Below are 109,136 nucleotides of genomic sequence, written 5' to 3'. Positions count from 1 at the left end.
CGCTCTGGCGCAGCCGTGTCACGCCGGCGCTGGCGTTGATCTGCGGGGCCTTCTGCGATTCGACGACGCTGCGCTGTGCGCGGCTCTGCAGGAAGCGCAGCGCGGCGGTCTGGAGGTCGGCGTTGGCGGCCAGCGCGCGCGCCTCCAGCGCATCGAGCACCGGGTCGCCGAACATCGTCCAGCCGGCGGGCGCCGGCGTGTCCGTGCGCGCCTGCGGCGGGATCAGCGCCGGCGAGCCGCCGTGCCAGGCGGCGAAGCTCGGTGGCGCCGCGGGCGTTTCGGGCTTGAAGTCGGGGCCGACCGCACAACCGGCCAGCGTCAGCGCCGCCAGCCAGGCCGCGCAGTACGGGGAGCGAAGAGAGATCGTCATGTCGATGTCCTTGGAAGCTTCAGACCAGGCGATGGCGGAACAGCCAGGCGGCCAGCGGCAGGGTGATCGCCGCGATGATGAAAAGCGGGATGAGGTTGTGCCAGACCGTGAGCAGCCCGACGCCCTCGAGGTACACCCGCTGCACGAGATCGATGGCGAAACGCAGCGGGTTGGCCAGCGTCGCGATCTGCAGCGCGCGCGGCATGTTGCTCACCGGGGTGGTCAGGCCCGACAGCAGCATCATCGGCATGATCAGCACGAAGGTGTAGAGCATCGCCTGCTGCATATTGGCCGACACGGCCGAGATCGACAGCCCGATGCCCACGCTGGCGACCGTGAAGAAGACCAGGCCGGTGTAGAGCGTGACCAGCGACCCGGCCATCGGCACCCTGAACCACAGCAGCGTCACCAGCAGCACCAGGGTGGACTGCACCAGCCCGATGAACACCGGCGGCACTGCCTTGCCGATCATGATCTCGGTCGGCGAGAGCGGCGTGACGAGCAGCTGGTCGAAGGTGCCCTGCTCGCGTTCGCGCGCCACCGACAGCGCGGTCAGCAGCAAGGTCTGGATCATGCTGAGCGCGGCGATCATGCCCGGCATGAAGTTCCAGCGCGTCTCCAGGTTGGGGTTGAACCAGGCGCGCGATTCGATCCGCACCGGCGCCTGCGCGCCGCCATGCCGCTGGCGCCACTCGACGTTGAAGGCCTCCACGACGGAGCCGACGAAGCCCGCCGCCGAGCCGGCGGTGTTGGAGTTGCGCGCGTCGAGGATGAGCTGGATGGGCGCCTGCTCGCCGGCGTCGAGCTGCCGCTCGAACTGCGGCCCGATCTGGATGACGACCAGCGCCTCCTGGGCGTTGACGATGGGCGCGATCTGGACCGGCGAATCGAGCGTGGCGGCACGGCGGAACACGCCCGTGCCGTCGAGCTTGGCGATCAGGGCGGTCGATGCGCCGCTGCGGCTCTGGTCGAGCAGCGCGTAGTCGACATGCGTCAGGTCGTAGGTGGCGGCGTAGCCGAAGAGCAGGCTCTGCATGAGTGCCGGCACGACCAGGATCACGCGGCTGGAAGGGTCCTTGAGGATGACCAGCAGTTCCTTGCGGCAAAGATGTGCCACGCGCCGCAGGAATTCGATGAATGAGCCGTTCATGGGTCGTTGTCCTTCAGTCCAGCTTCTTGCGGGTGACGAAGCGCGCGACGCCGAGCAGCACCACCGCATAGGCGAGCAGGATGGCGCAGTTGCGCAGGATCAGCGGCCACACGTTGCCCGCGAGGAAGAGCGTGCGGATCAGCTCCATGAAGTAGGTCGCCGGCAGCACCTGCCCGACGATGCGGACGGCCGTCGGGACGTTGCGCAGGTCGAACAGAAAGCCCGACAGCATCAGCGACGGCAGGAAGCTCGAGATCAGCGCGACCTGGCTGGCGAGAAACTGGTTGCGCGTGACGGAGGAGATCACGAGGCCCACGGCGACGGCGACGATCAGGTAGAGCATCGCGCTGATCACGATGACGGCGAGCGAGCCGTACATCGGCACCTCGAACAGGAAGCGTGCCGCCACCAGGCACAGCAGCAGGCCGGCCATGCCGATGCCGAAGTACGGGATGATCTTCGCCAGCAGGATCTCCACCGGCCGCACGGGCGTGACGAACAGCGCCTCCAGCGTGCCGCGTTCCCATTCGCGCGCCATCACCAGTGCGGTGAGGAAGGCGCCGACCAGCGTCATGATGAGCACGATGAGCCCCGGCACCAGGTACCACGTGCTGTCGTTGGCCGCGTTGAACCACATGCGTTGCTCGATCGTGACCCTGCCGATGCCCGGCGGCGTGCCGCCGCCGGCGCGGTCCGCCACGCGCAGGGCATCCTGCGCCAGCGCGCTGCTCGCATAGCGCAGCACGATGGTGGCCTTGCCCGCATCGGCGCCATGCACGATCAGCTGGATGCTCGCGTCGCCCGCAGCGAGCCGGCGCGAGAAGTCGCCCGGCACGCGCACGATGCCGTCGACCTTGCGCTGGTGCATGAGGGCCTCGGCCTCGCGCATCGATGTCAGCATGACCGGCGAGATGTAGGGCGTGAGCTGCAGGCCGGAGACCGCCTGCACCGCGGTGGGAGAGGTGTCTTCGAGCACCACGGCGATCGGCGCGTTCTTGACGTCGAGCGAGAGCCCGTAGCCGAAGATCAGGATCAGCAGGATGGGCAGCAGGATGCCGATCGCCAGGCTGCTGGGGTCGCGCATCAATTGGCGGGATTCCTTGCGCGTGAGCGCGATCAGCCGCGGCCAGAAGCGGCTGCGCGGCGCGTCGGGCTGCGGCTGGGCCGGTGCGGTCATGCGCTGGCTCCTCGCAGGGGCGTGGCCGGTGCGCGGTCGCGCGCCGCCGGCGTGGATCTCTGGCCGGCTTCGCGCGCATGTCTGACGATGTCGATGAAGGCGTCTTCCATGCTGAGCCGGCTGTCGGCCGCGCTGCCGGCCTGCACCCGCACCTCCCGCGGCGTGCCGATGGCGAGCAGCTTGCCGGCGTCCTGGATCACGATGCGGTCGCAGTACTCGGCCTCTTCCATGAAGTGGGTGGTGATGATCACGGTCACGCCGCCGGCGGCCAGCGCCGTGATGCGCCGCCAGAACTCGCGCCGCGCCAGCGGATCGGTGCCGCTGGTGGGCTCGTCCAGGAACAGGATCTCGGGTTCGTGCAGCAGGCCGGTCGCCATCGCCAGGCGCTGCTTGAAGCCGCCGGGCAGCTGGCCGCTGGTGGCGCTCTCCTGGCCGACCAGGTCGAACTGGCGCAGCACGGTCCGGATGCGATCGTGCAGCCGATCGCCGCGCAGGCCGTAGGCGCCGCCGAAGAATTGCAGGTTCTCGGCCACGGTGAGGTTGCCGTAGAGCGCGAACTTCTGCGAGACGTAGCCGATGCGCGCCCGTGCCTGGGCGCGGGCGGTGCGCAGGTTGACGCCGGCCACCTGCAGGAAGCCGCTGCTGGCCGGCAGCAGGCCGCAGAGCATCCGGAAGGTGGTGGTCTTGCCGGCGCCGTTGGGGCCGAGCAGGCCGAATATCTCGCCGCGGCGGACGTCGAAGCTGGTGCTCGCCACGGCGGTGAAGTCGCCGAACTTGCGCACCAGGTCTTTCACCTGGATGACGACTTCGGGCGTGTCGGCGGCGACGGGCTGCGTTGCGGGCTGCGGGTGCTCGGCGGCGGCGGCCCGCTGCGCGCGCAGCAGCACCATGAAGCCGTCCTCGAGGCGCGCCGCCACTGGCTGGGCCGGTGCGCCGGCCAGCAGTGCGTCGAGCGCTCCGGCCGGCGCATCGGGCCGCCGGATGAAGCGCACTTCGCCGCCTTGCGGCACGGCGTCGATGATCGATGCGGGCGCGTCGAGCAGGTGGGCCTGCAGCGTACGCGGCGCGGTGCCGGTGGGCGGCGTGGCGACGAAACAGAGATCCCTCGCGTTGTCGCGGATCTCGCCGGGCGAGCCTTGCGCGATGAGCTTGCCGCCATGCAGCACGAAGACCTGGGCACAGCGCTCGGCCTCGTCGAGATAGGCGGTGCTGACGATCACCGACAGATGTTCTTCGTCGACCAGCTGCTGCACGATCTGCCAGAGCTCGCGCCGCGACAACGGGTCGACGCCGACCGTCGGTTCGTCGAGCAGCAGCAGCGCCGGCGAGCGCACCAGCGTGCAGGCCAGCCCCAGCTTCTGCTTCATGCCGCCGGAGAGCTTGCCGGCGGGGCGCGCGGTGAAGCGGCCGAGATCGGTCATTTCCATCAGGCGGGCGTAGCGCGCTTGCCGCGCGGCCCGGCTGACGCCGTGGAGGTCGGCGTAGAGATCGAGGTTCTCCTGCACGCTGAGGTCTTCGTAAAGGCCGAAGCGCTGCGGCATGTAGCTGATGCGGTCCTGCACCGCCTGCGGATCCTTCGCGACGTCGATGCCGAGCACCTGCAGCGCGCCTTCGTCGGCCCGCATCAGGCCGGCGGCCAGGCGCAGCAGCGTGGTCTTGCCGGCGCCGTCCGGGCCGACCAGCGCGGTGAGGGTTCCGGCCGGCACTTCGAGCGACACGTCGTCGAGCGCGCGCACCGGCTCCGCCACGCCCTTGATCTGGAAGCGCTTGTGCAGGCCCCGGCCCGCCAGCGCCGGCCCGGTGCCGGCCATCAGGGCCTGCTCCCCGCGTTCGTCGAGCCGGCGTCCAGCGCGAGCCGCACCGTCACGGGCATGCCCAGCCGGAGCCGGTCGCCCGGGTCATCGGCCAGCACCCGGATCTCGTAGACCAGGCTGCTGCGCAGCTCTTCGGTCTGCACGGTCTTGGGGGTGAACTCGGCCACCGATGAGATGTAGCCGACCTTGCCGGCCAGCGGCTCACCGGGGTGGCTGTCGGTTGCCAGCGTGGCGGCCATGCCGGGCCTGATCCGGCCCAGGTCGGCCTCGGTGACATAGGCCCGGACCCACTTGGGATCGGTGATCGCGAGCGTGAACACCGGGCGCTGCGGCGAGGCCATGTCGCCGGGCTCCATGAGGCGCGCGCGCACCACCGCATCGATCGGCGCGACCAGCCGCGCTTCCTGCAACTGGTGCCGGAGCACCGCCAGGGCGGCGGTGGCCACATCGAGCTGCGCCTGGGCCTGCGCGATGTCTTCCTTGCGCGGCCCGGTGACCACCAGCTGCTGCGCCTTGCGTGCGTTCTCCAGCTGCGCGTCGGCGACCTTGCGGCGCGCCTGCGCGGCGTCCAGGTCCTGCTGGCTGACGGCGCGGCCGGCGGTGGTCTGGCGGATGCCCTGCATCCGCTCGAGCTGCTGGCGGGCCAGTTCGGCGTCGGCCTGCGCGGCGGCAACCTGGGCGCGCGACTGCGCCACCTCTTCGGGACGGCTGCCGGCCTTGAGCCGCTGCAGCACCTGCGCCTGGCTGGCGATCTGGGCCTCGGCCTGGGCCGCCTGCAGCTGCAGGGTGCGGGTGTCGAGCTCGCCCAGCACCTGCCCGGCCGTCACGCGGTCGCCTTCCTGGACCGAGAGCCTGGCGATGCGCTCGCTGCCATTGAAGGCCAGAGAGACCTGGCGCAGATCGACATTGCCGTAGAGCACGAGCTGGTGCGCATCGGCTGGCTGGCGGCTGAAGTACCAGATGGCGAACGCGCCCGCAGCGAGGAGGGCGACGGCACCGGCAAGGAGGGGTTTCTTGTTCATGGGCTGCTCTCGGATGAGTGGCCTGATGATATCAAATTCAAATTCAAATTCAAACTTATTTTGGAGGGTGCGGACTGCTTGCCGCCCGCCGGGCCGGCACAGGTGAATTGCTGCCAAGTTGCGTGAACTATGTCAAGGTGGAGAGCGTTAACTTCCGGTGCCCTCCGGATCGGCGGCCGGACTTCTCTTAAAGTCCAGCAAAGCCCGGCAACAGGCAAAGACGTTCGGAACAAGTCCGGGGAATCGGCCCCGCGCGCCCCGCGAAGCCCTTCATGACGTTCAAGAAACTCCGGATCACCGGGCCCGGGGCTGCCCCCTACCAGCTCGGTCAGCCCATGCATGTGTACGACGCCAACGTTCTGCTGGGAACGCTGGATCCCGTGCCCGTGAGCAATGGCGGTACGGAAATCCACATCGAGCATTTCCAGCCGACCCGGGTCGTGCGGGACGAGCAGCGGCATGTCGGGCGGCTGGTGTTCCTCGAGATCTGCGCCTTCATCTCCGAGCAGTTCCACCAGGTGCAGGCGATCAGCTTCGCGTTCACGCGCGACGTCAGCATCCTCGGGGGCGGCATCCAGCAGGCGGCCGCGCGCATGGAGACCATGGACCGCATCGGCGCCATCAACGTCCAGATCCGCCCCAAGGCCGATGCGCTGCCCGGCCAGTTCGTCGTCACCGGCGTCTGGGCCTACAGCGAATCCAGCATGTCGGCGCTGCGCGTCGTGCTCGAGGAGCAGCGCGCCCTCTATCGCAATCGCCCGATCGCCATCGGCGTGGCGGACAAGCCGGGTGTGCGGGCGGCGCTGCGGCGCCTGGTCTCGCGGCGGGGCGGGTAGGGCGAACAGGCCCTGAGCGTCCTACGCCGAATGACGTCGGCGTCGCCCCACTTCGACGTATTGACGCCCCGGCAGGCGCGGCAATACTCGGTGCCAGGCGACCCAAGGGGGATTTCCGTTGAATCCAGCCCGCATCCTCACGCTTCTGGCGCTGCTGCCCCTGGGCTGCGGCCTGGCCGGACACGCCCTCGCCGGCGAGTTGCGCGGCCGGGTGGTGTTCGCGGGCTCGCCGCCGGCGCCGGTCAAGGTGCCGGTCACGATCGACCAGTACCTGTGCGGCAACGAGAAACCCGCCGACGACCTGCAGTTGTCCGCCGCCAATGAGATCCGCAACGCGGTGGTCTGGATCGAGACGCCGCCGCCCGGCGCACCGCTGCCGCCTCGCACCGAGAAGGTCGAACTCGACCAGAAGGGCTGCACCTTCGTGCCGCGGGTCGTGATCGTGCCGGTCGGCGGCACGGTGGATTTCCTCAACAGCGACCGGCTGCTGCACAACATCCACGCGACGCCGAAGCGCAACGTGTCGTTCAACCGCACGCAGCCCATGGGGCGGACGATCCCGGTCACCTTCGCCGAGCCCGAGATCGTGCGCATCAACTGCGACCTGCATGCCTGGATGGTGGCCTGGGTGGTGGTGGCGGCGCACCCCTACTATGCGGTCACGGGCGCCGACGGGCGCTTCGCCTTCGACAAGCTGCCGCCGGGCCCGTACAAGCTGCAGATCTGGCACGAGCGCCTCGGCATGGTGCCGGCCAGCGTGACGGTCGGCGACCAGCAGCCGGCGCAGATCACGGTCGAGATGAAGCCGCGCTGAGCGGCCCGGCACAGGTTCTCAGGGCAGCACGCTGATCTTCTTGGACGCCTCCCAGGCCGCGGAATGGGTGGGCTCGGCCACCGCGCGCAGCGAGCCGCCCTCGTCGAGTGCCACCGTGAAGGTCACGGTCGGTGCCGAATACACCGGGTGCAGGTAGGCGCGCGCGATTTCCACCGAGTCCTTGTAGAGCGCGATGTAGCGCACGAAGTGCTCCTGCAGCGAAGGGTGCATCGAACCGACCCCGACGCTCACCGTCACGTTGAACCAGGCGCCGCGCCGGACGCTGTCGGGCGCGATGATCTTCGGCGTGTGCTTGGGGTCGCTGCTGGTGTGGATCTGCCGGAACTCGGGCGTGAACTGCTGCGCCTGGTCTTCTTCGGCCCGTGCCGGCACGACGGCGGCGAGCAGCCCCAGCAACAGCAGCATGTGGCCGCCACCGGCGGCCGTGCGGATGGTCTTCGTCATGCGACCTCCTGTGCGTTGGCCTCAGAGACCCGGCAGGAACTGCTTCACCATGGCGAGCAGCGCGCTCGGGCTGTAGGGTTTGGCGAGATAGCTCGCGGCGCCCGCCTGCATCGCCTTCTCGCGGTCGCCGCTCAGGGCGTACGAGGTGATGACGATGATCGGGATGTGGCGCGTCGGCGCCTCGGTGGTCAAGAGGCGGGTGGCGTCGAGTCCCGACATCTTCGGCAGTTGCACGTCCATCAGGATCAGGTCGGGCAGCTCCTGCCGCGCCAGGGCGACACCGGTCTCGCCGTCGCCCGCCTCGATCAGGCGGCAGGGCGATCGGCTGAGCAGCTGCCGCACGATCTTGCGGTTGTACTCGTTGTCCTCGACGTAGAGGATCTTGCGCTCGCTCATGAACCGCCTTCCCCCGCGCGCAGCGGCACGGAAAACATGAACCGCGAGCCCTTGCCCAGTTCGCTCTCGACCCAGATGCGGCCGCCCAGCCGCTCGACGAACTTCTTCGAGATGCTGAGGCCCAGCCCGGTGCCGCCGAACTCTCGCGTGATGGTGGTGTCGACCTGGCGGAACTCGGTGAAGATGTTGTCGAGTTCCTGGGCCGCGATGCCGATGCCGGTGTCGGCGACGCAATAGACCAGCTGGTCGCCGACCTGCTCGACGGCGATGTCGACGCTGCCCTGGCGCGTGAACTTCAGCGCGTTGCCCGCCAGGTTGGTCAGGCACTGGGTGAGACGGCCGCTGTCGCCGCGTGCCACCGGCAGGTCGTCCGGCACATGGGCCGTGAACGCCAGGCCCTTCTCGGCCGCGATCGAGCGCAGCGAGCTGCGCACCGTGTTCACCACGTCGCCGACCGAGTAGTCCTCGAGCGCGACTTCCATCCGGCCGGCCTCGATCTTCGACAGGTCGAGCACGTCGTTGATCAGCCGCAGCAGGTTGCGTCCGTTGACCTGGATGTCGGTCAGCGGTTCCTTCAGCACCTCCGGCACATCGCCATAGATGCCGTCGATCATCATCTCGCTGAAGCCGAGGATCGCGTTCATCGGGGTGCGCAGCTCGTGGCTCATGTTGGCCAGGAACTCGCTCTTGGCCTGGCTGGCGCGCGACAGCTGCTCGTTGAGGTCCACGAGCTTGGCGGCGGCCTGCCGCTGGGAGTCGTCGAGACGATGCAGTTGCTGGCTCATGTGGTTCATCCGGTCGGCGAGCGTTCCGAATTCGTCACGGTTGGGGACCGAGATTCTGCGCCCGAAGTTGCCCGCCGCGACATCGTCCAGATAGCCATGGGCCGCGCGCACCGGCAGGATGAACGACCACGAGATCACGAAACCGCAGAGCCAGGCCAGCAGCACGGCGCTGACCGCGAACACGCAGGTCAGGACCAGCGCGCGGCGGTTGGCGGCGTCGACGCTGTCGCGCAGGCTCGCCATCCGGTTCTGCTCCGCGTCCACCAGCTGGCCCATGCGCTGCGCGATCTCGGCATCGAGGCGCTCCTCGCGCTGCAGCAGCTCGCCCGTGATGTCCGCCAGCTTGCCGTCGCGGATCGCGTTGGCGATGTCGGCCACCACGCCCATGGCGTCGTCCTGCGAAGCGCGGATCTGGTCGATCAGCCCCTTCTGGCCCGCGGTCGCGGCGGTGTCGAGCTTGGCCAGGGTCTCGTTGAAGCGATTGTTCTCGCGCAGTATCCGCTCGATCGAGGCCTCGTCCTTCGACAGCAGCGCCAGCGCCGTGAAGTGCATCTGCCGGCCCAGCGCGTACTGGCTCTGCTGCGACCAGCTGACCCGCTCGTGGGCCTGGTCGAGCAGGCGGCTCTGGGCGGTGGTGTTCAGGTGCAGCAGCAGGCTGGCGACCGCCATCGCGATGAACAGCAGCGTGATGATCAGGAAGGCGACCAGCAGCTTGGTGTGGACCGAGGCCCGGACGTGCGCGACCCGCAGCACCAGCCAGGCAAATGGTGACCGCTTGAGCACGCGCGTAACAAGCTGTTCAAGTTTGATGGCCAGGCCTCCGCTGCGCAGGCCGCATCGCCTTGTGGATCGGGTGCGAAGCCGCTACAGTTTTTGCTCAGGGAGAACCGACGGTGAGAACCCCCCCACGCATCCTCATCGTCGACGACAACGCGACCAACGTCAAGATTCTGCAGGCACGCCTCGGCAGCGAAGGCTACGAGGTGGTCTCGGCCGCCGACGGCGAAGAGGGCCTCGCCGCCGCCCGCACGCTGGCACCCGACCTGATCCTGCTCGACCTGATGATGCCCAAGATCGATGGCATCGAGGTCTGCAAGCGGCTGCGCGCCGATCCCGGCTTTCCGTTCACGCCGATCATCATCGTCACCGCCATGGCCGACCTGAAGGACGTGGTGGCGGGGCTCGAGGCCGGCGGCGACGAATACCTCACCAAACCGGTGGACCACGCCGCCCTCGCGGCGCGGGTGCGCTCGATGCTGCGCATCAAGGCCCTGCACGACGAGGTCGAGGGGCTGGTGGCGCAGATGAAGGGCTGGAACGCCACGCTCGAGGACCGGGTGGCGACCCAGGTCGCCGAGCTCGAGCGGGTGGGCCGGCTGCGGCGCTTCTTTTCGCCGCAGCTGGCCGAGGCGATCGTCAGCGGCGGCGCCGAGGACCCGCTGCAGAGCCATCGGCGCGAGATCACGGTGGTGTTCCTCGACCTGCGCGGCTTCACCGCCTTCGCCGAGATCGCGGAGCCGGAGGAGGTCATGGGCGTGCTGCGCCAGTACCACGGCGCGGCCGGCGAACTGATCCTCGCCCACGAGGGCACGCTCGAGCACTTCACGGGCGACGGCATGATGATCTTCTTCAACGACCCGGTGCCGGTTGCCGACGCCGCCGAGCGCGCGGTCCGGATGTCGCTGGCGATCCGCGAGCGCATCGGATCGCTGGCCGAGGCGTGGCTGCGGCGCGGTTATTCGCTCGGCCTGGGCATCGGCATCGCCCAGGGCTTCGCGACACTGGGCGCGATCGGTTTCGAAGGGCGTTGGGACTACGGCGCGATCGGCACCGTGACCAACCTCGCCGCGCGGCTGTGCGGCGAAGCGGCGAGCCACCAGATCCTGATCTCTCGCAAGGTCCACGCGCAGCTCGAGCCGATGCTCGAAGTCGACCCGGTGCCGGCGCTGAACCTGAAGGGCTTCCAGCGCCCGGTCGACGCCTTCAGCGTGCGCGGCATCAAGTCCTAGAGGAACTCCTCGTCGATCAGCCTCGAGAGCAGCGACAGGCGCAGCCGGGTGCCCCACGTCAGGCTCGGCTCGGCCTGGTGCACGATCTCCTGTGCGCCGCCTTGCGACACCCACTGCAGCCGATTCCCGGCGCCAAGGCTGCGCACCTGGTAGCTCTGCGCCTGGCGGTCGCGCTGCAGCAGGCTCGCGACCTGGCCGGCCAGCTCGGCGCTGTCGACGACCAGGCCCATCTCGGTGTTGGAATGGGCCGAGCGGCGGTCCATGTTCATCGAGCCGATCGAGAGCCATCGCCCATCGACCACCGCGAGCTTGGCGTGCAGGCGGCCCAGCGAGCCCCGGGGGCCGTCGGCAACCTCGTGCGCATCGCCGTCGTCGGGCATCAGTTCGTAGAGCGCGACGCCCATGTCGAGCAGCGCGGTGCGATAGCGGGCGTAGCCGAAGTGCGCCAGCGGTTCGTCGGTGGTCGCCAGCGAGTTGGTGATGAGCGAGACCCTGACCTGCTCGCCAGTGGCGCGTTGCAGCACGTCCAGGGTGCGGCGGCCGGGCACGAAGTAGGGCGACGCGATCAGGACGTCGGAATGCGCCGCCTGCATCAGCGCGAGCTGGCCTTCCATGACTGGGCCGTCGGCCTGCGCGGTGGTGTCCTCGTCGATCTTCCGGGGGGTGTCGGCCAGCACGCGCACGGCGGCCGGGTGCAGCGCGACGTGGCCGGCGGCCAGCTGGTCGCCGACGCTGCTCTGGTCCAGCGGGTCGCGCGCCGTGACCGGCCGCCCGGTCGCGCCGGCCGCGCGCACGTGGTCGTCGAAATTCCGGCGGCCGGCCTCCGGCGTGGCGGTCGGCGATGCCAGCGCTTCGATCGGATAGGCGTGCCGGCTGTTCCAGTAGGCATCGAACACCGCCGCCAGCTCATGCACCACCGGGCCGGCCGAGAGAACGTCCATGTCGATGAAGTTGATCGGCCCGCTGCGGCCGAAGTAGTCGTCGCCGATGTTGCGTCCGCCGCTGATCGCGAAGCTTGTGTCGGCGATGAACAGCTTGTTGTGCATGCGCCGATTGATGCGCGAGAACTCGTGGGCGGAGAACAGCACCCGGCCGCCGACGCTGCCTTCGCGCACCGGCAACGGATTGAACAGCCGCAGCTCCACGTTCGGCCGCGCCGCGAAGCCCGCCAGCAGGGCGTCCTGGCCGGCCGCCTGCAGGTCGTCGACCAGCACCCGGACCCGCACGCCGCGGCCCGCGGCCTCGCACAGCGCGGCCAGGAATTCGCGCCCGGAGGCGTCGTCGGCAATCTGGTAGTACTGGACATCGATCGATCGCTCGGCGGCGTGGGCCAGCGCGATGCGGGCCTCGAAGGCCTGGTCTCCGGCCGGCAGCAGGCGCAGGCCGGAGCGCCGGCCGGCGTCGGCCGGCACGGCCTCGGCGGCCAGCGCCGCCAGCCGGGTGTGGTCGACATCGGTGCGCGCCATCGACACCGGGCGCTCGACTTCGGCGGGCAGACTGGCGCAGGCCGTCAGCATCGCGCACCACCCCAGCAGGGCCAGCGCCAGGGCGGCGACGCCCATCGCACGCACCCGGCGCAGCGAAAGATGCTTGATCGAGGCGGTCATGGAGGCTTAATCTAGGGAAGGGCGCCCGTTCCGGCGAGTGCGCAGTGCGCCGCGCCGGTGTGACAAAAGTCACACCCAGGCGGGGCCCAGGCCGGAAGCCATGGCCATGGAGGTGGGAGATGGGCTCACTGGACCAGGACGCCAGCGAACGGCTGCCGCAGCCCCTGCTCGACGCCATCGCGCCGTACGGCGTCGTCCGTTCCTTTCCGGCCCAGGCGATCCTGATCAACGAAGGCGACGCCACCGATTCGCTCTACATCGTGCTGAGCGGGCGGGTGAAGGTCTACGCCAGCTCGGAGGATGGCCGCGAGCTGGTGCTGAGCGAATACGGGCCCGGCGGCTACTTCGGCGAGCTGGCGCTGGACGGCGAGCGTCGCTCGGCCTCCATCAAGGCGATCGAGGCCTGCACCTGCCGGGTGGTCCAAGGCGCCGAGCTGCGCCGGTTTCTCGAGAGCCACGCCGACTTCGCGATGCACCTCAACCGCAAGCTGATCCGCATGGTGCGGCGCCTGACCGAGCAGTTGAGCAGCATCGCGCTGCAGGACGTCTACGGCCGCGTGGTGCGGCTCCTGAACGAGCTGTCGGAGCCGGTCGGCGAGGAGCGCGTGCTGCGCCACAAGCTGACCCAGCAGGACATCGCCGACCGCATCGGCTGCTCGCGCGAGATGGTCAACCGGGTGATGAAGGAACTGACGGCCGGCGGCTATGTCGCGCAGCGCGACGGCCGGATCGCGATCCTGCGCAAGCTGCCGGTGGCGTGGTGAGGCGGCGCTCGGGGAAGTCCCGGCGGGCGGCATGGGGCCTCTGGTTGTATTCTCTTTCACATGCAGAAACGGATAGGGGTGGTTTTCGTCTCGCGAAGAAACACGCTGCGAAGCATCCTGGCCGAGGCCTGCCTCCGTTACCTGGACCGGGAGCGACGCTTCGCGGCCTATTCCTGCGGCCAGCCGGGGCAGGTCGGCCGCACGGTTCATCCGGCCGCTGCCAGCGCGCTCGAGAGTGCCGCGATCGCACTTCCGCCGGCGCCGCCGCGCAGCTGGGACGATCTGGTCCGCCTGAGCTCGCTCAGGGCCGATTTCGTGATCTCGCTGGACCCCTCGGTGGAAGAGCTGGAGCCGCGCTGGCCCGGCCAGCCCGCCATGGCCGAATGGGTCTACCCCGATCTCGCCGCGACCGGCGCGGAGGCCGGGGACATGTCCCATTCGGCGACCTTGATGCTCTTATCGCTCCGGCGTCGCCTCGAACTGCTGGTCAGCCTGCCGATGGCGGGCACGGACAAGTCCGCCCTGAACGCCGATGTCAGGGACCTGGCGCACTTGCGCTGACGCCGAAGCCGACGAGTCTACCGATGGCAACCGCTTTTCCGCCATCGCCCGGGTGGCCTACCTCTCCCGTGGGATACGTCCTGCAAGCGCGACGCAATCGATAGGAGTACAAAGCGGCGAGCCCCCATGGTTTCGATGAAGGAGGATCCGATGTTTGGTTTCTTTCAGGCCGGTCGAAACGGCCATCTGCGGCGCGTCATGACTTTGCTCGAAGAAGCGCACATGGCGCGTATCGAGCACCAAGCCGCGGCCGAGCATCATGGGGCGCTGGCGCGCATGTACGCCGAGCGTGCGAAAAGGCTCGAGCGCGAAGTCTATGGCACGGGTTCGGCGTCCGCTTCGGCAGAAGGCGGGGCCGCCCACAAGTCGGCCGACGACAAGCAGGTCGTCTACGCGCTTGACGCCAGTCGCCGCCTGGACGGTCAGTCGAAGTCTTCGTAAGGACCGCTGCCGTTCTTCAGCGCGGGCTCCGGAGGCCGTCCCGGGCCGGACGTGTTCACGCCGACCGAACGCGGCCGGCGACACAATGGCGTCTTTGGTGTTCCGTTGCGGAACGCCACGGGACCCTCCATCGACATGAACCAGATCACCATCTATCACAACCCCGCCTGCGGCACGTCGAGAAACGTGCTGGCGCTGATCCGCGACGCGGGCCAGGAGCCCACGGTCGTCGAGTACCTGAAGCACCCGCCCGACCGGGCGACGCTCAGGCAACTCGCCGCCGCCACGGGCGGCTCCGCGCGCGCGCTGCTGCGCCAGAAGGGCACGCCCTACGAGGAACTCGGCCTGGGCGATGCGAAATGGTCGGACGAAGACTTGATCGGCTTCATGCTGGCGCATCCGATCCTGATCAATCGGCCGATCGTGGTGACGCCGCTGGGCACGCGCCTTTGCCGCCCCGCCGAAGCTGTGCTCGAGATCCTGCCGCGCGCATAGACGGCTGCCGATGGGCGCTGGACCCGCTGGGCGCGGCCGGCCCGGCCTGGGTCACCCGCCAGATGCCGAAGCACACCAGCACCAGGGCGAGGCCGTTGCGCCACGCCAGGATGCTCTCGCCGAGAAAGACCGCCGACAGCAGCGCGCCGAACACCGGCACCATGAAGTTGAAGGCGGTGACGAGGCTCACGCGGTTGTACTTGAGCAGCAGGCTCCAGATCGAGATCGCGAGCGACGACAGCAGTGCCAGGTAGGCCAGCAGGGCCGACGACGCCAGCGTGAAGCCCGTCAACCCGCCGCCCATCGCATAGCCGGCCGCCAGCAGCGCCGCACCGCCGATCGTCAGTTGCCAGCCGGTCATGACGATCGGATCGATGCCCTGCGAGATGCGCTTGCCATAGATGCTGGCGGCCGCCAGCACGAAGGCCGCGATCACCACGAAGCCCTCGCCGAGCAGCGTGAAGTCGAGGTCTAGCAGGCCGCCGAGACCATGGCCCAGGTTGACGACCATCACACCCGCGAAGCCCACCGCGCAGCCCATGGCCTTGCCGTAGCTGAGGCGGTCGTTGCGATACAGGAAGTGCGCCATCAGCACGCTGAAGAAGGTGCCCGTGGCGTTCATGATCGAACCCTTCACCCCGGTGGTGTGGGCCAGGCCGATATAGAAGAAGACGTATTGCAGCGTGGTCTGGGCCAGCCCCAGGAACGCGATCTGCCCCCACGCCCGCGCACCGAGTCCACGGACCGGCTTGCCGCTGAGCGCGGCGCAGGCCACCAGGGACAGGCCGGCGATCGCGAAGCGCCAGCCAGCGAACACCAGCTTGGATGCGATGTCGGACGGGGCGATGCCGAACAGCGCGTAGCCGTTCTTGATCGCAGGGAAGGAACTGCCCCACAGCAGGCAGCAGAACAAGGCGAGCAGGAAGACGACCTTGCGGTCGGCGAGGAACGGGTGGCTGGGGGACGGCAAGGCGGGGCTCCGGAGGCGGCATGACGAGGCGTCGATCTGCCCCAAAGCGGTGCATTCTATTCGTCCGGCAACGAGGCTGCTTCAGGCCAGGGTGTCGATTCACGTGAATGTCATCGGGGAATTGGGGTCCGATATTGATCCGAGTACTATGGCTTTATTACCTGGTGTCAGCCTTTGAACCAGAATTGTTTGTTTGCTCGGATCAGGCCTTGGCCTGGGAAATGAATCGTGACAACCCGTTTGATCATCGCTGATGACCATCCTCTTATCCGGATCGGTCTGAGGATGCTTCTGAAAGATAAATCGGAAATTTCTTTAATTGAGGAAGCTAATTCTTCAATTGCATTGTTGAATGCGCTGAGCCATCAATCGGCCGATCTCCTGATCACCGATTTTTCGATGCCCGATGGCGAGACGCCCGATGGCCTTGGTTTGATCCAGCGACTGCGGCGCGACTATCGGGACTTGCCGATCATCGTGCTCACGATGATCTCCAACGCGGGCGTGCACGCCAGCATGCTGCGCAGCGGCGTCCGCGGCCTCGTCGACAAGTCGTCCGATATCGGCGAGGTCGTGCTGGCCATCGATGCCGTCACTGGCGGACGGGACTATGTCAGTCCGTCGTTCCGAAAGGGCCTGTTCGAGAGGACGGAACCATTCCGCAACGGAATGACGGCCCGCCTGTCGCCGCGCGAAACCGAGGTGCTGCGACTGTTCGCCTCCGGGCTGACTGTGTCGGCGATTTCCGAGCGGCTGTCGCGCAGCGTCAAGACGGTGAGCAGCCAGAAATCGGTCGCGATGATGAAACTGGGCCTGAAGAGCGACTACGAAATCTTCTTCTATGCGCGCGAGCACGGCATGGAGGGCTGACTGGACGCGGCACGCACCGTATGCGGTCTCGCGCGATTTTTCGTGGCGATTTTTTTAAGAATAATCCGATGGGTTTCGACAGCTTCAGCTTTTAGATTTCATTTCGTGCGTATGGGGCAGTCAACCTCTGCCAACGCGTGAGAAAAAAGATTGAAAGTGAACTCCGAACATTTCGACGTCGAATACGTGGACGCCGTCAAAGCTCCCGCCCCGGATGCCTGCGGGGACGACAACCTGTTGTACAACTATCCCGGACCGGGCTTTCTTCGCCTGCGCTGGGCCGAGTGGTGCGGCCTGGCGCGCGACTGCAAGGGGAACTGGCTCGAGTTGCCCAACGCATCCGGGCAACGGGCAGCGCACAAGGTCAGGGTCGCGATCGTCAAGGGCGGCGCCATGGCGCCGGTCTTCGTCGTCGATGCGCTGCGCGTGGACCCGCCCGCACTGACAGGACCGATTCACGAGGTCAGGCCGTGCTCGCTGGCGTAGACGAAGATGTCGAGGTCGTTCTTGAGTCCGAGCTTGATCATCGCGTCGTTCTTCTGCCGGCTCACGGTCTTGATGCTGCGCGACAGGCGCTCCGCGATCTCCGACACCGTGAGCCCGGATGCAAACAGGCGCAGCACTTCGACTTCGCGCGGTGAAAGCCGCGCGGATTCGCCGGTGTCGCGGTCGAACCGGCTTTGGCGCAGCCCCTCCCTGAAGGTCTCGCTGACGTAGTCGCGCCCCTGCACGACCGCCTGGATGGCCAAAGAGATCTCGGCCATGCCCGCGCCCTTGTCGATCAGGCCGCGCGCACCGGCTTCGAGGATCGTGCCATGCACGCCGACATTGGCGAGCATGGTCAGTACGATGATGGGCAACTCCGGGTGGTCGCGGCGCACCTTCTGGATCAGCCCGAGGCCATCCGCCGCCTGTCCGCCGGGCATCGAGAAATCAGTGATCAGCAGGTCGGCGGGGGTTTCGCGCAAGACCGTTAGGAGACGGTCCGCCGAGTCGGCCTCGGCCACCACGGCGAGGCCCGGGTCGTTGCCGAGCAGTACTCGCACGCCCGCCCGGATCAACGGATGGTCGTCGGCGAGGATCACGCGCAGGGTCATGGCGGCATGGGCGTCGTCCAGAGGCTGTGACGATACCGTCAATGCGCGGATCGTTGAAGTACTTTCTGGTCCTTCTCAGCGAATAGTCCTCGAAATGGCTCGGATCTTCCGGGCTACTCGATGATCCGGAACTGGTCGAGGTAGTCGGTCTTCAGGGTCAGGCCGAGGCCGGGCTTGTCGTCGTCGAGTTGCAGGAAGCCGTTGTCGGCCACCGGTTCGCCGTCGAAGATGTAGTAGAACAACTCGTTGCCGACTTCGACATCGTGCATGGGGAAGTACTCGCTCATCGGCGATGCCAGCGTGCTCATCGTCAGGTGGTAGTTGTGCATCTGGCCGGCATGCGGGATGACGGGCACCGACCAGGCCTCGCACAGTGCGTTGATCTTGTGCGCCGCCGTGATGCCGCCGACGCGGTTGGTGTCGTACTGCACCACGCTCACCGCCTTGCGCTCCAGCAGTTGCTTGAATCCGTAGAGGCTGAACTCGTGCTCGCCGCCCGAGATCGGGATCGCCGTGAGCGCGTTCAGTTCGGCGTAGCCGTCGATGTCGTCGGCGATCACCGGCTCCTCGACCCAGCGCGGCTGGAACTTCTCGAGCTTGGGCAGCATGCGTTTCGCGTACTCGACGTTCCAGCCCATGTAGCACTCGAGCATCAGGTCGTTCTCATAGCCGATGACTTCGCGGATGGCCTCGACCGCCTTCAGGTTCTCGGCCACGCCCCGGGTGCCGTGGGCCGGCCCGAAGCCGAAGCGCGACTTGAACATGGTGAAGCCCTGGTCCATGAACTTCTGCGCCTCGCGCTGCATCTCGTCGAGGTCGGTGCGGTAGAGCTTGGAGTAGTAGCACGGGATCTTTTCCTTCGTGCGGCCGCCCAGCAGCTTGAACACCGGCTTGCCGACCGACTTGCCGAGGATGTCCCAGATCGCCAGGTCGACCGCCGAGATCGCCGCCATGGTCACGCCCTTGCGGCCCCAGGCATGGGTGGCGCGGTACATGCGCTGCCACAGGTATTCGTAGTCCCATGGGTCTTGCCCGACCACCAGCGGCGCCAGGTACTGGTCGATGATCGCCTTGGCAATGGCGGGCGCCAGCGCCACGTTGCCGAGGCCGACGATGCCGTCGTCGGTCTCGATCTCGACCACGGTCCACGCATGGAAGCGGAAGGTGCTCATGGTCTCGGCCGGCGAATAGAGCAGGTCCATCGCGTTGGAGCAGAAGTTGCCTTGCGGCGGCACGGTCTTGCCTTGCCATTGGAAGACGCGGGCGCGGACGGATTTGATCTTCATGGTGTCTCTGGGTTGAAAGGGATCAGGCGGTCTCGCGGTTGGCGAGCCGGTGTGCGCTTCCCATGCGGCTCGCGATGCGAAATGCCTGCCAGGTGGCTTCGACGCTGGCCTTGCCCTGGCCGGCGATGTCGTAGGCGGTGCCGTGGGCCGGCGTGGTGATCGGGATCGGCAGCCCGCCCTGCACCGTCACGCCGCGGCTGAAGCCGAGCAGCTTGATCGCGATCTGGCCCTGGTCGTGGTACATGGTCACGATCGCCTGGTAGTCGCCGGCCTGCGCCTTCAGGAAGATGGTGTCGGCGGGGAAAGGGCCGTCGAACGGGGCCTCGCTGGGCCAGTCGCGCGCCTGCAATGCCTTGACCGCGGGCGCGATGATGTCGAGTTCTTCGCGGCCGCAGACGCCGCCGTCGCCGCCGTGCGGATTGAAGGCCGCGATCGCGACCCGCGGCCGCTCGATGCCGCTGGCCCGCAGCGCGCGGTAGATGAGCTCGGCCGCCTGCTCGATGCGTTCGGCCGTGATGTACTGCGCGACATCCTTCATCGGCACGTGCGATGAGATCCGCGAGGTCCAGAGGTCGCCCAGGGTATTGAACTCGCAGAAGTAGCCGGTGACGCCGAGGTACGCGGCGAAGTGGTGCAGCTCGTCCTCGTGCTGCATGCCGCCGATCCTCATCGCCTGCTTGTTGAGCGGCGCGAAGCAGATCGCGTCGACCTCGCCGGCCAGCGTCGCGTCCATGCAGCGGTCGAGCACCTGGAGCACCGAGCGGCCGCCCGCCGCCTCGGCGCGGCCGCGGTGAACCTGCGACGGGTCGATGCTGTCGATCGCGAGGAAGGCTGGGCGCCCGGTGTCGCTGCGATCGCGCACCACGGCGAAGGAAGGCACGGCGTCGGTCTCGACCCGCAGGCCGGCGATGCGCTGGCCGTCCTCCCACAGCCAGCGGTCGCCGACCAGCACGATGTTGGCGAGCGCGGTGGCCTCGGGCCGGGCGAGCAGGCGGGCGATCAGCTCGGCGCCGATGCCGGCGGGGTCGCCGAGGGTGAGTGCGACGACGGGCAGGGGTGAGGGTTTCATGGTCAATCCAGCCGGATGCTGTTCTTCTTGATGATGTCGCCGAAGCGCTTGTATTCGGCCGCGTGGAAGGCCGCGAACTGGGCCTGGGTCATGGGCGTGACCTCGGCGCCGATGGCGTCGAGGCGGGCCAGGGTCTCGGGCATCGCGAGCACCTGGTTGACCGCGTCGTGGACCTTGTCCTGCACCGCCTTCGGCGTCGAGGCCGGCATGTAGATGCCGTACCAGGCGCTCATCTCCACGCCGGGCACCCCGGCCTCGGCCAAGGTCGGTACGTTGGGCAGCTGCGGATTGCGCCTGGCCGCGGTGACCGCCAGCGGCCGGATCTTGTTGTTGCGGATCTGCCCGATCACCGATGGCAGGGTGTCGAAGCTCAGCTGCACCTGGCCGCCGATGAGGTCGATCAGGGCCGGTCCGCTGCCCTTGTAGGGCACATGCGTGATGTCGATCCGGGTCGCGTCCTTGAACATCTCGGCCGCGATGTGCTGCGTACTGCCGGCGCCGCTGGTCGCGAAGTTGAGCTTGCCCGGCTCCTTCCTGGCGAGCTGCACCAGCGCCGACACCGAGTCGACCGGAAGCGTGTTGCTGACGACCAGCACGTTGGGGACCGCGCCGACGAAGGCCACCGGGACCAGGTCGCGGTTGTTGTCGTAGCCGAGCTTGATCAGGTGCGGGGCGATCGCATGGGCGGTGACGACCCCCATCACCATGGTGTGGCCGTCGGTGGCCTTGGCGGTGGCATCGGCGGCCAGGGTGTTGGAAACACCCGGCCGGTTCTCGACCACCATCGGCTGCTTCAGCAGCGGGCCCAGGCGGTCGGCCACGGCGCGCGCCATGGCGTCGGTGCCGCCGCCGGGCGCCGAGCCGACCAGGATGCGCAGCGGGCGGGTCGGCCAGTCCTGGGCCTGGGCCAGGCCGGCCGTGCAGGCGAGTGCGAGCGCAGCCGTCACCGCGGCGATTTGTCGCTTCATGTGCTTGTCTCCAGTGGATGTGTCGAACCGAAGCCTGGATGTTAGGAACGCGATTGATTCCCGTAAACTGAAAGCTCGTCATCAATCAATAACCAGGGGTGATCAATCGTGGGTTCGATCGATCGGCAGCAGAGCACGCCGCAGCTGCTCAACCGGCTGCGGATGCGGCAGATCGCGCTGATCCTCGCGATCGACGAGAAGCGCACCTTGCGGGCCGCCGCCCTGCAGCTCGGCATGACGCAGCCGGCCGCCACCAAGATGCTGCATGAACTCGAAGACGCCCTCGGCCAGCCGTTGTTCGAGCGCGTCGGCCGCGGCCTGCAGCTGAACGATGCCGGCGCCCGCGTGACCGGCTACTTCCGCGGCATCCGCGGCAGCATGGAGGCGCTGAACCGCGAGCTGGGCGAACTGCGCCTGGGCAGCGCCGGCAAGTTCTCGGTCGGCAGCATCATGGCGGCCTCGCCGGGGCGGCTGTCCGAGGCGCTGCTCGGGCTCAAGGCGCTGTTTCCGCTGCTGGCCATCGAGATCGCGGTCGACACCAGCGACCGGCTGCTGGCGCAACTGCGCGAAGGCGTGCTCGAGGTCGTGATCGGCCGTCGGGTCGGCCCGCCGCAGTTCGAGTACAGCTTCACGCCGATCGAGGACGAGGGCCTCGCGGTGGTGGTCGGCAACGATCACCCGCTGGCGCGCCGGCGGCGGGTCGAGTTCGAGTCGCTGCTGGCCTATTCGTGGGTCCTGCAGCCCACCGGCAGTCCGATGCGCGATGTCATCGAGCACGAGTTCCGCGACCATGATGCGGCGCTGCCGCCGGGCCTGGTCGAGACCGGGTCCATCCTGACCGCCATCAACCTGATCCGGCGCTCCACGCTGGTGGCGGTGATCCCCGAAGCGGTTGCGCAGCGCGATGCGGCGCACGGCGTGCTGCGCATCCTGCCCTACCGCATCCGCCAGAAGCTTCCGGCCTACGGGAGCCTGGTGCGCAAGGACTGGCCCCTGAGCCGGCCTGCCGAGCAGTTCCTGGAACTGCTGCATCGGTCGCCTGGAACGCGAGCGGGCGGCGCATTGCCGCCAACGGGGCTTGCGCCGCCGTGGCTCGAAGCAGCAGACTTCGGTGTTCCAGCAAAGGATTCACCATGACGCAGTCCCATGATCTCCAAGTCACCGTGGAGGCCCTCGTTCGACAGGGGAAGGGCATCCTGGCCGCCGACGAGAGCGGTCCCACCATCGCCAAGCGGTTCACGGCGATCGGCGTCGAATCGACGCCCGAGAACCGTCGCGCCTACCGCAGCCTGCTCTTGGCTGCACCCGGGCTGGGCGAGTTCGTCAGTGGCGTCATCCTGTACGAGGAGACGCTGGGGCAGTGCGCCGACGACGGCGAGCCGTTGCCGGCGCTGGCCGCGCGCCTGGGCATCGTGCCGGGCATCAAGGTCGATACCGGCAAGGGCCCGCTGGCGCTCGCACCGGGCGACGAGATCACCCAGGGTCTGGACGGGCTCGCGGCGCGCCTCGAAGCCTGCGTGAAGCTGGGCGCGCGCTTCGCGAAATGGCGCGCCGTCTACAACGTCTCCGACAGCTTGCCGAGCCGGGCGGCGGTCGAAGCCAATGCAGAGTCGCTCGCACGCTACGCAGCGATCTGCCAGACCCAGGGCGTGGTGCCGATCGTCGAGCCGGAGGTGCTGATCGACGGCGACCACAGCCAGGCGCGCTGTGCAGCGGTCACGCAGGAGGTTCTGCTCGCGGTGTTCGGCGCCTTGCACCGCCATCGCGTGGTGCTCGAGCACATGTTGCTCAAACCCAGCATGGTGGTGCCGGGCAAGGCCCATGCGCAGCGGGCGGGGCCAGGGGATGTGGCCGAGGAGACTCTGCGCGTGCTGCGGCGCACGGTGCCCGCGGCCGTGCCGGGCATCGTCTTCCTGTCGGGAGGACAGTCGCCGGGCGAAGCGACAGCCAACCTCGATGCGCTCAATCGACAGGGGCCGCAACCGTGGCGATTGAGCTTCTCCTATGGGCGGGCGCTTCAGGATCCCGTGCTGCAGGCGTGGCGAGGGCAACCCGCCCAGGTTCACGCCGCACAGGAAGCGTTGCTCAAGCGAGCCCGATTGAACGCACTGGCAAGCCAGGGACGCTACGGCGCCGAAATGGAAGACGGGTCCTGAAACTCGAGGCCGTCGTCCGGGCCTTGCGGCTCAGCGCAGCATCCAGGCGGCCGCGCCGTCGAGGACCTCGGCCATCACGTCGGCGTCGCTGCGGCCCGAGCGGACCAGGACGTGAAAGGAATGATCGGCCTCGGCGATGCGCAACAGCGTGGCGGTGGAACCGAGCTCGGCCACCAGCGTCTCGATCCGGTCGAATTCCGCGAGCTTGTCGCGCGTGCCCTGGACGAACAGCATCGGCACCCGGACATCGAACAGATGACGCGCGCGCTCGCTCGACGGCGCACCGGCCGGATGCAGCGGAAAGCCCAGGAACACCAGGCCGGCGACGCCCGGCAGCGGCGCCAGCGACTGCGCCTGCGAGGTCATGCGGCCGCCGAAGGACTTGCCGCCGGCGAACAGCGGCAGCGAGTGAAACCGGCCCGCGGCATGCGCCACGGCGGCGCGCACCGCGGCCTGGGCGACGGCCGGCGGATCGGTGCGCTTCGAGCCGCGCTCCATGTAGGGGAACTGGTAGCGCAGCGTCGCGATGCCGCGCTGCGCAAGGCCGTCGGCGGCCTCGGCCATGAAGGCATGCGCCATGCCGGCGCCGGCCCCGTGGGCGAGCACGTAGCAGGCGCGCGGCGCCGGCGGTGACTGCAGCAGGGCGGAGACAGTCTGCCCGTCTTCGAGGGTGAGGGTGGCGGGCTGGGCGTCGGTCGTCATGGGTGGGTCTCCGGAAGTCTGCGCCGGCCCGAGTTTTGCACGAGGACGTCAATACGCAATATGGCGGTGCGCGGCTCGGCCGTTTGCCTCGCTTGCGCGCCTGGCCGGGACGGCCCGGACGCGACAATGCGAGCTCCGTCGCTGCAGTCCCCGTCGTGCGCATTCTCCTTGTCTCCGACCTCCACTACGCGTTGCCCCAGCTCGACTGGGTGGTGCGCTCGGCCCCTTCCTACGATCTCGTGGTGCTGGCGGGCGATCACCTCGACGTCAGCTCGCCGGTGTCGCTCGATGCCCAGTCGGTCGTGCTGCTGCGCTACTTTTCGCTGATGCGTCCGGCCACCTCGCTGGTGGTGGCTTCGGGCAACCACGACCTGACGGGACCGGACCAGCACGGCGAACGGGCGGCGCTGTGGCTGGCGGAGTGTCGCCGCGCCGGTGTCTCGACCGACGGCGAATCGCTGGCCATCGGCGACACCCTGATCACCATCTGCCCCTGGTGGGATGGCCCGGCCGGGCGCGCGGCGCTTGAACTGCAACTTGCCGCGGATGCCGCGAGACGCCCCGCGCGCTGGGTCTGGATCTACCACTGGCCGCCGCTGGGCTCGCCGACCTGCTGGACCGGCAAGCGTGAATATGGCGACGCCGACCTGGCGGCCTGGATCGCGAAGTATCAGCCCGAGCTGGTGTTCTGCGGCCATGTGCACGAGCCGCCGTTCAAGCCGGCTGGCGCCTGGGCCGACCGCATCGGCGCCACCTGGGTGTTCAATGCCGGCAAGCAGATCGGCCCGGTGCCGGCCCACATCGTGATCGACCTGGCGGCCGGCACGGCTTCGTGGCACTCGATGATGGGCGAGGAAGCGCTGGCGCTGGAGGCCAAGAGCGCTCCCTTGCGCTCGGTCTTCTGAGCCTCGACCGGCGCGGCCGGGCGTCAGTAGTCCGGGTTGGGTTCGCGCGCCGAGCCGGGCCGCGCCGGCGGCCCCTGGCGGTGCGCCAGATGGCCCAGCACCTCGGAGACCATGGCGAGGCCTGGCGAGTCGCCGTACTGGTGCTTGAGGTCGACCAGGTAGGTGGTGACGAGATTGAGGCGCTCGGCCAGGCCGGCGGCGATCACCCGGGTGATCGCCGGGTCGCTCATCAGAAAGGCTCGGCCGTCGGCTGCGAAGCGAACGATGCTGGGGACGCTCGCGACCACCGTGGCGCTGTAGGGCGAATCGAGCAGCAGGGAGATCTCGCCGATCGCCGCCCCGGGACGGCTGACCGAATTGATCGCGACGCCGTCCTTGCTGACCTTCAACGTGCCCGAGACCAGGATCCAGAGGCCGTCGCCCGTGTCGCCTTCGCGCACCACCGTGTCGCCGGCCGCGAGGGTGATTTCAGGCAGACCCGCCGAGCGCTGAAGGAGTTCGTCCATGCGCCGATGTTAGGTCAACGGCCGCTGAACGCGTGTTGGGGGCGTCGCCGTCCTACCGGGCGGGTGCGGCATTTGTCCAGGGCAGCAGCCGGTGCCGTGGCTGCTGCGCCTTGGTCGCCGGGCTGCCGGCCGCAGCGGACGGTTTGCCCTCGGCCTGGCCGCAGCTCGAGGGCGCGCCGCTCAAGGGGCGCAGCATCGGCGCCAGCAGCGTGAGCCCCCCGGTCGCCGCCGCCGCGCCGACGTTGGCCGCCTGGCGCACGGCGCCCCGCGGGTTGATGCTGAGGACGGGCGCGTCGAGCGGGCCCTGCAGCACCAGCAAGTCGACCAGGCTGCCGGGATTCAGGTCGAGGCCGCGCTTGACCTGCGGATGGAACGCCAGCGAGAGGGTGCGCCGGGCCAGATTGATTTCGCCGCTCGCCGAGATGGCCATCTGCCGCGTCTCCACCGCGATCGAGCGGTCGATGGCCGCCACCCCGTTGCGCAGCGGAAGCCGCACCACGGCGCACTGGACGACCAGGTTGTCGCGCGACTGGCCGGTCGGGATCAGGGCGTCGATCAGCCGGGCCAGGATGTCGCGGTCCATCGAGGCGGTCCGGCCCACCAGCCCGACATCGCGCGCGGTCAGCAGCGCTTCGCCGGTCGACGTTTCCGCCAGCGCCCAGGCCGTGTGGCCGCTCATGGCCAGCTTGGCGTCGAGGTTGGCGCGGCCGCCCTTGAAGAGCCGGGCGCCGCCGCGCCCGGCCTCCAGCGATTCGATCGCCATCGACCTGGCGCTCAGCTGCAGGTCGATCCGCGGCGCCGCACCTGGCGGCAACCCGATCCGGAGCTGGCCGCGGGCCTGCCCGCCCGCAATTGCGAAGCTGAACGGCTCGACCTGCAGTCGCCCGGGTTCGAAGGCGACCCGGGCCTGGATCGCCGACAGTGGCGGCAGCCCTGCGACCGTCCACGTCGGCGCCGCGAGCTCGGCCTCGAGCCGGATGGGCGAGCCTGCTGCGGCCTTCAGGCTGGCGCTGCCGCTCAGGCGCTGGCCGGCCAGCGACAGCTGCATCGCGTCGGCGCGCCATTGCCCCGGCGTGTGCGTGAGAGTGGTCTTCCACTCGAGGGGGAGCGGGACCGCGGCCGCTGCGGCACCCCAGGGCGCCAGCGCCTTGGCGGCGCTGACCTGCAGCGACACCTTCGCGTCCAGCGCCCCCGCGTGCTTGCCGGTCCCCATGCTGCCCTGCAGCGACGCCGAGATGCCCTCGCCCGTGGCTTGCAGGTCGAGTGGCCACTCGGGAGCACCGGCCAGCAGGGCATCCAGCGGGCCGGTGTGGCCTTCGACGGCCCAGCGCTGAGGGCCCAGCGCCAGGCCCGCGCTCAGCTGGCTGCGCCCGTCGCCCGCCGACTCGGCGACCAGCGATTCGATGTGCAGTTCTTGCGCCGCGCCTTCGCGCCCCTGGCGATAGCTGATGCGGGCATCGGTCACGGCCAGCCGGTCCAGGGAGATCCGTGGCACCGCCTTGCCGGTGCTGGCGCTGCCGGCCGGTGCGGCCAGGCGCCAGTTGTACTGGCCGCTGCCATCGGACTCGAAGCGCAGCTCACCGCCCTCGATGTCGACGCTGCGGATACGCACGATGCCCGACAGCAGGTCGCGCAGATCGATCTCGAAGCCGATGTGGCGGGCCCGCAGCATGTCCGGCTCCGTGCCCCAATCGGCGTTGGCGAGTGCCACCTGGGTGGCATCGATCGTGAGCCGTGGCAGCAGGTGGAGCGTGAGTTCGCCGTCGATGCGAAAGGCGCGTCCGGTCGCCGCCGTCACGCTTTCCGCGAGCATCGCCGCCAGCCGCTCTGGCGGATAGGCCCGCCGCAGGGCGACCCATGCCGCGGCCAGCAACAGGCCGAGGATGCACAGCGCGATCAGCACCTGGCGCGCGATGCGCCGTGCCCGGCCTGGGCTCTCGGGGGTCGGGCTGTTCTCCATCCGCGCATTCTGCGGCCTGCCCGGGTCACTTGAAGGGCTGGTCGCGGATCGTCTCGGCCGACTTCCGCAACTGGGCCTCGATCTCCTGAGCGATGTCGTCGCGGCGCCGCTTGCGGAGATAGACCGCCACCGCACCGACGAGCACCGCGGACAGTGCGACAAACCCGTAGACGCCCACTTCCATCGCTCGTTCTCCCGATTCCGACTGGTTGCGCAACGAAAGGCCCTCCGCCGACTTTCGTCCGTGCGGAGGGCCTCCGCGGTTCCGGAGTGCCCCGTGGGGTGTTGCCGAGACCGTGAATCGACTATGCGACGGGCACGGCGGCCCCAGGGTTCAGCGGTGGACTGAAGAACGGGACGGACGTGTCCTACTCCGTCGACGCCGGGCTCGCCGCGACGCGATGGATGCCGGCATACTCTTGCGCTCAACGAGGAAGAGACAACACCGTGGCCCCAGCTGAACTGACCTTCGTGTACAAGGGCTACCGGGTGCTGGCCTTCACCAGCCCGTCGCCGTATCGGCGCTATTGGGCGTGGGTGTCCTTCGACCTCTTCCCCGGAATTCCCGGCGCCCATCCGCGGCATCTCGTGCCCGGCGAGTTTTCCGATCCGCAAGCCGCCCTCATCGCCGCCGACGGCTACGCCAAGAGCAAGATCGATCGCGGCGAGGTGTGGGGCTGAACGGCCCCCGCGCCGCTCCCTGAATCTCTCTCTCTTCGACCGACGTCGCGTCCGCAGCGACGCGGGACAGCCCGCGCTTGTCAAAGCGCTGACATGTGCCGCGGCCATCATTGTGGCATCCAGAGTGTTTGTGGAAATTCGTGCAAGTGCAAGAGTTGCCTCATCGGCAACGAGACGCACCCGGCGCGCTCTGGAGCTTCGCCCACCCGACATCCGCTCACGAAAGAAAGAGATTCCATGCATGCGCGTTTCGCTTCCTCCTACTCCGAACCCCGGCCCGGTTGGCGCGCGGTTCTGCTCGGCCTCGCGACCGTCTTCGCGCTGAGTGCCTGCGGCGGCGGCGGCAGCAGCAGCGGTGCGATCCCTCCGGTCGCCGGCGGCACCGCGACCTCGCCCGGGACCCCTGCCACGCCCGTGGCGCCGGACACCTCCGCCAAACCCGAAATGCGCTGCGCGCCCTGATCCCCGTACGGAACCCCTCATGACTTCACGACGCAACTTCCTGCGCGGCGCCGCCACCACCGGCATCGCCGCCGCCACGCTCGCCTCCTTTCCGCCGGCCATCCGCCGCGCCCTCGCCATTCCGGCCAACAATGCGACCGGAACGATCATGGACGTCGAGCACGTCGTGATCCTGATGCAGGAGAACCGCTCGTTCGACCACTACTTCGGCACCCTCGCCGGCGTGCGTGGCTTCGGCGACCGGTTCACGATCCCGCTGCCCAACGGCCGCACCGTGTGGGAGCAGGAATACCTGGCCGGCCAGATCGTCACGCCCTACTACCTCGACAGCTCCAAGGGCAACGCGCTGCGCGTCAAGGGCACGCCGCACGACTGGAACGACGGCCAGAACGCCTGGGACGGCGGCCGCCTGAGCAAATGGCCCACCTACAAGAAGACATCGGCCGCGCCCTTCACGCAGTCGATGGGCTACTACCGGGAGGCCGAGCTGAAGTTCCAGTTCGCGCTGGCCAATGCCTTCACGGTGTGCGATGCCTACCACTGCTCGATGCACACCGGCACCAACTCCAACCGCAGCTTCCACTGGACCGGCACCAACGGACCGACCGGCGCCAACGTGGCGATGGTCACCAACGAATGGGACGACATCGGCCCCTCGACCCAGGGCTACGACTGGACCACCTACCCCGAGCGCCTCGAGAAGGCCGGTGTCAGCTGGATCGTCTACCAGAACATGCCGTCGAACTACACCGACAACCCGCTGTGCGGCTTCAAGCAGTACCGCCTCGCCAACGAGGCTTCGGGCAAGCCCGTGAGCCACGACGGCAGCGTGGTGTCGCCGGCCTATGACCCGGCCTCCGACAACGTCGGCAACCCGCTCTACAAGGGCATCGCCAACACGATGCCGGACGGCGGCTTCCTCGCCACCTTCAAGCAGGACATCCTGAACCGCAAGCTGCCGCAGGTCAGCTGGGTGGTCGGGCCCTCGACCTACTCGGAGCATCCGAGCCCGTCGAGCCCGGTGCAGGGCGCCTGGTACATCCAGGAGGTGCTGGACGCGCTCACCGCCGTGCCCGAGGTCTGGAGCAAGACCGTGCTGATCGTCAACTTCGACGAGAACGACGGCTTCTTCGACCACGTGCCCTCGCCCTCGGCGCCATCGAAGGACGCGGGTGGCGTTGCCGCCGGCAAGACCACGCTAGTCGATGCCGACATGGGCGTCGAGTACTTCACCCATCCGGCGCCCCCCGGCACGGTCGACCAGGACACGCCGGACGGCCGCGTGTACGGCCCCGGCATGCGCGTGCCGATGTATGTCATCTCGCCCTGGAGCCGCGGCGGCTGGGTCAACTCGCAGGCTTTCGACCACACGTCGGTGCTGCGCTTCCTCGAGGCCCGCTTCGGCGTCAAGGAGACCAACATCAGCGCGTTCCGGCGCGCGGTGTGCGGCGACCTCACGAGCGTCTTCAATTTCGCGACCCCGAACACCGAGGTGCTGCCGACGCTGGCCGGGCGCACGACCAAGGCCGCCGCCGACACGCTGCGTGCGTCGCAGGACGCGCTGACCCAGGTGGCGCTGCCCGGCACCGCGACCTTGCCGAAGCAGGCCACCGGCACGCGGCCCTCGCGCGCGCTGCCCTACGAGCTGCACACCAGCGCGCGCTGCGACGCCGCGAGCGGCAAGGTGCAGCTGCTGTTCGCCAACACCGGCAAGCAGGCGGCCGTGTTCCACGTCTACGACAAGCTGCACCTGGACCGCTTGCCGCGCCGCTACATGGTCGAGGCGGGCAAGACGCTGGACGACAGCTGGGCTGCGATGACCGACGACGCCGGGCTGTACGACCTGTGGGTGCTGGGCCCGAACGGCTTCCACCGCCACTTCAAGGGCGACCTCAATGCGCTGCGCGCCAACGACGTGGCCCAACCCGAAGTGCGTGTGTGCTACGACATCACGAACGGCAACGTGTACCTGACCATGATGAACACGGGCAAGAAGGCGGCCGGCTTCACGGTCAAGGCCAAGGCCTATCGCGGCGATGGCCCGTGGGCGGCCTCGGTCGCCGGCAACACCACGGTCGACCAGCACTGGGAGCTGGCCGCCAGCGGCCAGTGGTATGACTTCGCCGTGACCTGCGACACCGACCCGCGCTACTACCGGCGCTTCGCCGGCCGGGTCGAGACCGGCAAGCACACGGTCAGCGATCCGGCGATGGGCATGGCGGACCTCTGACCGGGGCGGCGCCGCGGCGTGCAATCATGGCGCTCGTTGCCGCGGCGCCCAGACCCTCCTTCCCATGCTCCAAGAAGAACGCTTCCTCCGCATCCGCAGCCTGCTGGCCACCTTCTCGCGCCTGAGCGTCGACCGCGTCGTGCAGGACCTGTCCGTCTCGCGCGAAACCGTGCGGCGCGACCTGCTCGAGCTCGAAGGGCTGGGCGAGCTGCGCCGGGTGCATGGCGGCGCCGTCGCCACGCCGGCCGAGCCCGAGCCGCCGCTGGCGCTGCGGTTGATTGCGCGCCAGAAGGAAAAGCGCGCCATCGCCCGGGCCGCCGTGGCACTGCTGCGGCCTGGCCAGACCTTGTTCCTGGATGCCGGCAGCACCACGTCGATCCTGGCCGAAGAGATCGCGACGCTCAGCGGCATGACGGTGATCACCAATTCACTGGCCATCGCACTCAAGCTGGCCGGTGCCGACGAAGGCCGGGTCGCGCGCAACGAGGTGCGCCTGCTGGGCGGCGCCATCGACGTGAAGACGCAGGCCACGCATGGCGAAGGCACGCTGGAGGACATCCGGCGCTTTCGTGCCGACGTGGCGCTGCTGTCGCCGGTGGGCCTGCATCCGAAGCACGGTGCCATGAGCTTCGAGCACCACGAAGCCGCCGTCGCGCGCGCCATGTCGGAACAGGCGCAGCAGGTGGTGGTCCTGGCCGACCACAGCAAGATCGGCCAGGCCAGCCGCGTGACCTACATCCGCAGCGCCGACATCGACGTCGCCGTCACGGACGCCAAGGCGCGCGAGGCCGGCGCGCTGGCGGCGCTGCGCAAGGCGTGCCCGCGCGTGATCGTCGCCTGAGGCAAGGGTATTCACCAAGCGGGCCGAAAGACCACATATTCGTATGATGTCCGGGCCCCTTGCGCGCCGGACGACGTGCCGGGGGCGCACGGCATTGTTCGTCCGTTGGCCGGTCGCCCCGACCGAGTCCTCCGAAGGAGACAGCAATGGTCATTCGCACACGCATTGCCGCGGCGGTCGCCGCATGCCTCGCAACCGGTGCCGTCATGGCGGCCGGACCGGCAGTGGTCAGCGGACCCGGCGAGAACCCGGCCTGCTTCAAGCCCTGGGACGCCAGCACCAAGTACTTCCAGTGGCCGGCCAAGAAGGGGCCTTACCGCATCGCGCTGGCCAACGGCTTCGTCGGCAACACCTGGCGCATCCAGATGATCAAGATGGCCAAGGCCTACGCGGCGACGCCGGAAATGAAATCGCAGATCAAGGAATTCAAGATCGTCTCCACCGGCACCGACGTCGCTGCCCAGATCGCGGCCATGGACAACTTCATCAACTCGGGCTACGACGCCATCGTGACGATCGCGGTGAACCCGACGGCCTTCGCGCCGGTCATCAAGCGCGCCAATGCCGCCGGCATCGTCGTCGTGCCTTTCGACAACGTGCTCGACAGCACCGAGGTGATGATGGTCAACGAGGACCAGACCGCGATGGGCGCGCAGTCGGGCGAATGGCTGGTGAAGAACATCCCGTCGAAGAGCGGCCGGCTGCTCGAGGTGCGCGGCGTTCCGGGCAACTCGGTCGACCGCGACCGCCACCTGGGCTTCCGCAAGGTGGTCGAGGCGCCGGGCAACAAGTTCGAGGTCGTCGAAGTGGTCGGCAACTGGGACGACGGCACGGCCCAGAAGGCGGTGGCCGACGCCGTGGCGGTGCACAAGAACTTCGACGGCATGTACACCCAGGGCGGATCGACCGGTTCGGTGCGGGCGCTGATCGATGCCAAGCACAAGATGATTCCGGTGGCCGGCGAGGCCGAGAACGGCTTCCGCAAGCTGTGCGTCGAGCGCGCCAAGGACGGCCTGCTGTGTACCTCGCTCGGTCAGTCGCCGGGACTGGTCGCGATCTCGATGAAGGCGGCCGTCGCGGCGCTGCAAGGCAAGGTGATGCCGCAGCTGATCTCGGTGCCGATCCCGACCGCCACCCACCCCGACTTCAAGGCCGGCGAGAACTACTTCCCCGATCTGTCGGACAACTTCTTCACCACCAACGACTTCCCGCCGTGCGGCGTGACGCTGAAGGCGACCGACATCATGTCGAAGGACGAGAAGAACAACTGACGCGACGGACGTTCGGTTTGGACCCGGTCCTCGAACTGGTCGACGTCTCCAAGCGCTATGGCGGCGTGCGGGCGCTCGACCGCGCGCAGTTCGCCTGTGCGCCCGGGCGCATCCATGCGCTGCTGGGCGAGAACGGTGCGGGCAAGTCGACCCTGATCAAGATCATGGCCGGGGTCGTGCAACCCGACGAGGGGCGCATCGTCCTCGAGGGGACCGATCGCCGCTTCGTGCATCCGCAGCACGCCGTGGCGGCGGGCATCGCCTGCATCTTCCAGGAGCTGTCGCTGATGCCGCACCTGAGCGTGGCCGACAACATCTGCATCACCAACCCGCCGACCCGCCTCGGCCTCATCGACCGTCGGGCCCAGCGCCGCGTGGCCGAGGCGGCGCTGGCCCGCGCCGGGGCGCAGGACATCCATCCGCTGGCGCCGGTCGACAGCCTCTCGCTGTCGCGGCGCCAGATGGTCGAGATCGCCAAGGCCCTGTCGCGGCAGCCGAAGATCCTGATCCTCGACGAAGCCACCTCGGCCCTCACCGCGGCCGACGTGCAGCGGGTCTACGGCCTGCTCAAGCGGCTGCGCGACGAGGGCCTGGCGATCGTCTACATCTCGCACCGCATGAACGAGATCGCCGAACTGGCGGACGAGTGCTCGGTGTTCCGCAACGGCCGGCACGTGGCGACCTTCGCCGCCGGCAGCCAGAGCGACGCGCAGACGGTCGAGATGATGATCGGCCGCGACATCGCACATGCCTTCCCGCCCAAGCCGCCGGCACGCGCTGCCGCCGAGACGGCGCCGCCGGCCCTGGACGTGCGCGGCCTGTCGTGGGGCGGCCGGCTGCACGACATCCGGCTGGCCGTGCGCCCGGGCGAGATCGTCGGGCTCGGCGGGCTCGATGGTCAGGGCCAGCGCGAGTTCTTCCTGGCGCTGTTCGGCGTCTTGCGCGGGGTGACCGGAGAGGTGCGCCAGGGCGGCGATCCGGTCTCGGCCGGCAGCCCGCGCCAGGCCAAGCGCCGCGGGATCGGCATGGCCCTGGTGCCGGAGGACCGCAAGACCGACGGCCTGATGCTGCCGATGTCGGTGCGCGACAACCTGAGCTTCGCGGCGCTCGATCGCCTGAGCCGGGCCGGTGTGGTCATCGCGTCGGCGGAGGCCGAGGCCACCGCCGCGATGGTCCGCAGGCTGTCGATCAAGGCGCCCGAACTCGGCGACCCGGTGGCGACGCTGTCGGGCGGCAACCAGCAGAAGGTCGTGATCGCGAAATGGCTGATGAACGCGCCGCGCATCGTGCTGCTGAGCGACCCCACGCGCGGCATCGACGTCGGCACCAAGCAAGAGATCTATGTACTGCTGCGGCGCCTGGCCGAGGAGGGCGCCGCCGTGCTGCTGTATTCGACCGACTATGCCGAGCTGATCGGCTGCTGCGACCGTGTCGCCGTGTTCTTCGACGGCCGCATCGTGCGCTGGCTGGCCGGCGCCGAGCTGACCGAGCACGCGCTGGTGTCCAGCGCGCTCAATCTCACGGCGGAGACCTTGCACTGATGCGCGAAGACTGGCGCTTCCGGTTGCGCGAGCAGCGCGCCTGCTGGACCGCCGCCGCCCTGTTCGTGCTGATCTTCGCGCTCTACATCGCCAAGCACCAGACCGGCTGGACCGTGCCGGTGCTCACCACCGCCGCCAACAAGGGCGTGCTGCTGGCGATCGTCGCGATGGCGCAGACGCTGCCGGTGCTGACCTCGGGCATCGACCTGTCGGTCGGCATGGTGTTCGTGCTGGCGAACTGCCTCGCCTCGCACCTGGTGGTCGGCACGCCCCTGCAGGCGGCGGCCGGCGTGCTCGTCGTGCTGGCCGCGGGCGCGCTGTGCGGCTGGATCAACGGCGCGATCATCGTCTATGGCCGGCTGCAGCCGATCATCACGACGCTGGCCACCGGCGCGGTCTATTTCGGCCTGGCGCTGGGCCTGCGGCCGGTGCCGGGCGGCGACGTCCATGCCGGCCTGGCCGACGCGCTCACCGGCGCGCTGCCGGGCGGCGTCCCGGCGATGCTCGTGGTGCTGCTCGCGGTGGTCCTGCTGGTCTGGCTACCGTTTCGCCGGTCGGCGGTCGGCCGCGCGGCACTGGCGATCGGCTCGGCCGAAGCGGCGGCCTACATGTCGGGCGTGAACATTGGCCGCACCCGTCTCGTGACCTACACGCTGGCCGGATTGCTGGCGTCGATCGGCGGGCTGCTGCTGACTTTCGTCACCTATTCCGGCGAGGCCTCGGCGGCGATCGGCGGCGTCTACACCCTGAACTCCATCGCCGCCGTGGTCATCGGCGGCACCTCGCTCGCCGGCGGCGCGGGCAGCGCCATCGGCTCGGTGTTCGGCGCGCTGGTGCTGCGCACCATCGGCGACCTGCTCTTCGTGTTCGATCTCGAGCCGCTGTGGCAGCCGCTGTTCCAGGGCGTCATCCTGCTGGCCGCGGTCAGCCTCGGGGCGCTGCGGCTGCTGAAGGTCGACAACCGGCTCGACCTCTTCAAGTGACGCCGCCATCGTGACTGCGCTCGCCCTTCGCCTCCGGCGCTCCCGCCATTTGCCGGTCGTCGCGGCGGCGGCCTGCACGCTCGGGCTGCTGCTGGTCGGCAGCCTCTACTCGAGGAACTTTCTTTCGGCCGACTACCTGCTGCTGCAACTGCAGATCGCCTCGTTCCTCGGCCTCGTCGCGACCGGCGCGATGCTGGTCATCCTGCTGGGCGGCATCGATCTGTCGGTGCCCTGGCTGGTGACGGTCGGCGGGGTCATGTCGGCGGCCGCGGCCGGCTGGTGGGGGAGTGCCGGCGAGTGGCTCGCGATTCCGTTCGGCATTCTCTGCGGCTGCCTGTTCGGAATCGTCAACGGCATCGGCGTGGCCTACCTGCGCGTGCCGTCGATGATCTTCACGCTCGGCATCAACGCGGTGGCCCAGGGCCTGATCGTGGTCCAGACCGGGGGCTTCGCGCCGCAGGACCGCGCCACGCCGGCCATGCACCTGCTGGCCACCGGGCGCTCGCTGCTCGGCATTCCCAATCCGCTGCTGGTCTGGATCGTGGTGGGCGCCTGCACCCTGTTCCTGCTGCACCGCACTACGCTGGGCCGCGCCATCTACGGCGTCGGCAACAGCGAGCGCGCCGCCTACCTGTCGGGGGTGGACACGCGTCGGGTCACCCTGCTGTGCTTCGCGATCGCCGGCGCCTGCTCGGCGGCGGCCGGCGTGCTGCTCACCGGCTATTCGACCAAGGCCTACCAGGCCATGGGAGACGCGTATCAACTGCCCGCGATCGCCGCCGTCGTGCTGGGCGGGACCCACATCCTCGGCGGCCGGGGCTCCTATGTCGGCACGGTGGTGGGCGTGATCCTGATCACGCTGCTGCAGTCGATCCTCTCGGTGATGCAGATCCCCGAGATGGGGCGCCAGGTGATCTACGGCGCGGTCATCATCGCGATGCTGCTGATGTATGGCCGGGGGCGCCGGCATTCGCAGTAGTCTCCAGCGGATAGCCGGCCTCGCGCCAGGCCTTCATGCCGCCATCCAGCGCCACCGCGTGCAGGAAGCCCATCTCCCGCAGGGTCGCCGCCGCCAGGGTCGAGATGTAGCCCAGCTCGCAGCAGGTCAGGATGCGCCGCGTCGGGTCCGGCAGCTCCTGGTTGACGCGCAGCTCGAGCTGGCCGCGCGGCAGCAGCCGGGCGCCGGGGATGTGGCCGGCCTCGAAGGCATCGCGTTCGCGCACGTCCAGCACGATCAGGTCGTCCTCGGCGGCCTCGACCCGACCCTTGAGCTCGACCAGCGACATGAAGGGCACCGACGAGGTGGCTTCGGCCAGCAGCCGGGCCACGGTCTTGCCGCCGCTCATGTTGGTGCGCAGGGCTTCCGTGATGTGGGTCGGCATCGTGAGGTTGAGGCCGCGCATCATCTCGACGAAGGCGGCGCGTTCGCGCTTCTGCAGCCGCGGGTTCGACGCCAGCTCCTCGGCGATCGTCGAATGGCTGCGGCCCTTGTAGTCGTGGGCCGGGTACACCTTGAGTGCGGGGTCGAGATGCAGCACCCGGTTGAAGAGGCTGTCGTACAGGGCCTCGGGGTCGCCGCTGGGCAGGTCGGTGCGGCCGGTGCCGCCGATCAGCAGGGTGTCGCCGGTGAAGAGCCGGTCGTCGACCTGGATGCACATCGAATCGGCCGTGTGGCCGGGCGTGTGAAGCACCTGCAGGCGCATCTGGCCGACCACGATCATCTCGCCGTCGCCGAGCCGCATGTCGACGAAGGGCGCCGGGCTGGCCCGCTGCATCACGACCGGCACGCCGAGCTGGCGCGCCAGTTCCTTGGTGGCCGAGAAATGATCGGCGTGGGTGTGGGTGTCGACGAGGTAGCGGATGCGCACCCCGTTCTGGGCGGCGAGGGCCACGTAGTGGTCGATCTGGCTCAGCGCCGGATCGATCAGGACGGCGGCGCGGGTCTCGTCGCAGCCCACGAGGTAGGACTGGCAGCCGCCGGTTGCAACTTGCTCGAAGATCATGGTGGGGACCTCGCTGGCGGTCGAGTCTAGCGGGCTCTGCGGCCAGGGGAAAGCGCCCTTACGATAGCCGCATGTCCGACCTGCCACCACTCGCCATCCTCGCCGCCCGCGTCGGCGCCACCCTGAAGGAGCGCGGCGAGACGGTCGCGGTCACCGAATCCTCGGCCGGCGGGCTGGTCTCGGCGGCACTGCTGGCGATACCGGGGGCCTCGGCTTTCTTCCTCGGCGGCGCCGTGGTCTACACCCGGCGCGCCGGCAGGGCGCTGCTCGGCCTGACGCCCGCCGACGTCGCCGGTCTGCGCGGCGAGACCGAGCCCTATGCCGCGCTGGTCGCCAACCGGGTCCGCCAGCAGCTGCGCGCCACCTGGGGCCTGGCCGAAAGCGGTGCGGCGGGCCCGTCGGGCAGCCCTTACGGCGACGCGCCAGGCCATGTGTGCCTGGCGGTCGCCGGCGCCGCGACGTCGACCAGGACCATCGCGACTGGCGAAGCCGAACGGGCGTTGAACATGGACCTGTTCGCGCGCCACCTGCTGGCGCTGTTCGACGACGTGCTGCGGCAGCCCTAAGACGGCGCTCCGGGCTCCTTGCCGGCCAGCGCCTGCGCGAACTCCGCCGACAGGCCGCGCAGGTGCAGGTCGCTCTGCGGCCGGGGCACCTCGATGCCGGCTTCCGCCAGGCCTTCGCGCACCGCCACCGCCAGGTTGCTGCGCACCACCACCCAGCTGACGCTGTCGGTGGTCCAGGCGCGCAGGCTGAAGTCGAGGGCGCCGGCGGTCAGGCCGGTCATGAGGGCGGCGGGTTCCGGCACGGTGGCCACGCCGTCGACGCTGCGGGCGATCGCGAGCAGCAGCTCGATGGTGGTGCGCGGGGGCACGTCGGGGCCGGTGCTGACGTTGATGTCGATGCGCCGGCGCGTGCCCCGCAGCGTCCAGTTGACCAGCTTGTCGGCCAGCAGCATGCCGTTGGGCACCACCACGTCGGCGCCTTCGAAGGTGGTCACGATGGTGGCCCGCATGCCGATCTGGCGCACCGTGCCGGACATGCCGGCGACATCGACCACGTCGCCCGGCTGGATCGGCCGCTCGAACATCAGGATCAGGCCGGCGACGAAGTTCTTCACGACGTCCTGCAGCCCGAAGCCGATACCGACGCCGAGGGCGCCGAACACGATGGCCAGCTGCCCGATCGGGAAGCCCAGCACGGCCAGTGCCGACAGCAGGCCGACCAGCAGGATCGTGTAGTAGGTCAGGGTCGAGATGCTGTTGCCCACGCCGCGCGTGAGGGCGAGCGAAGGCAGGATGTCCTCGGCCAGCAGCATGCGGATCGTGCGCGCCAGCCAGAAGGCCAGGAAGGCGGCGGCCACGAACGCCGCGATGTTCCCGAGGCTCAGCGACACCACGCCGATCGTGAATCCGTAGGAGAGGATCGCCAGCAGGAAGTCCGACAGCGGACGATAGATGCGAAATGCCTGCAGCCCGATGACGACGCAGGCGACCGCCATCAGCGTGCGGCCGATCCTGGCGCCGGCGTCGATCAGCGAGCTGGTGTTGCGGGCCCCCGGGCGCGCCGGCCCGGGCCGCGCCAACAACACCCTGAACAGCGCCACCAGCACCGTGGCGCCGGCATACATGACCAGGGCGAGGTAGCTGGTGTCGAGCACGGCGCTGGTCAGCATGGCCGACAGCGACAGGTTGCCGAGCAGGTTGGAGACCGCGGCGGCCGCGAGCACCGCCGAGGCGGCGCCCAGCAGGTAGATCATCGGGGTCGGACTGGACGGCGCGTCGGCGGTCGCGGCGGCGCGGCGCGCCCGCGCGACCAGCCAGACCAGGGTGCCGGCCATCGCCAGGTCCATCGCGAGCAGCATGCTCCGGTACAGGAATTCGTTGCCGAGCAGCAGCGAGGCCAGCACGTTCAGGAAGTAGAAGACGGCGCTGAGATAGGCCCAGGGGCCGACGGCCTGCAGGATTCGCTCAGGCAGCAAGCGGAGCACGGGCACCCACGCCAGCAGCATGGCCGCCTGCTGGCGGATGGCCGGACCCTGGAAGTCGAACACCACCGCACCGAGCGCCAGCAGCACCAGCCAGCAGGCCCAAGGGCGGGTCAGCGCCTGGAGCGAAGCGGCGCTCGCATGGCCCTGGGCGATCAGCTGCCCGGCGCGATGGCGCAGCCAGAACAGCAGCGGCAGCAGCACCAGCCAGACGGCCACCAGCACGCGCAGCACGGGTGCGTTCGCGGCGTCGTGGTCGCGCGCGAAGGCGGTCTCGATGGCCAGGCTCTTGCGCAGGCTGGCGTTGGCCGTCTCGGAAGCCCGGCCGGCGGTGGCGCCCTGCCACAGGGCCGGCGAATCCATCGACAGCAGGCGCCGGTCGAGTTCCTCGACCTGGGTCTGTACCGCCGCCTGGCCGGCCTCGACCTCGGCCGCGAGCACGCTCGCCTTGCGGCCGAGGTCGAGCAGTTCGGCCAGGGGTTGCGCGACCCGCTGCTCGGCTTGCTCGATCTGCGCGATCAGCTCGTCGATGCGCTGCAGCAGCGCCGGCGCCAGCGCGGTCGACGCTGCGCGCGTGGCCTGCCAGGCGGTGCGGCGGGCGGCCAGCGAGGCGGCGTCTTCGGCGTGCGCGTGGGTGGTTCGCGAGAGGCGGGCGCGGCCGTCGGCGATCTCGCGGGCATAGAGCTGCCAGTGCCTCTGCAGGCTCTCGAGGCGGCGCACCGGCAGCGCGGCGAGGTCGGTGCCGGTGGACAGCGCCGACAGCGCCTCGACGGCGGTGGACTGGCGGGCCAGAACGTCTCTCGAGCGTTGCAGTTCTTCCGGCGACGTGGCGCGGCGCATGGCGGCCTGGACGAACTGCTCGTCGGCGTCGGCGCGGGCCGTGATGTCCGCGGTTGCGATCGGGGAGGCCGCCGTGGCGGCGACCGGTGCGTCGGCTGCCGTCGCCGCCTGCGCGCCGATGAGCCACAACGCGCAGGCGATGAAGGCGAGGAGGCGCGTGGGCATGGTCGGTTGCGGCGATGTTGCTTGCGAATCCTGAAGGGTGTCAAGGCGAACGAAGAGGCGGGCGCACGCCGCGCAGCAGCCGCAGCCCGTTGGCCACCACCAGCAGGCTTGCGCCCATGTCGGCGAAGACGGCCATCCACATGGTCGCGCTGCCGAACACTGCCAGCACGAAGAACACCGCCTTGATGCCGAGCGCGAGCGAGATGTTCTGCCACAGCACCGCGTGCGTGCGGCGCGACAGGCGGATCGTCTCGGCGATCCGGCCGAGGTCGTCGTTCATGATCACGACGTCGGCCGCCTCCACGGCGGTGTCGGTGCCGGCGCCGCCCATCGCGAAGCCGATGTCCGCCTGCGCCAGGGCCGGCGCGTCGTTGATGCCATCGCCGGTCATGGCCGTCGGGCCGTAGCGCTGGCGCATGCCCCGGATGGCCGCCAGCTTGTCTTCCGGCAGCAGGCCGCCACGGGCATCGTCGATGCCGGCCTCGCGCCCGACCGCGAGGGCGGTTGCCTGGTTGTCGCCGGTCAGCATGACCGAGGTGACGCCGAGCACCCGCAGCGCGGCGATGGCCTGCACCGAACTGGGCTTGATCGTGTCGGCCACCGCGAACACCGCCAGCACGCCGCCCTCGTCCGCCAGCAGGGTGACGGTGCGGCCCTGGGCTTCGTGGGCCGCCAGTTCGGTTTCGAGCGCCGGGTCGGCCTGGCCGCGTTCGTTGGCCAGGCGATGGTTGCCGAGCACCATCGTGCGGCCACCGACCACTCCCTCGACGCCGCGGCCCGGCAGGGCCTTGAATCCGTCCACCGGCAGCGCGTCGCCTTCGAGGCCCAGGGTGATCGCGGCCGATACCGGATGGTCGGAGCGCGCCGCCAGGCTCTTGGCCCATTGCCGGGCCTGGCGCTCGTCGGCCTCGCGCCAGGCCTTGAAAGCCACCAGCCTCGGCTTGCCTTCGGTCAGGGTGCCGGTCTTGTCGAGTGCCACGGCCTTGAGCAGGCGGGCGTGCTCGAGGTGGCTGCCGCCCTTGATGAGGATGCCGCGCCGCGCGGCGGCCGCCAGCCCGCTGACCACCGTGACGGGGGTGGAAATGACCAGCGCGCAAGGGCAGGCGATCACCAGCAGCACCAGCGCCTTGTAGACGGCGGCCAGCCAGGGCCAGCCCAGCAGCAGCGGCGTCAGCACCGCCACCGCCAGCGCGAGGGCGAACACGGCGGGCGTGTAGATGGCGGCGAAGCGATCGACGAAGCGCTGGGTCGGGGCGCGCGTGCCTTGGGCTTCCTCGACGGCATGGATGATCCGCGCCAGCGTCGAGTCGCTGGCCGTCGCGGTGACGCGGAACTCCAGCTCGCCGTTCTGGTTGATCGTGCCGGCGAAGACCGGGCTGCCCGGCTCCTTGTCGGCCGGAATGCTCTCGCCTGTGACGGGCGCCTGGTCGATGCTGCTGTGGCCGCGCGTGACCATGCCGTCGAGCACCACGCGCTCGCCGGGCTTGACGCGTGCGATCGCGCCGATGGCGATCCCGGTCGCCGGCACGCGGCGCCAGCTGCCGTCGGGCTGCGCCACCTCGGCGTCGGCGGGCGCGAGATCGACCAGGCCCTTGATCGCGTTGCGGGCGCGGTCGACCGCCCGCGCCTCGATCAGCTCGGCGATGGCATACAGGGCCATCACCATGGCGGCTTCCGGCCATTGGCCGATGACGAAGGCGCCGGTGACCGCGACCGACATCAGGGCGTTGATGTTGAGCTTGCCGTGCCGCAGCGCGCTCAGGCCCTTGGCGTAGGTCTCGAGGCCGGCCAGCCAGATCGCCGCCGCCGCGACCGCCATGCCGGCTGCCTTCCAGGCCAGGATGTCGGGGGCGAGGAAGGAGATCGCCTCGGCGGCCGCCGCGAGCGCGAGGGCGGCCGCGAGCCGCAGGTGGCCGGGGCTCGCGCCGTGCGCGTGCAGCGCGCCATCGGGCGATTGCGCGGTCTGGGCCGCGGCCTCCAGCGGCTCGGGCACGAAGCCGGCCTTGCGAATGGCCGCCAGCGCGAGCGGCACCGCGGCGTCGGTGCCGTCGATGCGCAGCGTCCGCTGGCCGAGGCGGAAATGCAAGCCCCGGATACCGGCGATCGGCTCCACCAGGCGGCGAATCTCGGACTCTTCGACCGTGCAGTCCATGGTGGCGATGCGGAAGGTGTTCGGCGCGTCGCCGGGTTCGACCCGCACGGGCTCGGGCGCGCGCAGCGGCGTGGCAGCGCAGCAGGCATCCGCTGCGGCCGCCGGCGCGTGGGGGTGGTGGTGTTGGGCCATGTCGTTGTCGCTTTCGAGGGTATTTCACACCCTGTACCCACTACAAGGTCAAGCGGGCCTCGGGCGGCGGCCCCGGGCTGGTCAAAGGGTACTGCCTGCCGGACAATTCAAGACAGGTCGCTTGACTCGTCTCACCTGGATCGCCCCGTCACCCCCACCGAGGAGCAGCACCATGACCCCCAGCCCCATGCATGCGGCGATCTCTTGCGTCGCCCTTGCGGCGTGCACCGCAGCGTTCGCGCAATCGTTCGACCTCGACGCGGCCCGGGCGCGCTACGAACGCACGATCGCGTACTGCAATGACGGACATCTGCCGCGCCCGCAACGCGATGCCTGCGTTCGCGATGCGGGAATGACGTTGGACCAGGCCCAACGCGGACTGCGGCCCCTGGACGATGTCACGTCGCCCGGCGGCCGCGCCATCGTGGTCATTCCGCAAGGCGCGCCGCCGCCCTTGAGCGACTCCGACACCGTGACTTCGCCGGACGGCGACTCGACGATCGTCCTGCCTGCGGACGGCTCCAGGCCCCTGACGCAGTGACAGCCCGAGGCCGGCCCGCGGTGATGCTCGCAATCGCAGCCGACGCGCCGAGCGGGAACACGACGCGGCCAGTTCGCTAGACTGACGAGATGCCGGACCCCACCGTATTCATCATCGATGACGACGAGGCCTATCGCGACTCGGTGCGGGAACTGGTGAGCTCTGTCGGCCTCGCCACCGAGACCTACAGCTCGGCTCTCGCCTTCCTCGAGGTCTTCGACGCTGCTCGTCCCGGCTGCCTGGTGCTGGACGTGCGCATGGCGCGCATGAGCGGCTTGGCGCTGCAGGAACGGCTGGCGACGATCGGTGCGCGCATCCCCATCGTGTTCATCAGCGGTCACGGCGACATCGCGATGGCCGTCAAGGCCGTCAAGGAAGGCGCCGTGGACTTCGTGCAGAAGCCGTACCGCGAGCAGCAGCTGCTCGATGCGATCGACGAGGCCTTGCGCCGGGATGCGAAGCTTCGGACGCCCGTGGACGATGCGCACAACGACCTCGACAAGCGGATCGAGGCCCTGACCGACCGTGAACGCGAGGTGATGCAGCTCGCGCTGAAGGGATTGCCGAGCAAGCTCATCGCCAAGGAGCTGGACATCAGCCACCGGACCGTCGAACAGCATCGCAGCCGGCTGCTCGAGAAACTGGGCGTGGGTTCGATGACCGAGTTGATACGTCTCAGCCTGGAGCGGCCGGGCGGCTAGGCATCATCGGGACCGCGTGCGGCGCAGGATCCAGTTCACCAGGCTGCGAAACAGCAGGTAGGGAACCACCGCGAGCACGAGGGCGACCATGAGCGCCTCGCCCGGATAGACCCAGCGCATCGCGACGAACTGGTAGATCGCGTCCATCACGATCGCCACGATGAACACCTTGCTGACATGTCCCCAGCCCTCGCGGATCAAGGCTTTACGCTGCGTGCGGTCGTGTACCAGTGCCATGAAGTAGAGTGGGCGTCCGTCCAGCGCATCCCGCCTGCCGGCCCGGTACGCAAGGAAGGCCGCCACCGCCGGCTGCAGGATGAAGCGGAACGCCAGCGGCGCGTGCCGGCCGCTCGTGATGTCGGCCCAGGTGCGGGTGAGGAAATCCATCGGGAGATCGACCATGATTCCTCCGCCTCAAAGCACCCTGAAGCTGATGCCCATGAACGTGCCCAGACCCGTGACCGCCATGATCAGCGCCATGACGAAAGAGGGCTGGAAGGTGTGTAGATTCTTGACCTCGCGCAGCTTCTTGATCCGGTACCAGTACTCGAGCACGCCCATCAGCATCGCCACCGTTCCGAGGCCGGTGAGGAACAGCCCCATGTCGCGCGGCACGTGGCTGGCTGTCAAGGCCGCGCCCTGCTCACGGATGCCCTCGAGAATCTTGTAGATCGTGAAGCCGAAGCTGATCATGGACAGCGCCGTCCTGACCCATGCCATCAACGAGCGGTCCGCAGCCATCAGGGTGCGATCGATCGCCAGATCGGTGTTGAACAGCGCCAGCTCACTGGAGGACTTCTGCGCCAGCGCGGCCGCGCCCCGGGTCGAGTGGGTCGGCGTGGCTGAGGAAGGGTCTTGCATGGAGATCCGTTTCGCATGGTTGCGCGCTGCGACGAGGCATTGTGCGCACGGCGGCCGGACAAATCCAGCCCTGCGGCCACGTAGCGCCACGTACGTGGCACGGGTGTGCGCCGCTCACAGGGCCAATGCCCCACCGTCCTGCGGGCCGGCGCCCGCACTGCGTGGACGAGCTTCCAAGACCTCCGGTCGCACTCGGGCGTCGCGAGTGCCATACTCCGCCCCTGGCGGACGGATCAGAAGTCGCTGCCGGCGGGTTCGGATTCGGCCATCGGGCGAGCGCACTTTCGAAGGAGCGGCCATGCGTCTGGCCAAGATCCTGAGGATTCTCACTCTTGCAACGGGCATCTGCCTCGCTGCCGTTTCGCGGGCAGACGACGGCGGCCCGATCAGGTTCCTGGTGCCCTTCGAAGGCGGTTCGGCCACGGCGCTGGCGCTCTACCTGGCGGAACGTGCGAACGCCGAATATGGCGCCCACATCCATGTCGAGGAAAAGCCGGGCGCGAGCGGCCGCATCGGCGCCATGGTGCTGAAGAACGCGCCGCCCGACGGCAAGACCATGGCGCTCTTTCCCTTCGTCGTGCCGGTCCTGGCGCCGCTGATCTTCAAGGATGTCCGCTACGACGCGGTGCGCGACTTCGCTCCGGTCTCGCAGATCGCGGCATACCCCTTGGCGCTCGCGGTTTCGCAGGACCATCCCGCGACCTCCGTGGCCGGCTTCGTGGCCTGGGCGAAGGACCATCCGACGGAATCGTTCTACGGCATGGGCTCCACCGGAAGCCTGGCTCAGTTTCTCGGCGTCATGATTGCGCAGGAGGCGGGCATCGTCTTGAAACCCGTGCCTTACAAGGGTGCCGGGCCGATGACGGTCGATCTCGTCGCGGGCCATATTCCCGCCGGCATTTCGTCGGTCTCCGACCTGATCGAGATGCATCGCGCCCACAGGTTTCGGATCATCGCGGTGTCGGGCACCCAGCGCCTGGCGCAGCTGCCGGAGGTGCCGACATTCATCGAGCAAGGCTATCCGTCGGTCCAGGCCATCGGCTGGGTCGGCATCTTCGCCCCTCGGGGAACACCGAAGACGGTCGTCGATCGATGGTCGACGATGTTCGCGACGATCGTGCATTCGCCGCAGGCGGCCGCGAGGCTCGCCGAGTTGGGTTTCGAACTCACCGGCACCTCATCGGGCGAACTCGCAGCGACCCTGGACGCCGACATTGCGCGCTGGGCGCCCATCGTGAAGGCATCGGGCTTTCACGCCGACTAGGGACGTCGTCCATGTCTGTACGGCCATCCGCTGTCTTGGGGACACCGACCGCGGCCCGAGTGCCAGGGCCGGCGCCGGTGTCCATGCACGACCTCCTGTGCTTCGAACGGCTCCTGTCGGACCTGTCGGCGAGGTTCATCGCCCTGTGCCCCGGGGAAATCGACGGTGCCATCCACGACAGTCTGGCGCGCATCGTCTCGACGCTCGGCATCGATCGATCCACCCTCAGCCGGGTCTTTCCCTTGAGCGGGCGGATGCAGGTCACCCATTCGTTCGCGGCGGAAGGCATCGGGCCCGCCATGACGAATGTGTCGGCGCGCGAATTCGCTCCCTGGTCTCTCGAAATGATGATGGCCAACAGGCCGGTCGTGTTCGAGCGTCTCGACGACCTCCCGCCCGATGCAACCGTCGACAAGGAGACCTTGCGCAGCATCGGCCTCAAATCGCACGTGACGATGCCGATCATCGTGGCGGGCGAATTGCATGGCGCGCTGAGCTTCGGTTGCGTGCGCGCGGAGCGCTGCTGGCCGGAAGATCTTCTGAATCGCATGCGGCTGCTGGCGAATGTCTTCGGCAGCGCCCTCGCACGCAAGCATGCGCAGGAGCAGCTCGACCATGCGATCGGCTTCGAGCGACTGGCCAGCAGCATCCTGGCGTCCCTGGTGCTGGCCGAGCCCGGGCAGTCGGAAGTCGCGATCGGAATCGGCTTGCGCCAGATCGGACGGTTCATGGAGGCCGAGCGCATCGGCCTCTGGGATCGCGGATCCGGCGACCTCATGTTTCGCGCGGTCCAGCGCTGGCATGCCGATGGCTTCGCGCCGCCTTCGACGCTGGGCGAACCACCCGATCTTCCCTGGATCATGCATCGACTGGCGGCGGGAAACATCGTGCGCCTGCCTCGGGTGAGCGAACTGCCGCCTGAAGCCGACGGCGATCGCGCTGCATTGCAGGCCTCCGGGGTGCGCTCGCTGCTGGTGGTGCCGATCTCCGTGCCGGGCGGGGTCACGGGCGCCTTGGCCATCGCCAGCACGCAGCGCGCGCAGGAATGGCCGGAGGCGCTGATGCCCGGCGTCAGCCTGCTGGCCGAAGTGTTCGGCAGCCTGCATGCACGCGATACGGCCGAACGCCGCAAGCTTGCCGCGGAGGTCGAGGCGGCACATTGGCGTGAGCGGCTGGCGCATCTCGTGCGGGTCCATACGGCGGGCGAAATGTCGGTCGCGCTGGCCCATGAGATCACCCAGCCGCTCGGCGCGATCGAGAACTATGCGCTGGCGGCACGCCGGCGCGCCGGCGAGTCCGTGCCCGACATGACGCGGGTGTCGGAACTCCTGGACAAGGTCATCGGGCAGGCCACGCGCGCCGGCGAGGTGGTGACACGCATGCGCGACATGGTGCAGCGGCACGAACTGGAACCGAAGCTGATCGACATCCAGCGTGCCATCGCCGAATGCATCGGCATGGTGAAGATGGACTGCGACCTGCGCGACATCGAGATCCGCCTGTCGGAGGCGAGCCGGCTGCCGCCGGTCATCGTCGACGAGATTCATCTGCAGCAAGTGGTGCTGAATTTGCTGCGCAATGCGATGGATGCGATCGGGAATGGCAGCGGCGAGCGCGCCATCGGCGTTTCCGTCACGCGCAACGAGGGCGACGAGATCCAGGTGGAGGTCGCGGACACCGGCGTCGGCATCGCCAGCGGCGATCTGGAGCGGATCTTCGAATCCTTCTACTCGACCAAGGCGAGTGGACTGGGCGTTGGCCTGGCCATCTGCCGCAAGCTGATCGAGGCGCACGGCGGCAGGCTCTGGGCTTCGCATCGTGCCGGCGGCGGCGCCCTGTTCAGGTTCACGATTCCGATCGCCGTCCAGGGCGATTGAAAAGTCATGGCCCGTCCCAACGTCCCTATGGTTGACGCCATTATTGGAAAAATGGAGCATGTCTTCGCTTAATCTCACGACACCATGAAGATCGGCGACCTGAGCAATGCAACCGGTGTCGACGTCGGCACCATCCGCTTCTACGAACGGGCAGGCCTGCTGGCGGCGCCGGCGCGCCAGCCCAACGGCTACCGGGCCTACGGGCAGGCGCACCTGGAGGGCCTGTCCTTCGTGCGCCATTGCCGGGCGCTGGACATTCCCCTGAGCGACATCAAGAGGCTGCTGGATTTCGCGGCGACGCCACAGCAGGATTGCGCCGACATCAACCAGCTGGTCGACGAGCAGATCGAGCGCGTGCGCGCCCGCCTGAAGAGCCTCAAGGCCTTGGAGAAGCAGCTGACCGTGCTGCGCGGGCGCTGCTCGCAGCCGCACGCCACCCAGGAGTGCGGCATCTTGAGCGAGCTGGTGTCGGCGGCGCACGGCGAGGCCTGCGCCTGTCACTCCTGAGACCTACTTCCCGGCGACCAACAGCCCCAGCAGGACGACCGTGACCGCGCCCAGCAAGGCGGTGGCGCACTGCCAGAACCGCACCGGATGCCGCTCGACCAGCGGCGAGCTCCGTGGCCGCAGGAACTCCGGTCCCGGCGCCTTCAGATCATGCGCGAACTCGGACACCGCCTGCTGGCGCCGGGCAGCGTCCGGGTGCAGCGCCTTCTGCAGCACCGCATCGACCCAGGCCGGCAGGTCGGGCCGGAAGTGGCGCACCGGCACGTAGCGCAGGCGCTTCGCGTCGGCGGCCGACCGAACGCGTGAAGCGTGCAGGCCGTACGGCAATTGCTTCGTCAGCATCTGGTAGACGATCACGGCCAGCGAGAACAGGTCGGAGCGGATGCTGCCGCCCTGGCCGACGAAGTACTCCGGCGCGGTGTACTGCAAGGTGCCGGCGATGGCGAGCGCGCGCCGCTCCCGGCAGCTGTCGGCCAGGCCCGCCACGTGCGTCGATGCCAGGTCGATGATCTTCACGGTGCCGGCGCGATCGATCATCACGTTCTCGGGCCGGAGGTCCTGGTGCAGCATCTCCTTGCCATGCAGCGCCTGCAGCCCCTTGGCCAGCTGCTCGACGATGCTGCGCACGCTGTCCAGCGAAGGCCCGTGGTGGTCGACCATCCATTGCGCCAGCGTCTGGCCATCGACGTACTCCATGGCGACGAACAGGTGCCCGCGTACGCGCTCGATCGTGCCGGCCTTGACGACGTGGGGGCTGTCGACCCGCCGTGCCACCCATTCCTCGAGGACGAAGCGGTCCAGGTAGTCGGGGTCGTCGCGCAGGTCGACAGACGGAAGCTTGAGCACCACCTGGTGCCCGTGGGCGTCATCCAGCGCCAGGTGCACGTGGCTGCGCGCACTGACCTGAAGCTCGCGCACCAGGGTGAAGCCCTCGAAGCGCGCCCGCGGGGCGAGCGCAGGCGGGATCGCCAGCGCTTGGCGCTGCGACTGCAGCTGCGCGGCGTCCGCCGCCGGGAGTTCGTCGATGCGCAGCAGCTGGACCGTGCGGTCGTCGCCGCACTGTGCGTTCGACGCGAGCAGGCGGGCGGCTTCGTCGAGGTTGTCGCCGCAGCGGGCCAGTGCGTGGTGCACCGCCCGGGCGTCGAGGCCGGCCCAGGCGCCATCCGTGGCCAGCAGGTAGACCTCGCCGACTTCCGCTTCCCAGCAGCGGTAGTCGATCTCCACGTTGGGGCCCGCCCCCAGGGCGCGTGCCAGGTACGACTCGACCGACGACAGGTGGACCCGGTGGTCCTCCGTGAGCTGCTCCAGGGCTTGCGGATGCAGGCGGTAGATCCGCGCGTCGCCGACGTGCAGCAGGTGCACGTCGCGGCCCTTGAGGACCAGTGCGCTGAAGGTGCAGACGTAGCCGCTGTCCCTGTCGAAGCGGGCGTCGCTGCGCAGGGTCTGGGCATGCAGCCACGCGTTGGTGGCGTCCAGCACCCGCTGGGCCGAGCGGCGCACCGACCAGGCCTCGGAGGTGGCGTAGTAGTCGTCGAGGAAGCCTCGCACCGCCGCCGCGCTGGCGACCTGGCTGACGCGGCTGGAGCCGATGCCGTCGGCGATCGCGATCGCGATGCCCTTGGTCGTCCGCAGCGATCCTTCCGGCAGCATGGCGCCGTGGAAATCCTGGTTGACCGACCCCGGTCCGGCCAGCGAATGCTGGCCGAGCGTCACGCGCAAGGCGCTGCCCATGAAGGCGCTGCGCTCAGCCCACGACCCGCTTCGGCGCCGTCTTGTAGTGGGTCGCGTACAGGGTCACGCCGACGAAGGTCAGGCCGCCGACCAGGTTGCCCAGCACGGTGGGGATCTCGTTCCAGATCAGGTAGTCCATCAGCGTGAACTTGCCGCCCAGCAGCAGGCCGGTGGGAAACAGGAACATGTTGACGATCGAATGCTCGAAGCCCATGTAGAAGAAGACCATCACGGGCATCCACATGCCGATGGCCTTGCCGGACACCGTGGTCGACATCATCGCGGCGACCACCCCGGTCGACACCATCCAGTTGCACATCACGCCGCGGATGAACAAGGTCAGCATGCCGGCGGCGCCGTGCGCGGCATAGCCCAGGGTGCGGCCTTCGCCGATGTGGCCGAGCTTCTCGCCGACCGCATTGGGTGCCTCGCTGAAGCCGAAGGTGAAGATGATCGCCATGAAGACCGCGACCGTCAGTGCGCCGGCGAAGTTGCCGACGAACACCAGCCCCCAGTTGCGCAGGCAGCCGCGCCAGGTGGCGCCGGGGCGCTTGTCGAGCACGGCCAGCGGCACCAGCGTGAAGACGCCGGTCAGCAGGTCGAAGCCCATCAGGTACAGCATGATGAAGCCGACCGGGAACAGCATCGCACCGACCAGCGCGTTGCCGGTGTTGACGGACACGGTCACGGCGAAGGCGGCCGCCAGCGCCAGGATGGCGCCGGCCATGTAGGCGCGGATCAGCGTGTCGCGGGTCGACATCAGTAGCTTGGATTCGCCGGCATCGACCATCTTGGTGACGAACTCGGCGGGGGCTAGGTAGGCCATGGGGATTCCTTGGATATTGGAAAAGTCGTGAAGCGGTGAGGCGACTGGGATCAGGCGAGCGCGACCAGCACGCGGCCTTCCTGCACGCGCACCGCATGGGCCCGCACCGAGTGCTCGGGCGCCTCGATGCATTCGCCGCTCTGCAGGTCGAAGTGGTTCTTGTAGAGCGGCGAGGCGACGACGATGCGCTCGCCGATGCTGCCCACCAGCCCGCGCGAGAGCACGCTGGCGCCCGCCTTCGGGTCGACGTTGTCGATGGCATAGAGCGCCTGTTGCCGGCCGACCCGGAAGATCGCGACATGCACGCCCTCGACGAGAGCGCACACGCCGGTATCGGGCAGGATGTCGCCGTCGGCGCAGACGGCGGTCCAGTGGCGTGATTCGTTGGTGGTCATCTCGAAGGTCCTCGGGTGTTCAGGCGGTGGCGGCATCGGCATCGGCACGTTCCTCGCCGCGGGCCGGCCGGATCTGGCCGCGCTCCTGCACGAAGACGATGTGCTCGTCCGGCTTCTCGCTGTTGACGAAGGAGCGGAAGCGCGCGCGCGTGACCGGGTCGTTCACCGCCGTCTTCCACTCGCACTGGTAGGTATCGACCACGTGCTGCATCTGGGCTTCGAGCTCGGCGCCGAGGCCCAGCGTGTCCTCGATCAGCACGCCCTTCAGGTAGTCGAGGCCGCCCTCCAGGTTATCGCGCCAGGTGCTGGTGCGCTGCAGGCGGTCGGCGGTGCGCACGTAGAACATCAGGAAGCGGTCGATCAGCCGGACCAGCTCTTCCTTGCCCAGGTCGGAGGCGATCAGTTCGGCATGGCGCGGCTTCATGCCGCCGTTGCCGCAGACGTAGAGGTTCCAGCCACGCTCGGTGGCGATGATGCCGACGTCCTTGCCCTGCGCTTCGGCGCATTCGCGGGTGCAGCCCGAGACGCCGAACTTGATCTTGTGCGGCGCCCGCAGGCCCTTGTAGCGGTTCTCCAGCTCGACCGCCAGGCCCACGCTGTCGGCCACGCCGAAGCGGCACCAGGTCGAGCCGACGCAGCTCTTCACGGTGCGCAGCGACTTGCCGTAGGCATGGCCCGATTCGAAGCCGGCGGCGATCAGTTCCTCCCAGATCGGCGGCAGCTGCTCGACGCGGGCACCGAACAGGTCCACGCGCTGGCCGCCGGTGATCTTGGTGTAGAGCCCGTACTTCTTTGCCACCTGGCCCACCGCGATCAGCCCCTCGGGCGTGACCTCGCCGCCGGGCATGCGCGGCACGACCGAATAGCTGCCGTCCTTCTGGATGTTGCCGAGGAAGTAGTCGTTGCTGTCCTGCAATGAGGCCAGGTCCTTCTTGAGCACGAACTCGTTCCAGCAGGACGCGAAGATGCTGGCGGCGGTGGGCTTGCAGACCACGCAGCCCAGGCCCTTGCCATGCCTGGCCAGCAGGTCCTCGAAGCTGCGGATCTCGCCGACGCGGATCAGGTGGTAGAGCTCCTGGCGCGAATAGGCGAAGTGCTCGCAGAGGTGGTTGTCGACCGCCAGCCCGCGCTTGGCCATCTCGGCCTTCATCACCTGGGTGACCAGCGGCACGCAGCCGCCGCAGGTGGCGCCGGCCTTGGTGCAGGCCTTGAGTTCGGCGGTGGTGCAGGCGCCTTCGGCCACGGCCGCGCAGATCTGTCCCTTGGTGACGCTGTTGCACGAGCAGATCTGGGCGCTGTCGGGCAGCGAATCCACGCCGAGCCCTGGTTTGGCCTTGCCGTCGCTCGAAGGCAGGATCAGGAATTCCGGGTCGGCCGGGAGCGTGATGCCGTTCAGCGCCATCTGCAGCAAGGTGCCGTACTCGGTGGCGTCGCCGACCAGCACTGCGCCCAGCAGCTGCTTGCCGTCCTCGCTGACCACGATCTTCTTGTAGATCTGCTTGTGCTCGTTGACGTACTGATAGGCGCGCGACCTTGGTGTCTTGCCGTGGGCGTCGCCGATGCTGGCGACGTCGACGCCCATCAGCTTGAGCTTGGTGCTCATGTCGGCGCCGGTGAAGGCGGCGTCGTCCTGGCCGGCGATGTGCCGGGCGGCCACGCGGGCCATGTCGTAGCCCGGCGCGACCAGGCCGAAGGTCTGCTCGTTCCATGCGGCGCACTCGCCGATCGCGTAGACATTGCGGTCGCTGGTGCGGCAGTGGCTGTCGATCGCCACGCCTCCGCGCGGGCCGACCGCCAGCAGGCACTGGCGCGCGAGTTCGTCGCGCGGCCGGATGCCGGCCGAGAACACGATCATGTCGGTCTCCAGGTGGGTGCCGTCGGCGAACACCATGCGGTGGCGCGCGCTCGCGCCGTCGGTGATCTCGACCGTGTTGCGCCCGGTGTGCACGTGCAGGCCGAGGCCCTCGATGCTGCTGCGCAGCGCCCGTCCGCCGCCCTCGTCGACCTGGACCGCCATCAGCCGCGGCGAGAACTCGACGACATGGGTCTCGAGGCCCATGTCGCGCAGCGCCTTGGCGCATTCGAGGCCCAGCAGGCCGCCGCCCACCACCACGCCGCTCTTCGAGCGGGCGCCGCTGGCCTTCATGGCCTCCAGGTCCTCGATGGTGCGGTAGACGAAGCAGTGGGGGCGGTCGCGGCCCGGCACCGCCGGCACGAAGGGCGCCGAGCCGGTGGCCAGCACCAGCTTGTCGTAGTGCACCACTTCGCCGTCGGCCGTGGTGAGGGTGTTGTTGCGCCGCTCGATGGCCACCGCCCTGGCCGCCAGCTTCAGGCTGAAGCCGGTGCGCTCGAAGAAGCCCGGCTCGACCAGGGACAGGTCCTCGGCCGTCTTGCCGGCGAAGAATTCGGACAGGTGCACCCGGTCGTAGGCCGGGCGAGGCTCCTCGCAGAGCACGGTGACCTGCGCTTGCGAGAGCCCGAGTTCGTGGAGTTGCTCGAGAAACTTGTGGCCCACCATGCCGTGGCCAATCACTGCGATTTTCATGTCGGATCCTGCACGCAACCGCCCTTGACGGGGTGCAGGCGACCATGACTGGCTGTAGCTCAGCCGATGGCAGCGGGCCCCCGCGTGGAACGGATGCGACTTGGGTTGGAACAGGCGAACCGGCGGCGTCGTTGCTTTCGGTTCACTCGGATCCCTCGCCATCGTTAGCGGAGGCACTGCAAAAATCCGCGACAACGGTGTCGGCGGAACAGCGAAGGAGTTCAAGCAACAACCGTGCCTGCGGTTTTTGCCCTCGCGGGGCGTGCGTCTGCAGGGAAAGCGCGCGTGATCGGAGCTGGAAGCCGGGCGCCGTGCGCCGATGTGGCGCAGCGCTCGCCTGTTTGGTGCGGAGGAGGTCGGTGGCGCGGGCTCCTGTACACTGACTGCCCATGTCGTGCCAATTCCTCCCTGCCGCATCGAGCGCCGCCCTCATGGGCCGCATGATGTCGCCTGCCTTCGCGCGGGCGAATGGGGCATTGGGTTCACGAATGATTACCACCATTACCACCGCGGCCACCTGAGCACGCGCAGGTGGCCGTTTCGGCAGCCACCTGGTGTTCTCGCTCTCCCCCGAACGAATCCGACCCAGCTCTGGCAGCTGGGTTTTTTGTTTGTTCGTCCGTCCGGAGATCTTCATGTACCGCGATCCAGTCCAGTCCCTCGAGTGTGAGTCCCGCAGCCGCCTTCCCGCGGCGACCCGTCCCCTGCGCGTCGGCATGATCGGCATCGGTACCGTGGGTTCGGGCACCTTCCGGGTGCTGGCGCGCAACCAGGCCGAGATCGCGGGGCGGGCGGGGCGCGGGATCGAGGTGGTGATGGTCGCGGCCCGCAACCTCGTGCGGGCCGCGGCCATCGTCGACGGCAAGGCCGCATTGACCGCCGACCCGCTGGAGGTCGCGACCCATCCCGAAGTCGACGTCGTGGTGGAAGTGGCCGGCGGGACCGGGCCGGCGCGCGACTGGGTGCTGGCGGCCATCGCCCACGGCAAGCACGTGGTCACGGCCAACAAGGCGCTGCTCGCGGTGCATGGCGGCGAGATCTTCGCCGCCGCCCGGCAGCGCGGCGTCAGCGTGGCCTACGAAGCGGCCGTGGCCGTGAGCATCCCGATCATCAAGGCGCTGCGCGAGGGCCTGACGGCCAACCGCATCGAATGGGTGGCGGGCATCATCAACGGCACCACCAATTTCATCCTCAGCAAGATGCGTGACGAGGGCATCGACTTCGGCAGCGCGCTCGCGCAGGCGCAGGCGCTGGGCTATGCCGAGGCCGATCCCAGCTTCGACATCGAAGGTGTCGACGCCGCCCACAAGCTCACGCTGCTGGCCGCCAATGCCTTCGGCATGCCGCTGCGTTTCGCGGATGCGCAGGTCGAGGGCATCGCGGCCCTGCAGGCGCAGGACGTGGCCGGCGCGGAGCAACTGGGCTATCGGGTGAAGCTGCTGGGCATTGCGCGGCGCCGGGCGGATGGCGTGGAGCTGCGCGTGCAGCCGGCGCTGGTGCCCGCTGCCCACCTGATGGCGCAGGTCGATGGGTCGATGAACGGCATCATGGTCAAGGCCGACGCGGCGGGACTCACGATGTACTACGGCGCGGGCGCCGGATCGGAGCAGACCGCATCGGCCGTGATCGCCGACCTGGTCGACGTGGCGCGGCTGGACGGCACCCATGCGGCGCAGCGCGTGCCGCACCTGGGTTTTCATGCCCATGCGATGACGGCGCTGCCGGTGCTGCCGCGCGCAGCCGTGCGCAGCGCGCACTACCTGCGGGTGCCGCTGCAGGCCGCATCGCAGGTCGAGGCGGTGGGGGCCTTGCTGGCGGCGCAGGGCGTGCCCGTGCGCCGGTTGCTGCTGGCCAGCGCGCGGGCAGGCCATGGCCCGCAGGCGCTGGTGTTGACGGATGTGGTGGCGCAGGGGGCGGTGGACCTGGCGGTGCATGCGCTGCAGGGCCATCCGTCGGTGGCTGGCGCGATCGTCGGGCTGCGGGTGGAGGAACTGGGCCACTGATGCGGGCTTTCAATGCCCCAGCCGTTTCGACACCTCGACCCCGCAAGCTTTGACTGCTTGAGCCTGCGTGCCCGTCGAATTCGTGTCGAAGGACCTTGACCGCCTCATCAACGTGATGCCCAGGACGATGTTCCCGGAGTAGTGCAACCTGCTTTCGACCAATCTAGAAGCCGGAACCGCCTACCTGATCGACGAGTTGCGAATCCGCCAGGCGCGACACGACGATCGGGCGCTGCAATGGCTGGCTACTTGGTCCGGGTGACTGCTGCGGTCACCTGCTCGAGCGCATCCTCCGCGCGTTTTCCGGCGTCGGCGTCGGCGCTGTCTTTCAGCAGGTGCGCGACCTGGCGCAACTGTGCGGCCGTCAAGCCCACCCGCATGCTGGCGGCCATGTGCGAGCGAAGTTGCGGTTCCGCGCCAGGCGTCGCGGCCAGCGCCCCCACCGTGGCCAGTTCGCGGCTCTGCCAGTCGAGGTTGTCGCGCTCGAAGATGTCGCCGAACAGATGCGTCTGCAGGTACTGGTTGATGACGGGCGCGAAATCGAACACCGGGCCCTTCACCGGCGCCCCGGAGATCCGGGTCTGATTGGCAGTGCCGGCCGCGCGCAGCGCATCGCCCGTCGCAATGACTCGGCTGGGCTCGCGACCCGGTGCGTCCTGAACGCCCCGATCCTTGCGTGCCTGCACCACGTTCATCAGCTCGCCCAGGGCGTTGAGACTGCGTGGAAACCCGACGTAGGCGTACAGCTGCACCAGGATCTCCTTGGCCTCGCTGATCGTCAATCCAGCGTCGAGTGCCTGGTTCAAAGCGTTGCGCAGCCTGGGCATGTCGCTGGCGGCCATGGCGGCGGCGATCAGGGGAATGGCTTGCTGCCGGGCGGAAAGAGTGTCGGAGTTTGGCATCGTCGAAGAGATCGCTTCTTGAGGTTCCGAGGCGCCTGGCGCCGCGTAGCTGATGGGAGAGGATAGGCCCATCCCCAGAATCAAGATGAGGGTCGAGAGCGCGCCGGCGCGTCGTGCAGATGCCGAGGCACGGGTCATGGGTGGTGGGTTCCTTGTCCGATGGGCCCGTGTCCGCTCAGACGTCGAGCCTGCGCTCACTCATCCACTTCACGATGGCCGGATCGCGATGCGAGAAGAAGCTGCTGGTGGCCGTATCCAGTTTCGCGATGCGCGCCATGTCCGGGTCGTCCAGTTGGAAGTCGAACACGTCCAGGTTTTCGACCATGCGCTCCTTGCGCACAGATTTGGCGAGCGAAACGATGCCGCGCTGCACCAGCCATCGAAGAACCACTTGGCCGACCGACTTGCCGTGCATGGCGCCGATGGCGGCCAGGTCTTCATTCTCGAAGAGATGGTTTCGGCCCTCGGCAAACGGCGCCCAGGCCTCGGCTTGCACGCCGTTGTCGAGCAGGAAGCCGACGCTCTCCGCTTGTTGGTGAAAGGGATTGATCTCGATCTGATTGACCGCCGGCGGCACTTCGTTGAAGGCCTGGATGTCCATGAGGCGATCCGGCTGGAAGTTGCTGAGCCCGATCGCGCGCAGCTTGCCCGCCTTGTAGGCCTCCTGCATGGCCCGCCACGCACCATGGACATCGTTGTACGGCTGGTGGATGAGGTAGAGGTCGAGATAGTCGAGTTGGAGCCTGCGCAAGGACTTGTCGATGGCCAGGCGCGTGCGCTCGTAGCCGGCATCCTGCACCCAGAGCTTGGAGGTCACGAACAGGTCTTCACGGGCCACGCCGCTGGCACGAAGCCCGTTGCCGACCGCTTCCTCGTTCATGTATGAGGCCGCCGTGTCGATGAGCCGGTAGCCGACCTCGATCGCGTCGACGACGCTGCGTTCGCATTCCTTGGGATCGGCGATCTGGAAAACGCCGAAGCCGAGAATCGGCATCTGGATGCCGTTGTTCAATGTCACTTGCTGCATGAAACTTCACCAGGTTGATGTGTTGCGTATTGACCGTCACTGACCTTTTCGAGCCAGTCGACCGCCTTGCCGTCCGCAAGTTCTGTGATCGCGATGTGCGTCATGGCGGTGCTTGGCGCGGCGCCGTGCCAGTGCTTCTGACCCGGTGGAATCCAGACTACATCGCCCGGCCGTATTTCCTGGACCGGATCGCCCCAGCGCTGCACCCGCCCAACGCCTGCGGTCACCACCAGTGTCTGACCGAGCGGATGCGTGTGCCACGCGGTCCGCGCGCCGGGCTCGAAGGTCACATAGGAGCCGGTCGCGCGCGTCGGCCCGTTGGGTTTCGGAAACAAGGGGTCGACCCGGACGGCGCCCGAGAAGGACTCGATCGGCCCCTTGTAGGAGGCCTGCGATCCGGCGCGGGCGATCTGGAGGCTGGTCTCGGACTGCGCGAAGGCCGACGCCGCCATGGAAACCGACAGTGCGGTCATTGCGAGGGATTTCATGTGATCGCGTCCTCTGGTCAGCTTTCGAGGCGCGGCATGCGCCCCAGCAGCTTGTCGAGCGTGAGGGGGTAGTCGCGCACGCGCACGCCGGTCGCGTTGTAGACCGCATTGGCGATCGCGGCCCCCACGCCGCAGAGGCCGAGTTCACCAATGCCCTTCGCCTTCATCGGCGAGGACATGGCGTCGGTCTCGTCGAGGAAGATCACGTCCTGGTGAGGGATGTCGGCATGCACCGGCACTTCGTAGCCGGCCAGATCGTGGTTCACGAAGAATCCGAGGCGTTTGTCGATCGCGAGTTCCTCCATGAGGGCGCCGCCCACACCCATGGTCATGGCACCAATAACCTGGCTGCGCGCCGATTTCGGATTGAGTATTCGCCCGGAGGCGCACACGGCCAGCATGCGTCGCACGCGCACCTCGGCGGTGTAGGCGTCGACAGCCACTTCGACGAAGTGGGCGCCGAAGGTCGATTGCTGGTAGCGCTTGCTCAGTTCGCCGAACTCGATCGCGTCTTCGACGACGAAGCCCTCTTCGCCCGCGACCTCCGACAGCGGCAGGCTGCGGCCCCCGCTGCGCACCGCGCCATCTTCGAAGCTGGCGTCGACCGGCATGCCGGCGCGCTGCAGGACGGCCTCCCGCAGCTTGACGCAAGCGGCGTAGACGCCCGCGGTCGAACTGTTGGCGCCCCATTGGCCGCCGGAGCCGGCGGACACCGGAAAGGAAGAGTCGCCGAGGCGCACCACGACGCGGTCGAGCGGAACCCCCATCATCTCCGCCGCAGTCTGCGCAATGATGGTGTAGCTGCCGGTGCCGATGTCGGTCATGTCGGTCTCGACCGTCACCACGCCGCGCTTGTCCAGGCGCACCCGTGCGCCGGACTTGGTGACTAGGTTGTTGCGGAAGCCGACCGCCGTGCCGATGCCGATCCATTGCCGGCCCTCGCGCCGCATCGCCGGCTTGGCGTTGCGCTGCGACCATCCGAAGGCCTTGGCGCCGGTGCGCATGCATTCGATCAGGCGGCGCTCGGAGAAGCGGCGTGCCGGATTCGCGGGGTCGACCTGGGTGTCGTTCAGCACGCGGAATTCGATCGGGTCGATGCCGAGGCGCTCGGCCATCTCGTCCATGGCGATCTCCAGTGCCATCAGGCCGGGCGCCTCGCCCGGCGCGCGCATCGCGTTGCCTTCGGGCAGGTCGAGCACGGCCAGCCGGGTTCCGGTCAGGCGATGCGCCGCGGCGTACAGCAGCTGGGTCTGCTGGACCGCGTTCTCGGGCTTGCCATTGACCAAGTTGCCGGACCAGCTTTCGTGGCCGATGGCCGTCAGCCTGCCGTCCCTGCCGGCGCCGAGCCGGATGCGCTGGATCGTCGCCGGCCGATGAACGGTGTTGTTGGCGACCAGCGGGCGCTGCAGCGCCACCTTGACCGGTCGGCCCGCGAGGCGGGCGCCCAGCGCAGCCAGCACCGTGTCGGTCCGCAGGAACAGCTTGGCGCCGAAGCCGCCGCCGACGTAGGGCGACATCAGTTGGATCCGGTCCTTCGGGATCCCCAGCGTCGTGGCCAGGTCGGCGACGGTCCAGTCGACCATCTGGTTCGAGGTCCAGACCGTGAGCCGGTCGCCGCGCCACGCCGCGGTCGTCGCATGCGGCTCCATCATCGCGTGCGACTGGTCGGGCGTGGAATAGGTCTGGTCGAGTCGGACCTCGGCGCTCGCGAATGCGGTCGCGAAGTCGCCGACCTTGCTGTCCCGGTCGACGGTCTTCTTGTCCGACGTCTTTTCGGCGGCCAGGTCGAATGCGCCTTCCGCTCGGTCATACGTCACCTTCAGCAGCTGTGCGGCGGCGCGAGCCTGCTCGAAGGTCTCGGCCACCACCAGCGCGATCGCCTGGTGATAGTGCTCGACCAGCGGGCCACCGAGCAGCCTGGCGGTGTTGAGCGAGCCCTTGCCGAGCTTGCCTGCGTTCTCCGCGGTGACGATGGCGATCACGCCAGGCGCCGCCTTGGCGCGCGTCTGATCGATGGCGGTGATGCGCCCCTTGGCGATGGCGGCGCCGAGCACATACCCGTAGGCTGCGTCGGGCGCGACGTCGTGCCGCTCGTAGGCATACGGCGCGGTGCCCGTGGTCTTCAAGGGGCCGTCGATCCGGTCGACCGGCTTTCCGATCACCTTGAGCTGGTCGATGGGGTTGGTGCCCGCGGGTGTGTCGAATCGCATCGTTCAGCTCCTTGCCTCGGTCAGAACGGCCTCGAGCGTGCGTTCCACCAGCGTCACCTTGAAGGCGTTGTGTTCGGTCGGCTGGGCCCCGGCGAGCAGCGCCTGCGAGACCGCCTTGGCGCCGCGCCGCAGTTCGGCGTCCGCCGCCTCGACCCGCCAAGGCTTGGGGGCGACGCCGCCCAGTGCCACGCGGCCGGTGCCGTCGGTTTGCACCACCGCCGCCACGGCGATCAGTGCGAAGGCATACGACGCCCGGTCGCGCACCTTGTGGTAGATCTGCTTGCCACCGATGGGAGGAGGCAGCGTCACGGCGGTGACGAGTTCGCCATCCGCCAATGCAGTTTCCACGTGGGGCGTGGCGCCGGGAAGCCGGTGGAAATCGGAGATCGGGATCGTGCGGCGCGAACCGTCGGGGCGCAACGTCTCCACGCCGGCGTCGAGCGCGCGCATGGCGACGGCCATGTCGCTCGGGTGGGTCGCGATGCAGGCCGCGCTCGAACCGACCACCGCGTGCTGCCGGCTGACACCGCCGATCGCCGAGCAACCGCTGCCGGGCTGGCGCTTGTTGCAGGCCTGGTTGGTGTCGTAGAAATACGGGCAGCGGGTGCGCTGCAGCAGGTTGCCGGCGGTGGTGGCCTTGTTGCGCAACTGCCCGGAGGCGCCCGCGAGCAGGGCGCGCGACAGAAGACCGTAGTCGCGCCGCACCCGGGCATCGGCTGCGAGATCGGTGTTGCGCACCAGTGCGCCGATGCGCAAGCCGCCCTCCTGCGTGGCCTCGATCCGGTCGAAGCCGAGCCCGTTGACGTCGATCAGGTGGGCTGGCGTCTCGATCTCCAGCTTCATGAGGTCGAGCAGGTTGGTGCCGCCGGCGATGAAGCGCGCTCCGGGTGTGCGCGCAGCCGCTGCCACCGCTTGGGCGGGAGACGTGGCGCGTTCGTAGCTGAACGACTTCATGCCCTCGCTCCTGCAACGTCGGTGATGGCCTCGACGATGTTGCTGTAGGCGCCGCAGCGACAAATGTTCCCGCTCATGCGCTCGCGCAGTTCGGCGACCGACAGCAACGGCTTGGCGGTCAGGTCGCCACTGACGTGGCTCGGAATGCCCTGGTCGATTTCCTGCAGTACCGCGACGGCCGAGCAGATCTGCCCCGGCGTGCAGTAGCCGCATTGAAACCCGTCGTGCTTGACGAACGCCGCTTGCATCGGGTGCAGGTGGCCGGGCTGGCCAAGCCCTTCGATCGTCGTCACTTCGGCACCGTCGTGCATGACGGCCAGCGTGAGGCAGGAGTTGATGCGGCGCCCGTCGACGATGACGGTGCAGGCGCCGCACTGGCCATGGTCGCAGCCCTTCTTGGTGCCCGTCAGGCGCAGGTGCTCCCGCAGGGCGTCCAGCAGGGTGGTGCGGGTGTCGAGCATCAGGCGCTCCGGCTTGCCGTTGACTCTCAGCGTGACCGGCAGGGACGTGACGGGCGCCGGCCCTGCCGCGGGCGCCGCCGCCTCTGCCTGGCCTGCCAAGACCGGGGCCGTGGCCGTCGCGGCCCCTGCCTTCAGGAGGCCGCGGCGGGAAATACTGAACTCATCGGGGATTTTCATGGCGGTTCCTCGCTTGCTACACAGCGTGTCTGGGTCGACTGTAGAAGGGCAGGGCTCGCGGCACTAGACCATCCGCTCTTGAAGGACTCGCAAGCTGCGCTTGTCAATTCAGTCACACTTGCAGTCATGCCGATCAATGAACTGCGCTGCATCGCCACCTTCGTGAAGACCGCCGAACTGGGCAGCCTGCGGCAAGCGGCAACGGCCCAGGCGATGACGCCGCAAGCCGCCAGCCAGGCTTTGGCGCAGCTGGAGCGGCACCTGGGCGTGCGCCTTTTTCACCGCACGACGCGCAGCATGTCGCTGACCGACGCTGGCCGGCAGTTCCTCGAAGCCGCGCAGCCGGCGCTGGCCGGCATGCAGCGGGCATTGAGCATCGCTCGGCGATCGCAGGAAGAGATTGCCGGTCCGCTGCGCATCGTGGGCCCGCACTCGGTGTTCGGGGCCGTCATTTGGCCGCTGCTGGATGCCTTCTGTCGTCGCTACCCTGAGGTGCAGCCAGATGTGCACCTCGACGACCGTATCGGCAACTGGGTGGAAGACCGGGTCGACGTCGGGTTTCGCATCGGGCGGTCGGCGGCGGAAGGCGTGATCGCGCGCAAGCTGTTCCCGTTGCAGCTCATCATCTGCGCGGCACCCTCGTACTTGAGTCGCCACGGCGCTCCAGAGGGCTTGGGCTCGCTGGCGGAACACCGTTGCAGCGCTTTTCGGAGCTCGGGAACAGGACAGGTCCTTCCTTGGCTCGTGAATGTGGGCGACGCCCTGATCGAGCACCACGTGATGCCGACCCTGACGGTCAATGACGAAGCGCTGGAGACGGAGACTGTCCTGGCTGGACACGTCATCGGCCTGCTGACCGGCGTTGCGGCCGCCCCGCACATCCGATCGGGCCGGTTGGTCCCCTTGTTCGTGCAGCACATCGCCGACAAGTCGGGCGTCTTCGTCTACTACGGCAGCCGCGCCGCGCAGCCCGCGCGCGTACGCGCCTTCATCGATCTGGCGGTCGAACTCTTGGCCGACAACCCTGCATATGTGTTGACTGCGGAGGAGCTTGCGCTTGCCGAGGTCCGGGGCCGTGAGGCCGCGCGTCAGGCCAGCTAGATGGTGCGTATTCGCGTCTGGTGCGCGCAGCGTCGAGGATGGCCGAGGGCAATAGCGCGAACAGCAGCTGATGGCGTCGGACTGTGCGAGCAGCGGCACCAACGGGCCGGCAGGGCCACGACTACTCGCCGTCGATCGTGGTCGCGCGGTGGGCGTTCAGCGCCTCGAAGATCGGGGAATCGCTGAACCGGAAGAGGTCGAGGCAGGCGTGAGCGGGGTCGCACTGCGCGCTGAAGGGCGCCCATGAAGGCACGACGAACATGTCACCGCGCTTCACCGACCATTCGCGCTCACCGACCTTCACCGTGCCGCTGCCCTCGAACACCTGGAACACCGAAGAGCCGACTTCCTGGCGCTTCAATGTGCTGGCGCCGGACTTGATGCGGTGCATTTCCGTCCGGATCGTCGGCAGCACATCGCGGCCGGTGCTCGGATTGGTGAAGCGCACCGCCGCATGGCCGGGGCTCACGGTGCCGGCATGGCCCTCTGCCTCGAGCGCGAGCTGATCGGCCAGCGCTCGATCGGTATCCACCCACCGGTAGGCCAGGAGCGGCGTGGCGCTTGGCGACTCCGGCTGCGACAGGGGGCGCAGTCCGGGATGGCCCCAGAGGCGCTCGGAGCGCGACCGATCGGGCGTTCCCATCTCGGTGCTCGCCACCCGCTCGCGCCCGAACTCGAAGAACTGGGACTCCGTGAGGTAGGAGAACGGGATGTCGAGTCCGTCGATCCACGCCATGGGCGCGGTGGCTGCGTTGTGATGGGAATGCCAGTTCCAGCCGGCCTGCGGCAGGAAGTCGCCGCGCGACATGCGCACGGGGTCGCCGTTGACCACGGTCCAGACGCCTTCGCCTTCGACGACGAACCGGAACGCATGCTGCGTATGGCGATGTTCGGGCGCGTTCTCGCCCGGCATCAGGTACTGGATGGCGGCCCACAGGGTCGGCGTCGCGAAGGGGCGGCCACCCAGCCCGGGATTGGCCAGCGCGATCGCACGCCGCTCGCCGCCGCGGCCCACGGGCACGATGCGCCCGGCTTCGCCGGCGAGTTCCAACAGCCGGTCCCAGCGCCAGAGGTGCGGCATCGCCTTGCTGCGCGGATGCTTGGGCATCAGGTCGCCGATCTCGGTCCAGAGCGGCACGAGGAGCTCGGCCTCGAAGCCGCGATAGAGTGCTTCCAGCGCCGGACTCGGGTCAGGCTGACCCGGCCCGGCGACGGCCTTGAGACGAACGGGAGAAGGGGCGGTGTCGTCGGTCATGGGAACTCCGGATCTTATTCGGCCGGACCGATGTCGAGCATGATCTCTCCGACGCCGGCGACGCTGCCTTCAATGCGGTCGCCGGGCTGCAGCGGGCCCACGCCTTCGGGGGTGCCCGTGAAGATCAGGTCGCCCGGCTGCAGGTGGTAGAACTTCGACAGGTCCTCGATGAGTTCCGGGATGTTCCAGATCAGCTTGTCGAGGTCGGAGGTCTGGCGTGGCTGGCCGTTGACGCTCAGGGTCAGCGCGCCGGTCTCGAGCACCTTGCCCGGCATGGGCACGATCTCGGACACGACGGACGATTGCTCCACATCCTTGCCGAGGTCCCATGGCCGGCCCTTGTCGCGCGCGACCAGCTGCAGGTCGCGGCGCGTCATGTCGAGTCCGCAAGCATAGCCGTAGACGAGCTTGGAGGCGTCGTCACGTTGGACGCGAAAGCCCGGCGCCCCGATGGCCACCACCAGTTCCATTTCGTGGTGGTAGTTCTTCGTCTCGGGCGGGTAGGCCACGGTCGCGCCGGACTCCACCAGGGTCGACGGGCTCTTCGTGAAATAGAACGGGACCTCGACCGACTTGTCGACCGGGCGTCCCATTTCGACCGCGTGCGCGTGATAGTTGCGGCCGACGAAGAAAAGGCGGTTGACGGGAAGGCGCTCGGCCTTGCCGCGCACCGGCAGCGACGGGATGGCGGGAGGCGCCCAGAGATAGGTCGTGGTCATGTTTTTTTTCAAAAGAAGGGGTGAAGCTAGAGCTTGGCGAGCGCAACCTGAAGGTCGGCGAGTTGCCCCGGATCGACAGAGGTGCGGCGCTCGATCAGGCGCCGCGCAAACCGCAGGTCGCGCGCTGAGTTGGGGCCCAATGCCGCCACGACGTGGTCGCCATCGAGAAAGAACATCACGAAGGCATTCGATTCCGGGTCGCCGCGGACGACAACCTGGTGCTGCGGGGCGGGCATGCCGTAGATCTGCAGATTGACGTCGAACTGGTCGGACCAGAACCACGGCAGCGGCTGGTGCGTGACATCGGTCCCGAGTGCGGAGCGCGCGGCTGCAATGCCCTGCTCCTGCGCGTTCTGCCAGGACTCCAGCCGCATGCGCCGGCCGGCCCATTCGCTGTGCCAGACGGCGACGTCGCCGGCGGCGAGGATGTCGGGGTTCGACGACTTGCACTGCGCATCGACGCAGACGCCGCCATCGCACGCCAGCCCGGCTTCGCGCGCGAGTTCGTCGTTGGCGATCAGGCCCACGCCGACGAGCACGGTGTCGCACCCGATCTCGCGACCGTCGCCCAGGGTGGCGCACAGTCCGCTCGCCGACTCTGCCAGTCGCTCGACGCCGGCACCGAGCTCGATCCGGACGCCATGGGAGGTGTGCAGGCGCTGCAGGTAGCTCGAAATCCCGGCCGGAACCGTCCGTTCGCAGAGCCGGCTCATCGCCTCCACCACCGTGACTTCCATGCCCTTCTTGCGCGCCGTGGCCGCCACCTCGAGGCCGATCCATCCGCCGCCGATGACGAGCAGGCGACGGCCGGCGACCAACGCCGCACCCAGCGATGCCGCATCCTGGAGGTTTCGCAGCGTGTGAACACCTGGCAGGTCGGCGCCCGGAATGGTCAGTCGGCGGGCACGTCCACCCGTGCAAAGAATGAGCTTGTCGTAGCCGACGGACTCGCCGTCGGCGAGCCGCACCTGCTTGGCCGCCGGGTCGATGGCCGCCGCCGTCGCGTTCGGTCGCCAGTCGACACCCAGGGCATCGAAGGCCTCCGGCTTCTGCAGGTAGGCCGTGTCGGCATGGGCATCACCCGAAAGGATCGCCTTCGACAGCGGCGGACGCTCGTACGGCCGATGGGGTTCGTCGCCGACCAGGACGACCCGGCCCTTGAAGCCCTCGGCGCGCAAGGTCTGCGCGGCCCAGCCGCCGGCCTGGCCGCCGCCCACGATGACGATCGTCTCGGTGCTCATGGCGGCGAGTCAGGCGAGCGACAGGAACACGCGGCCCGCCTCGATCTTCACCGGATAGGAGCGGATCGCTTCGGTCAGGGGTGCGCACATGGGGGCGCCGTTCCGGACGTCGAATCGTCCCTGGTGCAGGGGGCACTCGATCTCGTGGCCCTCCAGGAAGCCCTCGCACAAGCGCGCGTGGCCATGGGTGCAAACGTTGTCGGTCGCGTAGATCTCGCCCTCGACGTTGTAGAGCGCGATGTCGCGGCCATCGACGTTGACGCCGATCACGTCGTCCGTCGGCACCCCGTCCAGAGGCGCGGCGTCGGTCCATTGGGAATCGCTCATGTCTGTCCTCAAAGCGGGTAGATGATCGAGTTGGGAATCATCTCGCTGTCGTAGATGACCTGTCGGGATGCGAACTTCAGGCCTTCGCTGGTGCGAACGACCGTGTCGATGTAGCGGCCGACGCTGAAAACCGACGACAGTTCGGACAGCTTGGTGCGGAAGACCGCGTAGTTGGCTTCGCATTCGAAGCGGTCCACCTCGGCCTTCAGGATGACCGGTGCACCCACCACGTGACGCTGGTAATAGGGATCGTGGAACAGCGTCTCGCGGATGCCGTAGACGCGGTCCTTCAGCATGCCCTTGCTCTCGAACGAGAGGGTGGCGAGCGGAAAGCCGCGTTCGAAGTTCTCGCGCGGCTGCAGCCGATAGCTGCATTCCTCGGTGAAGAATTCGGGCCAGAGTTCCCACTGGCCGGAGCTCACGGCGCTGGCGTAGCTGGCGTAGAGCTGGTTCAGGTCGAAGTAGTCCTGGAAGTTCATCTCAAGCCTCCATGACCTTGCGCCAGTATTCGTACATGCCGCGGATCAGCGTCTCCGTCACCATGTGGTCGGTGTCGCCGACCTCGCGGCCGCCGAGTTCCGCCAGCGTTCGATGGAAAGGCTTCTGCTCGAAGCCCTTTTGCGACAGTTCGATCACCTCGCCGTCGTCGGCCGAGACGAAACCGGCCGGGCCGAACAGGTTGGCCTGGCGCAGCCGGCGCTGCGTCATTTCTGCATCGTCGTCCTCGAAGCCGAAATGCGTCCAGACGAAGTCGAAGGCCCCCTGGCCGCTCGGCTGGATGTGCCGCGTGGAAACGCTGTTGACCTGCTGCTGGAAGATCACGCTGGGGAACAGCGTCATCATCACCGCCGTCGGACCACCCCACCAGGGCTCCGGCACGATGTCGAGAAAGCGGGGGTCGTTGAGCTGCATGCTCTCCTTGAAGCTCGACACCTGCGTGACCTGGTCGGCCTTGCCGCTCGCGCCCCGGGTCGAGATCATCGCCGCGTGGCGGTGATGGCGGTCCATGCGGAGTTCGGACTTGTTGTCCGCGCGCCAGAGGCCGAAGGTCACGAACCAGGTGTGGAGCAGGCCCGGGTGGTAGGGGTCCTTGATGTTCTCCTGCATCAGCTTCCAGTTGCCCGGGATGCGCTGGCGGTTGTAGCCGAGGAGGGTCAGCTTGCGGCCGCTGAACAGGCGATCGAAGTAGCCGAGGATCTCCGGTCCCATGAAGTCTTCGAGCGATTCGACCTCCGGATCGAAGGAGGCGAACACCACGCCGCCGCGGCTGGCGACTTTGAGCTTGTTGAGTCCATGCTCGGCGGGCTTGAAGTCGGCGGGCATGCCGCCGTTGACCTTGCCGTCCTGCTTGACGCCGCGGCGGAAGGGCACACCCTGCAGATCCCCGGTGAGCGAATAGTTCCACTGGTGGTAGGGGCAGGTGAAGCCCGACGCCTTGCGATTGCCGTGGCGTTCACGGCAGAACTGCATGCCCCGGTGCGCGCAGACGTTCTCGACCACGCTGATGGCGTTCTCGGCGTCGCGGACCATGATGACCGAGCGCTCGCCGACCACGGTGCGCTTGAAGTCGCCGACCTCCGGAATCTCCGCCTCGAGGCCGACGTAGCACCAATGGCCCTTGTAGAAGAGGCGCTCGAGCTCTCGCTTGTGCTGGTCGGCCTCGGTGTAGGCCATGAAGGGAACCCGGCTGGTTCCCTTGTCTTCCCAGTGGATCTTCTGGGGAAACACTGCTGCTGTGGTGTCATCCATGTTTGTCTCCTGTGAGGCCGTGCGGGACGGCCTGCGTATCGCGGGCAGCGCAATCATCGGCCGTTCGATCACATCGTTCAATAGAATATGGGCAATAGGACATATTGATTTTGCGAATGGAAGGGCGGCATGGAACTCAAGGACATCGACCTGAACCTGCTGGTCGTCTTCCAGCAGCTGCTCATCGACCGACGGGTGTCGAAGGTGGCCGAGAGCCTCGGGCTGTCGCAGCCCGGGGTGAGCAACGCCCTGGCCCGATTGCGGAAGCTGACGGGCGACCCGCTGTTTCTCCGGACACCCAAGGGGATGGAGCCCACTCCCTTCGCCGAGCAGCTCGCCGAGCCGACGGAACGGGCGCTGTCGGTCATCCACCTGGCGATCAACCAGCGCGCGACCTTTGATCCCGAGACCTCGACACGGGCCTTCAGGATCGGGATGACCGACATCGGCGAGATCTATTTCTTACCCAAGCTGATGAAGGAGCTCAAGCGCCTTGCACCCCACGTGTCGCTGAGCACGGTGCGCAGTGCCACGGTGAACCTGCGGGACGAGATGGAGGCGGGCCATGTCAGCCTGGCGATGGGCCTGCTGCCGCAACTCAAGGCCGGCTATTTCCAGCGCCGGTTGTTCAAGCAGGAGTACGTGTGCATGTTCCGGCGCGGCCATCCGCTGGACAAGCGGTCGATCTCGCTCGCGGCGTTTTCGGCCGCCGAGCATGTGGTCGTGATCTCGGAAGGCACCGGCCATGGCCAGGCGGACGAGTTCATGACCCGCAGGAAGGTGGCGCGAAGAGTGGTGCTCACCGTTCCGCACTACGTCGCGGTCGGACACATCCTGCACGACTCCGACCTGGTGGCGACCGTGCCCGAACGGCTCGCGCAAGCGCTGGCGGAACCCTTCGGGCTGTCCTACGTCCGCCATCCGGCCAAGCTGCCGGAAATCGCGATCAACCTGTTCTGGCACGAGCGATACAACAAAGATCCCGCCGTCGCCTGGCTGCGTTCGCTGATCATTCGCCTGCACGGGGAAGGCGCAGTCGACTGAGGCTGCGGGGCGTCCACGTACGTGCCAGTGCGTGGGCGCACGGATGGGCGAAGCCCGACCTGCGGCCTAGCATCGGAGAAGTCATGAAGTCCCCCTCGAACCTCGAGCTCTCGTCGGCACGCGCCGACGACGTGGCGCGCTTTCTCACGGCGAAGGGCGTGCCTCCGAGTTACATTTCAGCCCAGGGCTTCGGCGACGCCCGTCCGGTGGCGAGCAACGACACGGCGCAGGGCCGGGCGAAGAACCGTCGCGTCGAGATCGTCATCTCGGCCGCCAACCGGCCGTAGCGTGGCCGCCCCTTTGGGAGTCAACATGTCCAGTCATTGTCTCAAGGCCACTGCCACCCTCCTGCTGGTCGGCATTGCCGGCTGCGCCAACTACCAGCCACCGCCGGTCTTCGCGGGTTTCATGTCGCCGCAGGTCTCGCGCACGAGTTGCATCGATGCGGTCTCGCGCGATCGCAAGGTGCCCAAGGAGGACGTCAAGCCGCTCTACGACTCGCAGACCATGCAGGAGGGCGTCTACGTCGTCACGCTGAGCATCGGCGCCGGCCAGCGCAACATCAACTGCACGGTGAACGAGAACGGCGTCGTTTCCGACGTGATCAACGCGCGCTGAACGCCAGCGACGCTGCGCCGCGGCGGCCGCAGCCGCCACCGCCTGGAAAACGGAGGCCCGCCATGTCTCATCAACTGATCGTTCTGCCCGACGACACCGCCAAGCCGATACTCGACGCCATCGACGGTGCCAGGACCGCGCTCAACATCCGCATGTTCCTGTTCACCGACGACACGCTGCTGGCAGCGGTGATCGCCGCCAAGCAGCGCGGTGTCAAGGTGCGCGTGATGCTCAATCCGGCCCGCCGCAGCGGCGAGACCGAGAACGAGGCCGCGCGCAAGGCGCTCGTGGATGCGGGCATCGAGGTGCGCGACAGCAATCCCAAGTTCGATCTGACGCACCAGAAGTCGATGGTGATCGACAACCGGCTCGGCTTCGTGGAATCGCTGAACTGGGAACCCAAGGACCTGACCGAGACGCGCGACTACGCGGTCCTCACCACGCACGACCTCGAGACCCGCGAGATGGTCGACTGCTTCGACGCCGACTGGGCGCACGAAGACTTCACGCCGCACCCCGACTCGCGCCTGATCTGGTGCCCCGACAACGGCCGGCCGCGGGTGGCCGCCTTCATCGACGGCGCCAAGCATTCGCTGTGGGTGCAGAACGAGCGCTACCAGGACACCGTGATCATCGAACGCCTGGTGCGCGCCGCGACCCGCGGCGTCGACATTCACATCCTCACCAAGCCGCCGCATTCGCTCAAGGCCGAGAAGCTGATCGAGGGCGTCGGCGGCCTGCGCATACTGCAGGACGTCGGTGCCAAGGTGCACACGATGAAGCACCTCAAGCTCCACGCGAAGATGATGCTGGCCGACGGTCAGCGCGCCATCGTGGGCTCGATCAACCTGGCGCCCGGCAGCTTCGACGGCCGGCGCGAGCTGGCGATCGAGACCGACCACGAAGCCACCGTGCAGCGGCTGGCGCAGACCGCCCAGCGCGACTGGGCCTCTTCGCACAAGATCGACCTGAGCGACGCGGGCCTGCTGCACGACTTGCAGAAGCGGCAGCTCGATCCCAGCCACCTGGTGCTTGACGGCAGCGGCGACGCCGTCGAGCCGGCGGCGCCGCCCACGGCCAAGAAGCACCACAAGGTCAAGGGGAAGCACTGATCCTTTTCAGCGCCGCGCACCACGTACGTGGGCATACGTGGCCGCCCGGCTGGTTTTACAGCCTCGCCGCTTTCAGAATCGATCGCCGCGCCAACGAAGGAAAAGTCATGAGCACACTCCTCGCAACCACGATGGCCAGTTCGGTGATCGCACGGGGTCCAAGCACCATCAGTTGCCTCAAGAAAGTCGCTGCGGTGGCACTGGTCGCCATTGCGGCAGGCTGCGCAACCACCGATGCGCTGAACAACGACAACCTGGCGATCGCCGCCGGGTTCAAGATGATCACCCCGAAGAAGCCGGACCAACAGGCGATCCTCGCCAAGCTCCCCAAGGACAAGGTCAGCCCCGTCACCTACCAGGGGACGACCTACTACGTGCTGCCCGATGCGATGAACAACGTGGCGTACGTTGGCGGGCCGACCCAGTACCAGGACTACCAGCGCTTGCGCGTCGCCAAGCAGCTGAGCAACAACAACCTCGAGGCCGCCCAGATGAACGAGATGGATTGGGGTGGCTGGGGCGGCTGGGGCGGACCCGCCTTCGTCGGCTTCCGGCGCTAGCGGCGCGACGCCGGCAATACGCAAGGGGCACGCAATGAAGCAGCGTCCATGCATCCGGGCCGTTCTCCTGGCCGCGAGCCTGGCCTGCGTGGTCGGGGCGCAAGCGCAACAGGCACGGACCGACGGTCCGGCGCAGCGGACCCGGGTCGCGCCGGCCGCGCCGCAGCTCGAAGCCAAGGCCATGGATCTGCTGCGCGCCATGAGCGGCGCGCTGACCGGGGCCTCGTCCATGATGTTCACCGCCGTGGCCAGCTACGAGACCCCCACGGCCATCGGCCCGCCGCTGGTCTTCTCGACCATCTCGGAGGTGCTGGTGCAGCGACCGGACAAATTGCGCGTGATCACGAGCGGCGACGGCAAGGCCTCGGAGTACTACTACGACGGCAAGACGTTCACTGCGTTCGCACCGTCCGAGAACCTCGTGGCGATCGCGCCCGCGCCGCCTGCCATGGATGCCGCACTCGAAGCGGCCTTCAAGAATGCGGCGATCTATTTTCCGTTCGCCGACGTGCTGGGGGCCGATCCCTTCAGGAACCTCACCGAAGGCCTGACCAAGGCTTTCTACGTCGGTGACTCGAGGGCCGTGGACGGGACGACGACCGATGTGATCGCGGTGGTCAGCGACGAAGTCTTCATGCAGATCTGGATCGGCGCCGACGACAAGCTGCCACGCCGGCTGCGCGCGACCTACCGCGGCGACCCGCTGCTGCTGCGCCACCAGGTGGATCTTTCGAACTGGAAACTCGACCCGGTCGTGGCCGCGGACGCCTTCGCATCGGTCAACGCGGCCAACGCCCGCAGGATTCCGCTTGCGGCCCCGCACGCCGCGCCGGCGTCCCCCAAGGGCAAGGGCGGCAGGCCGGCCAAGCCTTCCTGACGAGCCGAAAGGATCTTCGACATGATTCCACGGAATGCCATTCCTCTCTTGGTGGCCGCCGCGCTGCTGGCCGCGGGATTCCCGACGACCGCGGCCGCGTGGGCACGTGCCGGCGCGTGGGGGGGCCGTACGGTCGGCGGATTCGGTGGCTTCACGCACGACAACGCGTTCGGCGGCAGCACGACACACAGCTGGTATGGAGGAACGAGCCATACGAACCGCTTCGGTGGCACCACGACGGGCGCCTACGGCATGGGCGCCGTGCACACCACGGCGGGCGGCTTCACCACCTACCATCCACCGGCCTATGGCTACGGCGGCTATGCGCCGTACTACCGGCCCGTGGGCGTGCCGTACTACCACCCGGGCTGCTACTACGATTGCGGCGCGGCCGTGGCCACCGGTGCCGCGGTCGGCCTGGCAGCCGGCGCGATCGCCGGCGCGGCGATCGCACGCGCCAACACCATTCCGGCCTACCCGCTGGGCGCCGACTTTTCCACGCTGCCGGCCGGGGCGACCTATGTCGACCGCGGCGGCGTCACGTACTACCAGGTCGGCAGTTCCTGGTTCCGGCCTTCCTTCGGGGCCAACGGCGTCTACTACAGCGTCGTCCCGACGCCCTGACGGCCTTCCGAGTCGCGCGCGGCCAAAGGAGCAGGCATGCACCGAGCCGGAGCTTCCATCGCCGCCCGGCAGGTCGCGGGCATCGTTGCGGCCTTCGCGTCGCTGTCGGCCGCGGCGCAGGTTGCACCTTCGCAGGACGCGTGGCAGTTCGAAATCGTCCCCTACCTCTGGGCGCCGGGCATCTCGTCGGATCTTCGGCTCGGTCCCTTGCCTGGCAGCAGCGCGCACGTGAGTTCCACCGGCGTCCTCGGCGCCCTGGACTTCGGCGCCATGGGGACGCTGGAGGCCCGCCGAGGCCCCTGGGGCGCGCTGCTCGACATGCAGTACGTCAAGCTCGGCGTGTCGCGACAGGGCGTCCTGGGCGCCCCGCTCGGCCTGGACGTCGACTACACGCAGCAGATCTACACGCTGGCGGGCCTCTACCGCGTCCTCGACAGCCGGGTCGCGGTCGATCTGCTGGCGGGCGGACGCTACGTGAACGCCAGGACCGAGATCGACCTGGCCCCCCACCTGCCCGGGCCCCGCCGAAAGGATTCGGTCGACTGGTGGAACGGCATCGTCGGCGCCCGCGTCATCGCACCGATCGACGACAAGTGGTCGCTGATGGGCTACCTCGACGCCGGGTGGGGCAACTCGACGTCGAGCTGGGAAGCGATCGCCGGCGCCAGCTACCAATACTCGCCGTCGGTCTCCTTCAAGTTCGGCTATCGCTACCTGCGCTTCAGCCGCGACGAAGGGCTGCTGAACATGGTCGCGCTCGGAGGCCTGTTCGCGGGTGCCGGATTCCGGTTCTGACGGCACCCGCTGCGTGATCCGCCTTCCCAGGTCGTTTGTTCGAGGTGGCCTGGCACCTCCCCAACCCGAGGAAAATCATGACGACGAAGAAGCCCAACATCCTGATTCTCTGGGGCGACGATGTTGGCTGGTGGAACATCAGCTACAACAGCCGCGGCCAGATGGGGTATCGCACGCCCCACATCGACCGCATCGCCAATGAAGGCGTCGCTTTCACCGACTACTACGCGCAGCAGAGCTGCACCGCGGGCCGGGCCGCCTTCATCACGGGCCAGAACCCGATCCGCACCGGCCTCACGAAAGTCGGCATGCCGGGTGCTGCCGTGGGCCTGCAGAAGGAGGACCCGACGATCGCCGAGATGCTGAAGCCGCACGGGTACGCCTGCGGGCAATTCGGCAAGAACCACCTGGGCGACAAGGACGAGTATCTGCCCACGATGCACGGATTCGACGAATTCTTCGGCAACCTCTACCACCTCAATGCCGAGGAGGAACCCGAGGACCCGGACTATCCGAAGGACCCTGCATTCAAGAAGCGCTTCGGCCCGCGCGGCGTGCTGCATTGCCTGGCCGACGGCAAGGGCGGGCAGACCATCGAGGACACCGGCGCATTGACGAAGAAGCGCATGGAGACCGTCGACGACGAGACGACCGAGAAGGCGCTGAAGTTCATCGACAAGTGCCACGCGGACGGCAAGCCCTTCTTCCTCTGGTACAACACCACGGCCATGCACTTCAGGACGCACTGCGCCGAGAAGCACAAGGGCAAGAGCGGCGGCCAGGGCGACTACAACGACGTGATGGTCGCGCACGACGAGCACATCGGCGAGATGCTCGACAAGCTCGACCAGCTCGGCATCGCCGACGACACGATCGTCATGTATTCGACGGACAACGGCCCGCACTTCAACAGCTGGCCCGACGCCGGCATCACGCCCTTCCGGGCCGAGAAGAACACCAACTGGGAAGGCGGCTGGCGGGTGCCGTGCTTCGTCCGCTGGCCCGGCAAGTTCAAGGCCGGCACGGTCATCAACGGCATCGTGTCCCACCAGGACTGGATGCCGACGCTGCTGGCCGCGGCCGGCGAGGAAGACATCAAGGAGAAGCTCGTCAAGGGCTGCAAGATCGGCGAGAAGGACTTCAAGGTGCACCTCGACGGCTACAACATGCTGCCCTACCTGAGCGGGCAGGTGAAGGAGAGCCCGAGAGAGGCGTTCTTCTACATCAGCGACGACGGCGACATCATGGCCATCCGCATGAAGGACTGGAAGGTCGTGCTGATGGAGCAGCGCGCGAAGACCCTGCAATGCTGGTTCGAGCCCTTCGTGAGATACCGGGCGCCGAAGATGTTCAACCTGCGGCGCGACCCGTTCGAGCGGGCCGACGACAACTCGAACACCTACTGGGACTGGGTCATCTCGCATGCCTACATCGTCTACGCGATGCAGGGCGCGGTGGCGCAGCAGATCGAGGCCTTCGTGAAGTTCCCGCCGCGGCAGAAGCCGGCCGCCTTCAATCTCGACGAGGTCATGCGCAAGCTGCAGGAATCATCGAGCGCGGCCCACTGAGGGGAGATCGGCGCGCTGAGCGCCCACTGCGCGGACACGTACGTGGGTGTAGGTAGACGCCCCTCTGGATGTTCGTCCCCCGAACTTTCACAATGGAACGCCGGGCGGGTCGAGAGTCACTCGACCCGCCCGGACCATTCAACCTGTTGGGGACAAGCAATGAGCAAATCGGTCGCTGTCATGGTCGCAGCCCTTCCTGCCGTGGGACGCCTCGCCTTCGCAGCCGTCGTCGCCGTCTCGCTTGCGGGTCTGGCCCGGGCCCAGGGCGACGGCGGCAGCCAGACGGCCTGCGAGTTGCAATACAGCACCTGCAAGCAGACCGCGCGTGCCGACTACCAGTTCTGCCGCACTGCCTCCGAGAAGAATTGCCGCCAGCGCTTGAACCGGTCGCTGCAGAGTTGCAGGAGCAGCCAAAGCCGATGCGCCAACTCGACCGCGGGTACCCAGTTCAGCGGCTGACGGAGGGCGCAGGAGGGGCACATGCGGAGCGCGCGATGGTCGGCGACAGCGTCGGAAAAAGCTTGCCTTGGTCTCGCCGATCGCCGATATTCGCCCCAGCCGCTGGTCTCCGTTCATCCTCAGACGGGCCTTTGGTCAGAGCCGTCGCGGATGTTGCTCCATCGGCGATGGCTCGATTGATTCCAGTCGGCCCGTCGCGGGTTTCCTGTCAACCGAAGGCACGAGGCCTTCGTTGTGCCATGACCTCCGCCGATGGCCGAGGCGAATCGCCCTTCAAAACACACCGAGGAAATTCGATGACCAAACTTCTCGCAGTCATGCTCACTGGCCTGTTTGCAGCAGGCGCCTATGCCCAGAACCCGGCTGGCACATCGTCGGAGCAACAACCGGTAACAAATAGCAAAGCGCAGAATCGCGCCCAAGCGAGGGTCGAGTCGCGTCCCCAGGGCAAAGTAGCCAAGCCCGCGGGCGATCAAGCCAAGTCCAGTGAGATCAACCCCGAAGCGGCTGGTGGGAAGGCCGCCGTCGCAGGGCAGAACAGGGCTGACGCGAAGCCCCAAGGGATGGCAAAAAAGCCGGTGGGCGATCTGGGCAGCACGCCTGAACTAAATCCCGAAGCCAGCGGTGGCAAGGCGGCGACAGCGGGGCAGGCCAGAGTCGGTGCACGCGACGCGAAGGCCGCGGCGAAGAAGCAGGCCGCGACGAACTGACCGGCCTCTTCGACAGCGGACCGTTCCCGGACGAAGAAGTGCTCGGCGCCCTGTCGAAGGCCGCGAGCGCTGTCTGCTACTTGGCGGCCGGCATGCCGGGGGTATTGGGCGGCGCGGGGTATTGACCCGGCGTCTTGCCCGGATTGCCGGCCTCCCGGGCGTTGGCGCGCGCCTGACCCGCTGCTGCCGCCTTGCCGGAGCCGATGTCGTCGTTCAGGGTGGAGTTCACCTCGTCACCACCGACCTTCTTGACCTTGCCCTGCGCCCGCGCATTGTCCTTGGCCTGCGCGCGCTCCTGCGGCTTGCTGTTGGTGATGACCTGCTCCTGCGACGATGCCCCTGGAGGGTTTTGTGCGTATGCGCCCGCCGTGAACAGGCCGGCGATCAAGGTTGCGAGAATCTTGCTCATTGAGGGCTCCTTGGTGGGGTTGAGATGGCTCCTTGCAGCCATGGAGAACTTCTGCCGTCACAGGCCATTTGCGATGGACCGGCCAGGTCATTGTGTGAGTGCTTCCTGGACAAAACCATCCCGGCGGCCACGTACCGTCACGTACGTGAGAACCAGTCGGGCAGGACACGTACGTGGTCCTGCGTGGCCGTCCGGATGGCGCGCGGCATCGCAATCCTGAAAATCCGCAGTGCGGGGCGCGAGCGCTCCGCCTACCGGACGTGAAAGGAAAACCTGAAATGAAAGCAGCCCAGTACACAGTTCTAGCACTGGCTTCGGCGCTGGCCTTCAGCGCGCCGGCCCTGGCGCAGCCGAGCACGCCTTCAGCCACCCCCAAGGTGCTGGATGTCCGTGACATGCTCAAGGAAGTCTCGATCTCCGCGCTGGTGACCGCGATCGACCCGAAGAACCGCATCGTGACGCTCAAGGGGCCGGAGGGGAATGAATTCGCGGTCATGGTCGATGCGCGGGTCAAGAACCTGGCGCAGGTCAAGGTCGGCGACATGGTCGATGCGACCTACATCCAGTCGGTGGCGCTGGACTTCCAGACCGGCAACGGGATACGCATGGCGACGTCGACGGCGGCCGTCGACCGCGCCCAGGTCGGACAGCTGCCCGGCGGGGCTGCCATGAGGCAGACCACGATGGTCTCGAACATCTGGGCCATCGACCAGGCCAAGGGCACCGTGATGGTCCGGGGGCCCTTCGGTCACTTCACCGAAGTGAAGGTGAAGGACCCGGCGATGCTGAACGGGGTCAAGGTCGGCGACCAGATGAAGATGACCATCACGCAGGCGATCGCCACGTCGGTCGTCAGGAAGTCCTAGCTGCATTCTTGCCGCCCAGCCTGGTGGGCGTTTGACATGGCGGCTTCGTCGGCTGTCCTCGCGCGCCAGGGCCTGCTGTCGCTCCTGCTGGCAGGGACGGTGCTCGCACTTGGCGCCTGCACCACCTACGGCGTGGTCGACAATCTGCCGTTGTCGCCAGGTCGGCAGGGACCGGTCTACTCGCTGGGTGAGTTCGCTCGCGACCCGCAGCGGCACTCCGGCGAGTTGACGCTGGCCGTTGCCTTCTCGGGCGGCGGCACGCGCGCCGCCGCCCTGTCCTACGGCGTCATGCAGGAATTGCGCGACACGCGCGTGCGCATCGACGGCAAGGAGCAACGCCTGCTGGATGCGATCAATGTCATCAGCTCGGTGTCAGGCGGGAGTTTCACGTCGGCCTACTATGGCCTCTACGGCGATCGACTGTTCGTCGACTACGAGCAGCGCTTCCTGCGCAGCGACGTCGAGGGTGCCCTGCTGCGCGGCTTGCTGAACCCTTTGCGGTGGTTCAGCAGCCACGGCCGCACCGAAATGGCGGTCTCCTACTACCAGCAGACGCTGTTCGGCAATGCGACCTTCGGGGATCTGGCCCAGCGGCCGGCGCCACTGATCCTGATCAACAGTTCGGACCTGAGTTCGGGCGGCCGGTTCTCCTTCGTCCAGGAGTACTTCGATCTTTTGTGCTCGGACCTGAGCAGCTTCCCGCTGGCCCGCGCCGTCACGGCATCCAGTGCCGTGCCCGTGTTGTTCGAACCCGTGGTGGTGGCGAACTACACGGGTTGCGCCGCCAGCATGCCGCCTTGGCTGGTGGCCGCTCAGAGGCGCGACGCCGACAACGGCTACCTGAGCATGGTGGTGCAGGATGATCTTGCTTATCGGAACAAGGTCACGCACCGCTACGCCCAGTTCGTCGATGGCGGGATCACGGACAACCTCGGCCTGCGCGCACTGCTGGACGCCGTGGAACTGGCGGGTGGTGCCGAGAAATACCTCCGCACGCTCGGCATCGCCGCACCACGTCGCATCGCAATCATTTCGGTCAACGCCGCCGCCGACACGCCCGCGGGCATCGGGGAGAGCAACCGTGCGCCGTCCGTCGAACAAACGATGAGCGCTGTCACCAATGTGCAGCTGCATCGTTACAACGTGTCAACGCTTCAACAGACGCAGCAGGGCCTCGAGCGCTGGACGCGCGAACTCTCGACGCCCGAACGGCCCGTGACCTCGTACTTCGTCCGCCTCAGTTTCGAGGACGTGCCCGATCTGCCGCTGCGCCGGTTCCTGAACCGGATCCCGACCAGCTTTGCGCTGGACAACGAGCAGGTGGAGCGCCTGATCGCCACCGGGCGGGAGCTGTTGCGCAGCAACCCGGAGTATCAGCGCTTGCTGGCCAGTCTTCGAGCGGAGGCAACCGAGGCGACAGGCACTGCGCCGTGATCCGCTGCGACGCCCTGGCTCGGGCCGCATGACGCCCGCACGGCTACGGTCCTGCGCGCCTGTAGGTGCCACAGGCAGGCATGGGCTGGAGCCGGTCACCACCAGCTTCGTGAAGCCGAAGTCCGACCGGACCGTGTAGTCCTTGCCCTTGTGGGCGTCGCCCGGTTGCGTGCGATGGCTGAACTTCTTGCCTGGACATCGGCTGGACAGGAACTCGTTGCCCGAGTGCCCTCCGGCACGCCACGTGATCGTGGTGTCGCCGTTGACATACGTGCCTTCGAAGTCGTCGAAGGCCAGGGCACTCGAACTCCACGTGCCCGCGAGGATGATCGCGGCAACCAGCGGGGCTTTCGAACTCAAGCGATGTGGTGACATAGGCGTGTGATGGGCTGCTCGCTTCGCATGATCGCCACTCGCGACGCGCGCTGTCAATCTGGCGTCCGGGAGGTGTTGCCGCACGAAGAGGTCCGCGCGACCGAATGGCCCCGGAGGGCAATTCGCATTGCACCAAGGTGCAATATCGCGATTCGATCGTCGCGTGGAAGATGGAAAAAATGGTCTTGTTGCGGTCGCATCCCGGACGCAATCCCTTTCTCGATGGCATCCGTGAGGCTCTTGGAAGCATTGGAAGATCTGGCCGCCTGCCTGCGGGTGGCGGCCCACTGCTCGCCCGCTGAGTTCCCGACATGGAGCGATGCGCCCGAGAATCACTTCGCGGAGATCGAAAAATTGTGGTCCGACATCCGGCCATGGCTGCGGCGCGATCTGGCGGCAGCCAACGAGGTGAGCGAGCGTATCGGCGCGATGATTTCGGCTCTCGAGTCCGGCGATGCGGTCAGGGCGCGAGAATTCGCCGAGGCACTGTCCCGCATGGATCTGGTCGGGCTGCGATGACGAGGATTCTCGAGGCGTGTCCGTCCACGTACGTGGTCCTGCGTGCTCGCCGGGATGGTCGCTTCGTCTGGATGGCGGCACCATCGGTCACCGGTTCGGCGCAATCCCGGAACCGGCACCCTCAATGCCTCGGGAGACGCCGAAGCCATGTCCACCACCGTTCACGTCCTCGGATTCAAGCAGGATGAGCGCGCGTGGATTGAATCGGCCCTGGCACGAATCGCCGATGCGGTGGAGTTCGTGGACGACGGTGAGGAGTTCCTCGCCCGGCCGCCCAGTGGTCCGGGGCGGTGCCTGATCGCGTCGGCCGATGTCGACGAGGCCGCGACGCTCGGACTGGTGCGCGCGCTGAGGCAACGCGGTGTGGATCTGCCCGTGATCGTCCTGGGTCCGCACTCCGCGTTCCGCACGGCCGTCGACATCGCGCGGCTGGAGGCGACGGATTTTCTGGAGCGGCCGGTCAGTGTGCGCGAGTTGCGGGCCGCCGTGCGCCGCATGCGATCGGACACCTGTTAGCGCACAGTTCGTCAACCCGACTCACCACGCGTACTTCATGCCCCCGCGCACTGTCCATGCCTGGTAGGACTGGTTGCCCCACTGCCATCCGACGTCGCCCCAGCCTGCCCAGCCCTGCTTGAAATCGACATTGACGCCGGCCTTGACCTCATAGCTGCTGCCCGGGTACATGTCGCGCACCGAGAACTGGTTGACCGTGAGCTCTTCGCCGGTGTTGTCGTACCACCAGTTGAACGCCGCATAGGGCCGGACGCCCCAACCCCAATCGGGGGAGGAGGTGCTGCGCAGCCGCAGTCCCAGCCTGGACGTGTAGGCGCTGCGATGAGAGCCCTTGACGGCGAGACCATTCGGTTCCAGCGCGACATACGAATGGTTGTGCAGATAGATGATTTGGCCCTGTGGTTCGAGCACCCAGTTGCCGGATTCTCCCAATGGCATGGCATAGCCGGTTTCGGCAGAGAACATGCTGATGTGCGAGTCGTAGCCCGTGCGATCGAAGGGAAGGCCGGTATCGACCGTGTTGCTGAAGCCGGCGTACTGGCCCCACACGTCCGTGTACCAGCCGAGCCGGGTCCGGTCGTTCTGGTACCAGGTGCCGTACATGCCGATCGCGCCGCCTGAGAATTCGCCGCGCGCCCGGATCGGATTGCCGAGGGCGTTGGAGTCCGTTCTCCCGCTGGCATAGCCGGCCATGGCGCCGAGGTGCAGACGGTCCGCACCGCCGAAAAGCGACCATTTCGCGACGTCCGCGCCGCCTTGCAGGACCCAGCCCCTGCTGTCGGTCTCGAACCGGCCGTCGGCGCTGGTCGAACTCATCCCTTGGCCACCGGCGCGGATCCAGGCGTTGCCCGGGCTGAGTTGCAGCGGGTCGCCCCACCGATCCTGCAGGCTGTGCACGAAGGCGAAGCTCGTCATTCGCTGAATGCCCATGTAGGCGCCGGTTTGCGGCCGCGCGAGGGCGGCGATGCTGGCGCCGGGATTGCAGAGGGTCGTGGCGCCGGCGGGTGCCGGGCTGCATTGGGCGAAGGCGCCGCAACTGCCTGCACAGAGGGCAGCGGCGGCCGAGATTCGTGTGCAGGCCCGGGCAAGGTGCGTTCCCGGCCCGCCAGCCGGCCACCGGGCCGAAGCGCCTCTGCCGGGCACTCGTCGAGACGCACATCCCATGGCCGAACCCTCCTTCGGACAAGCCCGGCGATCTGGATTGCCGGACGGCTCGAGGAATTGTGCGCGGCTCTGCCGGAGTCGTCACTTACCGGCAAGCGGAATGTGGCGCTCCGTCAACTATTGCAGGGTTTCAGGTTTCGACCGCAGGCCGCCGCCCTTCAACGAGGCGCGCTCTTTTGAGCCTCCGCCCGCACCTGGGCTGCATTGGGCAGGGTCGACACGACCTTGCTGTTCACGCGCGACCCGCTGGTCACGTTCTGATCGGGGGCGGCGGCAGCGGCCTCGGCTTGGGCCCGGACCACGGCGGGGTCGGCCGTCGAGGTGAAGGGATCGGCGCCGCGCGAGCCGCGCGTCACGTTCTGATTGGGCGCGCGCGCGGTGTCGACGGCCTGCTGCTGCACCGCCGCCGGATCGGCCACCGAGTTGAACGGGTCGGCGCCGCGCGACCCGCGGGTGACGTTCTGGTTGGGCGCGTGGGCGGCAGCGATCGCCTCGGCTTGCACGTCGGCGCGGCTGCGGCCGACCTGGGCATGCACCGAGCTTGCGAGCATCCACGCAATGGCCGTGGTCGAGACGATCTTGATGATGGGCGAGGCTTTCATGGGTCGATTTCCTTGGATCGTTTCAGCGGCTGATGTGCCGGCTTCGACCCCGATGCTATGGGCGCCACATTGCGCGACGATGACGAACCGGTGCTGCCTGCAGATCCAGGCGCAAGTTGGTGATGATCGCGAGCCCGGGCTGCCTGGACAGCGCGAAGCCGAATCGCCGGGCGAGCGCCAGCATGCCCCTGTTCTCCGACAAGGTGCTCCCGATCAGCCGCCTGATGCCCGACTGCCGGGCCAGATCGATCAATGCCGTGAGCAGACGCCCGCCGAGCCCCTGGCCCTGCCACTCGTCGGCGATCACGATGGCGATCTCGGCCTCTTCGTCGGGGCCCTCCATGACGTAGCGCGCAACCCCCACCTGCCGTTCCAGGCCATCGACGAAGACCGTCGCGACCATGGCCCCTTCATGCGATCGATCGATGTCGGTCCAGCGCCGGAGCTCTTCGTCCGACGGCCTTCTCGCCGACATCAGGCGTTGATAGGCAGTGCGTGGTGAAAGCCCATCCACGAACGCGCGTTCGCGCTCGAAATCGTCCGGCTCGATCGGGCGGACATGGATCGACGTGTCATGTCCGCTTTCGGGAATGCCGTGCCACCCTTCGATGGCTCCCCCATGGAAGCCGGGAAGCCGGAACTCGACGCGGGCGCCGGATGCGAGAGGACTCAGGGGGGACATGGTGGCTTGCTCCGATGGGCTGTGGAGTCTCGAATCTAGTTGTCGGGCTCTTCCAGAAAAAGGCGGTCCGGCGCAATGCGGTGTTGCGCTGGCTGAAAAAGTCGCCTCGCGCGCCTGCGCTCTATTGACGCGGCTGAAAAAGCGTTTTGTGCCGCGTGGCCTTACCGATCCGCCCCTGGCTTCCTAGAGTCACGCATCCTCAACCGGAAGCCCCTCATGATCATCGACGCCTCGACCCTCGACCCGACCTCGGCCTACAAGCTGCTGATCGGCTCCATCCTGCCCCGCGCGATCGGCTGGGTCAGCACGCAATCCCGCGAGGGCGTGGCGAATCTCGCCCCGATCTCCTTCTTCACCGCCGTCGGCCGCAAGCCGCCGATGGTCTCGCTGTCGCTCCAGCCGCGCTCGGACGGCGTGACGCTGAAGGACACCTTCTTCAACATTCGGGATACCGGCGAGTTCGTGGTCAACATGGTCACGCTGCCGCAAGCGCACGCCATGCACAGATCGGCCTTCGAATTCGAATCTGACATCGACGAGTTCGCTGCGGTCGGACTGGAGAAGGAAGCCTCCGTGGCGGTCAGGCCGCCGCGCGTCAAGGGCGCACCGATCGCACTGGAATGCAAGCTCGACCGGCTCATCCCGATGGGAGACCTGGGGGACCACGTGGTCTTCGGCGAGGTGGTCCGCTTCCACATCCGCGACGACGTCTATCTCAAGGGCGGACGCATCGATACCGGCGCGCTGCAGGCCGTGGGCCGCCTGGCGGCCGAGTACACGCTGGTGCACAACGCCTTCACGACCCCGCTGGACGAACAGCTGCTGGCGTCGCTTCGGGGGCAGCGGGCAGGGCGCCTCGACGGCCATGCCGACGGCTATTCGCCGATCGACAGCAAGGAATGGTCCGCCTCCGGCGCGACGCGCTGAAACCCGAATAGATGACACAGGAGAATCGAATGACCGCATCCCATCCCTCCCTTCCAGACGAAGCTCGCGCCGGCGAATCGGGTCCGACCCTGGTCTTCGTGCACGGATTCCTCGACGGCGCTGCCGCCTGGGACGAGGTGGTCGCCGAACTCGGCGAGCGCGCGGCAGATGCGCTGTGCGTCGAGCTTCCCGGCATGGGCCTGCGGGTGGCCGAGTCCGGTCCGTACAGCCTCGACGGTTTCGCTGAAGACGTCGCCAGGCAGGTCCGCGCGCTCGCCCGCCCGGTGGTGCTCGTCGGCCAGAGCATGGGCGCGCAGGTTGCGGAACTGGCTGCAGGGCTGCTCGGGTCGCAGGTCCGCGCCCTGGTGCTGCTGACCCCGGTGCCGCTCGCGGGCACCGACCTTCCCGACGAGGCCATGAAACCCTTCCATGCACTGGGTGGCGATCCCGATGCCCAGCGCGCCTTGCGGCGCCAACTGGGCGTGCGGCTCGACGACGAAAAGCTGGAAAAACTGGGGCGGCTCGGCGACCCGGTCGCGGCGGCCTCGGTCGGCGTCTTCGCCGACCTGTGGAACCAGGGCCATGTGCTGGGGGCCCAGGCCAGCCGGCATCTCGGACCAACCTTGATCGTCCGGGGTGAACTCGATCCGTTCGTCACCGCCGAAGTGGTCTCGCAGGCAGTGCTGCCGCGCTTCGAGGCGCCCGCTGCGGCGGCCATCGCCGAAGCAGGCCACTGGCCGCACGTCGAGCAGCCCAAGGCCTTTGCCGGGGTGCTGGCCGAGTTCCTCCGGGCGCTGGACGCCCGGCCTACCGCGGCGCCCTCGCAAGGCTGGACCCGCGCATTCGCGCAGAAGTCCTCCACGGCGTTCGCCGAGGCGTTCGCGAGCGACATCGTGCTCGAGGCCAGTGTCCTGGCCCATCCGGTCGTCGGCGCCGAGCAGGTCAAGACCGTCATGGGCGCCGCCAGCACGATCTACGAGGCGCTGGCCTTCACCCAGCAATCGACCAGCGGCCCACGCACCTATCTCGAATGGGAGGCGCAGGCCTTCGGGGGCGAGAAGCTCTCGGGCGTCACGATCCTCACCCGCAACGACGAGGGAAAGATCGTCCGGGCCGCCATCCACCACAGGCCGTTGGGAAGCGCCCTGAAATTCTCGGCCGAACTCGGCCGCCGGGTGCAGGGCCGGGTGGCTGCCAGCCACTTCTTCGGCGCGGCCCACCCCAAGGACTGAGCAGGAGATCGACATGGTGAAACGTACAGATGTGGAATTCGAGGTCGACGGCGGCGTCAAGCTGCGCGGCTGGCTCTTCGTGCCGCCGGGCGAAGGCCGGCGTCCCGCCATCACGATGGCCCACGGCTATGCCGGCGTGAAGGAGCACGGCATCGAGCCGTTCGCCAGGGCATTCGCCGAAGCAGGCTTCGTCGTGCTGCTGCATGACCACCGCGGCTTCGGCGCCAGCGAAGGCGTGCCGCGGCAGGACGTCGATCCATGGCGGCAGGTCGCCGACTGGCGAAGGGCCATCAGCTATCTGGAGAGCCTCGACATCGTCGACCCGAAGCGCATCGGGCTCTGGGGCACGAGCTATGCCGGCGGGCACGCGATCGTGCTGGGTGCGACCGAGCGCCGCCTGCGCTGCGTCGTGGCACAGGTCCCGACCATCAGCGGCTTCGAGCAGGGCCTGCGCCGCATAGCGCCGGAGAACGTCCACCTCATCGAGGAGATGTTGGCAGAGGACGACCGCGCGCAACTGCGTGGAGAACCGCCGCGCCGGCAAGCCATCGTGAGCGCCGATCCGGCCATTCCCGCCGCTTACCGCGCGAGCGACGCGATCGACTTCTACCTGCAGCCGGTGCCCGAAGGCGCCTGGGAGAACAATGTGACGGTGCAATCCACGCGCGCCGCGCGGATGTACGAGCCCGGCCACTGGATCGCACGCGTCTCGCCGACGCCGTTGCTGATGGTGGTGGCGACACGCGACACCATCACGCTGACCGACCTCGAGCTCGCCGCCTACGAGCGCGCCCTGCAGCCCAAGCGGCTGGTGACGATCGAGGGTGGTCACTTCGACCCCTATCTGGGCGGCTTCAAGGCCTCCAGCACGGCGGCCGTCGAATGGTTCAGGCAGCACCTGAGCTGAGTTTTCCCATTGACCCCACAGAGGACCCACCATGCCCCACCTGACCGTCGCCTTCGACGAAAACCTGGCCACCATCGTGCTCGACCGGCCGCCCCAGAACCGCATCGACGACCAGATGATCGACGAGCTGGCCGCCGCCGTCACGGCCATCGAGCGCAGCGAGGCCCGCGCGGTGCTGGTGCGCAGCGAGGGCGAGAACTTCTCGTTCGGCGGCGACATCATGAGCTGGCCGGGCGCCGACGTTCGCGAGCTGCGCAGCCGTTTCGAGCACTACCTGTCGGTCTTCAACCGCTTCGAGCGCCTGCCGATGCCCGTCATCGCGGCGGTTCAAGGCCTCTGCTTCGGCGGCGGGCTCGAGCTGGCGGTTCGAGCGGACATGATCTTCGCGGGCGAGTCGGCGACCTTCGGCCATCCGGAACAGTCGCTCGGCATCGTGACCGTGCTCGGCGGCGTCTACCGGGTCGCCGAACGTGCCGGCCGCTCGCGGGCCTCCGAATGGGCGATGACCTCGGAGCGGGTGCCCGCGGCCACGATGGAGCGTTTCGGCGTGGTCAATCGCGTGGTGGCGGACGCGGATCTGCTGAAGGAAACGCGTGAGTTCGCGCGCAAGGTCTCCGTGGGGCCCACGCGTGCCTACGCCGCGCACAAGGCGCTGCTGCGGGCCTGGGCGGTGGGCGGCGTCGCCGCGGCGGACGACGCCATGTTCGACATTGCCATGCCGCTCTTCGAGACCGACGACGTCCAGCGCGGGCTGAAGTCGGCGGTCGATGCGCTCAAGGCCGGCAAGCCGCGCCCGGTGCTGACGTTCAACGGCCGCTGAAGTCCGCGATCGATCTATGATGGCCCTCCGTCTCAACGGAGGAGCCTCAGCATGGACCGGATCGCCGCGATGAACGCCTTCGTCCGGGTGGTGGAGGCAGGCTCCTTCACCAAGGCCGCGGACACGCTCGACGTGCCGAACGCCACGGTGACCCGGCTGATCCAGGGTCTCGAGGAAGACCTGAAGGTGCGCCTGCTGCACCGCACGACACGCTCCGTGACGGTCACCCCCGAAGGCGCGATCTACTACGAACGGGTCGTGCGCCTGCTGGCAGATCTCACCGACATCGAATCCTCCGCGCGCCTGTCGCAGGGCAAGCCTTCGGGCAAGGTGCGCGTGGAGACGGCCGCCGCGATCGGAGCGATGGTCATCGTGCCCGCCATGGCCGACTTTCAACGCCAGTATCCGGACGTCGAGGTGGAGCTCGGTGTCGGCAACCGGCGCGCCGACGTCGTGGCCGAAGGCGTCGACTGCGCCATCCGTGCCGGGGAGGTCAGCGAGCAGCTGATGGTGGCGCGGCGGATCGGCATCTTCCGGTTCGTCACGTGCGCCACACCGGCCTTCCTGGAGCTGCACGGCGCGCCGACAACGCCGGATGGACTGCGCGAGCGGCCGGCTGTCGGGATGATGTCCGCGCGCAGTATCCGCGCGCTGGCGTTTCGCTTTTCCGACGGCGACTCCGCGACCGACGTGGTGCTCGATCACAAGCTCGTCGTGAACGACACCAACTCCTACGTCGCCGCCGGATTGGCGAGCCTGGGCATCATCCAGGCGCCGAGCTATGCGGTGGGTCCGGCGATCAAGGCCGGGCAGCTCGTGCCGCTGCTCGAAGACTGGCGCACGCCGGCGATTCCGGTGCATGTGCTCTACGCCCCGAACCGCTACCTGAGCGCCAAGGTGCGGGTGTTCATCGACTGGACCGTCGCGCTCTTCGAGCGCAACGACGACCTGCGGCTGCGTTGAGATCAGGCCGCGCCTGAATCCCCGAGCAGGATCGCCGCCTGCAGCCGCTCCATGCCAGCGTCGCGAATGCCCAGCCTTTCGAGCGTCCGCACCGTCGCATCGAAGTACCCGCGCGAGCTGCCGATCACGCCATTGCCGGTGCGGATCAGCCGCGCGATGTCGGGGATCGGATGCCCTCCGATATAGCGCTCGTGCCGTCGGTCGACGACGAAGGTCAGGGCCCGAAGCGCGCCTGCACCGTTCTTGGCCGGCACCCAGTGGGCGTCGTAGGTACCGGCGAACATTTCCCGTCGCCAGAGCAGCCGCAGCTCGGTGCGCACCTTGGCCGCCTCGATGCGGTAGAGGACCCCGCGGCAGGCGCCGCCCCTGTCCAGGCCCAGCATGGCACCGGGCGCCTGCTGCGATCCGCGCCCCAGCAAAGTGCGGATGCAGAAGCTGCGGTGCCAGCCTTGCACGCGCCCGATGCTGGCATGCGCCGCATCCATGGCCGGGTTCCACATGAGCGAGCCGTAGCCGAAGATGTGGAGGTCCGCGCCCGGGTCGTGGTCGCCGAGCGCGGCTTCGAGCGTCTGCTCCATTTCGGCGTCGGTCCTGATCCTGACGCCTGCCGGCGGATTGGCCCGCAGCGACTCGATCATCGAACCGGTGACCAGCCGTTCGCGCGTCAGCAGGTGATCGGCGTCGAGGGGAATCGGGATGCTGTCCATGCGAGATGACGTGGCGTGTTCGTTCACGGCACTCTACCGACCGGAGCGATGGTGAGACAGCGATCGCGGCTCAAAACGCCATTGCGGGATCGACAACAATCGCGGCACCTCACGCGGCCGTCGAGGTGGCGGTGTGGCGCGCACGCGCTGCTCGCTTGAGGGCTTGCGGCGGCTGCCCGAAGATGCGCAGGAATGCCCGTCGCATGCGTTCGGGGTCGGAGAACCCGGTCTTGCTCGCGATGCGTTCGATGCTCAATGTGTCGGCCTCGACGAGGATGCGGGCCGTTTCCGCGCGCAAGCGCTCGACGGCGCGCGCGGGCGATTGCCCGGTGCTCTGCCGAAACTCGCGACTGAAGTGGCGCGGGCTCATGTGCGCGGTGTGGGCCAGCGTTTCGACCGACAGGTCCTTGTGCAGGTGATCCTTGGCGTAGGTCAGTGCGGCCTGGATGCGGTCCGACTGCGACTCGAGCTCCGACAGCATCGAGAACTGCGATTGCCCGCCGGCCCGGCGATGGTGCACCACGAGCTTCTTCGCCACGGCGCGCGAGACGTCGACGCCCAGGTCTTCCTCGACGAGCGCGATCGCGAGGTCGATGCAGGCGGTCATGCCGGCCGAGGTCCAGACCGTGCCGTCGCGCACGAAGATGCGGTCTTCCTCGACACGCACGGACGGGAACCGGCGCTGAAGTTCTCTCGCAAAGCACCAGTGCGTGGTGACGCGCCGCGCGTGAAGCAGGCCGGCGTCGGCCAGCACGAATGCGCCGGTGCAGATGCTCGTCATGCGCCGCGTCGGCTCGATTGCACGCGACAGAAGGCGCAGGAGCTTCGGCGACGACGGCTGAACCACGGTGGCCCCTGTCACGAGCAGCGTGTCGTAGGCGCCCGGATCGAGCGCGATCGTCTGGACCGCGGCACCGAGCGAGCTCTTGACGGCGCCCCCGGCCTCGGAGACGACATCGATCTCGTAGGCCGGATCGGCCATTTCGAGGTTGGCCATCTCGAAGACCGAGGCAGCCGCCATGTCGAGGATCTGGAAGCCGGGAAAGACGACGAGTCCGATGCGCTTCATTTTGTCCTGAAACGAGGGAAGTTTGTCATTTGGGACGGACGATACATCGCTACCTTAGAACCTGTCAATCCACCCGACTCGAAAGGACTCCAGATGAAACCGACCGACCACTCCAAGCCCATCGCACTGGTGACGGGCGCATCCAGCGGCATTGGCGCGATCTATGCCGACAGGCTCGCCAAGCGGGGCCATGACCTGATCCTCGTGGCGCGCGATGTCGCCAAGCTGAGCGCGCTCGCCGAGCGCATCCGATCCGAAACGGGCCGCCATGTCGAGCTGCTGCCCGCCGACCTGACGGCAAGGGACGATGTGCGGCGCGTCGAACAGCGGCTGCTGTCCGACGAGCGCATCGAACTGCTCGTCAACAACGCGGGCGTGGGCGCCACGAGCGCGCTCATCGACTCCGACCCCGATCGGCTGGAGGACATGATCCAGCTCAACGTGACGGCACTGGCGCGGCTCACCCGCGCCGTCGCCGTGGGCATGGCGCGCCGGGGAAAGGGCGCGATCATCAACATCGCGTCGATCGTGGCGGTGGCGCCGGAACTGCTCAACGGCACCTACGGCGGCAGCAAGGCCTTCGTGCTCGCCTTCACGCAATCGCTGCAGCATGAGCTGGGCCCCAAGGGAATTCGCGTGCAGGCCGTGCTGCCGGGCGCGACCAGCACCGACTTCTGGAACGTTGCTGGCACCCCCGTGGAACACCTTCCCGGCGAAATCGTGATGCGTGCCGAGGAGATGGTCGATGCGGCGCTCGCCGGCTTCGATCAAGGGGAACTGGCGACCATTCCTTCGCTGCCCGACCTCGGCGACTGGGAGCGCTTCGATGCGGCTCGCAAGGCGCTCGGTCCGAACCTGTCGCGCTCCCATGCTGCGCATCGGTACCAGGCCGCGACCGCTCACGTTCTGGAGGTCGCATGATGTCGCTCGCCAGGAGCGCGTGAGCTTCCGTCTCCCCAAAAGAAAACGCCGTCTGCGAGAACCGCAGACGGCGTTTGTACGTGGGGCCGAATTACAGGGGCAACTGCTGGCCATGCGCGGCAGCAAAAGCCTGGGCGCGCACCGCGGAGCGATCGACCGTACCCGAAGACACGGAGGTGACGCCCTGGCCGTAGCCCTCGGCGTACGGATTCCCGCTGTGGGCGGCGGCGACCGCGGTGCTGCGGACCGTACCGCGGTTGGTCAGGCCGGCCGGAGCGGCTGCCACGCGCGAGGAGACGGCTTCGGCATAGGGGTTGTCGCTGTGTGCGGCAACCACGGCCTGGCCGCGCACATCGGCGCGCGCGTTGGCAGACACGGGGGCCTGCACGCCCTCATAGGTTTCGGCGTGGGCACCGATGGCGGCAAGGAGAGAGACTGCGGCGGCAGCGACGATCTTCGTGGTGTTCATTTCATGTCCTTCAAAGGCTTGGGTGGATCAGGACAGCGAACGACCGCCCTGTGGGGAGAAGTTTGCGGCAGAACGCGGCAAAGAAAACCCCTTGATCCCGCACTGGTCCGTTGATGAACTCGAAACAATCGATGGATGCCCGCACTGGCAGTGCATCCGTCGGGCATTGGCCAAATGATCCGGGTTGCGTGGCCGCTTCGTGAAGGAAATGCTCGCGTTCACGGTGCCGAGGCGGCATTGCCGATGCGCCCCGAAATCTCCCTTGCCGCTCGCAGCAGGCCTCGCGGTACCGCTCCCGTCCAAACCGCGGACAGTCGTTCGGCGCTCGACGTGAGCGAGAGCGCCATGGCCATGTGACCCTCTGCATCGAAGATGGGTGCGCTGAATGCGGATCGAAGCTGGTGCTGGAGGATGCGAAGTCGAAATCCCACCGCGTGGAGGCAGTCCCGAGGAGTTCGCGGCCTTCCTCAAGCTCGAGGTGAAGAAGCGGAGCGAGGCAGTGGCGCCTTCCGGCGCCCAGGTGGACTGAGGCGATCCTGCGGGTTCGGCTACGCGAACAGCAGGCCGGCGCCGAATGCGATCGCGGCCATCGAAAAGGTCGCCAGCAGGCACGGGAGAATGAAGAGCGCGGCTCCGAAGTCTCCGTGATGCGCTTCAATGAATGTCCATAGCTTCATGGCCGTCTCCTTGGTGGTTCCCCTTGAATGCTCGACATCACTCTAGGCCGGAGCGACCTCGTTTTCCAGTGCACGTTCCGAAATGGACTGTTGGTCGAACAGGAACAATGAACGATTCGATGGATGGTCGATATCGTTGCTGCGGCGCGGCTCGAAAACGGTCGCTCAAGCTTCTCGGGCGAGATAACCAGAAACGCGTTCAACGCCGGGCGTTGGCTAGCGCAGTGACTTTTCCGAAAGCGTGAAAAACGGTTTGCGGCGAAGCGGCTTTTTCGATCGGGAGGATTCTCCTACAGTGCGTTTGTCATCTTGCGAGACGCAACCCGTCAAACCTCCGAGGAGCCACCATGCACCCCCTGCGCAAACTACGCGAGTCCGGTAGCGCCACACCCGCCCAGGTGAGCACGCTGCTGGCCGAGAACGTCGTATTCAACAGCCCGATCCTGGTACGCCCGATCGAGGGGCGGGAACCCGTCGCAGCGATCTTTGCCCAGTCGAGCTCCACGCGCGGCAGCGGCACCTACACAGCTGAGTTCAAGCTTGACGACCGCACCACCTTCTTGCGCTGGGAAGGGACCATCGACGGCCGCAAGCTCGAGAGCCTGGAGGTCATCGTGGACGACGAGCAAGGACTGATCGTGGAGCGCACGATTGCGCTGCGTCCGTATCCGGCGCTGAAGCTGTTCCGCGACGCCATGTACGCATCGCTCAAGGACAAGCTGCCGCCCGATGTGTGGGACTACCCGACGCCTTAGCCGCGTCGTTCCTGCCGACTCCCCGGACAGGCACAGCATCAAGACGCAGGCTGCAGTTGATCGAGGCCAATCCAAAGAAAGTTCGCTGGCCGTCGGGCCTTGCGGTCACCGTCATCGCTGACCATGATGATTCCCGCAGCCCTGTCAATGACCGCCGGGCTCACCCCCTCGACGCGCGCCAGGTCCTTCAGACCCGGAACCACGAGGCGGCCCACAGCGTTGCTTCGCCAGCCATTCCAGAGCCAGAGAGAGAACTGGCCAGGCGCGCGGGAAACGGGTCCGCCGATGACCAGGTACTGTCCCAGTGCGGGAAGGAAAGACAAGGCGCGGATGCCATGGCCATCGAGGTCCAGTTCGTCGAGTTGGGGCGACAGGCGGGGCTCTTCCCCCGCCTCGAAGATCGCCGTCGGATTGACGATCGCGGCAATGATCGCGCGGCCTTCATGCAGCGGGCTGCGAAATCCGATCAACAGATGATGCTCGATCGGATCGAATTCCAACGCTTCGATGTTGAGACCGCCAGCGGCTTTGACCTCCCGGATCCCGGCGGCTGAGGCCAGCACAGGATGCTGCTTCGTCAGGGCTTCCTTCAATCCTTGAACGACCCTCGGTGCGACGACCCGATTCCCCTCGACCCGGAAGCGCACCAGTCGCTCGCGCGATTTCTTCGCGCGGCCCTCGTCGTCACGAGAATGCGAGGTGATGGCGTAGACGAAGCCCGCTCGATCCAAGGCAAGGCCCTCAAGATCGTCCAGCTTCCAAAAGTCACTGAAGAGCTGGAGCAGGGTGGCGGTGAGCGCAACGCTGTGGACGTTGCCTGCGTCGATCGTGACCAGAGTGAAGGGATGGTTCTTCTCGTCCTCGACCACAAGAAGACGCCCGTCCGGCAATTGCCGGATCGCAGACGGCTCGTAGACGCCGGTCAAGGGTCGGAAATGCGGTGGTTCGAAGTTGGCCACCGGTGCATTGTCTACCCATAGGTCCGCTCCCCACAAACACGTGGCGCTCGGAATTCCAATCGGCTCTCCCAGCATCACGATGTCTGAAAAGGGGGGGAATACGGCATTTGAAAGTCGGCGAGGACATCTATCTTCGAAATGCGAATGCTTGGTGGGATCGACGGGTACAGGCATTGACCAGGTCCCGTCGAAAACCGACCTGCACTGAATCGCTGCGAATGACTCCCAATCTCCCATCCACCTGAAGGAATGATCATGATCCATGAGATCGACAAGGTTCTCTACACCGCCAAGACCCACACCACGGGCGGACGTGATGGCGCTGGAAAGTCCAGCGACGGCGCGCTCGATGTGAAGCTGAGCAGCCCAGGCAGCAACAGGCCGGGCACGAACCCGGAGCAGTTGTTTGCCGTCGGGTGGTCGGCTTGTTTCATGGGTGCCATGGGCCTGGCGGCAAAAGCCAGAGGCATTGCCTTGCCCGCCGATGTCTCTGTCGATGCCGAAGTGGACCTCGGCATCACCGATGGCGTCTTCTCGCTCCGGGCGCGACTCAACGTCCACGTGCCGGGATTGAATCGCCCGCTGGTGGAGGCCTTGGTCCGCGAGGCGCATCAGACCTGTCCCTACTCGAGAGCGACCCGCGGCAATCTCGACGTGGCCTTCAACATTCTCTGAGGCGCAGCCATGACTTCAACCACGACCGCATTTAGAAATGTGCAGAAAGCTTGCCTCGCGCTTCTGTTCGTCGCTGCCGCCTTGCTCGATCCGTCCGCGCACGCGGCAGCGCCATCGCCCGTACCGACCATCGTCCTCGTCCATGGCGCCTTCGCCGAGTCCCTGAGCTGGGAGGCCGTCATCGAGCGGCTGCTGGCGAAGGGCTACCCCGTCGTGGCGGTGGCCAATCCCTTGCGCGGACTGCGAAGCGATTCGGCCTACGTGGCCAATCTGGTGGCGACCATCCCCGGGCCCGTTGTCATGGTGGGCCACTCGTACGGCGGTGCCGTGATCTCGAACGCCGCGGAGGGCAAGCCCAACGTCAAGGGCCTCGTGTTCGTGGCCGCGTTCGCGCCAGAAAGCGGCGAGGCACTCGGTGAACTGGGGGCACGGTTCCCCGGCAGCACGCTGGGCTCGGCGCTGGTTCCGGTGGCCCTGCCCGGCGGCGGCAAGGATCTCTACGTCCAGCAAGCCAAGTACCGCGAGCAGGTTGCAGCGGACGTTCCCGAGCGCGTCGCGGCCCTGCTCGCGGCCACGCAAAGGCCCGTCGCCGAGGCTGCCTTCGCCGACAAGGCCGGCGCCCCTGCGTGGAAAGCCCTGCCGTCCAGGTTCATCTACGGCACGGCCGACAAGGCCATCGCACCGCCACTGCTCGCGTTCATGGCGCAACGCGCGGGCTCGACGCACACCGTTGCGGTTCCGGGCGCGTCGCACGCCGTCCTGGCCTCTCACCCCGACGAGGTCGCCGCGCTGATCGAAGAGGCTGCCGCCGATTGAAAAAGACGGCGCTGCGCTCAACGCAGCGCCAGCTTCCCACTTCATCTTCAGATTGAAAGTCCATCCACATGAACTCCCTCGAGAAACCGCAGTCCTCGCCGCTGTCGCGGCGTCATTTTCTTGCCGGATCGACGGCCGCGCTTCTGACCAGTTCCTCGGCGTTCGCCCTGGCGCAATCCCGCCCCGATGAAGTCGCTGCGGCGCCCGTTGCGAGTCCCGCCGGCGACGATGCCCGGGTCCGCCCCTTCACCTTCCGCGCACCGCAGTCCGATCTCACTGACCTGCGCCGCCGGATCACCTCGACGAAGTGGCCTTCGCGGGAACTGGTGACGGATGCATCGCAAGGCGTGCAACTTGCAACCATGCGCGAGCTCGCGCGAACCTGGCAGACGGACTACGACTGGCGCAAATTCGAGTCGAGGCTGAACAGATTGCCCCAGTTCATGACGACGATCGACGGTGTGGACATTCATTTCATCCACGTTCGTTCGAAACATCCCCACGCGCTGCCGGTGATCGTCACGCACGGTTGGCCCGGTTCGATCGTCGAGCAGATGAAGATCATCGATCCGCTGACCGATCCGACGGCCCATGGCGGCACGGCATCGGATGCGTTCGACATCGTGATTCCGTCGTTGCCCGGGCATGGGTTCTCGGGCAAACCCACGACGCTCGGCTGGGACCCGGTCCGCGTCGCACGCGCATGGGTGGTTCTGATGGAGCGCCTTGGCTACACGCGCTATGTGGCACAAGGTGGCGACTGGGGCAATGCAGTCACCGAGCAGATGGCCTTGCTGAGGCCTCCCGGGCTGGTCGGCATTCACACCAACATGCCTGCGACGATCCCTGACGACATCGCCAAGGCGCTCCAGTCCGGCGGACCGGCACCGGCCGGCCTCGCGGCCGACGAGAAGTACGCCTACGACCAGCTCGACTTCTTCTACAAGAATGGTCTGTCCTACGCCCAGGAGATGAGCAGGCGTCCCCAGACCCTCTACGGGATCGACGATTCCCCCGTCGGCCTTGCCGCCTGGATGCTCGACCACGACGCCCGCAGCTACGCGCTCATCTCGCGCGTCTTCGCCGGTCGGCCCGAGGGGCTCACGCGAACCGACATCCTCGACAACATCACGCTCTACTGGCTGACGAACACGGGCGTGTCTTCGGCTCGTCTCTACTGGGAAAGCAAGCTGGCCTTCTTCGCGCCGAAAGGCGTCGCCATCCCTGTCGCGGTGAGCGCCTTTCCCGACGAGATCTACACGGCGCCGCGCAGCTGGACCGAGCGGGCGTATCCCAGGCTCGTCCACTACGGCAGGCTCGACAAGGGCGGACACTTCGCAGCGTGGGAGCAACCGGAGGTCTTCGCGGCGGAGCTGCGCTCGGGGTTCAGATCGTTGCGCGGTTGAACTCGGTCGATTCAATCGAGGCGGATGTTGCTGATGTCGATGAACACCATCTCGGCGTCGAGCATCGGCCGCCCTTGGTCGTCTCTCATGTACGCGCGCCGCCGGGTCGGGAACTTGATGCCGGCGGATTCCCGTACCTGGTCGACGTACTGCGCTGCCGCAAACCCGCCGGCGACATCGACCCGGTAGTCATGCCGCCGCAGCAGGCCGTCATCTCCGAAATAGAACTCTTGCCTGGTGCTGTGACTGGCGATCGCGGCCGGAAAGGTCGCACGCAGTCCGCGCCAGCTTTCGTTGCCTTCCTGCCAGGGTTCGATGTCTTCGACGACGAATCCAGGCATCGCAAGGGCGAACGGCGACGTGAGATAGATCCACAACGCGTAGCCGTTGAAGTAGGCGCGCTGCAACGGGTCCCAGGGTGTCGCCAGCGCGTGGCCGGCGAAGGACGACCGCGGGTCGCGGCGCTCTGCTACCACGGTGCCGTCCAGCTTTTCGATGGCGACGCGGTCGGCTGTGAATCTGGTGCGCTGGTCGGGCGCCCCGAACGGCCAAAGGGATGCCTGCTGCTCGTGCAGCGAGACGGTCATTTCCCGCGGCGTCGGGTCCTGGGGCATTCCCTTGCGGACGAACAACTGCCCGCCACTGACGATCGTGGCCTGGACGCTGTCGAAATTGTGCCAACGGTCGAGTCCGCCGTGGGCGTCCATGGCCTCTGACAAAAGCTTGTTCATGGCTTTGCTCCTTGCTTGGATGAAAAGTCTCAAAGACGGGTCACGTCGCGCACGGCCGCCGCGAAGGCTTCAGGTGCCTCCTGGGGCAGGTTGTGTCCGATGCCGCCGCTGACCAGCCGGTGCTCGTATGGCCCCGAGAACTTCTTCGCGTAGGCGCTGGGTTCGGGATGCGGCGCACCGTTGGCGTCGCCCTCCAGGGTGATCGTCGGTACCGCGATGACCGGCGCCTGCGCCAGCCGTGCCTCGAGCTCGCGAACCGACTTGCTGGCTGCCGATCAGATAGCCGCTGACGGAGACCAGCGCGGTGACCCGTTCGGGCCACAGCGCCGCCACGATGCAGGCCGTTCGCGCGCCCCAGTCGCAGCCGGCAACCGTCGTCTTCTCGATCTTCAGTGCGTCCATCAGGGCGATGACATCGACTGCCAGCGCGCTCTGCTGACCGTTGCGAGGGGTCTTGTCCGAAAGAAACCGGGTCCCGCCGTACCCGCGCAGGTACGGAACGATCGCCCGGTGGCCGGTCGCGGCCAGCAAGGAGGCGACGTCGGCGTACGTATGGATGTCGTAGGGCCAGCCATGCAGCAGAATCACCGGCGCGCCGTTGGCCGGGCCGATCTCGAAGTACTCGATGTCGAGGACGCCGGCGACGATGTGCTTCAGCGGCCGGAGGCGCTTCAGCGGCGATGCCTGCTGCGTGTTGGGCGAACCCGCGGCCTTGGCGAAAGCGGTCCCGGTGGTGAGCCGGGTGGCGAAGATGCCGATTGCCGTGGCGCCCAGGAATGAGCGTCTGGGCAGGGAAGGGCTGTCTGACATCGTGAACGTCCTTTCGAGTCTGGGAGGAAGATTTCTGGATCCAGGATGGCGTCGATGTCGTCCGGACCCGCATTCATGCCATGGCGTGAGCGCCAGAAAGCCGGCCCTCAGCGTGCACCGCAACGCTTTGCCTGGTCATCCTGCGCATGCTTTGCGGTGGTTGGCCCAGCGATCGAACGAAGGCCCGGCGCATTCGCTCGGGGTCCCCGAAGCCCGCCTCCTCGGCGATGACTCCGAGACTCAGATTGCCCGCGTCGATCATCGCGCGGGCCGCCTCCACGCGCAGGTTCTCGATGGCATGCGCGGGTGACTGACCGGTTTCGGCCTTGAAGGTCCGGCTGAACTGGCGCGGGCTCAGGTGGGCGACTTCGGCGAGATCCTCGACAGACAGAGGGTCGCGCAGATTGGCGCGCGCATGCGCCAGGGTTTGCTGGATGCGATCGGATTTCGGCTCCAGTTCGAGCAAGGCCGAGAACTGGGACTGCCCGCCTGACCGGCGGTGATACATCACGAGCTTCTTCGCAACCAAGCGGGCGACGTCGATCCCCAGATCGTCTTCAACAAGGGCGAGCATCAGGTCGATGCCTGCGGTCATGCCCGCGGAAGTCCACACCGGGCCGTCGTGGACGAAGATGCGGTCCGCCTGCAGCTTGACCCGTGGATGGCGCTGCTGCAGTTCATTGGCGAACGCCCAGTGCGTGGTGGCCAGTCGCCCGTCGAGCAAGCCGGCGTCGGCGAGGCCGAATGCGCCTGTGCAGATGCTCGCGATGCGGCGCGCACTGTGCTGGCGGGACCCGAGGAAGCGACGCAGGTTGTCCGATGTCGGCTGGGGGGCCAATGATCCGGTCATCACGATGGTGTCGAACTGCGTCGAATCGAGGGGCGTCGACGCGACCTGCACCCCCGACGAACTCTCGACCAGGCCACCATCTTCGGACAGCAATGCGACCTGGTAGAACGGGTGCCCCAGGGACGCGTTGGCGAGTTCGAAGGCAGCGATCGCCGCCAGATCCAGGATCTGGAAGCCGGGGAAGATGAGGATGGCGACGCGTTTCATGATGGGCCGGGGTGACGAAGCTGTGCTGTCGAACATGCGCGATCAATGTGGACGCCCGCTATTCTCCCAACCACCCCCGAGCGCAAGAAACACGTTGACCTGGTCCGATGCCAGCTTGCTGTCCGCGGCTGCGACGGACTGCTCGACGACGGTCAGCGTGCGCGTCGCATCCAGCACCGGCAGGAAGCCTTGCCTGCCGAGGGCAAACAGCTGTTGCGTGTCTTCGGCCGCACGGCTCGCCTTCTCGCGGGCCGCCTCGAGCAGGGCGCGCCGCTCCAGGTCGCGGGCGTAGATCTCCAGTGCACTCTCTGCTTCCTTCAATGCGTTCAGCACGGTGCCGTCGAAGCGGGCGAAGGCGATCTGCTGGTCGGCATCCGCCGCGCGGATTCGGGCCTGGATGCGAGACCGATCGGGAAACTGCCAGCTGATCAGCGGCCCCAGCGAGAACTTCAAGGTGTCGGTATCGAGGAAGTTCTTGTTGAGCCCGACCGAGCCGATCGATGCGCCCAGCGTGATCTTCGGGTAGAGATCGGCCGTGGCGACGCCAATTCGGGCAGTGGCCGAATGCAGTTCGTACTCGCTGCGCCGGATGTCGGGGCGGCGACGCAGCAGGCCCGCGCCGTCTCCCACTGGAATCGGCCGCGCCAGACGCGGTTCCTGTTCGCACGACTGCACCGCGCGCGGGAAGTCTTCGGGCGCGTGACCGGTCAGCACCGCGAGCCGGTAGAGCGCCACCCGCTTCTGTGCGTTCAGGACGGGAAGGGTCGCGCGCACCTGGTCCGTCTGGGCCGACGCGCGGGTGACGTCCAGCGTACTGCCGCGGCCGGTCCGGAACAAGGTCCGCGTCAGTTCGGTGCTTTTCTCCTGCAGGGCCACCGAACGCTCTGCCACCGCGATCTCGCGTCCGAACGAGCAGACATCGAGGAAGGCACGGGTGGTCTCGGCGACGACCGTCACCCGTGTCGTGTCGTAGGCCGCGCGTGCGGCACCCGTGTCTGCGTTCGCCGACTCGATGGTCCGCGCGATCTGGCCGAACAGGTCGACCTGGTAAGACACGCCGGCGCCCAGGCCGTAGACGAAGTTGTTCGACAAAGGCTTTCCGGGCCTGAGTTCTTCTTCTGCCGAACGACGCCCATAGGTGGTCGTGGCCAGCAGGGTGGTGGTCGGGTTCTTCGCAGCGTCGGCGTAGTCCAGGCCGGCGAGGGCGCGTTCGATGTTGCCGGCTGCGGCGCGCAGGTCGGTGTTGGCGTCCAGGGCTTCCTGCACCAGCCCGTCCAGCGTGGCGCTTTCGTAGAGTCGCCACCAGTCTCCCGGGACGGGCTCGGGATCGAAGGCGGCATTGCCCGCGCCGAGGAATGGCCCGTTCGCGACCTGGCTGCTGGCGACCGCGCCGGCCGGACGTTCGTAGTTCGGCCCCACGGCGGCACAGGCCGTCAGCACGGCGGCGGCGACGAGCATGAAGAAGCGACGGATCATTTCAGTACCCCTTGGCCACGCTGAGGTCCCTGCCGCGCGGCGCCTCGACCACCTCGACGGTCGCCGTGCGGCCCATGATCAGGCGCGCATCCGGCGGCACGTGGTCCAGCTGCACCCGCACCGGGATGCGTTGCGCGAGCCGGACCCAGTTGAAGGTCGGATTCACGTTGGCGAGCAGGTTCGAGCTGCCGCTTCGCTCCCGGTCCTCGATGCCGGCCGCGATGCTGTCGACATGGCCCTCGAGCCATTGGGTCTCACCGATCATGCGCACGCGCACCGGAGCGCCGACGCGGATGCGGCCGAGCTTGGTCTCCTCGAAGTAGCCCTGCACGTGCAGCGAGTCCTGGTCGACCAGCGCGAAGACCGGGCGGCCCGCCGTCGCGTAGGCGCCCGGGCGCAGGTCGAGGTTGGTCACCCAGCCATCGACCGGGGCCTTGACCTCGGTGCGGGCCAGGTTGAGGCGTGCAGTGTCCAGCGTCGACGCGGCCTGCTGCAGACTCGCTCTGAGCTGATCCACCTTGCTGCTGCCTTGCTCCCGCGACTCGGCAGGCACCAGGTCGCCGAGCGCGATGTTCCGACGGTTCTCGCGCCGGGCCTGATCGATCTGCACGCGCAACCCCTGCACCGTGGCCTCGGCCTGCTCGACCGCGAGCTGGTGGCGCGCGCGGTCGATGGTGAACAACACGTCGCCCCGGTGCACCGCCTGGTTGTCGTGGACGGCGACCCGTTCGACCAGGCCCGACACATCGGGTGCGATCTGGATCACGTCCGCGCGCACACGGCCGTCGCGCGTCCAGGGCGCCTCGCGGTAGTGGTCCCATGCAAGATGACCGACGACGATGGCGGCGGCCACGATGGCCAGCGTCAGCACGATGCGGCCGATGGTTTGGAGCGAGGATTTCATGTCGATTTCATCCCAGGAAAGCAAGCAGCGGGAGGTCTGGCGTGCTGGCGGCGAAGGCGACGCCGCCCCACAGGAGCGTGAACAGCGCCAGGTCGACCAGCGCCGGGTGCCATACCAGTCGGTACGCGCCGATGCGCGCCAGGACCTTGCGCAACGCAAGCAGCAACGCGCCGGCGACCACAGCTGAAGCCAGCCCCACGTTGACGAGGATTCCGAACAGGCTGATTTCGGCTAGCACGGCGCACGCTCCGGGTCGTCGAGGGGCGGCGCCTCGGGAAACAAGCCTCGACGAAGGCCCGTCGCCGCGGCCAGGCCCCTGAGGCGCAATGCCCCGCCGCCAAGGGCGAGAAGCTGCCGGATGGTGTTGTCCAGCGCAGCAAGCAGAGCGCTTGACGGCTGTGCCGGACCTTTGCGCGCCTGGCTGGCGAAATGCGCCGAGAGCTGCCTCATCAGCGCGTCGACGGCCGGTGCGAAGGGGGCGCCTTCGGATCCGCCCGCGAGCTCGCGCAGCGTCGCCGTATTGACGCCGAGGCGCAGGTCGTTGAGCGCATCCGCTCGACCCAGCCCCGAGGCTCCGCCCAGGCGCGCGAGGCGCGGGATCAGCAGGCCGACGCGATCGAGCATCCGGCTGGCCAAGGCGTCCGCACCCGGCGGCGTGTGCCCTGCGGCCAGCGCCGCGAGATCGCGCCATCCTGCGCGCAGGATGCGGGTCGCGCTGGTCTCGGCGCTCACGACGCGCATGAGCGAAGTCACCAGGAGCGCGATAAGGCTTCCGGCCACTGCGCCGATGGCGATGTTCATGAAGCTGTCGAAGTCGGCACGGAGCGAGGGTTGGAGAGCGAGCAGCGTCTGCGAGATGAGCGCGAAACCCAGGGCCCGCAACCAGTGCTGCGGTGTGGCCAGGAACAACGCGGTGCCGAAGTAGAGCGGCGACAGGGCCAGCGCGAACGCGCCGAAGCCGTCGACCGCCGGAAGGATCGCAAAGACATAGAGTGCGGCGACGGGCGCGGCGATCAGCGACCAGGCCACCATCGACTTCTGCATCGGACGGGGATCGTCGACAAAGGCGAAGACGGAAGAGCCGGCGGCCGCGAGGCCGATCATCGTCGCGCCCTGTGCCCAGCCGACGGTGATCGCTGCAGTCCCCGCAAGGGCCACCGCCACACCGGCCGCCAGGCCGGCGTAGGCGGCCAGACCATGGTCCACATGCAGATGCCGCCGGCCCTGTGCGTCAGCGAGCTGCCGCGTCAGCGGGTCCTGCTCGAGGACCGGGTCGCGAATGAAGGGCATGAGATGAAGACAGTCGTTCCAGGCCTCTGCGAGTTCGGCCAGGCGCTGGACCGCGCTTGCCGCCAGCATCTCGGTCCACGCGGGCAGGGTGCCGGGCGCGGGCAGCGCCTGCTGTCCTGCGGAGACCAGCCGGGCAACACGGTCCTGGTCGCCATCCGTGGCCTGGTCGATCCATTGCCGGACTTCCGCCACGTGCTGCGCCAAAGCGGGCGGCATGGCGTTGCCGATGGCGCCGAGCCGATCCTCGACGGCGGACATCAAGGGCAGCAAGGCGACCAGGCGCGTTTCGAGCGCCGAGATGATGCGGCTGTCCGCCGCGCCCGCATCCGCATCGAAGCGCTGGCCGTCGGCGAGCTGGTGCAACTCCGTGAGGTCGGCGGCAACCCGCCGGCGGGCGGCCTGTTCCGCGGGCGTCGACCCTTCGGGCGACAGTGCCGCGGTCATCCAGGCGCGTGCATCCTTCAGGATCGCGCCCAGCCTGGCGTCCATCTGGGACTTGAGCGAACGGGGAAACAGCAGGCTGTGCACCAGCGCTGCGCTGCCCGCTCCGATGACGACCTCCTCGATGCGCGCGACGCCGACGTCGAAGAGTTGCGAGACGTCGCTGATCAGCGGCAGCCCCACCAGGGCGACGGTGTAGCCGGCCAGCAGGAAGGCATAGCTGCGGGGGCTGCGGTCCAGCAGCGAGACGTAGATGCACAGCCCCACCCAGGCCCCGACGGCAGCGATCATCAGCCCGGGCGTCTGGACCAGCGTGGGCAGGATCAGCATCGAGGCGATGATCCCGAAAACCGTGCCCGCTGAGCGGTACAGCGCGCGGGAGACGACGGAGCCGGAGGCAGCGCCCAAGGGTTGGCTCACGATGAACACGGTCAACGATGCCCACCCGGGGTTCGGCAGACCGGCACTGAAGGCGACATACAGGGCCAACAGCGCCGCCAGGGTGCAGTTGGTCGCGTAGATCACGCCGCGGGTGTTGAAAGCGCTCATGGCGAGGATGGATCGTGAATGCCGGGACGATGGCACCGGCTGCTCATAGCGTAGGGTTGCGGCTCGTGATTCGGAAGCCCTGCGCGGCACAGAACGTTATTGCGCTGGCTGCAATAAATTCGGGTCGATGCGCCCGCGCATTGTTCCGATTTGATCAATAGCGCATTCACAGCGAACGTCTTTGTTCGCGATGCAACGGTGACTACATTGGGCGCATCTACCTTCAACCGGGAGATGGCAGTGACCGAAGCAACCTCCACCCTCCGTCTGAACACCCGCACCGCACATGCCGCTCATGCCAGCCGCTTCGAGTTGTGGTTCCACTCCCTCTTCAACCAGGGGCGCGGCTTCGCTTTCGCGTGTGACGCCGAAGGCCGGGTGAGCATCGAAGAACTCTCGGAGCGCGGCCGCCGCAACTATCTCTTCGCCAGAGCGATGGTCGGCCGCGAGTTCGCGACCCCGAGTGTTCGCACGGCCACGATTTCTCTTCACTCCTGATCGAGCAAATACGCCATGAAGCATGAATATCGATACGCGGAGCATCGTCCCCACGCCTACGCCTGGGAAGAAGAGGCCGCATCTTCGTCCGATGCCGCAACGCCTTCCTCGTCCGCCGAGGTCGGCTGCATGCATCGGGAAGCCCAAGACGATCCGGTCTGGGACAACTGGAAATCGGTACGTGATGTGGGTTGACTCGTCCTCGGGTGATCCCCATGCCGACACGACCGAGGATGCGCGCGGACTTGCGAGACGCGCTTCTCTTGCTTCAACCAAAGACCCAGAGGAAGAACATGACTGATCACGTAACCGTCGACACCGCCCAGGGCGTTCTGACCATCACTCTGGCTCGGCCCGAGAAGATGAATGCAATCACCAATGCGATGTACGGAGCCATGGCAGATGCCGTCGCTGGCGCTGAAGGGAATTCTGCCGTTCGAGTTGTTCTGATTCGAGGCGAAGGCGCCATGTTCACTGCTGGAAATGATCTGGGTGAATTCGCCGCAGAGGCAAGCGGCGAGACGGTACTGCAGGAGCGCCACGTCGTCCGATTCCTTCGCGCTCTCGCAGGGTGCTCCTTGCCGGTGGTGGCCGCGGTGAACGGACGCGCCGTGGGCGTGGGGACGACCATGCTGCTCCACTGCGATCTCGTGCTGCTCGCTGAGGATGCCCTTCTGTCTACGCCGTTCGTCAACCTTGCCCTGGTGCCGGAGGCTGGGTCGAGCTTGCTTCTTCCTGCTCGCATCGGGCACGTTCGCGCATTCCAGATGTTTGCGTTGGGCAAGCCCATTTCAGCTGCTCAAGCCCTGGCCTGGGGCATTGCCAACCAGGTGGTGCCGACGGCGGAACTTCATGAGGAGGCTCGGCAAATTGCGCAGGCGCTGTCCAGGCAGGCTGCCGGATCCTTGAAGGCGACGAAAAGCCTCATGCGCCATGCAGAAGCCACCGCGGCGGCGCAGATGGAAAAGGAAACCGCACAGTTCACCGAGCGGCTCAAAAGCCCCGAGGCGCGTGAAGCGTTCGCCGCATTTGCGCAGAAGCGGGCGCCTGATTTTTCGCGGATTGCACGATAGCGACGCCGCTTCGCTCCCTCATCGGTGTCGCGACGCCGATGAGGAAGCGTTCATGCCCGGCTCGAGTGCGTCAAGGTGAATCCCTCGACATGCGCGAGTTGGGACAGCTCGTCTCCTATCGTGCTCAGGGCGCTGGTTCGTGCGCTCGAACTCGCGAAGATCAGGCACTGGATTTCGAATTGAGTGCCGTCGAAACTGATGGCGACGCTCTCGGGCGGGATTTGAAGTCCGCGCTTGACCAGGAAGCGATGGACCTCCTCGGGACTCGGTTTGTGTCCCTTGCTGAATCGAAATGTCCCTGTCATCGCCGCATGGGCGGGCAGACGCTGCTCGATCCGCGGCACGACGGCCGTGCAGACCACGAACAGCGCCGTCAGTCCGATGGCCGGCACGTAGAACCCCACCCCCACCAGGATACCGATCGCAGAAGACCCCCAGATGGATGCCGCGGTCGTCAGTCCGCGCACGTTGTGACCGCTCTTGACGATCAGACCCGCGCCCAGAAACCCGATGCCCGTGAGGACGGCGCCGATGACCTTGGTCGGATCGGCCGCGATCGGAAGGGTCTCGCTCCCCCAGTACCACATCGTCGGGTAGCCGGCCAGCAAGGTGACCGCGCAGGAAGTGGCGCAGACCAGGCAATAGACCTGGCTGCCCGCGGCGCGCCCGCTGAAATAGCGTTCGTAGCCGACAAACCACCCGAGCAGCAGGGCGGCGGCCATGTTGAAGACCATCCACACGCCCGCACCATGCCAGCTATTGATCAAGCCAAGTTGGAACACGTCGCCTCCTTGTCGCCATGAAGGCAGTGGACCAGGGTCGTGTCTTCATTCGCGGGCCCGTCGACTAGCGAGATTGCTTCGCGAACAGACCAGCCGACTCTAGGAAATCCACTCCCGACCGGCAAGGCGATGAAGTGCAAAACGCTATTTCGACATCTTCAATAGCAGGGGCGCCGGCCGCACGCGATCGTCCGAATTCCCCCAGGCTTCCCTCAGGCCGTCGAGCCCGTGACCTCCGCCATCAGCTCTTCCTTGCGGGTCTCGAGCTGCTCGCGCAGGGCCACCAGGTCCAGGCCGCGTGCTGCACGCGCCTTGACAAACATTTCATTGCGTTCTTCCTTGACGTGGTGGTCGATGTATTCGCCGAGCACGATGACCTTGGCGTCGAACATGTCATCGACATCCTCAGCTTCCTCGATCTGGGCGATCAGATCCTTGGCACTGGCATGCTCCACCTCGGCCTCGTCCAGCAGGTCGGTCTCCTTGATGGCTTCGCGAAGGGCAGGGTAGAAGATCTCTTCTTCGATCCTGGCATGGACTGTCAGCTCCATGCAAATTTCGTTGGCGAGTTCGCGTTTCTTCCGGGGCGCACTTGCGGCCTTGGACTTGGTGAGTTCGTCATAGGCCTTGAACAGCTTCTTCACCTTGCGATGGTCGGCATCCAGCAGCGAGCATGCATCGGGTTCGGCGCGTTTGGTGGTGGGCATCTATGGCTCCGGTTGGGTTGCGGGGAAAGGTACCGTGCGGCTCGGACCGGATGGCACACGTAGGATTTGGCCGCAGGTTCTTGACGGAGCTGCCGAGCGGTCGCTCGATGTGCCCTTTCGGGTTCCAAGGTTGACAGGAACAGCCGCCAAGCGCCTACGCGGCCTCGTCCACCTGGGGACCAGACTGGCCTTCAGCGATTCCATGCGAAGGACGAACGAACACCATGGCCACTGGCAGCAGAACACTCTGGAAGGGCGCCATCAGCTTCGGCTTGGTGCACATCCCGGTCGGACTCCACACGGCCACGACCGAGCAGGGCGTGGACTTCGACTGGCTCGACAAACGCAGCATGGACCCGGTGGGCTACAGGCGCATCAACAAGAAGACAGGCAAGGAGATCGCCAACGAGAACATCGTCAAAGGGGTCGAGTACGAGGACGGCAAGTACGTGCTCATTCTCGCCCGAAGAGATAGCGGCCGCTTACCCGCGCACGACGCAGACCATCGAGATTCAGCGTTTCATCGAGGCGAACGAGATTCCGTTCGTGTATCTCGAGCGGCCGTACTACGTTGCCCCGATCAACAAGGGCCAGAAGGTGTATGCGCTGTTGCGCGAGACGCTTGTGAAGACCGGCAAGGTGGGGCTGGCCAAGGTGGTGATCGCCACCAGGCAGCACCTCGCCGTGCTTGTGCCCTCGGGCGCTGCGCTGGTGCTGAACCTCCTGCGCTGGGGCGACGAGGTGAAATCGCTGGCGGGGCTCGACCTGCCCGCCGAGGGCATCAAGGGCGCGAAGCTGACGCCGGCCGAGATGAAGATGGCGGAGCAACTGGTCGGCGAGATGACTGGCCGGTGGGACGCGGATGACTTCAAGGACGAGTTCAAGCACGCGGTGATGAAGATCGTCGAGAAGAAGGTCAAGGCGGGTGACACGGAGACGGTGATCCAGCCCGAAGAAGAGGCCCCTCAGGACAACGCGAACGTGATCGACCTCACGGCGCTGCTGCAGCGCAGCCTGAAGGGCGGCAAGAGCGCTCCGAAGTCGGAGCCGGTGAAGAAGACCAAGGCTCGGACCCGCGCCAAGACGGCGGCCAAGGCCCCCGCGAAAGCGACGCGCAAGGCCGCGTGACCTCCGCTCGGTTCCCGCTAGTTCTTGCAGCCCCGGGCCGTAATGTGCTCGACGTAGAGCGCCGCCACGGCGTCGGACCATTCCTCGATGGCCTGGCGACGCGCCGAGGGTCCGTCCCGCCTGCGGGACGCCACGGGCGTCGGACGAACCGGCGGGAAATCCGGAACGGTTCTGCCTGCCCTGCGCAGGATGGCTTCCTTTTGGTCGATGGTGAGCATGTCTGTGTATCTCCAGCTGGCGGCCTGCCTTCGCGGGAAGCGCGGCTTCTGACGGCATGCTGGCATTGGCGCGCAAAGCCCACACGAACGGGGTGCGCAGCCGTCGCCAGTGCGCGTCGGTCCGGACGACGCGTGCCTGCAGGCGGATGGGCCGAGAAGCGGCGTCAGTGGCGCGCAGCGATCATTTCGGCGGGCTAGGCTTGCGGGGCACGTACACGGTCCTGGTGTAGTCCTCCTGGCCTGTAGGGTCCGGCGAGGGCGCCACTGGCGCGACGAAGTTGGCGAAGACCTCGTCGTCGAAGGATTGCTGCCGCCTGATCGGGGCGGCCGCGTGCCGCTCTTTCGAGGAAGCGCGCAGGCGCGCGAGGTCGGTCCTGAGCTCTTCGAGCGAGCGCATGGTGCCGGTACCGGCCTGGGGCGGCTCGTCCTCCAGACCGGTGCGGGGATCCTGCGCCGGCGTCGAGGCGGGTGCGCGCGGAGAAAGCAGGCGATCCATCCACGAGCGAAAGCCGCAGCCCCAACGGGTGAAAAATTGAGAAGACATGAGTCGCCTGAGAGTCTGCTGGTGGGTTGTAGAACTGCCTTGTCCTCGCCGCTGCAACGAGGCCGCCGGATTGCAATATGCAGTCGCAGGCAGGTGGAAGTTTTCGGTTGAAAGCTGCAGCGTGGGTGGGACACGTCCTACGTGACGCCATTCGCCGCCGCCGCGCCCGCATGGGCGGCCTCGAACTTGGTGCCATTCGTGCGATATGCACGCATCGACGGAGTCATGCCGTGCCAGACTCGTGGATATGGTGCGCGGTCTTCGCGCCACGGTCGAGACTCCTCAATGAAAACCCAATCGATGGCGGCAGAGAAGACCGTTCCTTTCATCAGATCCGCGTCAGCGG

The 109,136-nt window shown here is 67.6% G+C and carries 115 protein-coding genes and 3 pseudogenes (2 of these 118 cut by a window edge); 58 read left to right on the top strand and 60 right to left on the bottom strand.

Going from position 1 to position 109,136, the window contains the following annotated elements; all coding sequences use genetic code 11:
- The 5 genes in view from QTI68_RS06410 to QTI68_RS06390 are tightly spaced (at most 19 nt apart) and all read right to left on the bottom strand, a layout consistent with a single transcriptional unit that may run on beyond the window.
- Positions 1 to 370, bottom strand: the start of a protein-coding gene (locus QTI68_RS06410; protein ID WP_286520426.1) for an efflux transporter outer membrane subunit. It extends 1,127 nt beyond the left edge of the window; 370 of the gene's 1,497 nt are visible here — the first part of the coding sequence; the start codon lies at positions 368 to 370; the stop codon falls past the left edge of the window.
- Between the two features lie 19 nt (positions 371 to 389).
- Positions 390 to 1,520, bottom strand: coding sequence for an ABC transporter permease (locus QTI68_RS06405; protein WP_286520424.1), 1,131 nt, complete (start codon positions 1,518 to 1,520; stop codon positions 390 to 392).
- Positions 1,521 to 1,533: 13 nt separating this feature from the next.
- Positions 1,534 to 2,697 (bottom strand): ABC transporter permease, encoded by a 1,164-nt coding sequence (locus QTI68_RS06400; protein WP_286520422.1) that lies wholly within the window; start codon positions 2,695 to 2,697, stop codon positions 1,534 to 1,536.
- Positions 2,694 to 4,508 (bottom strand): ATP-binding cassette domain-containing protein, encoded by a 1,815-nt coding sequence (locus tag QTI68_RS06395; RefSeq protein WP_286520421.1) that lies wholly within the window; start codon positions 4,506 to 4,508, stop codon positions 2,694 to 2,696. Before QTI68_RS06395 ends, QTI68_RS06400 begins: the two co-directional genes overlap by 4 nt.
- A complete protein-coding gene (locus QTI68_RS06390; protein ID WP_286520420.1) occupies positions 4,508 to 5,533 on the bottom strand; it encodes an HlyD family secretion protein in 1,026 nt (341 codons plus the stop codon). Before QTI68_RS06390 ends, QTI68_RS06395 begins: the two co-directional genes overlap by 1 nt.
- Before the next feature lie 272 nt (positions 5,534 to 5,805).
- Between QTI68_RS06390 and QTI68_RS06385 the strand changes: the two genes are divergently transcribed.
- Together QTI68_RS06385 and QTI68_RS06380 are read left to right on the top strand one after the other, a co-directional pair.
- Positions 5,806 to 6,369 (top strand): hypothetical protein, encoded by a 564-nt coding sequence (locus QTI68_RS06385; protein WP_286520419.1) that lies wholly within the window; start codon positions 5,806 to 5,808, stop codon positions 6,367 to 6,369.
- A 118-nt stretch (positions 6,370 to 6,487) separates the two neighbouring features.
- Positions 6,488 to 7,183, top strand: a complete 696-nt coding sequence (locus tag QTI68_RS06380) for a carboxypeptidase regulatory-like domain-containing protein (protein ID WP_286520418.1) — start codon at positions 6,488 to 6,490, stop codon at positions 7,181 to 7,183.
- A gap of 18 nt (positions 7,184 to 7,201) precedes the next feature.
- Here QTI68_RS06380 and QTI68_RS06375 read toward each other — a convergent pair whose 3' ends face one another.
- Genes QTI68_RS06375 through QTI68_RS06365 form a run of 3 tightly spaced genes read right to left on the bottom strand, consistent with a single transcriptional unit; the run spans position 7,202 to position 9,612 of the window.
- The gene (locus tag QTI68_RS06375) at positions 7,202 to 7,648 is read right to left on the bottom strand and encodes a desulfoferrodoxin family protein (RefSeq protein ID WP_286520417.1); all 447 of its coding nucleotides are present in this window, start codon (positions 7,646 to 7,648) and stop codon (positions 7,202 to 7,204) included.
- Positions 7,649 to 7,669: 21 nt separating this feature from the next.
- A complete protein-coding gene (locus tag QTI68_RS06370; protein ID WP_286520415.1) occupies positions 7,670 to 8,044 on the bottom strand; it encodes a response regulator in 375 nt (124 codons plus the stop codon).
- Entirely contained in the window at positions 8,041 to 9,612 is a 1,572-nt protein-coding gene (locus QTI68_RS06365; protein WP_286520413.1) for a sensor histidine kinase, read from the bottom strand. Before QTI68_RS06365 ends, QTI68_RS06370 begins: the two co-directional genes overlap by 4 nt.
- A gap of 110 nt (positions 9,613 to 9,722) precedes the next feature.
- Here QTI68_RS06365 and QTI68_RS06360 point away from each other — a divergent pair, with 110 nt between their 5' ends.
- Positions 9,723 to 10,838, top strand: coding sequence for an adenylate/guanylate cyclase domain-containing protein (locus tag QTI68_RS06360; RefSeq protein ID WP_286520412.1), 1,116 nt, complete (start codon positions 9,723 to 9,725; stop codon positions 10,836 to 10,838).
- On the opposite strand, the gene QTI68_RS06355 is transcribed toward QTI68_RS06360, so the two are convergent.
- Positions 10,835 to 12,445 (bottom strand): phospholipase D-like domain-containing protein, encoded by a 1,611-nt coding sequence (locus QTI68_RS06355; protein WP_286520410.1) that lies wholly within the window; start codon positions 12,443 to 12,445, stop codon positions 10,835 to 10,837. The two genes, QTI68_RS06360 and QTI68_RS06355, sit on opposite strands and share 4 nt — an antisense overlap.
- Positions 12,446 to 12,564: 119 nt before the next feature.
- Between QTI68_RS06355 and QTI68_RS06350 the strand changes: the two genes are divergently transcribed.
- The 4 genes and pseudogenes from QTI68_RS06350 to arsC form a co-directional block, all read left to right on the top strand.
- Entirely contained in the window at positions 12,565 to 13,209 is a 645-nt protein-coding gene (locus tag QTI68_RS06350) for a Crp/Fnr family transcriptional regulator (protein WP_286520408.1), read from the top strand.
- 60 nt (positions 13,210 to 13,269) lie between these two features.
- The gene (locus QTI68_RS06345) at positions 13,270 to 13,770 is read left to right on the top strand and encodes an arsenate reductase/protein-tyrosine-phosphatase family protein (protein ID WP_286520407.1); all 501 of its coding nucleotides are present in this window, start codon (positions 13,270 to 13,272) and stop codon (positions 13,768 to 13,770) included.
- A gap of 126 nt (positions 13,771 to 13,896) precedes the next feature.
- A complete protein-coding gene (locus QTI68_RS06340; protein WP_286520406.1) occupies positions 13,897 to 14,211 on the top strand; it encodes a hypothetical protein in 315 nt (104 codons plus the stop codon).
- 135 nt (positions 14,212 to 14,346) lie between these two features.
- Positions 14,347 to 14,700 (top strand): annotated as a pseudogene (gene arsC / locus QTI68_RS06335) (arsenate reductase (glutaredoxin)); the annotation flags it as partial.
- Here the strand turns inward: arsC and QTI68_RS06330 are convergent.
- Complete coding sequence (locus QTI68_RS06330; protein WP_286520405.1) at positions 14,621 to 15,676, bottom strand: DMT family transporter; 1,056 nt, start codon at positions 15,674 to 15,676, stop codon at positions 14,621 to 14,623. The pseudogene arsC and the gene QTI68_RS06330 overlap by 80 nt on opposite strands.
- Positions 15,677 to 15,904: 228 nt before the next feature.
- Here QTI68_RS06330 and QTI68_RS06325 point away from each other — a divergent pair, with 228 nt between their 5' ends.
- Both QTI68_RS06325 and QTI68_RS06320 read left to right on the top strand, forming a co-directional pair.
- Complete coding sequence (locus QTI68_RS06325; protein ID WP_286520403.1) at positions 15,905 to 16,546, top strand: response regulator; 642 nt, start codon at positions 15,905 to 15,907, stop codon at positions 16,544 to 16,546.
- A gap of 156 nt (positions 16,547 to 16,702) precedes the next feature.
- Entirely contained in the window at positions 16,703 to 17,032 is a 330-nt protein-coding gene (locus QTI68_RS06320; RefSeq protein WP_286520402.1) for a hypothetical protein, read from the top strand.
- Here the strand turns inward: QTI68_RS06320 and QTI68_RS06315 are convergent.
- The 4 genes from QTI68_RS06315 to QTI68_RS06300 all read right to left on the bottom strand — a co-directional run bounded on the left by QTI68_RS06315 (position 17,002) and on the right by QTI68_RS06300 (position 20,966).
- Positions 17,002 to 17,685: a response regulator gene (locus QTI68_RS06315; protein ID WP_286520401.1), complete on the bottom strand. Its 684-nt coding sequence runs from the start codon at positions 17,683 to 17,685 to the stop codon at positions 17,002 to 17,004. The two genes, QTI68_RS06320 and QTI68_RS06315, sit on opposite strands and share 31 nt — an antisense overlap.
- A 71-nt stretch (positions 17,686 to 17,756) precedes the next feature.
- Positions 17,757 to 18,929, bottom strand: coding sequence for an L-rhamnonate dehydratase (locus QTI68_RS06310; RefSeq protein ID WP_286520400.1), 1,173 nt, complete (start codon positions 18,927 to 18,929; stop codon positions 17,757 to 17,759).
- Positions 18,930 to 18,951: 22 nt separating this feature from the next.
- Positions 18,952 to 19,998, bottom strand: coding sequence for a 4-hydroxythreonine-4-phosphate dehydrogenase PdxA (locus tag QTI68_RS06305; protein ID WP_286520399.1), 1,047 nt, complete (start codon positions 19,996 to 19,998; stop codon positions 18,952 to 18,954).
- Between the two features lie 2 nt (positions 19,999 to 20,000).
- Positions 20,001 to 20,966 (bottom strand): Bug family tripartite tricarboxylate transporter substrate binding protein, encoded by a 966-nt coding sequence (locus QTI68_RS06300; RefSeq protein ID WP_286520398.1) that lies wholly within the window; start codon positions 20,964 to 20,966, stop codon positions 20,001 to 20,003.
- A 108-nt stretch (positions 20,967 to 21,074) separates the two neighbouring features.
- Here QTI68_RS06300 and QTI68_RS06295 point away from each other — a divergent pair, with 108 nt between their 5' ends.
- Together QTI68_RS06295 and QTI68_RS06290 are read left to right on the top strand one after the other, a co-directional pair.
- A complete protein-coding gene (locus QTI68_RS06295; protein ID WP_286520397.1) occupies positions 21,075 to 22,103 on the top strand; it encodes a LysR family transcriptional regulator in 1,029 nt (342 codons plus the stop codon).
- Positions 22,100 to 23,122: a class I fructose-bisphosphate aldolase gene (locus tag QTI68_RS06290; protein WP_286520396.1), complete on the top strand. Its 1,023-nt coding sequence runs from the start codon at positions 22,100 to 22,102 to the stop codon at positions 23,120 to 23,122. The genes QTI68_RS06295 and QTI68_RS06290 overlap by 4 nt, the downstream gene beginning before the upstream one ends.
- A gap of 30 nt (positions 23,123 to 23,152) precedes the next feature.
- On the opposite strand, the gene QTI68_RS06285 is transcribed toward QTI68_RS06290, so the two are convergent.
- Complete coding sequence (locus QTI68_RS06285) at positions 23,153 to 23,824, bottom strand: alpha/beta hydrolase family protein (protein WP_286520395.1); 672 nt, start codon at positions 23,822 to 23,824, stop codon at positions 23,153 to 23,155.
- A 155-nt stretch (positions 23,825 to 23,979) separates the two neighbouring features.
- On the opposite strand from QTI68_RS06285, the gene QTI68_RS06280 reads away from it, so the two are divergent.
- Positions 23,980 to 24,729 (top strand): metallophosphoesterase family protein, encoded by a 750-nt coding sequence (locus QTI68_RS06280; RefSeq protein WP_286520394.1) that lies wholly within the window; start codon positions 23,980 to 23,982, stop codon positions 24,727 to 24,729.
- A 23-nt stretch (positions 24,730 to 24,752) separates the two neighbouring features.
- Here QTI68_RS06280 and QTI68_RS06275 read toward each other — a convergent pair whose 3' ends face one another.
- Genes QTI68_RS06275 through QTI68_RS06265 form a run of 3 tightly spaced genes read right to left on the bottom strand, consistent with a single transcriptional unit; the run spans position 24,753 to position 27,379 of the window.
- Positions 24,753 to 25,235 (bottom strand): Crp/Fnr family transcriptional regulator, encoded by a 483-nt coding sequence (locus QTI68_RS06275; RefSeq protein ID WP_286520393.1) that lies wholly within the window; start codon positions 25,233 to 25,235, stop codon positions 24,753 to 24,755.
- A gap of 52 nt (positions 25,236 to 25,287) precedes the next feature.
- Positions 25,288 to 27,195, bottom strand: coding sequence for an AsmA family protein (locus QTI68_RS06270; RefSeq protein ID WP_286520392.1), 1,908 nt, complete (start codon positions 27,193 to 27,195; stop codon positions 25,288 to 25,290).
- A gap of 25 nt (positions 27,196 to 27,220) precedes the next feature.
- Entirely contained in the window at positions 27,221 to 27,379 is a 159-nt protein-coding gene (locus tag QTI68_RS06265; RefSeq protein ID WP_286520391.1) for a hypothetical protein, read from the bottom strand.
- Positions 27,380 to 27,642: 263 nt separating this feature from the next.
- Between QTI68_RS06265 and QTI68_RS06260 the strand changes: the two genes are divergently transcribed.
- The 8 genes from QTI68_RS06260 to QTI68_RS06225 all read left to right on the top strand — a co-directional run bounded on the left by QTI68_RS06260 (position 27,643) and on the right by QTI68_RS06225 (position 36,183).
- Positions 27,643 to 27,876, top strand: a complete 234-nt coding sequence (locus tag QTI68_RS06260) for a hypothetical protein (protein ID WP_286520390.1) — start codon at positions 27,643 to 27,645, stop codon at positions 27,874 to 27,876.
- Positions 27,877 to 28,113: 237 nt separating this feature from the next.
- A complete protein-coding gene (locus QTI68_RS06255) occupies positions 28,114 to 28,338 on the top strand; it encodes a hypothetical protein (RefSeq protein WP_286520389.1) in 225 nt (74 codons plus the stop codon).
- A gap of 19 nt (positions 28,339 to 28,357) precedes the next feature.
- The gene (locus QTI68_RS06250) at positions 28,358 to 30,568 is read left to right on the top strand and encodes a phosphocholine-specific phospholipase C (RefSeq protein ID WP_286520388.1); all 2,211 of its coding nucleotides are present in this window, start codon (positions 28,358 to 28,360) and stop codon (positions 30,566 to 30,568) included.
- A gap of 64 nt (positions 30,569 to 30,632) precedes the next feature.
- Positions 30,633 to 31,409 carry a DeoR/GlpR family DNA-binding transcription regulator gene (locus QTI68_RS06245; protein WP_286520386.1) on the top strand — a complete coding sequence of 259 codons (777 nt, stop codon included), beginning with the start codon at positions 30,633 to 30,635 and terminating at the stop codon, positions 31,407 to 31,409.
- A 146-nt stretch (positions 31,410 to 31,555) separates the two neighbouring features.
- The gene (locus QTI68_RS06240) at positions 31,556 to 32,680 is read left to right on the top strand and encodes a sugar ABC transporter substrate-binding protein (protein WP_286520385.1); all 1,125 of its coding nucleotides are present in this window, start codon (positions 31,556 to 31,558) and stop codon (positions 32,678 to 32,680) included.
- A 17-nt stretch (positions 32,681 to 32,697) separates the two neighbouring features.
- A complete protein-coding gene (locus tag QTI68_RS06235; RefSeq protein WP_286520384.1) occupies positions 32,698 to 34,221 on the top strand; it encodes a sugar ABC transporter ATP-binding protein in 1,524 nt (507 codons plus the stop codon).
- Positions 34,221 to 35,204: an ABC transporter permease gene (locus QTI68_RS06230; RefSeq protein ID WP_286520382.1), complete on the top strand. Its 984-nt coding sequence runs from the start codon at positions 34,221 to 34,223 to the stop codon at positions 35,202 to 35,204. Before QTI68_RS06235 ends, QTI68_RS06230 begins: the two co-directional genes overlap by 1 nt.
- A 10-nt stretch (positions 35,205 to 35,214) precedes the next feature.
- Positions 35,215 to 36,183 (top strand): ABC transporter permease, encoded by a 969-nt coding sequence (locus tag QTI68_RS06225; protein WP_286520380.1) that lies wholly within the window; start codon positions 35,215 to 35,217, stop codon positions 36,181 to 36,183.
- On the opposite strand, the gene QTI68_RS06220 is transcribed toward QTI68_RS06225, so the two are convergent.
- Positions 36,134 to 37,207 (bottom strand): MBL fold metallo-hydrolase, encoded by a 1,074-nt coding sequence (locus QTI68_RS06220; RefSeq protein ID WP_286520378.1) that lies wholly within the window; start codon positions 37,205 to 37,207, stop codon positions 36,134 to 36,136. The genes QTI68_RS06225 and QTI68_RS06220 overlap by 50 nt on opposite strands.
- 71 nt (positions 37,208 to 37,278) lie before the next feature.
- On the opposite strand from QTI68_RS06220, the gene QTI68_RS06215 reads away from it, so the two are divergent.
- Positions 37,279 to 37,773, top strand: coding sequence for a CinA family protein (locus tag QTI68_RS06215; protein ID WP_286520377.1), 495 nt, complete (start codon positions 37,279 to 37,281; stop codon positions 37,771 to 37,773).
- On the opposite strand, the gene QTI68_RS06210 is transcribed toward QTI68_RS06215, so the two are convergent.
- Both QTI68_RS06210 and QTI68_RS06205 read right to left on the bottom strand, forming a co-directional pair.
- Positions 37,770 to 40,199 carry a mechanosensitive ion channel family protein gene (locus QTI68_RS06210; protein WP_286520376.1) on the bottom strand — a complete coding sequence of 810 codons (2,430 nt, stop codon included), beginning with the start codon at positions 40,197 to 40,199 and terminating at the stop codon, positions 37,770 to 37,772. The genes QTI68_RS06215 and QTI68_RS06210 overlap by 4 nt on opposite strands.
- A 40-nt stretch (positions 40,200 to 40,239) precedes the next feature.
- Entirely contained in the window at positions 40,240 to 42,483 is a 2,244-nt protein-coding gene (locus tag QTI68_RS06205; RefSeq protein ID WP_503011630.1) for a heavy metal translocating P-type ATPase, read from the bottom strand.
- Positions 42,484 to 42,655: 172 nt separating this feature from the next.
- Between QTI68_RS06205 and QTI68_RS06200 the strand changes: the two genes are divergently transcribed.
- Both QTI68_RS06200 and QTI68_RS06195 read left to right on the top strand, forming a co-directional pair.
- On the top strand, positions 42,656 to 43,024 hold the full coding sequence (locus QTI68_RS06200) for a hypothetical protein (RefSeq protein WP_286520375.1): 369 nt from the start codon (positions 42,656 to 42,658) through the stop codon (positions 43,022 to 43,024).
- Positions 43,025 to 43,113: 89 nt separating this feature from the next.
- Entirely contained in the window at positions 43,114 to 43,725 is a 612-nt protein-coding gene (locus tag QTI68_RS06195; RefSeq protein WP_286520374.1) for a response regulator transcription factor, read from the top strand.
- Positions 43,726 to 43,728: 3 nt separating this feature from the next.
- Here the strand turns inward: QTI68_RS06195 and QTI68_RS06190 are convergent, their stop codons facing one another.
- Complete coding sequence (locus QTI68_RS06190) at positions 43,729 to 44,127, bottom strand: hypothetical protein (RefSeq protein WP_286520373.1); 399 nt, start codon at positions 44,125 to 44,127, stop codon at positions 43,729 to 43,731.
- A 12-nt stretch (positions 44,128 to 44,139) separates the two neighbouring features.
- Entirely contained in the window at positions 44,140 to 44,586 is a 447-nt protein-coding gene (locus tag QTI68_RS06185) for a YidH family protein (RefSeq protein WP_286520372.1), read from the bottom strand.
- 298 nt (positions 44,587 to 44,884) lie between these two features.
- Here QTI68_RS06185 and QTI68_RS06180 point away from each other — a divergent pair, with 298 nt between their 5' ends.
- The 3 genes from QTI68_RS06180 (at position 44,885) to QTI68_RS06170 (ending at position 48,234) form a co-directional block, all read left to right on the top strand.
- A complete protein-coding gene (locus tag QTI68_RS06180; protein WP_286520371.1) occupies positions 44,885 to 45,850 on the top strand; it encodes a tripartite tricarboxylate transporter substrate-binding protein in 966 nt (321 codons plus the stop codon).
- An 83-nt stretch (positions 45,851 to 45,933) separates the two neighbouring features.
- The gene (locus QTI68_RS06175; RefSeq protein WP_286520370.1) at positions 45,934 to 47,727 is read left to right on the top strand and encodes an ATP-binding protein; all 1,794 of its coding nucleotides are present in this window, start codon (positions 45,934 to 45,936) and stop codon (positions 47,725 to 47,727) included.
- An 84-nt stretch (positions 47,728 to 47,811) separates the two neighbouring features.
- Entirely contained in the window at positions 47,812 to 48,234 is a 423-nt protein-coding gene (locus tag QTI68_RS06170) for a Cd(II)/Pb(II)-responsive transcriptional regulator (RefSeq protein ID WP_286520368.1), read from the top strand.
- A 3-nt stretch (positions 48,235 to 48,237) separates the two neighbouring features.
- On the opposite strand, the gene QTI68_RS06165 is transcribed toward QTI68_RS06170, so the two are convergent.
- The 5 genes from QTI68_RS06165 to QTI68_RS06145 all read right to left on the bottom strand — a co-directional run bounded on the left by QTI68_RS06165 (position 48,238) and on the right by QTI68_RS06145 (position 54,368).
- Complete coding sequence (locus tag QTI68_RS06165) at positions 48,238 to 49,965, bottom strand: bifunctional protein-serine/threonine kinase/phosphatase (protein ID WP_286520367.1); 1,728 nt, start codon at positions 49,963 to 49,965, stop codon at positions 48,238 to 48,240.
- A 13-nt stretch (positions 49,966 to 49,978) separates the two neighbouring features.
- Complete coding sequence (locus QTI68_RS06160; protein WP_286520366.1) at positions 49,979 to 50,791, bottom strand: formate/nitrite transporter family protein; 813 nt, start codon at positions 50,789 to 50,791, stop codon at positions 49,979 to 49,981.
- A gap of 50 nt (positions 50,792 to 50,841) precedes the next feature.
- Positions 50,842 to 51,186 (bottom strand): nitrite reductase small subunit NirD, encoded by a 345-nt coding sequence (gene nirD / locus QTI68_RS06155; protein WP_286520365.1) that lies wholly within the window; start codon positions 51,184 to 51,186, stop codon positions 50,842 to 50,844.
- Positions 51,187 to 51,205: 19 nt separating this feature from the next.
- Complete coding sequence (nirB, locus tag QTI68_RS06150) at positions 51,206 to 53,731, bottom strand: nitrite reductase large subunit NirB (RefSeq protein WP_286520364.1); 2,526 nt, start codon at positions 53,729 to 53,731, stop codon at positions 51,206 to 51,208.
- A gap of 142 nt (positions 53,732 to 53,873) precedes the next feature.
- The gene (locus QTI68_RS06145) at positions 53,874 to 54,368 is read right to left on the bottom strand and encodes a hypothetical protein (RefSeq protein ID WP_286520363.1); all 495 of its coding nucleotides are present in this window, start codon (positions 54,366 to 54,368) and stop codon (positions 53,874 to 53,876) included.
- On the opposite strand from QTI68_RS06145, the gene QTI68_RS06140 reads away from it, so the two are divergent.
- Positions 54,367 to 55,734 carry a homoserine dehydrogenase gene (locus QTI68_RS06140; protein WP_286520362.1) on the top strand — a complete coding sequence of 456 codons (1,368 nt, stop codon included), beginning with the start codon at positions 54,367 to 54,369 and terminating at the stop codon, positions 55,732 to 55,734. The genes QTI68_RS06145 and QTI68_RS06140 overlap by 2 nt on opposite strands.
- Positions 55,735 to 55,979: 245 nt before the next feature.
- Here the strand turns inward: QTI68_RS06140 and QTI68_RS06135 are convergent, their stop codons facing one another.
- The 6 genes from QTI68_RS06135 to paoA are packed head-to-tail and all read right to left on the bottom strand — an operon-like array spanning position 55,980 to position 61,953.
- Complete coding sequence (locus QTI68_RS06135; protein ID WP_286520361.1) at positions 55,980 to 56,774, bottom strand: carboxymuconolactone decarboxylase family protein; 795 nt, start codon at positions 56,772 to 56,774, stop codon at positions 55,980 to 55,982.
- A gap of 37 nt (positions 56,775 to 56,811) precedes the next feature.
- Positions 56,812 to 57,663, bottom strand: a complete 852-nt coding sequence (locus QTI68_RS06130) for an aldo/keto reductase (protein WP_286520360.1) — start codon at positions 57,661 to 57,663, stop codon at positions 56,812 to 56,814.
- A complete protein-coding gene (locus QTI68_RS06125; protein WP_286520359.1) occupies positions 57,651 to 58,136 on the bottom strand; it encodes a (R)-mandelonitrile lyase in 486 nt (161 codons plus the stop codon). Before QTI68_RS06125 ends, QTI68_RS06130 begins: the two co-directional genes overlap by 13 nt.
- Before the next feature lie 32 nt (positions 58,137 to 58,168).
- Positions 58,169 to 60,361, bottom strand: coding sequence for an aldehyde oxidoreductase molybdenum-binding subunit PaoC (gene paoC, locus QTI68_RS06120; RefSeq protein WP_286520358.1), 2,193 nt, complete (start codon positions 60,359 to 60,361; stop codon positions 58,169 to 58,171).
- A gap of 3 nt (positions 60,362 to 60,364) precedes the next feature.
- Positions 60,365 to 61,315, bottom strand: a complete 951-nt coding sequence (locus QTI68_RS06115; protein WP_286520357.1) for an FAD binding domain-containing protein — start codon at positions 61,313 to 61,315, stop codon at positions 60,365 to 60,367.
- Positions 61,312 to 61,953 carry an aldehyde dehydrogenase iron-sulfur subunit PaoA gene (paoA, locus tag QTI68_RS06110; RefSeq protein ID WP_286520356.1) on the bottom strand — a complete coding sequence of 214 codons (642 nt, stop codon included), beginning with the start codon at positions 61,951 to 61,953 and terminating at the stop codon, positions 61,312 to 61,314. Before paoA ends, QTI68_RS06115 begins: the two co-directional genes overlap by 4 nt.
- Before the next feature lie 126 nt (positions 61,954 to 62,079).
- Here paoA and QTI68_RS06105 point away from each other — a divergent pair, with 126 nt between their 5' ends.
- Entirely contained in the window at positions 62,080 to 63,054 is a 975-nt protein-coding gene (locus QTI68_RS06105) for a LysR family transcriptional regulator (RefSeq protein ID WP_286520355.1), read from the top strand.
- A 121-nt stretch (positions 63,055 to 63,175) separates the two neighbouring features.
- On the opposite strand, the gene QTI68_RS06100 is transcribed toward QTI68_RS06105, so the two are convergent.
- From QTI68_RS06100 to QTI68_RS06075, 6 genes are read right to left on the bottom strand one after another with little or no spacing between them, the layout of a single operon-like run.
- Entirely contained in the window at positions 63,176 to 64,309 is a 1,134-nt protein-coding gene (locus tag QTI68_RS06100; protein ID WP_286520352.1) for a cupin domain-containing protein, read from the bottom strand.
- A gap of 14 nt (positions 64,310 to 64,323) precedes the next feature.
- Complete coding sequence (locus QTI68_RS06095) at positions 64,324 to 65,028, bottom strand: fumarylacetoacetate hydrolase family protein (RefSeq protein WP_286520351.1); 705 nt, start codon at positions 65,026 to 65,028, stop codon at positions 64,324 to 64,326.
- Positions 65,029 to 65,054: 26 nt separating this feature from the next.
- Complete coding sequence (locus QTI68_RS06090; protein WP_286520350.1) at positions 65,055 to 66,269, bottom strand: NAD(P)/FAD-dependent oxidoreductase; 1,215 nt, start codon at positions 66,267 to 66,269, stop codon at positions 65,055 to 65,057.
- 9 nt (positions 66,270 to 66,278) lie between these two features.
- Positions 66,279 to 66,596: a non-heme iron oxygenase ferredoxin subunit gene (locus QTI68_RS06085; protein WP_286520349.1), complete on the bottom strand. Its 318-nt coding sequence runs from the start codon at positions 66,594 to 66,596 to the stop codon at positions 66,279 to 66,281.
- Positions 66,597 to 66,604: 8 nt separating this feature from the next.
- Positions 66,605 to 67,075 carry an aromatic-ring-hydroxylating dioxygenase subunit beta gene (locus QTI68_RS06080; protein WP_286520347.1) on the bottom strand — a complete coding sequence of 157 codons (471 nt, stop codon included), beginning with the start codon at positions 67,073 to 67,075 and terminating at the stop codon, positions 66,605 to 66,607.
- 1 nt (position 67,076) lies between these two features.
- Positions 67,077 to 68,345, bottom strand: a complete 1,269-nt coding sequence (locus tag QTI68_RS06075) for an aromatic ring-hydroxylating dioxygenase subunit alpha (RefSeq protein ID WP_286520346.1) — start codon at positions 68,343 to 68,345, stop codon at positions 67,077 to 67,079.
- Between the two features lie 129 nt (positions 68,346 to 68,474).
- Between QTI68_RS06075 and QTI68_RS06070 the strand changes: the two genes are divergently transcribed.
- The 11 genes from QTI68_RS06070 (at position 68,475) to QTI68_RS06020 (ending at position 76,712) form a co-directional block, all read left to right on the top strand.
- Positions 68,475 to 69,389, top strand: coding sequence for a LysR family transcriptional regulator (locus tag QTI68_RS06070; protein WP_286520344.1), 915 nt, complete (start codon positions 68,475 to 68,477; stop codon positions 69,387 to 69,389).
- Positions 69,390 to 69,472: 83 nt separating this feature from the next.
- Positions 69,473 to 69,676 (top strand): OmpA/MotB family protein, encoded by a 204-nt coding sequence (locus QTI68_RS06065; protein WP_286520343.1) that lies wholly within the window; start codon positions 69,473 to 69,475, stop codon positions 69,674 to 69,676.
- 25 nt (positions 69,677 to 69,701) lie between these two features.
- Positions 69,702 to 70,007, top strand: coding sequence for a hypothetical protein (locus tag QTI68_RS06060; protein ID WP_286520342.1), 306 nt, complete (start codon positions 69,702 to 69,704; stop codon positions 70,005 to 70,007).
- A gap of 62 nt (positions 70,008 to 70,069) precedes the next feature.
- Positions 70,070 to 71,119 carry a phospholipase D-like domain-containing protein gene (locus tag QTI68_RS06055; RefSeq protein ID WP_286520341.1) on the top strand — a complete coding sequence of 350 codons (1,050 nt, stop codon included), beginning with the start codon at positions 70,070 to 70,072 and terminating at the stop codon, positions 71,117 to 71,119.
- A gap of 107 nt (positions 71,120 to 71,226) precedes the next feature.
- The gene (locus tag QTI68_RS06050; RefSeq protein ID WP_286520340.1) at positions 71,227 to 71,679 is read left to right on the top strand and encodes a hypothetical protein; all 453 of its coding nucleotides are present in this window, start codon (positions 71,227 to 71,229) and stop codon (positions 71,677 to 71,679) included.
- Between the two features lie 34 nt (positions 71,680 to 71,713).
- On the top strand, positions 71,714 to 72,556 hold the full coding sequence (locus QTI68_RS06045; RefSeq protein ID WP_286520339.1) for a DUF2092 domain-containing protein: 843 nt from the start codon (positions 71,714 to 71,716) through the stop codon (positions 72,554 to 72,556).
- A gap of 21 nt (positions 72,557 to 72,577) precedes the next feature.
- Positions 72,578 to 73,180, top strand: a complete 603-nt coding sequence (locus QTI68_RS06040) for a hypothetical protein (RefSeq protein ID WP_286520338.1) — start codon at positions 72,578 to 72,580, stop codon at positions 73,178 to 73,180.
- 36 nt (positions 73,181 to 73,216) lie between these two features.
- A complete protein-coding gene (locus QTI68_RS06035; RefSeq protein ID WP_286520337.1) occupies positions 73,217 to 73,975 on the top strand; it encodes a porin family protein in 759 nt (252 codons plus the stop codon).
- A 77-nt stretch (positions 73,976 to 74,052) separates the two neighbouring features.
- Positions 74,053 to 75,543 (top strand): arylsulfatase, encoded by a 1,491-nt coding sequence (locus QTI68_RS06030; RefSeq protein ID WP_286520336.1) that lies wholly within the window; start codon positions 74,053 to 74,055, stop codon positions 75,541 to 75,543.
- Positions 75,544 to 75,702: 159 nt separating this feature from the next.
- Positions 75,703 to 76,002 carry a hypothetical protein gene (locus QTI68_RS06025; protein ID WP_286520335.1) on the top strand — a complete coding sequence of 100 codons (300 nt, stop codon included), beginning with the start codon at positions 75,703 to 75,705 and terminating at the stop codon, positions 76,000 to 76,002.
- Positions 76,003 to 76,298: 296 nt separating this feature from the next.
- Positions 76,299 to 76,712 (top strand): hypothetical protein, encoded by a 414-nt coding sequence (locus QTI68_RS06020; protein ID WP_286520334.1) that lies wholly within the window; start codon positions 76,299 to 76,301, stop codon positions 76,710 to 76,712.
- 76 nt (positions 76,713 to 76,788) lie between these two features.
- On the opposite strand, the gene QTI68_RS06015 is transcribed toward QTI68_RS06020, so the two are convergent.
- Positions 76,789 to 77,121 (bottom strand): cell envelope biogenesis protein TolA, encoded by a 333-nt coding sequence (locus QTI68_RS06015; RefSeq protein WP_286520333.1) that lies wholly within the window; start codon positions 77,119 to 77,121, stop codon positions 76,789 to 76,791.
- Between the two features lie 278 nt (positions 77,122 to 77,399).
- Between QTI68_RS06015 and QTI68_RS06010 the strand changes: the two genes are divergently transcribed.
- From QTI68_RS06010 to QTI68_RS05995, 4 genes are all read left to right on the top strand, one after another.
- Complete coding sequence (locus QTI68_RS06010; protein WP_286520332.1) at positions 77,400 to 77,987, top strand: hypothetical protein; 588 nt, start codon at positions 77,400 to 77,402, stop codon at positions 77,985 to 77,987.
- A 36-nt stretch (positions 77,988 to 78,023) separates the two neighbouring features.
- On the top strand, positions 78,024 to 79,421 hold the full coding sequence (locus tag QTI68_RS06005) for a patatin-like phospholipase family protein (RefSeq protein WP_286520331.1): 1,398 nt from the start codon (positions 78,024 to 78,026) through the stop codon (positions 79,419 to 79,421).
- 615 nt (positions 79,422 to 80,036) lie between these two features.
- On the top strand, positions 80,037 to 80,315 hold the full coding sequence (locus tag QTI68_RS06000) for a hypothetical protein (RefSeq protein WP_286520330.1): 279 nt from the start codon (positions 80,037 to 80,039) through the stop codon (positions 80,313 to 80,315).
- 147 nt (positions 80,316 to 80,462) lie between these two features.
- Positions 80,463 to 80,831 carry a response regulator transcription factor gene (locus tag QTI68_RS05995; protein WP_286520329.1) on the top strand — a complete coding sequence of 123 codons (369 nt, stop codon included), beginning with the start codon at positions 80,463 to 80,465 and terminating at the stop codon, positions 80,829 to 80,831.
- A 21-nt stretch (positions 80,832 to 80,852) separates the two neighbouring features.
- Here the strand turns inward: QTI68_RS05995 and QTI68_RS05990 are convergent, their stop codons facing one another.
- The 3 genes from QTI68_RS05990 to QTI68_RS05980 form a co-directional block, all read right to left on the bottom strand.
- Entirely contained in the window at positions 80,853 to 81,995 is a 1,143-nt protein-coding gene (locus tag QTI68_RS05990; RefSeq protein ID WP_286520328.1) for an autotransporter family protein, read from the bottom strand.
- Between the two features lie 158 nt (positions 81,996 to 82,153).
- Positions 82,154 to 82,597, bottom strand: coding sequence for a hypothetical protein (locus QTI68_RS05985; RefSeq protein ID WP_286520326.1), 444 nt, complete (start codon positions 82,595 to 82,597; stop codon positions 82,154 to 82,156).
- 55 nt (positions 82,598 to 82,652) lie between these two features.
- Positions 82,653 to 83,279, bottom strand: coding sequence for a GNAT family N-acetyltransferase (locus QTI68_RS05980; RefSeq protein ID WP_286520324.1), 627 nt, complete (start codon positions 83,277 to 83,279; stop codon positions 82,653 to 82,655).
- 216 nt (positions 83,280 to 83,495) lie between these two features.
- Here QTI68_RS05980 and QTI68_RS05975 point away from each other — a divergent pair, with 216 nt between their 5' ends.
- Genes QTI68_RS05975 through QTI68_RS05955 form a run of 5 tightly spaced genes read left to right on the top strand, consistent with a single transcriptional unit; the run spans position 83,496 to position 88,128 of the window.
- Positions 83,496 to 84,206, top strand: coding sequence for a flavin reductase family protein (locus QTI68_RS05975; RefSeq protein ID WP_286520323.1), 711 nt, complete (start codon positions 83,496 to 83,498; stop codon positions 84,204 to 84,206).
- Positions 84,207 to 84,235: 29 nt separating this feature from the next.
- On the top strand, positions 84,236 to 85,438 hold the full coding sequence (locus tag QTI68_RS05970; RefSeq protein ID WP_286520322.1) for an alpha/beta fold hydrolase: 1,203 nt from the start codon (positions 84,236 to 84,238) through the stop codon (positions 85,436 to 85,438).
- Positions 85,439 to 85,451: 13 nt separating this feature from the next.
- Positions 85,452 to 86,345 carry an alpha/beta hydrolase gene (locus QTI68_RS05965; protein ID WP_286520321.1) on the top strand — a complete coding sequence of 298 codons (894 nt, stop codon included), beginning with the start codon at positions 85,452 to 85,454 and terminating at the stop codon, positions 86,343 to 86,345.
- A 31-nt stretch (positions 86,346 to 86,376) separates the two neighbouring features.
- Positions 86,377 to 87,165: an enoyl-CoA hydratase/isomerase family protein gene (locus QTI68_RS05960; RefSeq protein WP_286520319.1), complete on the top strand. Its 789-nt coding sequence runs from the start codon at positions 86,377 to 86,379 to the stop codon at positions 87,163 to 87,165.
- A gap of 51 nt (positions 87,166 to 87,216) precedes the next feature.
- The gene (locus tag QTI68_RS05955; protein WP_286520318.1) at positions 87,217 to 88,128 is read left to right on the top strand and encodes a LysR family transcriptional regulator; all 912 of its coding nucleotides are present in this window, start codon (positions 87,217 to 87,219) and stop codon (positions 88,126 to 88,128) included.
- Between the two features lie 2 nt (positions 88,129 to 88,130).
- On the opposite strand, the gene QTI68_RS05950 is transcribed toward QTI68_RS05955, so the two are convergent.
- Together QTI68_RS05950 and QTI68_RS05945 are read right to left on the bottom strand one after the other, a co-directional pair.
- Positions 88,131 to 88,835 carry a gamma-glutamylcyclotransferase gene (locus QTI68_RS05950; protein ID WP_286520317.1) on the bottom strand — a complete coding sequence of 235 codons (705 nt, stop codon included), beginning with the start codon at positions 88,833 to 88,835 and terminating at the stop codon, positions 88,131 to 88,133.
- Between the two features lie 109 nt (positions 88,836 to 88,944).
- On the bottom strand, positions 88,945 to 89,904 hold the full coding sequence (locus QTI68_RS05945; protein ID WP_286520316.1) for a GlxA family transcriptional regulator: 960 nt from the start codon (positions 89,902 to 89,904) through the stop codon (positions 88,945 to 88,947).
- A 93-nt stretch (positions 89,905 to 89,997) separates the two neighbouring features.
- On the opposite strand from QTI68_RS05945, the gene QTI68_RS05940 reads away from it, so the two are divergent.
- Positions 89,998 to 90,825 carry an SDR family NAD(P)-dependent oxidoreductase gene (locus QTI68_RS05940; protein WP_286520315.1) on the top strand — a complete coding sequence of 276 codons (828 nt, stop codon included), beginning with the start codon at positions 89,998 to 90,000 and terminating at the stop codon, positions 90,823 to 90,825.
- Between the two features lie 91 nt (positions 90,826 to 90,916).
- Here the strand turns inward: QTI68_RS05940 and QTI68_RS05935 are convergent, their stop codons facing one another.
- Both QTI68_RS05935 and QTI68_RS05930 read right to left on the bottom strand, forming a co-directional pair.
- Positions 90,917 to 91,294 (bottom strand): helicase SNF2, encoded by a 378-nt coding sequence (locus QTI68_RS05935; protein ID WP_286520314.1) that lies wholly within the window; start codon positions 91,292 to 91,294, stop codon positions 90,917 to 90,919.
- A gap of 548 nt (positions 91,295 to 91,842) precedes the next feature.
- Entirely contained in the window at positions 91,843 to 91,971 is a 129-nt protein-coding gene (locus tag QTI68_RS05930; protein WP_286520313.1) for a hypothetical protein, read from the bottom strand.
- 347 nt (positions 91,972 to 92,318) lie between these two features.
- Between QTI68_RS05930 and QTI68_RS05925 the strand changes: the two genes are divergently transcribed.
- Positions 92,319 to 92,726, top strand: a complete 408-nt coding sequence (locus tag QTI68_RS05925) for a hypothetical protein (protein WP_286520312.1) — start codon at positions 92,319 to 92,321, stop codon at positions 92,724 to 92,726.
- Between the two features lie 38 nt (positions 92,727 to 92,764).
- On the opposite strand, the gene QTI68_RS05920 is transcribed toward QTI68_RS05925, so the two are convergent.
- Complete coding sequence (locus QTI68_RS05920) at positions 92,765 to 93,652, bottom strand: DUF3616 domain-containing protein (protein ID WP_286520310.1); 888 nt, start codon at positions 93,650 to 93,652, stop codon at positions 92,765 to 92,767.
- Positions 93,653 to 93,940: 288 nt separating this feature from the next.
- On the opposite strand from QTI68_RS05920, the gene QTI68_RS05915 reads away from it, so the two are divergent.
- The 3 genes from QTI68_RS05915 (at position 93,941) to QTI68_RS05905 (ending at position 96,582) form a co-directional block, all read left to right on the top strand.
- Positions 93,941 to 94,360 (top strand): organic hydroperoxide resistance protein, encoded by a 420-nt coding sequence (locus QTI68_RS05915; protein WP_286520308.1) that lies wholly within the window; start codon positions 93,941 to 93,943, stop codon positions 94,358 to 94,360.
- 9 nt (positions 94,361 to 94,369) lie between these two features.
- Positions 94,370 to 95,176, top strand: coding sequence for an alpha/beta fold hydrolase (locus tag QTI68_RS05910; RefSeq protein ID WP_286520307.1), 807 nt, complete (start codon positions 94,370 to 94,372; stop codon positions 95,174 to 95,176).
- 68 nt (positions 95,177 to 95,244) lie between these two features.
- Entirely contained in the window at positions 95,245 to 96,582 is a 1,338-nt protein-coding gene (locus tag QTI68_RS05905; RefSeq protein ID WP_286520306.1) for an epoxide hydrolase family protein, read from the top strand.
- An 11-nt stretch (positions 96,583 to 96,593) separates the two neighbouring features.
- On the opposite strand, the gene QTI68_RS05900 is transcribed toward QTI68_RS05905, so the two are convergent.
- From QTI68_RS05900 to QTI68_RS05870, 7 genes and pseudogenes are all read right to left on the bottom strand, one after another.
- Positions 96,594 to 97,289, bottom strand: coding sequence for a hypothetical protein (locus QTI68_RS05900; protein ID WP_286520305.1), 696 nt, complete (start codon positions 97,287 to 97,289; stop codon positions 96,594 to 96,596).
- Between the two features lie 53 nt (positions 97,290 to 97,342).
- Positions 97,343 to 98,123 (bottom strand): annotated as a pseudogene (locus QTI68_RS05895) (alpha/beta fold hydrolase).
- Between the two features lie 73 nt (positions 98,124 to 98,196).
- Complete coding sequence (locus QTI68_RS05890; RefSeq protein WP_286521534.1) at positions 98,197 to 99,180, bottom strand: GlxA family transcriptional regulator; 984 nt, start codon at positions 99,178 to 99,180, stop codon at positions 98,197 to 98,199.
- A 42-nt stretch (positions 99,181 to 99,222) separates the two neighbouring features.
- Complete coding sequence (locus QTI68_RS05885) at positions 99,223 to 100,638, bottom strand: efflux transporter outer membrane subunit (RefSeq protein ID WP_286520304.1); 1,416 nt, start codon at positions 100,636 to 100,638, stop codon at positions 99,223 to 99,225.
- A gap of 19 nt (positions 100,639 to 100,657) precedes the next feature.
- Positions 100,658 to 101,560, bottom strand: a complete 903-nt coding sequence (locus QTI68_RS05880; protein WP_286520303.1) for an efflux RND transporter periplasmic adaptor subunit — start codon at positions 101,558 to 101,560, stop codon at positions 100,658 to 100,660.
- Between the two features lie 7 nt (positions 101,561 to 101,567).
- Complete coding sequence (locus QTI68_RS05875; RefSeq protein WP_286520302.1) at positions 101,568 to 101,798, bottom strand: DUF1656 domain-containing protein; 231 nt, start codon at positions 101,796 to 101,798, stop codon at positions 101,568 to 101,570.
- The gene (locus QTI68_RS05870) at positions 101,792 to 103,840 is read right to left on the bottom strand and encodes an FUSC family protein (RefSeq protein ID WP_286520301.1); all 2,049 of its coding nucleotides are present in this window, start codon (positions 103,838 to 103,840) and stop codon (positions 101,792 to 101,794) included. The genes QTI68_RS05875 and QTI68_RS05870 overlap by 7 nt, the downstream gene beginning before the upstream one ends.
- 240 nt (positions 103,841 to 104,080) lie before the next feature.
- On the opposite strand from QTI68_RS05870, the gene QTI68_RS05865 reads away from it, so the two are divergent.
- The 3 genes from QTI68_RS05865 to QTI68_RS05855 all read left to right on the top strand — a co-directional run bounded on the left by QTI68_RS05865 (position 104,081) and on the right by QTI68_RS05855 (position 105,411).
- Entirely contained in the window at positions 104,081 to 104,338 is a 258-nt protein-coding gene (locus QTI68_RS05865; protein WP_286520300.1) for a hypothetical protein, read from the top strand.
- A 15-nt stretch (positions 104,339 to 104,353) separates the two neighbouring features.
- Positions 104,354 to 104,533, top strand: a complete 180-nt coding sequence (locus QTI68_RS05860; protein WP_286520299.1) for a hypothetical protein — start codon at positions 104,354 to 104,356, stop codon at positions 104,531 to 104,533.
- A 98-nt stretch (positions 104,534 to 104,631) separates the two neighbouring features.
- A complete protein-coding gene (locus QTI68_RS05855) occupies positions 104,632 to 105,411 on the top strand; it encodes an enoyl-CoA hydratase (protein WP_286520298.1) in 780 nt (259 codons plus the stop codon).
- 50 nt (positions 105,412 to 105,461) lie between these two features.
- Here the strand turns inward: QTI68_RS05855 and QTI68_RS05850 are convergent, their stop codons facing one another.
- Positions 105,462 to 106,133: an MgtC/SapB family protein gene (locus QTI68_RS05850; protein ID WP_286520297.1), complete on the bottom strand. Its 672-nt coding sequence runs from the start codon at positions 106,131 to 106,133 to the stop codon at positions 105,462 to 105,464.
- Positions 106,134 to 106,405: 272 nt separating this feature from the next.
- The gene (locus QTI68_RS05845) at positions 106,406 to 106,900 is read right to left on the bottom strand and encodes a hemerythrin domain-containing protein (protein WP_286520296.1); all 495 of its coding nucleotides are present in this window, start codon (positions 106,898 to 106,900) and stop codon (positions 106,406 to 106,408) included.
- Between the two features lie 224 nt (positions 106,901 to 107,124).
- Here QTI68_RS05845 and ku point away from each other — a divergent pair.
- Positions 107,125 to 108,028, top strand: a pseudogene (gene ku, locus QTI68_RS05840) (non-homologous end joining protein Ku).
- A 17-nt stretch (positions 108,029 to 108,045) separates the two neighbouring features.
- Here ku and QTI68_RS05835 read toward each other — a convergent pair.
- Both QTI68_RS05835 and QTI68_RS05830 read right to left on the bottom strand, forming a co-directional pair.
- On the bottom strand, positions 108,046 to 108,246 hold the full coding sequence (locus QTI68_RS05835) for a hypothetical protein (RefSeq protein WP_286520295.1): 201 nt from the start codon (positions 108,244 to 108,246) through the stop codon (positions 108,046 to 108,048).
- Positions 108,247 to 108,427: 181 nt separating this feature from the next.
- On the bottom strand, positions 108,428 to 108,790 hold the full coding sequence (locus QTI68_RS05830; RefSeq protein ID WP_286520294.1) for a hypothetical protein: 363 nt from the start codon (positions 108,788 to 108,790) through the stop codon (positions 108,428 to 108,430).
- Positions 108,791 to 109,075: 285 nt separating this feature from the next.
- On the opposite strand from QTI68_RS05830, the gene QTI68_RS05825 reads away from it, so the two are divergent.
- On the top strand, positions 109,076 to 109,136 hold the beginning of the coding sequence (locus QTI68_RS05825; protein ID WP_286520293.1) for a serine/threonine protein kinase. It continues 1,367 nt past the right edge of the window; only the first 61 of its 1,428 coding nucleotides appear in the window; it begins with the start codon at positions 109,076 to 109,078; the stop codon falls past the right edge of the window.

The sequence above is a fragment of the Variovorax sp. J31P207 genome, assembly GCF_030316965.1.
Classification (GTDB): Bacteria; Pseudomonadota; Gammaproteobacteria; order Burkholderiales; family Burkholderiaceae_C; genus Variovorax; species Variovorax ginsengisoli_B.
Note: the sequence above shows the minus strand (reverse complement) of the source record. Positions and strands in the feature narration are given on the sequence as shown.

Bases quoted from the DNA above. Each gene is read 5' to 3' on its own strand.
- QTI68_RS06405 (WP_286520424.1), bottom strand. From the start codon at position 1,520: ATGAACGGCTCATTCATCGAATTCCTGCGGCGCGTGGCACATCTTTGC.
- QTI68_RS06400 (WP_286520422.1), bottom strand. From the start codon at position 2,697: ATGACCGCACCGGCCCAGCCGCAGCCCGACGCGCCGCGCAGCCGCTTC.
- QTI68_RS06395 (WP_286520421.1), bottom strand. From the start codon at position 4,508: ATGGCCGGCACCGGGCCGGCGCTGGCGGGCCGGGGCCTGCACAAGCGC.
- QTI68_RS06390 (WP_286520420.1), bottom strand. From the start codon at position 5,533: ATGAACAAGAAACCCCTCCTTGCCGGTGCCGTCGCCCTCCTCGCTGCG.
- QTI68_RS06385 (WP_286520419.1), top strand. From the start codon at position 5,806: ATGACGTTCAAGAAACTCCGGATCACCGGGCCCGGGGCTGCCCCCTAC.
- QTI68_RS06375 (WP_286520417.1), bottom strand. From the start codon at position 7,648: ATGACGAAGACCATCCGCACGGCCGCCGGTGGCGGCCACATGCTGCTG.
- QTI68_RS06370 (WP_286520415.1), bottom strand. From the start codon at position 8,044: ATGAGCGAGCGCAAGATCCTCTACGTCGAGGACAACGAGTACAACCGC.
- QTI68_RS06355 (WP_286520410.1), bottom strand. From the start codon at position 12,445: ATGACCGCCTCGATCAAGCATCTTTCGCTGCGCCGGGTGCGTGCGATG.
- QTI68_RS06350 (WP_286520408.1), top strand. From the start codon at position 12,565: ATGGGCTCACTGGACCAGGACGCCAGCGAACGGCTGCCGCAGCCCCTG.
- QTI68_RS06345 (WP_286520407.1), top strand. From the start codon at position 13,270: ATGCAGAAACGGATAGGGGTGGTTTTCGTCTCGCGAAGAAACACGCTG.
- QTI68_RS06340 (WP_286520406.1), top strand. From the start codon at position 13,897: ATGGTTTCGATGAAGGAGGATCCGATGTTTGGTTTCTTTCAGGCCGGT.
- QTI68_RS06310 (WP_286520400.1), bottom strand. From the start codon at position 18,929: ATGAAGATCAAATCCGTCCGCGCCCGCGTCTTCCAATGGCAAGGCAAG.
- QTI68_RS06305 (WP_286520399.1), bottom strand. From the start codon at position 19,998: ATGAAACCCTCACCCCTGCCCGTCGTCGCACTCACCCTCGGCGACCCC.
- QTI68_RS06300 (WP_286520398.1), bottom strand. From the start codon at position 20,966: ATGAAGCGACAAATCGCCGCGGTGACGGCTGCGCTCGCACTCGCCTGC.
- QTI68_RS06290 (WP_286520396.1), top strand. From the start codon at position 22,100: ATGACGCAGTCCCATGATCTCCAAGTCACCGTGGAGGCCCTCGTTCGA.
- QTI68_RS06285 (WP_286520395.1), bottom strand. From the start codon at position 23,824: ATGACGACCGACGCCCAGCCCGCCACCCTCACCCTCGAAGACGGGCAG.
- QTI68_RS06275 (WP_286520393.1), bottom strand. From the start codon at position 25,235: ATGGACGAACTCCTTCAGCGCTCGGCGGGTCTGCCTGAAATCACCCTC.
- QTI68_RS06270 (WP_286520392.1), bottom strand. From the start codon at position 27,195: ATGGAGAACAGCCCGACCCCCGAGAGCCCAGGCCGGGCACGGCGCATC.
- QTI68_RS06265 (WP_286520391.1), bottom strand. From the start codon at position 27,379: ATGGAAGTGGGCGTCTACGGGTTTGTCGCACTGTCCGCGGTGCTCGTC.
- QTI68_RS06255 (WP_286520389.1), top strand. From the start codon at position 28,114: ATGCATGCGCGTTTCGCTTCCTCCTACTCCGAACCCCGGCCCGGTTGG.
- QTI68_RS06250 (WP_286520388.1), top strand. From the start codon at position 28,358: ATGACTTCACGACGCAACTTCCTGCGCGGCGCCGCCACCACCGGCATC.
- QTI68_RS06245 (WP_286520386.1), top strand. From the start codon at position 30,633: ATGCTCCAAGAAGAACGCTTCCTCCGCATCCGCAGCCTGCTGGCCACC.
- QTI68_RS06240 (WP_286520385.1), top strand. From the start codon at position 31,556: ATGGTCATTCGCACACGCATTGCCGCGGCGGTCGCCGCATGCCTCGCA.
- QTI68_RS06230 (WP_286520382.1), top strand. From the start codon at position 34,221: ATGCGCGAAGACTGGCGCTTCCGGTTGCGCGAGCAGCGCGCCTGCTGG.
- QTI68_RS06220 (WP_286520378.1), bottom strand. From the start codon at position 37,207: ATGATCTTCGAGCAAGTTGCAACCGGCGGCTGCCAGTCCTACCTCGTG.
- QTI68_RS06215 (WP_286520377.1), top strand. From the start codon at position 37,279: ATGTCCGACCTGCCACCACTCGCCATCCTCGCCGCCCGCGTCGGCGCC.
- QTI68_RS06210 (WP_286520376.1), bottom strand. From the start codon at position 40,199: ATGCCCACGCGCCTCCTCGCCTTCATCGCCTGCGCGTTGTGGCTCATC.
- QTI68_RS06205 (WP_503011630.1), bottom strand. From the start codon at position 42,483: ATGGCCCAACACCACCACCCCCACGCGCCGGCGGCCGCAGCGGATGCC.
- QTI68_RS06200 (WP_286520375.1), top strand. From the start codon at position 42,656: ATGACCCCCAGCCCCATGCATGCGGCGATCTCTTGCGTCGCCCTTGCG.
- QTI68_RS06195 (WP_286520374.1), top strand. From the start codon at position 43,114: ATGCCGGACCCCACCGTATTCATCATCGATGACGACGAGGCCTATCGC.
- QTI68_RS06190 (WP_286520373.1), bottom strand. From the start codon at position 44,127: ATGGTCGATCTCCCGATGGATTTCCTCACCCGCACCTGGGCCGACATC.
- QTI68_RS06185 (WP_286520372.1), bottom strand. From the start codon at position 44,586: ATGCAAGACCCTTCCTCAGCCACGCCGACCCACTCGACCCGGGGCGCG.
- QTI68_RS06180 (WP_286520371.1), top strand. From the start codon at position 44,885: ATGCGTCTGGCCAAGATCCTGAGGATTCTCACTCTTGCAACGGGCATC.
- QTI68_RS06175 (WP_286520370.1), top strand. From the start codon at position 45,934: ATGCACGACCTCCTGTGCTTCGAACGGCTCCTGTCGGACCTGTCGGCG.
- QTI68_RS06170 (WP_286520368.1), top strand. From the start codon at position 47,812: ATGAAGATCGGCGACCTGAGCAATGCAACCGGTGTCGACGTCGGCACC.
- QTI68_RS06165 (WP_286520367.1), bottom strand. From the start codon at position 49,965: ATGGGCAGCGCCTTGCGCGTGACGCTCGGCCAGCATTCGCTGGCCGGA.
- QTI68_RS06160 (WP_286520366.1), bottom strand. From the start codon at position 50,791: ATGGCCTACCTAGCCCCCGCCGAGTTCGTCACCAAGATGGTCGATGCC.
- nirD (WP_286520365.1), bottom strand. From the start codon at position 51,186: ATGACCACCAACGAATCACGCCACTGGACCGCCGTCTGCGCCGACGGC.
- nirB (WP_286520364.1), bottom strand. From the start codon at position 53,731: ATGAAAATCGCAGTGATTGGCCACGGCATGGTGGGCCACAAGTTTCTC.
- QTI68_RS06140 (WP_286520362.1), top strand. From the start codon at position 54,367: ATGTACCGCGATCCAGTCCAGTCCCTCGAGTGTGAGTCCCGCAGCCGC.
- QTI68_RS06145 (WP_286520363.1), bottom strand. From the start codon at position 54,368: ATGAAGATCTCCGGACGGACGAACAAACAAAAAACCCAGCTGCCAGAG.
- QTI68_RS06135 (WP_286520361.1), bottom strand. From the start codon at position 56,774: ATGACCCGTGCCTCGGCATCTGCACGACGCGCCGGCGCGCTCTCGACC.
- QTI68_RS06130 (WP_286520360.1), bottom strand. From the start codon at position 57,663: ATGCAGCAAGTGACATTGAACAACGGCATCCAGATGCCGATTCTCGGC.
- QTI68_RS06125 (WP_286520359.1), bottom strand. From the start codon at position 58,136: ATGACCGCACTGTCGGTTTCCATGGCGGCGTCGGCCTTCGCGCAGTCC.
- paoC (WP_286520358.1), bottom strand. From the start codon at position 60,361: ATGCGATTCGACACACCCGCGGGCACCAACCCCATCGACCAGCTCAAG.
- QTI68_RS06115 (WP_286520357.1), bottom strand. From the start codon at position 61,315: ATGAAGTCGTTCAGCTACGAACGCGCCACGTCTCCCGCCCAAGCGGTG.
- paoA (WP_286520356.1), bottom strand. From the start codon at position 61,953: ATGAAAATCCCCGATGAGTTCAGTATTTCCCGCCGCGGCCTCCTGAAG.
- QTI68_RS06105 (WP_286520355.1), top strand. From the start codon at position 62,080: ATGCCGATCAATGAACTGCGCTGCATCGCCACCTTCGTGAAGACCGCC.
- QTI68_RS06100 (WP_286520352.1), bottom strand. From the start codon at position 64,309: ATGACCGACGACACCGCCCCTTCTCCCGTTCGTCTCAAGGCCGTCGCC.
- QTI68_RS06095 (WP_286520351.1), bottom strand. From the start codon at position 65,028: ATGACCACGACCTATCTCTGGGCGCCTCCCGCCATCCCGTCGCTGCCG.
- QTI68_RS06090 (WP_286520350.1), bottom strand. From the start codon at position 66,269: ATGAGCACCGAGACGATCGTCATCGTGGGCGGCGGCCAGGCCGGCGGC.
- QTI68_RS06085 (WP_286520349.1), bottom strand. From the start codon at position 66,596: ATGAGCGATTCCCAATGGACCGACGCCGCGCCTCTGGACGGGGTGCCG.
- QTI68_RS06080 (WP_286520347.1), bottom strand. From the start codon at position 67,075: ATGAACTTCCAGGACTACTTCGACCTGAACCAGCTCTACGCCAGCTAC.
- QTI68_RS06075 (WP_286520346.1), bottom strand. From the start codon at position 68,345: ATGGATGACACCACAGCAGCAGTGTTTCCCCAGAAGATCCACTGGGAA.
- QTI68_RS06070 (WP_286520344.1), top strand. From the start codon at position 68,475: ATGGAACTCAAGGACATCGACCTGAACCTGCTGGTCGTCTTCCAGCAG.
- QTI68_RS06065 (WP_286520343.1), top strand. From the start codon at position 69,473: ATGAAGTCCCCCTCGAACCTCGAGCTCTCGTCGGCACGCGCCGACGAC.
- QTI68_RS06060 (WP_286520342.1), top strand. From the start codon at position 69,702: ATGTCCAGTCATTGTCTCAAGGCCACTGCCACCCTCCTGCTGGTCGGC.
- QTI68_RS06055 (WP_286520341.1), top strand. From the start codon at position 70,070: ATGTCTCATCAACTGATCGTTCTGCCCGACGACACCGCCAAGCCGATA.
- QTI68_RS06050 (WP_286520340.1), top strand. From the start codon at position 71,227: ATGAGCACACTCCTCGCAACCACGATGGCCAGTTCGGTGATCGCACGG.
- QTI68_RS06045 (WP_286520339.1), top strand. From the start codon at position 71,714: ATGAAGCAGCGTCCATGCATCCGGGCCGTTCTCCTGGCCGCGAGCCTG.
- QTI68_RS06040 (WP_286520338.1), top strand. From the start codon at position 72,578: ATGATTCCACGGAATGCCATTCCTCTCTTGGTGGCCGCCGCGCTGCTG.
- QTI68_RS06035 (WP_286520337.1), top strand. From the start codon at position 73,217: ATGCACCGAGCCGGAGCTTCCATCGCCGCCCGGCAGGTCGCGGGCATC.
- QTI68_RS06030 (WP_286520336.1), top strand. From the start codon at position 74,053: ATGACGACGAAGAAGCCCAACATCCTGATTCTCTGGGGCGACGATGTT.
- QTI68_RS06025 (WP_286520335.1), top strand. From the start codon at position 75,703: ATGAGCAAATCGGTCGCTGTCATGGTCGCAGCCCTTCCTGCCGTGGGA.
- QTI68_RS06020 (WP_286520334.1), top strand. From the start codon at position 76,299: ATGACCAAACTTCTCGCAGTCATGCTCACTGGCCTGTTTGCAGCAGGC.
- QTI68_RS06015 (WP_286520333.1), bottom strand. From the start codon at position 77,121: ATGAGCAAGATTCTCGCAACCTTGATCGCCGGCCTGTTCACGGCGGGC.
- QTI68_RS06010 (WP_286520332.1), top strand. From the start codon at position 77,400: ATGAAAGCAGCCCAGTACACAGTTCTAGCACTGGCTTCGGCGCTGGCC.
- QTI68_RS06005 (WP_286520331.1), top strand. From the start codon at position 78,024: ATGGCGGCTTCGTCGGCTGTCCTCGCGCGCCAGGGCCTGCTGTCGCTC.
- QTI68_RS05995 (WP_286520329.1), top strand. From the start codon at position 80,463: ATGTCCACCACCGTTCACGTCCTCGGATTCAAGCAGGATGAGCGCGCG.
- QTI68_RS05990 (WP_286520328.1), bottom strand. From the start codon at position 81,995: ATGGGATGTGCGTCTCGACGAGTGCCCGGCAGAGGCGCTTCGGCCCGG.
- QTI68_RS05985 (WP_286520326.1), bottom strand. From the start codon at position 82,597: ATGAAAGCCTCGCCCATCATCAAGATCGTCTCGACCACGGCCATTGCG.
- QTI68_RS05980 (WP_286520324.1), bottom strand. From the start codon at position 83,279: ATGTCCCCCCTGAGTCCTCTCGCATCCGGCGCCCGCGTCGAGTTCCGG.
- QTI68_RS05975 (WP_286520323.1), top strand. From the start codon at position 83,496: ATGATCATCGACGCCTCGACCCTCGACCCGACCTCGGCCTACAAGCTG.
- QTI68_RS05970 (WP_286520322.1), top strand. From the start codon at position 84,236: ATGACCGCATCCCATCCCTCCCTTCCAGACGAAGCTCGCGCCGGCGAA.
- QTI68_RS05965 (WP_286520321.1), top strand. From the start codon at position 85,452: ATGGTGAAACGTACAGATGTGGAATTCGAGGTCGACGGCGGCGTCAAG.
- QTI68_RS05960 (WP_286520319.1), top strand. From the start codon at position 86,377: ATGCCCCACCTGACCGTCGCCTTCGACGAAAACCTGGCCACCATCGTG.
- QTI68_RS05955 (WP_286520318.1), top strand. From the start codon at position 87,217: ATGGACCGGATCGCCGCGATGAACGCCTTCGTCCGGGTGGTGGAGGCA.
- QTI68_RS05950 (WP_286520317.1), bottom strand. From the start codon at position 88,835: ATGGACAGCATCCCGATTCCCCTCGACGCCGATCACCTGCTGACGCGC.
- QTI68_RS05945 (WP_286520316.1), bottom strand. From the start codon at position 89,904: ATGAAGCGCATCGGACTCGTCGTCTTTCCCGGCTTCCAGATCCTCGAC.
- QTI68_RS05940 (WP_286520315.1), top strand. From the start codon at position 89,998: ATGAAACCGACCGACCACTCCAAGCCCATCGCACTGGTGACGGGCGCA.
- QTI68_RS05935 (WP_286520314.1), bottom strand. From the start codon at position 91,294: ATGAACACCACGAAGATCGTCGCTGCCGCCGCAGTCTCTCTCCTTGCC.
- QTI68_RS05930 (WP_286520313.1), bottom strand. From the start codon at position 91,971: ATGAAGCTATGGACATTCATTGAAGCGCATCACGGAGACTTCGGAGCC.
- QTI68_RS05925 (WP_286520312.1), top strand. From the start codon at position 92,319: ATGCACCCCCTGCGCAAACTACGCGAGTCCGGTAGCGCCACACCCGCC.
- QTI68_RS05915 (WP_286520308.1), top strand. From the start codon at position 93,941: ATGATCCATGAGATCGACAAGGTTCTCTACACCGCCAAGACCCACACC.
- QTI68_RS05910 (WP_286520307.1), top strand. From the start codon at position 94,370: ATGACTTCAACCACGACCGCATTTAGAAATGTGCAGAAAGCTTGCCTC.
- QTI68_RS05905 (WP_286520306.1), top strand. From the start codon at position 95,245: ATGAACTCCCTCGAGAAACCGCAGTCCTCGCCGCTGTCGCGGCGTCAT.
- QTI68_RS05900 (WP_286520305.1), bottom strand. From the start codon at position 97,289: ATGGACGCCCACGGCGGACTCGACCGTTGGCACAATTTCGACAGCGTC.
- QTI68_RS05890 (WP_286521534.1), bottom strand. From the start codon at position 99,180: ATGAAACGCGTCGCCATCCTCATCTTCCCCGGCTTCCAGATCCTGGAT.
- QTI68_RS05885 (WP_286520304.1), bottom strand. From the start codon at position 100,638: ATGCTCGTCGCCGCCGCCGTGCTGACGGCCTGTGCCGCCGTGGGGCCG.
- QTI68_RS05880 (WP_286520303.1), bottom strand. From the start codon at position 101,560: ATGAAATCCTCGCTCCAAACCATCGGCCGCATCGTGCTGACGCTGGCC.
- QTI68_RS05870 (WP_286520301.1), bottom strand. From the start codon at position 103,840: ATGAGCGCTTTCAACACCCGCGGCGTGATCTACGCGACCAACTGCACC.
- QTI68_RS05860 (WP_286520299.1), top strand. From the start codon at position 104,354: ATGAAGCATGAATATCGATACGCGGAGCATCGTCCCCACGCCTACGCC.
- QTI68_RS05855 (WP_286520298.1), top strand. From the start codon at position 104,632: ATGACTGATCACGTAACCGTCGACACCGCCCAGGGCGTTCTGACCATC.
- QTI68_RS05850 (WP_286520297.1), bottom strand. From the start codon at position 106,133: ATGGCCGCCGCCCTGCTGCTCGGGTGGTTTGTCGGCTACGAACGCTAT.
- QTI68_RS05845 (WP_286520296.1), bottom strand. From the start codon at position 106,900: ATGCCCACCACCAAACGCGCCGAACCCGATGCATGCTCGCTGCTGGAT.
- QTI68_RS05835 (WP_286520295.1), bottom strand. From the start codon at position 108,246: ATGCTCACCATCGACCAAAAGGAAGCCATCCTGCGCAGGGCAGGCAGA.
- QTI68_RS05830 (WP_286520294.1), bottom strand. From the start codon at position 108,790: ATGTCTTCTCAATTTTTCACCCGTTGGGGCTGCGGCTTTCGCTCGTGG.